70 protein-coding genes and 2 riboswitches (1 of these 72 only partly in view) are annotated in these 82,422 nt (G+C 34.0%); of the genes, 41 read left to right on the plus strand and 29 right to left on the minus strand.

The features are described from left to right. From IWX84_RS01280 to surE, 5 genes are all read right to left on the minus strand, one after another. Window positions 1–1,791 carry the 5' portion of a ComEC/Rec2 family competence protein gene (locus IWX84_RS01280; RefSeq protein WP_196848940.1) on the minus strand. 246 nt of this gene lie to the left of the window's left edge, so the window shows 1,791 of its 2,037 coding nt (coding positions 1–1,791); the start codon lies at window positions 1,789–1,791; its stop codon lies off the left edge, out of view. Between the two features lie 93 nt (window positions 1,792–1,884). Further along, complete coding sequence (locus IWX84_RS01285; protein ID WP_196848941.1) at window positions 1,885–2,391, minus strand: C40 family peptidase; 507 nt, start codon at window positions 2,389–2,391, stop codon at window positions 1,885–1,887. 45 nt (window positions 2,392–2,436) lie between these two features. Beyond that, window positions 2,437–3,549 (minus strand): lipid-A-disaccharide synthase, encoded by a 1,113-nt coding sequence (lpxB, locus tag IWX84_RS01290; RefSeq protein ID WP_196848942.1) that lies wholly within the window; start codon window positions 3,547–3,549, stop codon window positions 2,437–2,439. Window positions 3,550–3,660: 111 nt separating this feature from the next. Then, window positions 3,661–3,933, minus strand: coding sequence for a hypothetical protein (locus tag IWX84_RS01295; protein WP_196848943.1), 273 nt, complete (start codon window positions 3,931–3,933; stop codon window positions 3,661–3,663). Then, complete coding sequence (surE, locus tag IWX84_RS01300; protein ID WP_196848944.1) at window positions 3,926–4,708, minus strand: 5'/3'-nucleotidase SurE; 783 nt, start codon at window positions 4,706–4,708, stop codon at window positions 3,926–3,928. Before surE ends, IWX84_RS01295 begins: the two co-directional genes overlap by 8 nt. A gap of 204 nt (window positions 4,709–4,912) precedes the next feature. On the opposite strand from surE, the gene IWX84_RS01305 reads away from it, so the two are divergent. Both IWX84_RS01305 and IWX84_RS01310 read left to right on the plus strand, forming a co-directional pair. Beyond that, a complete protein-coding gene (locus tag IWX84_RS01305) occupies window positions 4,913–7,192 on the plus strand; it encodes a carboxy terminal-processing peptidase (RefSeq protein WP_196848945.1) in 2,280 nt (759 codons plus the stop codon). A 220-nt stretch (window positions 7,193–7,412) separates the two neighbouring features. Then, a complete protein-coding gene (locus tag IWX84_RS01310; protein ID WP_196848946.1) occupies window positions 7,413–8,240 on the plus strand; it encodes a DNA/RNA non-specific endonuclease in 828 nt (275 codons plus the stop codon). A gap of 39 nt (window positions 8,241–8,279) precedes the next feature. Here the strand turns inward: IWX84_RS01310 and rodA are convergent, their stop codons facing one another. The 6 genes from rodA to purH all read right to left on the minus strand — a co-directional run bounded on the left by rodA (window position 8,280) and on the right by purH (window position 15,506). Next, complete coding sequence (rodA, locus tag IWX84_RS01315) at window positions 8,280–9,515, minus strand: rod shape-determining protein RodA (protein ID WP_196848947.1); 1,236 nt, start codon at window positions 9,513–9,515, stop codon at window positions 8,280–8,282. Between the two features lie 18 nt (window positions 9,516–9,533). Next, a complete protein-coding gene (gene mrdA / locus IWX84_RS01320; protein ID WP_196848948.1) occupies window positions 9,534–11,489 on the minus strand; it encodes a penicillin-binding protein 2 in 1,956 nt (651 codons plus the stop codon). Beyond that, window positions 11,486–11,992, minus strand: a complete 507-nt coding sequence (locus IWX84_RS01325; protein ID WP_196848949.1) for a rod shape-determining protein MreD — start codon at window positions 11,990–11,992, stop codon at window positions 11,486–11,488. The genes mrdA and IWX84_RS01325 overlap by 4 nt, the downstream gene beginning before the upstream one ends. Beyond that, window positions 11,985–12,809, minus strand: a complete 825-nt coding sequence (mreC, locus tag IWX84_RS01330; RefSeq protein WP_196848950.1) for a rod shape-determining protein MreC — start codon at window positions 12,807–12,809, stop codon at window positions 11,985–11,987. Before mreC ends, IWX84_RS01325 begins: the two co-directional genes overlap by 8 nt. 87 nt (window positions 12,810–12,896) lie before the next feature. Continuing rightward, window positions 12,897–13,925 carry a rod shape-determining protein gene (locus IWX84_RS01335; protein WP_196848951.1) on the minus strand — a complete coding sequence of 343 codons (1,029 nt, stop codon included), beginning with the start codon at window positions 13,923–13,925 and terminating at the stop codon, window positions 12,897–12,899. Window positions 13,926–13,979: 54 nt separating this feature from the next. Further along, a complete protein-coding gene (purH, locus tag IWX84_RS01340) occupies window positions 13,980–15,506 on the minus strand; it encodes a bifunctional phosphoribosylaminoimidazolecarboxamide formyltransferase/IMP cyclohydrolase (protein WP_196848952.1) in 1,527 nt (508 codons plus the stop codon). Window positions 15,507–15,670: 164 nt separating this feature from the next. On the opposite strand from purH, the gene IWX84_RS01345 reads away from it, so the two are divergent. Further along, the gene (locus tag IWX84_RS01345; RefSeq protein WP_196848953.1) at window positions 15,671–16,921 is read left to right on the plus strand and encodes an ABC transporter permease; all 1,251 of its coding nucleotides are present in this window, start codon (window positions 15,671–15,673) and stop codon (window positions 16,919–16,921) included. A 120-nt stretch (window positions 16,922–17,041) separates the two neighbouring features. Here IWX84_RS01345 and accD read toward each other — a convergent pair whose 3' ends face one another. The 3 genes from accD to IWX84_RS01360 form a co-directional block, all read right to left on the minus strand. Further along, window positions 17,042–17,896, minus strand: a complete 855-nt coding sequence (gene accD, locus IWX84_RS01350) for an acetyl-CoA carboxylase, carboxyltransferase subunit beta (RefSeq protein ID WP_196848954.1) — start codon at window positions 17,894–17,896, stop codon at window positions 17,042–17,044. Window positions 17,897–17,976: 80 nt separating this feature from the next. Continuing rightward, window positions 17,977–19,044 (minus strand): class II fructose-bisphosphate aldolase, encoded by a 1,068-nt coding sequence (gene fbaA / locus IWX84_RS01355; RefSeq protein WP_196848955.1) that lies wholly within the window; start codon window positions 19,042–19,044, stop codon window positions 17,977–17,979. A gap of 62 nt (window positions 19,045–19,106) precedes the next feature. Next, on the minus strand, window positions 19,107–21,665 hold the full coding sequence (locus tag IWX84_RS01360) for a BamA/TamA family outer membrane protein (protein WP_196848956.1): 2,559 nt from the start codon (window positions 21,663–21,665) through the stop codon (window positions 19,107–19,109). Between the two features lie 37 nt (window positions 21,666–21,702). Between IWX84_RS01360 and IWX84_RS01365 the strand changes: the two genes are divergently transcribed. Continuing rightward, on the plus strand, window positions 21,703–22,425 hold the full coding sequence (locus IWX84_RS01365; protein WP_196848957.1) for a TrmH family RNA methyltransferase: 723 nt from the start codon (window positions 21,703–21,705) through the stop codon (window positions 22,423–22,425). A gap of 23 nt (window positions 22,426–22,448) precedes the next feature. Here IWX84_RS01365 and IWX84_RS01370 read toward each other — a convergent pair whose 3' ends face one another. From IWX84_RS01370 to IWX84_RS01385, 4 genes are all read right to left on the minus strand, one after another. Beyond that, window positions 22,449–23,153, minus strand: coding sequence for a porin family protein (locus tag IWX84_RS01370; protein WP_196848958.1), 705 nt, complete (start codon window positions 23,151–23,153; stop codon window positions 22,449–22,451). Window positions 23,154–23,177: 24 nt separating this feature from the next. After that, window positions 23,178–23,909 (minus strand): bifunctional demethylmenaquinone methyltransferase/2-methoxy-6-polyprenyl-1,4-benzoquinol methylase UbiE, encoded by a 732-nt coding sequence (gene ubiE, locus IWX84_RS01375; protein WP_196848959.1) that lies wholly within the window; start codon window positions 23,907–23,909, stop codon window positions 23,178–23,180. 567 nt (window positions 23,910–24,476) lie between these two features. Next, window positions 24,477–24,959 carry a dihydrofolate reductase gene (locus IWX84_RS01380; protein WP_196848960.1) on the minus strand — a complete coding sequence of 161 codons (483 nt, stop codon included), beginning with the start codon at window positions 24,957–24,959 and terminating at the stop codon, window positions 24,477–24,479. Between the two features lie 12 nt (window positions 24,960–24,971). Continuing rightward, window positions 24,972–25,304 (minus strand): 2TM domain-containing protein, encoded by a 333-nt coding sequence (locus IWX84_RS01385; RefSeq protein WP_196848961.1) that lies wholly within the window; start codon window positions 25,302–25,304, stop codon window positions 24,972–24,974. A gap of 236 nt (window positions 25,305–25,540) precedes the next feature. Between IWX84_RS01385 and IWX84_RS01390 the strand changes: the two genes are divergently transcribed. Continuing rightward, window positions 25,541–25,837: an isoamylase early set domain-containing protein gene (locus IWX84_RS01390; protein WP_196848962.1), complete on the plus strand. Its 297-nt coding sequence runs from the start codon at window positions 25,541–25,543 to the stop codon at window positions 25,835–25,837. A 55-nt stretch (window positions 25,838–25,892) separates the two neighbouring features. Here IWX84_RS01390 and IWX84_RS01395 read toward each other — a convergent pair whose 3' ends face one another. From IWX84_RS01395 to IWX84_RS01410, 4 genes are all read right to left on the minus strand, one after another. Beyond that, window positions 25,893–26,717, minus strand: a complete 825-nt coding sequence (locus tag IWX84_RS01395; RefSeq protein ID WP_196848963.1) for a thymidylate synthase — start codon at window positions 26,715–26,717, stop codon at window positions 25,893–25,895. Window positions 26,718–26,810: 93 nt separating this feature from the next. After that, a complete protein-coding gene (locus IWX84_RS01400; RefSeq protein ID WP_196848964.1) occupies window positions 26,811–27,434 on the minus strand; it encodes a bifunctional nuclease family protein in 624 nt (207 codons plus the stop codon). A 175-nt stretch (window positions 27,435–27,609) separates the two neighbouring features. Beyond that, a complete protein-coding gene (locus tag IWX84_RS01405; RefSeq protein WP_196848965.1) occupies window positions 27,610–28,578 on the minus strand; it encodes an electron transfer flavoprotein subunit alpha/FixB family protein in 969 nt (322 codons plus the stop codon). 75 nt (window positions 28,579–28,653) lie between these two features. After that, complete coding sequence (locus IWX84_RS01410; RefSeq protein ID WP_196848966.1) at window positions 28,654–29,400, minus strand: electron transfer flavoprotein subunit beta/FixA family protein; 747 nt, start codon at window positions 29,398–29,400, stop codon at window positions 28,654–28,656. 447 nt (window positions 29,401–29,847) lie between these two features. Between IWX84_RS01410 and IWX84_RS01415 the strand changes: the two genes are divergently transcribed. The 3 genes from IWX84_RS01415 to IWX84_RS01425 all read left to right on the plus strand — a co-directional run bounded on the left by IWX84_RS01415 (window position 29,848) and on the right by IWX84_RS01425 (window position 34,140). Then, entirely contained in the window at window positions 29,848–30,849 is a 1,002-nt protein-coding gene (locus IWX84_RS01415) for a pyruvate dehydrogenase complex E1 component subunit beta (protein ID WP_317192088.1), read from the plus strand. A 61-nt stretch (window positions 30,850–30,910) separates the two neighbouring features. After that, entirely contained in the window at window positions 30,911–33,397 is a 2,487-nt protein-coding gene (locus IWX84_RS01420; protein WP_196848968.1) for a DUF5686 family protein, read from the plus strand. A 134-nt stretch (window positions 33,398–33,531) separates the two neighbouring features. After that, window positions 33,532–34,140 (plus strand): DNA-3-methyladenine glycosylase family protein, encoded by a 609-nt coding sequence (locus tag IWX84_RS01425; RefSeq protein ID WP_196848969.1) that lies wholly within the window; start codon window positions 33,532–33,534, stop codon window positions 34,138–34,140. A gap of 172 nt (window positions 34,141–34,312) precedes the next feature. Here the strand turns inward: IWX84_RS01425 and IWX84_RS01430 are convergent, their stop codons facing one another. Next, window positions 34,313–35,074 (minus strand): outer membrane beta-barrel protein, encoded by a 762-nt coding sequence (locus IWX84_RS01430; RefSeq protein WP_196848970.1) that lies wholly within the window; start codon window positions 35,072–35,074, stop codon window positions 34,313–34,315. A gap of 390 nt (window positions 35,075–35,464) precedes the next feature. On the opposite strand from IWX84_RS01430, the gene IWX84_RS01435 reads away from it, so the two are divergent. Together IWX84_RS01435 and IWX84_RS01440 are read left to right on the plus strand one after the other, a co-directional pair. Further along, window positions 35,465–35,995, plus strand: coding sequence for an inorganic diphosphatase (locus tag IWX84_RS01435; protein WP_113637499.1), 531 nt, complete (start codon window positions 35,465–35,467; stop codon window positions 35,993–35,995). 111 nt (window positions 35,996–36,106) lie between these two features. Continuing rightward, window positions 36,107–38,566 (plus strand): sodium-translocating pyrophosphatase, encoded by a 2,460-nt coding sequence (locus tag IWX84_RS01440; RefSeq protein WP_196848971.1) that lies wholly within the window; start codon window positions 36,107–36,109, stop codon window positions 38,564–38,566. A gap of 115 nt (window positions 38,567–38,681) precedes the next feature. Here the strand turns inward: IWX84_RS01440 and IWX84_RS01445 are convergent, their stop codons facing one another. The 3 genes from IWX84_RS01445 to IWX84_RS01455 form a co-directional block, all read right to left on the minus strand. After that, window positions 38,682–39,059 carry a hypothetical protein gene (locus IWX84_RS01445; protein ID WP_196848972.1) on the minus strand — a complete coding sequence of 126 codons (378 nt, stop codon included), beginning with the start codon at window positions 39,057–39,059 and terminating at the stop codon, window positions 38,682–38,684. A gap of 201 nt (window positions 39,060–39,260) precedes the next feature. Continuing rightward, the gene (locus IWX84_RS01450; RefSeq protein ID WP_103998264.1) at window positions 39,261–39,875 is read right to left on the minus strand and encodes a deoxynucleoside kinase; all 615 of its coding nucleotides are present in this window, start codon (window positions 39,873–39,875) and stop codon (window positions 39,261–39,263) included. Next, window positions 39,875–40,669, minus strand: coding sequence for a hypothetical protein (locus tag IWX84_RS01455; RefSeq protein ID WP_196848973.1), 795 nt, complete (start codon window positions 40,667–40,669; stop codon window positions 39,875–39,877). The genes IWX84_RS01450 and IWX84_RS01455 overlap by 1 nt, the downstream gene beginning before the upstream one ends. A 115-nt stretch (window positions 40,670–40,784) precedes the next feature. Between IWX84_RS01455 and IWX84_RS01460 the strand changes: the two genes are divergently transcribed. Together IWX84_RS01460 and IWX84_RS01465 are read left to right on the plus strand one after the other, a co-directional pair. Then, the gene (locus IWX84_RS01460) at window positions 40,785–41,678 is read left to right on the plus strand and encodes a GLPGLI family protein (protein WP_196848974.1); all 894 of its coding nucleotides are present in this window, start codon (window positions 40,785–40,787) and stop codon (window positions 41,676–41,678) included. A 56-nt stretch (window positions 41,679–41,734) separates the two neighbouring features. Continuing rightward, window positions 41,735–44,437 (plus strand): carboxypeptidase regulatory-like domain-containing protein, encoded by a 2,703-nt coding sequence (locus IWX84_RS01465; protein ID WP_196848975.1) that lies wholly within the window; start codon window positions 41,735–41,737, stop codon window positions 44,435–44,437. A 217-nt stretch (window positions 44,438–44,654) separates the two neighbouring features. Here IWX84_RS01465 and metK read toward each other — a convergent pair whose 3' ends face one another. Continuing rightward, a complete protein-coding gene (gene metK / locus IWX84_RS01470) occupies window positions 44,655–45,905 on the minus strand; it encodes a methionine adenosyltransferase (protein WP_196848976.1) in 1,251 nt (416 codons plus the stop codon). Window positions 45,906–46,648: 743 nt separating this feature from the next. Here metK and IWX84_RS01475 point away from each other — a divergent pair. The 9 genes from IWX84_RS01475 to IWX84_RS01515 all read left to right on the plus strand — a co-directional run bounded on the left by IWX84_RS01475 (window position 46,649) and on the right by IWX84_RS01515 (window position 55,919). Continuing rightward, on the plus strand, window positions 46,649–46,948 hold the full coding sequence (locus IWX84_RS01475; RefSeq protein ID WP_196848977.1) for a hypothetical protein: 300 nt from the start codon (window positions 46,649–46,651) through the stop codon (window positions 46,946–46,948). A gap of 134 nt (window positions 46,949–47,082) precedes the next feature. Further along, a complete protein-coding gene (locus IWX84_RS01480; protein ID WP_196848978.1) occupies window positions 47,083–47,283 on the plus strand; it encodes a hypothetical protein in 201 nt (66 codons plus the stop codon). Between the two features lie 639 nt (window positions 47,284–47,922). After that, a complete protein-coding gene (locus tag IWX84_RS01485) occupies window positions 47,923–49,227 on the plus strand; it encodes an O-acetylhomoserine aminocarboxypropyltransferase/cysteine synthase family protein (RefSeq protein ID WP_196848979.1) in 1,305 nt (434 codons plus the stop codon). A gap of 345 nt (window positions 49,228–49,572) precedes the next feature. Continuing rightward, window positions 49,573–49,767, plus strand: coding sequence for a hypothetical protein (locus IWX84_RS01490; RefSeq protein WP_196848980.1), 195 nt, complete (start codon window positions 49,573–49,575; stop codon window positions 49,765–49,767). 177 nt (window positions 49,768–49,944) lie between these two features. Then, window positions 49,945–50,052: riboswitch (SAM riboswitch) on the plus strand. A gap of 79 nt (window positions 50,053–50,131) precedes the next feature. After that, entirely contained in the window at window positions 50,132–51,094 is a 963-nt protein-coding gene (locus IWX84_RS01495) for an alpha/beta fold hydrolase (RefSeq protein ID WP_231385379.1), read from the plus strand. 20 nt (window positions 51,095–51,114) lie between these two features. Then, window positions 51,115–53,529 (plus strand): bifunctional aspartate kinase/homoserine dehydrogenase I, encoded by a 2,415-nt coding sequence (gene thrA / locus IWX84_RS01500; RefSeq protein ID WP_196848982.1) that lies wholly within the window; start codon window positions 51,115–51,117, stop codon window positions 53,527–53,529. A 119-nt stretch (window positions 53,530–53,648) separates the two neighbouring features. Continuing rightward, a complete protein-coding gene (locus tag IWX84_RS01505) occupies window positions 53,649–54,074 on the plus strand; it encodes an OsmC family protein (protein WP_196848983.1) in 426 nt (141 codons plus the stop codon). A 71-nt stretch (window positions 54,075–54,145) separates the two neighbouring features. Continuing rightward, a complete protein-coding gene (locus tag IWX84_RS01510; RefSeq protein WP_196848984.1) occupies window positions 54,146–55,318 on the plus strand; it encodes a trans-sulfuration enzyme family protein in 1,173 nt (390 codons plus the stop codon). A 190-nt stretch (window positions 55,319–55,508) separates the two neighbouring features. Further along, the gene (locus tag IWX84_RS01515; protein WP_196848985.1) at window positions 55,509–55,919 is read left to right on the plus strand and encodes an RrF2 family transcriptional regulator; all 411 of its coding nucleotides are present in this window, start codon (window positions 55,509–55,511) and stop codon (window positions 55,917–55,919) included. An 83-nt stretch (window positions 55,920–56,002) separates the two neighbouring features. Here the strand turns inward: IWX84_RS01515 and IWX84_RS01520 are convergent, their stop codons facing one another. Next, window positions 56,003–56,785: a sulfite exporter TauE/SafE family protein gene (locus tag IWX84_RS01520; RefSeq protein WP_196848986.1), complete on the minus strand. Its 783-nt coding sequence runs from the start codon at window positions 56,783–56,785 to the stop codon at window positions 56,003–56,005. Window positions 56,786–57,108: 323 nt separating this feature from the next. Between IWX84_RS01520 and IWX84_RS01525 the strand changes: the two genes are divergently transcribed. The 12 genes from IWX84_RS01525 to IWX84_RS01580 all read left to right on the plus strand — a co-directional run bounded on the left by IWX84_RS01525 (window position 57,109) and on the right by IWX84_RS01580 (window position 73,023). Then, window positions 57,109–57,810, plus strand: coding sequence for a phosphoadenylyl-sulfate reductase (locus IWX84_RS01525; protein WP_196848987.1), 702 nt, complete (start codon window positions 57,109–57,111; stop codon window positions 57,808–57,810). A gap of 74 nt (window positions 57,811–57,884) precedes the next feature. Beyond that, window positions 57,885–58,784 (plus strand): sulfate adenylyltransferase subunit CysD, encoded by a 900-nt coding sequence (cysD, locus tag IWX84_RS01530; protein WP_196849014.1) that lies wholly within the window; start codon window positions 57,885–57,887, stop codon window positions 58,782–58,784. Between the two features lies 1 nt (window position 58,785). Then, window positions 58,786–59,517 (plus strand): DUF2490 domain-containing protein, encoded by a 732-nt coding sequence (locus tag IWX84_RS01535; RefSeq protein ID WP_196848988.1) that lies wholly within the window; start codon window positions 58,786–58,788, stop codon window positions 59,515–59,517. A gap of 120 nt (window positions 59,518–59,637) precedes the next feature. Then, window positions 59,638–60,882 (plus strand): sulfate adenylyltransferase subunit 1, encoded by a 1,245-nt coding sequence (locus IWX84_RS01540; RefSeq protein ID WP_196848989.1) that lies wholly within the window; start codon window positions 59,638–59,640, stop codon window positions 60,880–60,882. A 30-nt stretch (window positions 60,883–60,912) separates the two neighbouring features. Then, a complete protein-coding gene (locus IWX84_RS01545; protein ID WP_196848990.1) occupies window positions 60,913–63,006 on the plus strand; it encodes a HEPN domain-containing protein in 2,094 nt (697 codons plus the stop codon). Beyond that, window positions 62,996–63,790 (plus strand): uroporphyrinogen-III C-methyltransferase, encoded by a 795-nt coding sequence (cobA, locus tag IWX84_RS01550; RefSeq protein WP_196848991.1) that lies wholly within the window; start codon window positions 62,996–62,998, stop codon window positions 63,788–63,790. The genes IWX84_RS01545 and cobA overlap by 11 nt, the downstream gene beginning before the upstream one ends. Continuing rightward, a complete protein-coding gene (locus IWX84_RS01555) occupies window positions 63,777–64,400 on the plus strand; it encodes a bifunctional precorrin-2 dehydrogenase/sirohydrochlorin ferrochelatase (protein ID WP_196848992.1) in 624 nt (207 codons plus the stop codon). The genes cobA and IWX84_RS01555 overlap by 14 nt, the downstream gene beginning before the upstream one ends. Before the next feature lie 199 nt (window positions 64,401–64,599). Continuing rightward, window positions 64,600–65,652 carry an NAD(P)/FAD-dependent oxidoreductase gene (locus IWX84_RS01560; protein ID WP_196848993.1) on the plus strand — a complete coding sequence of 351 codons (1,053 nt, stop codon included), beginning with the start codon at window positions 64,600–64,602 and terminating at the stop codon, window positions 65,650–65,652. Window positions 65,653–65,822: 170 nt separating this feature from the next. After that, window positions 65,823–65,942, plus strand: a riboswitch (SAM riboswitch). A 263-nt stretch (window positions 65,943–66,205) separates the two neighbouring features. Then, window positions 66,206–67,243: a homocysteine S-methyltransferase family protein gene (locus IWX84_RS01565; RefSeq protein WP_196848994.1), complete on the plus strand. Its 1,038-nt coding sequence runs from the start codon at window positions 66,206–66,208 to the stop codon at window positions 67,241–67,243. 386 nt (window positions 67,244–67,629) lie between these two features. Continuing rightward, window positions 67,630–70,308, plus strand: coding sequence for a methionine synthase (metH, locus tag IWX84_RS01570; RefSeq protein ID WP_196848995.1), 2,679 nt, complete (start codon window positions 67,630–67,632; stop codon window positions 70,306–70,308). Between the two features lie 80 nt (window positions 70,309–70,388). Then, window positions 70,389–71,345, plus strand: a complete 957-nt coding sequence (gene metF / locus IWX84_RS01575) for a methylenetetrahydrofolate reductase [NAD(P)H] (RefSeq protein WP_196848996.1) — start codon at window positions 70,389–70,391, stop codon at window positions 71,343–71,345. A 370-nt stretch (window positions 71,346–71,715) separates the two neighbouring features. Further along, window positions 71,716–73,023: a TIGR00341 family protein gene (locus IWX84_RS01580; RefSeq protein ID WP_196848997.1), complete on the plus strand. Its 1,308-nt coding sequence runs from the start codon at window positions 71,716–71,718 to the stop codon at window positions 73,021–73,023. A 4-nt stretch (window positions 73,024–73,027) separates the two neighbouring features. On the opposite strand, the gene gldA is transcribed toward IWX84_RS01580, so the two are convergent. Further along, window positions 73,028–73,927, minus strand: coding sequence for a gliding motility-associated ABC transporter ATP-binding subunit GldA (gene gldA, locus IWX84_RS01585; protein ID WP_196848998.1), 900 nt, complete (start codon window positions 73,925–73,927; stop codon window positions 73,028–73,030). Window positions 73,928–74,083: 156 nt separating this feature from the next. Here gldA and IWX84_RS01590 point away from each other — a divergent pair, with 156 nt between their 5' ends. The 8 genes from IWX84_RS01590 to dtd all read left to right on the plus strand — a co-directional run bounded on the left by IWX84_RS01590 (window position 74,084) and on the right by dtd (window position 82,291). Further along, on the plus strand, window positions 74,084–74,698 hold the full coding sequence (locus tag IWX84_RS01590; RefSeq protein WP_196848999.1) for an outer membrane beta-barrel protein: 615 nt from the start codon (window positions 74,084–74,086) through the stop codon (window positions 74,696–74,698). 108 nt (window positions 74,699–74,806) lie between these two features. Beyond that, window positions 74,807–76,060 (plus strand): dicarboxylate/amino acid:cation symporter, encoded by a 1,254-nt coding sequence (locus IWX84_RS01595; RefSeq protein ID WP_196849000.1) that lies wholly within the window; start codon window positions 74,807–74,809, stop codon window positions 76,058–76,060. A 364-nt stretch (window positions 76,061–76,424) separates the two neighbouring features. Then, a complete protein-coding gene (locus IWX84_RS01600) occupies window positions 76,425–77,252 on the plus strand; it encodes a prephenate dehydratase (RefSeq protein WP_196849001.1) in 828 nt (275 codons plus the stop codon). Between the two features lie 83 nt (window positions 77,253–77,335). Further along, window positions 77,336–78,487 carry an aminotransferase class I/II-fold pyridoxal phosphate-dependent enzyme gene (locus IWX84_RS01605; RefSeq protein ID WP_196849002.1) on the plus strand — a complete coding sequence of 384 codons (1,152 nt, stop codon included), beginning with the start codon at window positions 77,336–77,338 and terminating at the stop codon, window positions 78,485–78,487. Between the two features lie 61 nt (window positions 78,488–78,548). Continuing rightward, the gene (locus tag IWX84_RS01610; RefSeq protein ID WP_196849003.1) at window positions 78,549–79,409 is read left to right on the plus strand and encodes a prephenate dehydrogenase; all 861 of its coding nucleotides are present in this window, start codon (window positions 78,549–78,551) and stop codon (window positions 79,407–79,409) included. A 56-nt stretch (window positions 79,410–79,465) separates the two neighbouring features. Beyond that, complete coding sequence (locus tag IWX84_RS01615; protein WP_196849004.1) at window positions 79,466–80,548, plus strand: bifunctional 3-deoxy-7-phosphoheptulonate synthase/chorismate mutase type II; 1,083 nt, start codon at window positions 79,466–79,468, stop codon at window positions 80,546–80,548. Window positions 80,549–80,761: 213 nt separating this feature from the next. Next, window positions 80,762–81,739, plus strand: a complete 978-nt coding sequence (gene rsgA, locus IWX84_RS01620; protein ID WP_196849005.1) for a ribosome small subunit-dependent GTPase A — start codon at window positions 80,762–80,764, stop codon at window positions 81,737–81,739. 99 nt (window positions 81,740–81,838) lie between these two features. Further along, window positions 81,839–82,291: a D-aminoacyl-tRNA deacylase gene (gene dtd / locus IWX84_RS01625; RefSeq protein ID WP_196849006.1), complete on the plus strand. Its 453-nt coding sequence runs from the start codon at window positions 81,839–81,841 to the stop codon at window positions 82,289–82,291. The last annotated feature ends 131 nt before the right edge of the window (window positions 82,292–82,422 follow it).

An 82,422-nucleotide genomic window follows, 5' to 3' on the forward strand; every position in this document is an offset into this window, starting at 1 on the left:
ATTGAAAAAGACTGTGTTTTGAATTCTTTTTTTTGTTTCCAAAACACTAAAATTGCCCACTAAATAGGAATTGAGAACTGTGTTTTTTCGAGCTATTTTTAAAATACTATCATTGGCATATAAAGTAACATGATTACCATTTCGCTCTGTAATAAGTGTATTCTTTTTTATGTTAAACACCACCAATTCTTTTTGGTTTTGAATATTATAATGATTTTTTATATGAGCTATTTGTAAAATGATAATCGAAAATATAACGATAATTAATTTATTGAAATTTGGTTTTTTCAACCAAATGATAACGGTAACAATCAAAAGGTAACTACAAATTAAAAGGTAGTAATTAAATGAAATATTTTGAATTATAAATTGCTCTAGCGAGGCAATCGAATTAATTATCTTATCCATATAATAGATACTCCATTCTAAAAGTTTGGCAAGAAAAAATGGTACATAACCAAAAGCAGCCAAAACCATAACCAGCACTCCCAACACCATTATAAAACTAAGTAGCGGTATGATGACTAGATTAGTAATAAAGAATAGACCCGGGAATTGATGAAAGTAATAAATACTTAAAGGCAAGGTGCCTATTTGAGCCGCGAAGGAAACTGTGAGAATATCCCAAATGTATTTTAAAACTTTGTTTTTTGGCAGCCAAAGCGAAGATAAAAGAGGCTGTAGCCAAATTATGAAAAACAAAGCGATGTAGCTTAACTGAAAACCAACATCAAATAGAAAAGAAGGTTCGAAAAGTAAAATAATAAAAATGGAAACGAGTAACGTATGATAAATGTTGACACTTTTTCGCAGATGATTTCCAATGGCAACAAACGAAAACATGGTAACAGACCGCAGAACGGATGGCGCTAAACCTGCGATTATTCCAAATAATGATAAGGAGGCGAGAATGATTAACAACTTGATAAACGAACCTCGTTTTGTATTCGGTAAAGGTTTTAGAATAAATGTTACAAAAAGTAATATAAATCCAATATGCAATCCGGAAACCGACAATATATGAACGGCACCGGCATATTGATAATCCCTGATAATTTCTGGAGAAATATCTTGTTGTTGTCCCAGAATTAAAGCGATAGCAACATTTAATTCTGTTTTATGAAAGTTGCTTTTTTCTAGGTTTTGGATTATTGTAGATCTTAATTTGGAAGTATAATACCAAATGTTTTTTTCAATAGTAGCACTTATGTTGATTTCATCAATGTCCGCATAGATTTGAGCATAGATTTGCTTGTTTTCGAGGTATTTGCTGTAATCAAATTGATTCGGGTTATTTGGCGGACTGTTTTCATTTAATACAGTTTTTATTTGTAAAATGTTCCCTATTTCAAAGACATGACTTAAACTGTCTTTTCGGATGTTTACAATTATTCTGCCGGAACTTTCGGATTGGTCGATGTGGTTTACAATAGCGATGTAACGATCATTAAAAGTGGAGCTTTTCAATTTTTCTCTTAGCGTGACATCGATTAAATGAGGCTTTTCAAAAATGGTTTTAAAATGGGAATAATTATCCTTTCGGAAATAATCGGTGTGAATAATTTGCGTTGTTACTCCGATAAAAAACGAAAGAAAATAGGTAATTATGCCGAAAAATAGGCGGGAGCTGAAATTTTTCTTTGCCAAGAAGTAACTTATTCCTAAACCCAAAAGAGAAATCAGCAGTAAAAAAAATACTATTTGTGGATTTGGTTTTAAATAAAAAGCAGCAATTATGCCTAAAATAAAACCGAATGTTATTCTCGCTAAAGGAAATTGTAGCACTTTCATTTTTCTAAAGTACAATAATTTTTAGTAAGAAATAACTTTGTATTTAAAAAAGCGTATCGGAATTTAATTTAAGATGCCAGTAGCCATGAATATTTATAAAATTTTATTCAACTGAACAAATGTTCTTTGATAATATGGCTCTTTTGTGGAGGAAATTATAACTCCTTTTGAGGTCGAAGAATGGATGAATTTTATTTCATCATCCGTAACTTCAATAACCATTCCTACGTGATTGATTTGTGATTTGCCGTTAGTTTTAAAAAATATTAAATCCCCTTTTTTAGCATGTTCAGGATCTCGATTTACAATTACTCCCACTTTTGATTGCTCATAGGAGGAGTGCGGAAGCGGTATATTGTAGGAATTAAAGATAGTGTAAGTGAGTCCCGAGCAATCAAAGCCGGATTTCGTGGTGCCGCCGTATTTGTATTTTACTCCAATATTTTCAGTTGCTGTATCGACTATTTGTTCAATCAAACGGATGTTTTTTCTCTTCTCGTATTTAGTAAGATTTTCTTTCTTCGCGGTAATTACAGTGGAGGTTGATTTACAAGCCGTAAAAAGTACAATTAGTAAAAAAGTATATAGTATGTGTCTCAAAAGATTCAAATTTTTTAAATATAAATAACGATGAAACAACCGAAATCACTGTAAATCAGCAACAATCAATTTTGCTGTTTTTTCACTCGCACCAATTCCACCTAGTTTCTGCTCTAATAACTCATATTCTTGTAAAATAGTACTTCGATGTTTGGATTCCAGTATTTTTTTTAATTCTTCTCGAATGCGTTTCGTGGAACAGTCTTCTTGGATTAATTCAGTAACCACTTCTTTATCCATGATCAAATTGACTAACGAAATATATTTAAGAGTGACGATACGTTTTGCAATTTGGTACGAAGCCCAGCTGCCTTTATAACACACAACTTCCGGAACTTTGAAAAGTGCCGTTTCCAGCGTTGCAGTTCCTGAAGTGACTAATGCGGCAGTTGCATTTTGCAATAAATCATAGGTTTTATTTGATATAAATTTTATATTTTCATTAGAAATAAATGTTTTATAAAACGAATGTTCCTGGCTTGGTGCACCAGCAATTACAAACTGATAGTCTGGAAAATCATTGACAACGCTCAACATTACCGATAACATTTTAGTGATTTCCTGTTTTCGGCTGCCAGGTAAAATAGCAATTATTGGTTTTTCGTTTAATTGATTTTCTGTTCTAAAAACGGCAGCGTCAATTGGTTTCTGGTTATGGATTGCGTCAATTAAAGGATGGCCTACAAATTCAACCGGGAAATGATGCTTGTCTTCATAAAAGCTTTTTTCGAAAGGTAAAATCACGTACATTTTATCAATGTCTCGTTTGATTTCGGTAATTCTGTTTTCTTTCCATGCCCAAATTTGCGGCGAAATATAATAATGGTTTTTGAAACCACATTCTTTGGTCCATTTTGCAATACGCAAATTAAAACCGGGATAATCTATAAAAATTACTAGATCGGGTTGAAAGCTGGTGATGTCTTTTTTACATATTTTGATATTATTCAAAATGGTTTTTAAATTGAAAATCACTTCAACAAAGCCCATAAAAGCCAATTCTCGGTAATGTTTTACCAAAGTCCCTCCAACATTTTGCATTAAATCACCACCCCAAAACCGAATATCAGCAATAGGATCTTCTTTATAAAGTGCTTTCATCAAATTCGAACCATGTAAATCGCCCGAAGCTTCTCCTGCTATGATGTAATATTTCATGTTTTTATGTTTTGGAGTTTTTAAATTAATTGTAATTGTAATTGCAATAAATGTAAAACTCTTTTATCGATGGGTTTTTTTAGGGAACAAATGTATAAATAATTGCATTTCTTAAATTAACAGAGAGAGAAGCGTCAGGATAATGACTGCTAAAATGACTCCGCGTGCCATCAGCTCTTTATTTAATTTTAGTAAAACGGCAAAAGCGACCAAATCCAGAACAGATCCGAGCGTGATTAGTTTACCCAGTTTTCCCTCAAATTTCATAATCTCAATACCCGCTAGAAAGGTATAATCAGTAAAAAAAGTGATGAAAATAAAACTGCCCAGCAATGAAGCTAGAATTCCAATGATGAATCCGGTTAATAAATCTATTTTATTCATTCCATTTCCAGGTGTTAAGTTGTTGCATGCTATGGTGGGCAGTCAAATCAAACTGAACAGGAACAACTGAAACATATCCGTTTTTCAAAGCCCATTCATCTGTATCTTCGCCATGGTCCTGATTCACAAATTCACCTGCGAGCCAGTAATAATCTCTACCTTGAGGTGTTTTTCGTTTATCGAATTTTTCTACCCAAATTGCTTTTGCCTGACGGCATATTTTAATTCCTTTAATGTCTTTTGTTTCTAATTTTGGAAAATTCACATTCAATATGACACCTTCTGACAGGCTATTTTCAAGAACTTGCGTCGCTATTTTTCGAATAAATGGCTTTATATTTTCGAAATTTGCATTCCAGTCATAATCCAAAAGTGAAAAGCCTATAGCCGGAATTCCTTCAATCCCAGCTTCTACAGCTGCACTCATCGTTCCGGAATAAATTACGTTAATAGAAGAATTAGAACCGTGATTCACACCGGAAACGCACAAATCAGGTTTTCTATGCAGAATTTCACTTACGGCTAATTTCACGCAATCTACAGGAGTTCCGGAACAACTGTATTCGGTTATGACATCACCATCTTTTGAAATTTTATTTAAATATAAAGTGTCATTTATCGTGATGGAATGTCCTGTAGCACTTTGTGGTTTGTCTGGAGCGACAATAACTATTGTGCCAAGTTCTGACATAACGTCAATTAATGCTCGGAGTCCCGGAGCCGAAACGCCGTCGTCATTTGTAATTAAGATTAAAGGTTTGGCAGTTTTTGTCATTTTTATGTAAAAAAAATTATAGTATATCGTTTTGAAAGCAAATGTAGTTACACAAAACCAAAATATGTAAACAAAGAATATAAAATTTAACAACTTGATTTAGTAAACTTAAAATAAAAAAAACAATTTTATATCTTTAACAAAAAATTATGCAGCCCTTGTTAACGTTGGCATAGTTTTTACCGTAATTTAGACTAAAAATTGATGAATACTATTATTGACTATATGAAAAGAAATTATAAAATACTTCTTGTTGTTGCGTGTCTTTCGATATCGCTATTTGCGTTCAAAATTAATGCAACAAAAGATACAGACCCCGATAAAGATAAATTGCTTTTGGAGTTATTAACTTTTGTAATTCAAAAAGGACATTATAATCCTGCTGCCATAGATGATACTTTTTCTAAAGGTATTTATAAAGATTACATTCAAGCTTTAGACCCGTCTAAACGATTTTTCTTGCAGTCTGATATTGATGAGTTTTCCAAATATCAAACGGAATTAGACGATGAATTGCTAAATAAAGATTTGACTTTTTTCAATCTTACCTATGATCGTTTGATGAAAAGAATGGAGGAGAGCAAAAAAATCTATAAAAGTGTTTTAAGCCAGCCGTTTGACTTTAATGTTGACGAGAATTTTAATACGGATTATGAAAAAGCTCCGTATGCAAAGGATAGCAAAGAACTTGCAGATAAATGGCGTAAGCAAATTAAACTATCTGCTCTTTCTTCACTGACTGAACGTTTAAAAATACAAGAGAATAAAAAGAATGGGATTGCAGAAACTAAAGATTCTTTGAATGTTGATAAGCAGGGAGAGAAATTTAAAGTTGACATAATTAATTCTGAAAAAGATAAAAGCGCAACAACATCAGATAATGGTAAGCCAAAAACTTTCGAACAATTAGAGAAAGAAACTAGGGAAAATGCAATAAAATCATTGGACGAATATTTTGGTTTTATTAAAGATTTAGATAGAAATGATTGGTTTTCTGTTTATATTAACTCGATTACAGCCCGTTTTGATCCCCATACAAATTACTTCGCTCCTGAAGAAAAAGAACGATTTGATGTAAGCATCAGTGGGAAATTAGAAGGAATTGGAGCACGTCTTCAAAAGAAAAATGATTTTACTGAAATTTCAGAACTTATTTCAGGGGGACCGGCTTGGAGAGGAAAAAAACTTGAGGCTGGTGACTTAGTGATGAAAGTCGCTCAAGGAAATGAAGAACCTGTAGATGTGGTTGGGATGCGTCTTGATGATGTTGTTAAGAAAATTAAAGGACCTAAAGGAACTGAAGTACGTCTTACAGTAAAAAAAGTGGACGGAACGATTAAAGTTATTTCTATAATAAGAGATATTGTAGAAATTGAAGAAACCTATGCTAAATCTAGTATTGTTAACAAAAATGGATTGAAATATGGCGTTATATACTTACCGAAATTCTACATTGATTTTGAAAATAAAGATGGTAGAGATGCCGGAAAAGATATTGCTAAAGAAGTAGAACGTTTGAAAGCGGCAGGTGTAAACGGAATTGTATTAGATGTTCGTGATGATGGTGGTGGTTCTTTATCAACTGTAGTAGATATTGCAGGATTATTTATTGAGCAAGGTCCAATTGTTCAAATCAAATCTGCTGGAAAAAAGAAAGAAGTGTTGTTTGACAGAGATAGTAAAATTGAATGGGACGGTCCTTTGGTAATCATGGTTAACAGTTTTTCTGCTTCAGCTTCTGAGATTTTGGCAGCTGCAATACAGGATTATAAAAGAGGAATTATAATTGGAAGTAAACAAACCTACGGGAAAGGAACGGTACAAAATGTATTTGATTTAAACACATTTGTTCGTAGTAGTTCCGTTGGAGATTTAGGTGCCATCAAAACAACAACTCAAAAATTCTATAGAATAAATGGGGGGTCAACTCAACTTGAAGGTGTTAGTAGCGATATTGTTATGCCGGATAGATATGCTTATTTAAAAATGGGTGAACGCGATGTAGATAATGCGATGCCTTGGGATAAAATTGACCCAGCAGCTTATACCGTTTGGAACAAAACGGCTAATTTTAATCAGGCTATTGCTAATAGTAAGAACAGAATTGCAAAAAGTTCCCAATTTCAATTGATTGAAGAAAATGCAAAATGGATAGACAGTAGAAGTGAGGACAATACTTATAGTTTAAATATTGAAAAATTTAAAACGGCTCAAAATGCAATTGAAGAAAAAGCTAAAAAGTATAAACCACTTTACGACTATAAAAACACGCTTAAGTTCACTTCATTGCCTTATGAAGTAGCGGAGTTTGATAAAGACGTAGTTTTAAAAGAGAAACGCGACAGATGGCATGAAGCGTTGTCTAAAGATATTTATGTGGAAGAAGCACTAAATGTTTTAGATGATTTGCAATCAAAAACTATTGTAAAAAAAGCTATTCCTACTGCTAATAAATTAAAAAAAGGCAAACTAGCTAAATCATAATTTGCTATAGTATGCTTATTTTTTTAATATTAATTAAATTGCGCTCCAAGAAACTAGTTTTCTGGAGCGTTTTTAGTAATAGACCATTTGTATTTATTCGAGTTGTCGATTTTTCATTATTAGGCACCAAATTATTTCTGGAAGTCTATTGAAGAATTGATTTCACAATCTAGTGCATTAGTTTTTAGTTGCGTTTAATTATAATTTTTTATAAATAGAAATGAAAAATAAATATCTACACATATATTCAATTGCATTACTTCTAGTCGGTATTTTTTTCTCTTGCAACCGAAATCAAGTAGTGGAAAGTTCCGTGTTTGATGGCACTTCCTTGACTAATGAATTAGACAATAGTCCATCGAATCTGAATAAAATTATTGATTTTTTGCCTTCTTCGACTACCAATCAAATCATCAAACATACTTATTATACGCTCTCTTATAATGAGAAATTTGAACAAGCAGAGTGGGTTGCTTATGAATTAAAGAAATCATATATAAGAAATAATCATTTTCAAAGACCCTTTTTTGTGGAAGATCCCAAAGTTACAACGGGCTCAGCTGATTGGAGGAATTATAAAAATTCAGGGTACGACAAAGGCCATTTATGTCCGGCTGGGGATATGGATTTTGATTTAGAGGCATATAACGATACTTTTTTCATTTCAAATATATCTCCACAGATCCATGATTTTAATGATGGAGTTTGGAATAGATTGGAACAGAAAGTTCGGTATTGGTCTGTAAAATATGATGGAATTTATGTAGTTACTGGTGGGGTTTTACAAAATTCATTAGAAACTATCGGAAAGGAAAACGTTTCAGTTCCTAAATATTTTTACAAGGTTTTATTCAGTAATTCGGGAAATAAAATGAAAATGATTGCCTTCCTAGTGCCGAATGAGCCAAGCGACAAGCCATTATATGATTTTGTCATTTCTGTTGACAGTATCGAAAAGATGACAGGGATAGACTTTTTTCCTAAACTAGATGATAAAATCGAAGCTAAATTAGAAAGCAGTCATGATTATAAATCCTGGAGTTTTTAATTAAAGTTTAATCAGGTTTTATTTATTGCAAATTTTTCTTTACCATTCATTCACTTTATTGGCATCCATTTTAATAAAGATAAACAATAAAATAGTGAATCCCCAAAGCCCAGAACCACCATAAGAAAAGAACGGAAGTGGAACACCAATCGTGGGGAATATGCCTACTACCATAGCAATATTCACAAAGAAATGGATGAATAAAATTCCCGCTACACAATAACCGTAAACTCTGCTGAATTTAGTTTTTTGTCTTTCGGCGAGATAAATTATTCTTAAAAATAACCCGACAAACAGTCCAATAACGACTAGCGAGCCCACAAATCCCCATTCTTCTCCTACTGTCGTGAATATATAATCGGTATGTTGTTCCGGTACAAATCCTCCTTTAGTTTGTGTGCCCTCAAGAAATCCTTTTCCAAACCAGCCACCTGAACCAATTGCTATTTCAGATTGGTTTGTGTTGTATCCTATTCCTTTTAAGTCGACAGTCTTACCTAATAAAATATTAAAACGATCGCGATGATGTTGTTTAAAAACATTGGTAAAAACATAATTTACTGACAGAACAAAGCCTGAAATTAATGCAAATAGTATGCTGCTTAATACAATGTTTCTATTGCCTAATCGAGATTTGAAATGAATTAATAGTATGACTAATAAAGCAATCAAGATTACATATTGCGGTTGTAATATCAATGTCATTACAAATAAAAGAATGGTTACAAATCCAGTCCAAACATACCAGGAAGGAAGTCCTTCGCGATATAGAACAATAATAAAGATGCTATAGATTAAAGCACTCCCGGGATCCGGTTGAGGTAAGATTAACATAACCGGTAGCAAAACAATAGCCAAGGCTTGAACTTGTCTATTGACTTCTTTTAAATTAATTTGTGGATCACTTAAATATTTGGCTAATGCCAATGCGGTGGCTGCTTTAGCAAATTCAGAGGGCTGTAAAGTAAATCCACCAATAGCATACCAGCAACGTTGTCCTGCTATTGTTTTTCCAAAAACAAATAGACCTGCTAATAAAAGCAGTGCGAATCCAAAAATTATACTCGCGTATTTTTCATAGAATTTACCATCTACATTCAGTAAGATAAAAATTAATGGAATCGTAAGTATTATAAAAATAAGCTGCTTATCAGATGTTCCTTCCATCGATGATAACGAAGAAGAGTAAATATTTAGCCATCCCATAATTACAAGTGAGACATATATAATAATACATATCCAGTCGAGATTATTTTTTATGCTTTGGTTTTTCATTTGAAAAAATATGGCTTATTAATTTTGATTTGTAGTATCTATTTTAACTATTGGTGTAGTAGCTTTAACAGTTGGAACTACGGTGGTTTTTTTATTTAATACAGAATCTTTAGGCGTAGTTTCAATCGCGCTAGATTCTTTAATTCCGCCTAATATGGCATATTGGTCTTGTAAACTTGTTGCTAATATGCGCGTCTCCAAATCAGTTCTCGTGATTTTTGTTCTTAAATATTTTTCAATCATCAAACTGGCTATCGGACCTGCAATTGTTGCGCCAAATCCACCATTTTCAACTAAGATTGCTATTGCAATTTTAGGGTTGTCTTTTGGTGCAAAAGCAACAAAAATAGAGTGATCTTTTAGTTGTATTCTTTTACCGCCTATTCTAGCAAAATTCTCTGCCGTACCGGTTTTACCGCAAATATCGATTCCTTCCACACGCAATGAACTAGCTGTTCCCAGATTATAAACATCAAATAGACCACTTATCATAGGTTTGAAATATCTTCGATCTATAGTAGTTACATGTTTTGTGGTGAATTTTTTATCTATACTTTTTCCTTGAATTTTCTTGATGATATGAGGTGTGTAATAATAACCTTCATTAGCAACTGTTGCCATCATGTTCGCAAGCTGAATGGGTGTCATTAAAACTTCTCCTTGACCAATGGCGTTAGATACAATTGTTGTGCTTCTCCAACCTCCATTAGGATAGATTTTTTTATATGTTTTTGAATCAGGAATGTTTCCTTTTTTTCCTGTTGGCAAATCATATCCCATAAATTGGCCTAATCCAAAGCTTTTGACGTGATTACTCCATACATCGACAGCATAAGCTGGTTTGGCATATTTATTTATCGTTAGCATATAAGCGCTAGCGAAATAGGTATTACAGGAATTGTAAATTCCATTATGCAATTGATGTGGACCAAAACCATGGCATTTCATGAATCGTCCTCTTGCATAACTAAAACCATGGCGGCACATAAAAGTAGTCTGTTCATTTACTGCTCCTTCTTGCAGCGCAACCAGACCTGTAAGGATTTTAAATGGAGATCCTGGAGGATATTCCGCTAAAAGACCTCTGTCGTATAGTGGTTTAGCGATAGAGTCATGATATAAAAGCGTGTAGTTTTTAGATCTTTTTCTACCCACTAAAATGGAAGGGTCATAAGATGGCGCAGTGACCAATGCCAGGATTTCCCCAGTTTTAGGTTCGATAGCAACGATACCTCCCCTTTTATTGATCATTAATTGTTCACCATACTTTTGAAGTTCAGCATCAATAGTAAGATTTATATCTTCGCCCTGAACAGCAATTGTATCGTATTTTCCGTTTTTGTAAGAGCCAATTTCTTTATTGTATTTGTCTTTTTGAAAATATTTTACCCCTTTTATCCCTCGTAAAATATCTTCGTAACTTTCTTCAACTCCTTGTCTTCCAATTAAATCGCCACTGTTATAATAGGGATTTTTCGCAACTAATTTTTCGTTTACTTGAGTAATAAATCCAAAAACATTGGCGCCGTAATCTACCTCGTAGTCTCTTAATGAACGTTTTTGAAAGTAAAAGCCTTCGAATTTTCGGATTTTTTCTTGAAAAGCCGCAAATTCACTTTTGTTTAATTGAGGTAAAAAAACAGAAGGTAATCGTGGACTGTATATTTTGGCTTTAGCCATTCTTTTTAGGAAATCCTCCTTGGTGATATCCAATAATTGACAAAACTCGGTAGTGTCAATGTCTTTTACATCTCTTGGAATTACCATGATGTCATAAGAAGCTTGATTGGCAACTAATAATTTCCCATTTCTATCATAAATATAACCTCGCTCCGGATAATCATATTTTATTTTAATGGCATTATTATCAGATTTTAGTTTGAAGGAATCATCAACAAATTGCAAAAAGAATATCCGTATCACTAGCAATGACGCTGCAACAATGATTAAAGAAGGCAGCAATACTTTTCTCATCTTCTGTTTGGCTTAATAAGATATATTATTATTATGCAAATTAGTATAGTAAACACGGAGCTTAATAGTGCTCGAAGTAATATGTCTAAAAGGAAGCTAAACTGAAAAGCTTCGAAGATAAACAATGTGAAATGGTGAATAACAACGGAAAGCAGTATAAAGGAAAATCGCTCTGGAGTTAATACATCATTTAATTTGATAGTTTGATATTCATAACTCAAACCGAATGAAAATTTGAAAATAAAAGGTCTAAAATACGCTAGGACTAAGCAAGCCGTCGTGTGAATACCTCCTGAATTAGAAAACATATCCATGATAAGTCCAAGAAGGAAACTGGCAATCAATAATCCTGATTTATTGCCATTTACAGGATATAATATTATAAAAAGTATATATGGAAAAGGACTTATGTAGCCCAAAAAATTCATGTTATTGAAAATAACAATTTGAACTGCTAATAACAGAACAAATCGAAAAATATTGACTAACAAAGTGCTATTCATTTTTTTCTTTTTTTTCTAAATTATTAAGTTCTTCGCGGTCTTTGCTTTTAATGATATAAACGTGCCCTAAATTGGTCATATCATTGAAAAGTTTCACATTCAATGTATAATAATTAGTTTGATTATCTGTGTAGATTTTATCAATAGTTCCAATGTTTATGTTTTCAGGAAATATTACCGATTGTCCACCGGTTACAATCGTATCTCCTTTTCTAACAGCAGCTAGTCTTGGAACATCAATCAATTGCACGAAGCCTGTATTTTTCCCATCCCAAATTAAAGAACCGAAATGATTGGATTTTTTAATCTTTGCGTTTATTTGAGATTTTATATTTAAAATACTCACCACAGTAGAATAGTTTGGTGATGTGTTGTCAATGATACCTACAATTCCCAAGTCATTGATTACTCCCATGTCTGGTTTTAAACCTTGGATTTCGCCTGAATTTAAAGTTAAATAGTTTTCATGTACATTGAAAGAATTATGAATCACTTTTGAAACTATGATATCGGATGGTTTTACTCCTTTTAAGCTGTCTAATTTTTTTATTGCAGTGGTGTCTTTTTTATTAAATAGAAGACTTTTTAATTTTGCATTTTCAATAGCAAGTGCATCATTTTGAGTTTTTAAATTTAAGTATTCGTGGAGATTATTCACTTTTTCATAAACACCTCCGCTTAAAAAATTAGCGGAACTGATTATTTTACTTCTGTGGAAAGAATGGGATTGAATAGTAAGAGTTAACGAAATACCCAAAAGCAGCAAAAACAGTATACGATTACTGTTTTTAAAAATAAAATTAAATATTTGCTGCATTTTTTTTAATTAAAAATTTTTAAAAAAATCAAATTCCAAACTCCAAAAGTATCTGATTACCATTGGAATTTGAAAAATTGGAATTTGTTATTTTATAAGAATACTTTTGAATTTTGTGATGTTTTTAAGCGCCATACCAGTTCCTCTAACTACAGCTCTCAATGGATCTTCGGCAATGTAAACAGGTAAATCTGTTTTTTGCGAAATTCTTTTGTCAAGACCTCTCAACATCGATCCTCCTCCAGCAAGATAAATCCCTGTATTGTAGATATCCGCTGCTAATTCTGGAGGTGTTTGAGATAAAGTTTCCATTACAGCATCTTCAATTCGTTGAATTGATTTGTCTAATGCTTTTGCAATTTCACGATACGAAACTTCTACTTGTTTTGGTTTACCAGTCAATAAATCTCTACCTTGAACTGACATGTCTTCAGGAGGAGTTTCTAAATCTTCTGTTGCGGCACCGATTTGAATTTTTATTCTTTCAGCAGTAGTTTCTCCAACATAAAGGTTGTGTTGGGTACGCATATAATAAACGATATCATTGGTGAATACATCACCTGCAATTTTCACTGATTTGTCGCATACAATTCCACCTAATGCGATTACAGCAATTTCAGTAGTTCCACCACCTATGTCTACAATCATGTTTCCTTTTGGCTGCATGATGTCAATTCCAATACCTATTGCTGCTGCCATAGGTTCATGTATCAAATAAACTTCTTTACCGTTAACTCTTTCACATGATTCTTTAACCGCTCGCATTTCAACTTCGGTTATACCGGAAGGAATACAAACAATCATTCTTAATGCGGGAGTAAACATCCTTTTCTTTAATGCTGGGATGCTTTTTATAAACAAGCTTATCATTTTTTCAGAAGCATCGAAATCTGCAATTACACCATCTTTCAAAGGTCTAATTGTCTTAATATTTTCATGCGTTTTACCCTGCATCATGCTTGCTTCTTTACCCACAGCAATGATTTTGCCTGATATTCTATCACGAGCAACTATTGAAGGGCTGTCAATTACAACTTTATCATTATGTATGATTAAAGTATTTGCGGTACCAAGATCTATTGCGATATCCTCGGTCATGAAATCAAAAAATCCCATAAGTTTTTTAGGGGTTAAAAAGTTATAAATTTGAGACGGGCAAAGTTAAACAAATTAATGTTTAAAATGACGCGTTCCAGTAAATACCATTGCAACTTTATTTTCATTGCAATAATTGATGCTCAATTCGTCTTTTATTGATCCACCGGGCTGAATTACTGCAGTAATACCTGCCTCTTTTGCAATTTCCACACAATCGGGGAAAGGAAAGAAAGCATCACTTGCCATCACGGCTCCGTGTAAGTCAAAATGAAAATTATTTGCTTTTTCTATGGCTTGTAATAAGGCATCAACTCTTGATGTTTGTCCTGTGCCAGAGGCTATAAGTGTACCGTTTTTTGCAAAAACAATCGTGTTTGATTTTGTGTTTTTACAAATTTTAGAAGCAAAAATTAAATCTTCAACTTCTTGTTCTGAAGGCGCTGTATTAGTAACGGTCCTTAAGTCGTCTTTATTGTCTGTAATACTGTTTCTTTCTTGAATTAAAACTCCATTCAAGCAAGAACGAACTTGCTTTTGTGGTAATACTACTTCATTTTGAACTAATATAATTCTGTTTTTCTTTTCTTGTAAAATGGCAATAGCCTCAGCATCAAACTCAGGAGCGATAACAACTTCGCAAAATAATTTATTTATTTCTGTAGCAGTTTCAACATCGATTTTTGTGTTTGAAATCAATACTCCTCCAAATGCTGAAGTGGGGTCACAAGCCAAAGCAACGTTGTATGCCTCGCTTATTGTTGCTCTTGTAGCTAATCCGCAAGCATTGTTGTGTTTTAATATGGCAAATGTAGGTCCGTCATTTTTGAATTCATTAATCAAATTAACGGCAGCATCTACATCTAATAAATTGTTATACGACAATTCTTTTCCGTGAAGTTTTTTGAACATAGCGTCAAAATCGCCAAAGAAAAACCCTTTTTGATGTGGGTTTTCTCCGTATCTCAGTACTTGTCCATTAGCAATACTTTGTTTGTATATTGTTTCGTCAGTATTGAAGTAATTGAAAATAGCAGTGTCATAATGAGAGGAAACATGAAAAGCTTTTGTTGCCAACAACTTTCTGTCTTCAAGAGTTGTTGCTCCATTTTGATTCGTAATCAAATCTAAAAGCAAACCATATTGGTCCACTGAAGCCACAATTACGGTATCCTTGAAATTTTTTGCGGCAGCGCGAATTAATGAAATTCCGCCAATATCAATTTTTTCAATAATATCAGCTTCACTGGCTCCTGAAGCGACTGTTTTTTCAAAAGGATATAAATCAACAATAACCAAATCAATTTGCGGAATATTAAATTCTTCCATCTGTTGTACATCACTCTCGTTGTCTTGACGATTTAAAATACCTCCAAAAACTTTTGGGTGTAATGTTTTTACTCTGCCACCAAGAATGGAAGGGTATGAAGTTACATCCTCAACTGGTATTACAGGAATTCCAAGGTTTTTTATAAAATCTTCAGTCCCACCTGTAGAATAAAGTATGACATTTTGAGAGTGTAATTTTCTTACAATAGGTTCAAGCCCTTCTTTAGAAAATACCGAAATTAATGCAGATTGAATAGTTTTAGTTGTGCTCATTGTGTAGTTATAATTATAAAATGCAAAAATAGTTTTTTTTTGATTATAAATTTCTATCATCGTTCGTAACATTATCTTAAATAATCATACTAACTGGAAGATAGGTTTTGATTAGGATTTAGAATAAAATTTATTGAATTTTACCTTAACACAAAAATGATTGTATGTTAGTCTATTTTCGATTATTAAAAGAGAGTTTCAGTTTTGCGATGAATGCTTTAACAAACAATAAATTAAGGACTTTGCTTTCTTTATTGGGTGTTACCATAGGTATTTTTTCTATAATAGCTGTACTTGCAGCCGTAGATTCTTTAGATAGAAAAATTACAAAGGATTTAAGCAGCTTAGATAAAAACACTATTTATTTAATGAAATTTTCTTTTGGACCCTCGGATATTCCACAATGGAAGAGGGAGCAGTTTCCTAATGTGGAGTATGATGAATATACCTATATGAAAGGTACTATGACTAATACGGCCCAAATGGGATATCAAATATTTACCAAAAGAGAATCTATTAAATATGATTCTAAAACGGTAAGTGACGTCAATGTTGTACCGGTTTCACACGAATTTATAGATATTCAAGGGCTGGAGTTTGAGAAGGGGAGATTCTATAACGAATCGGAAGCTAATTCTGGTGCGACTGTAATTGTCTTGGGAGATGAAATTGCTAAATCATTGTTTGAAAATTTAGAACCCATAGGAAAAAATGTACGTTTGTACGGGAAACGCTTTACGGTAATAGGTATTTTGAAAAAAGAAGGTGCAGGATTATTTGGAGACAGTAATGATACCACTGTTTTTATTCCCGTTAATTTTGTTCGTCAATTATACGGGGACAGTAATAAGTCATCAACTAATGTGATTATTTTAAAACCTGAAAAAGGGGTTGATATGGAAGCTTACAAGGGTGAAATATCGCAAAAATTAAGAAGCTACAGAGGATTGAAAGCGGGGGAAATTGACAATTTTTTTATTAATGTGTTTTCCGGTTTCACCGATTTTATTGATGGTATTTTAGGACAAATGAACGTTGTGGGATGGATTATCAGTGGTTTTTCTCTACTTGTTGGAGGTTTTGGTATTGCCAATATTATGTTTGTATCTGTAAAAGAACGCACTAATTTAATTGGAATCCAGAAATCATTGGGTGCGAAAAACAGGTTCATCTTGTTTCAGTTTTTATTTGAAGCAATTATACTTTCTGTAATTGGTGGAATAATTGGGCTTTTGTTAGTTTGGATAATTTCCGTTGTTTTAACAAAATTGGTGGATTTTGAATTCGTTTTAGGCATGGGAAATATTCTCTTGGGAACTGGCCTTGCTGCATTAATTGGCTTGATATCTGGAATCCTCCCTGCTATTGCCGCTTCAAAATTAGATCCTGTTGAAGCGATCAGAACGGGAATGTAGGTTTTAATAATTTTGATTATAGATCTAATATAGAAGCGGCTTTCAAAATATTTGAAAGCCGCTTTGTTTTTGTTTGTTATTTTTAAACAAAAAAAATCCCGATTATCTCGGGATTTGAATTTATCTTATTTCGTTGTTTTGAATTAAATCAATGTACAAGTTAATCTTGTCTTTCAATTCTTTTCTAGGCGTTATAAAATCTAAGAAACCATGTTCCAATAGGAACTCAGCAGTCTGAAAACCTTCAGGTAAATCTTTACCGGTCGTGTCACGCACAACTCTTGGTCCTGCAAATCCGATTAATGCGCCTGGTTCAGAAATGTTAATATCTCCTAGCATGGCGTAAGAAGCAGTTGTTCCACCAGTGGTTGGGTCAGTACAAAGTGAAATGTAAGGTAATTTTGCTTCGGCAAGTTGCGCCAGCTTTACTGATGTTTTTACTAATTGCATTAACGAGTATGCCGCTTCCATCATCCTTGCTCCACCTGATTTTGAAATCATAACAAATGGCAGTTTGTTTTGGATAGCGTGATCAATTCCTCTTGCGATTTTTTCACCTACTACTGCTCCCATCGAACCACCAATGAAGGCAAAATCCATACAGCAAATCACCAATTCCTTACCTTTTGATTTTCCAACTCCTGTACGTACTGCGTCCTTAAGTTTGGTTTTTTCCATGACATCTTTTAACCGGTCTGCATATTTTTTTGTATCCACAAAATGCAAAGGGTCTTTAGAAGTCATGTTTTTATCTAATTCAACAAATTCATTATTGTCAAATAAAATTTGAAAATAGGCTTCACTTCCAATTCTGACATGAAAACCATCTTCAGGGCTTACATATAAGTTACGTGCCAATTCATCGGCATCAATAATTTTTCCAGTAGGAGATTTGTACCAAAGACCTTTTGGGATGTCCATTTTGTCTTCAGTAGGAGTTGTAATCCCTTTTTCTTTTCTTTTAAACCAAGCCATATTTTTGTAATTATAAATTATAAGTTATGAGTTATGAGTTATAAGCTATAATCCATAACTCATAACTCAAAATTTATAACTTAAAGTGTATTCACGTTGTTCAAGTCAGCAAATGCTTGTTCAAGTCTTGTATTGAAAGTGATTTCGCTTTCACGCAACCATTTTCTTGGATCGTAATGTTTTTTGTTTGGAGCATCAGAACCTTCTGGGTTTCCAATTTGAGTTTTTAAATAGTCAATATTTTTGATCATGTAATCACGAATACCTTCAGTAAATGCAAATTGCAAGTCAGTATCGATATTCATTTTTATTACACCGTAGCTAATACCTTCTCTGATTTCCTCCAATGTAGAACCGGAACCACCATGGAAAACAAAATCTACGGGATTAGGTCCTGTATTGAATTTGTTTTGAACGAAATCTTGAGAATTTTTTAAGATTTTTGGTGTCAATTTCACATTTCCTGGTTTGTAAACACCGTGAACATTTCCAAAAGCGGCTGCTATTGTAAATCTTGGGCTTACTTTCGAAAGTTCTTCGTATGCGTAAGCAACTTCTTCCGGTTGTGTATATAATTTTGAACTGTCAACATCAGAGTTGTCAACACCATCTTCTTCACCACCTGTAATTCCAAGTTCGATTTCCAATGTCATTCCCATTTTGCTCATTCTTGCTAAGTATCCTTTGCAAATTTCAATATTCTCTTCGATTGGCTCTTCAGATAAATCGATCATATGAGAACTGAATAATGGTTTTCCTGTTTCAGCAAAATGTTTTTCTGAAGCATCCAATAAACCATCAATCCAAGGCAATAATTTTTTTGCACAATGGTCGGTATGAAGGATAACGGTTGCTCCGTAAGCTTCCGCCAAAGTATGAATGTGTAAAGCACCAGCTATTCCACCTGCGATTGCAGCTTTTTCATTAACGTTAGAAAGTCCTTTTCCAGCATTGAACTGAGCTCCCCCATTAGAAAATTGAATAATGACCGGAGCATTAAGTTTTGCAGCAGTTTCAAGAACGCCATTTATTGTGTTAGATCCCGTAACATTCACAGCTGGAAGAGCAAATCCTTTCTCTTTTGCGTAATTAAAAATTTCTTGTACTTGATCTCCCGTAGCTACGCCCGGTTTTATATTATGTGCCATTGTGTGTTTTTTTAGTTATTAATTTTTAGTTTTTAGATTGCAAAAATAAGAATTAATTAGCATTAGAACGGGTAATTTATTCCAAAATTTAAAACCGAGTGGGCAAGATTGTATTCGTTAAACCATTTTTTACCACTTTCATTCGCTGGATTATAAGTCTTGAATCCTAAATCGAAACGAATTACAAAAAAACTAAAATCATATCTTATTCCAAAGCCGGTGCCTAGTGCAGCATCTTTTAAATCACTAAAACTGGTAAAAGTTGACTTTTCATCCTTCACATTATCCAATACATTCCATATGTTTCCGGCATCAGCGAAAAGAGCTCCTTTTAAACCGCCTAAAATTTTGAATCTAAATTCTCCACTAACGGCTATTTTCATATTTGCTTCGTTGAAATCATCAATAGCACCGCTGCTTCCCGGTCCTAAAGCATAAGGTTGCCAAGCTCTGTTATCATTAGATCCGCCGGAAAAATAACTTCGTGAAAAAGGAACGTTGTTTGAATTTCCAAAAGGTATGGCAATACCAAAAAAAGTTCTGACTGCAAAGACTTTTTCTTTCGTTAAATCCCAGTGTTTAATATATTCGAATTCTGTTTTTACATATTCTGAATATTCTAAATTGAATAATTCATGGTTGCCATTTGAGTTTACAGGTTGATTTAAAGTTTTTTCTACTACTGATAAAAGTGTACCTGCAGATTCAATTTTAGTCCTAAAAAGATGAAAATTATTATCTAACAGATCTTTTTTAGTTGTTTTTGTAAAAGAAAAACTGGTCGCCAAAATAAGATCATTTTCGCTAAGTCTAATTCTTCGCTCTTCAATACTTCTCACTCTTTCAAAATCTGTTTTTTCTATTGGTTTTGTAAAAGTTCCGGTTCCTGTTAAAACGTCATTGGTAAAACCAGCGGTTCCTTCCTCAATAATTAAATCACGATTTTTGTCAAAATAAGAATTGGTAGTATTATAGGCTTGTCCTATTTCATTTAATGCTTTATAAGAAGATTGGTAAACGTTAAAATAATTTTGTGGATTTAAATTTCGCACAAATTGTATGTTGAATAAATCAAAACGGGCTGTGTTGTTTTTTTTAGGTGTCCAATTGTAAGTTAAAGCCCCGGTAAAATTTTCCTTGTCTAAACCAATATTTCTCTGCTTTGTAAATCCTGCAATGACGAGCGTTGACGGAATCATACTTTTAGGAATAATTTTCTCTGTACTAAAAGGCATGAAAATCCTTGGGATATTCAGTTTTAAATCAAGTCCGTATTCTAAAACATTGAAGAAATTATTTTTAGGGTTTGCCAAATCTTTTGATGAACCAATGTTCCCTCGAGCGCCCACTTCTAAAGTTTCGGCACCATTAAAAACATTTCGAATCGTTTCAGAAACACTCAATCCAATACCAACATCTTGAATGTTAGAATGGGTTAAATCTAAGGTCGTCCCAAAACTATATTTTTTCCTCGGTGTCAGGTATATTTTGGCAATTAATGAGTGCGCCGTAGTGTCTCTAGTGTCAACTTCGTACTGAATGGAGGGGTAATTAAAAATTTTAAGATTGTTCAAATACCGCGTTGTTAAAACTGTTTTGTTGTCGGCAAATAAATTTCCCTTATTGATAAAGATGGCATTAGTAATGGCGCGCGGTTTGTATTTTAGCTTTTCCTGACTGTATAAATTAAAATTATTATAAGTGGTGCTGTCCGTTATATTTAACTTCTTAGTGGGTGAATAATCCGTGTAAATTTTTACATCACTTATTTTATACATTTTAAAAGGCTCTGTTTTACTCGAGTCTTGCTCTTGATACGTATAATTATTGATAATTAAATTTACATTTGCCTTATTTACTTTTTTTATGGTGTCAATATCAAAAGTTACATAATTAGGTTGAAAATAATACACACCATTATTTCTAAAGTGCGTAGTGATTCGATTTTTTTCATTTTCAAAATCTATTGTTTTATATTGATTGCCAGATTTTATTAAAGTGTTAGATTTTATAGATTCATATAAAGAGTCTAAAACAGGAGTTTTAATAGTTGTCTTTATGGTGTCCAATGAATACGGTTCACGAGTAATAATCGCGTATTTTATTTTGGCTTTTTTACCGCTCAAAGTATCTATCGTATAATTCGCTTTTACATTAAAAAAACCAGTATTAAAATAGTAATATTTCAAACGCAAAATCGATTTATCAATTTTCGTCTTGTCAATAATTACGGGAGGTTCTCCAGTCTTTTTTAAAAAATCATGGATTCCGTGGTACCAAAAAGACTTCCCAAGACGGTCCACTTGTTTTGAAGATAACCATTTTGATTTCCGTTCGTATTTTCCTGGATTATTAGTAAATTTGGCTTGATAGGTGGAGTCTGGATTTAGGTTTGCCAAATTATATAAATTCAAACGCAATCGATACCCTAAAAAAGTGCTATTCGGTTTTTGGTAAAGCTGGTTGAAAAGGATTTCTTCTTTTGAAGTCTTGTCATTTACCTTAATTTCATTTTTGGTAAGAAGTAATTTCCCTTGGGGAACTCTTTTTACAGCGTTACAGGCGCAAATAAATATTGCTATTAGAATAAATGCTGCTATTTTTGTGGAAATCTTCTTCAAGTGTAATAAATATTTTAATTCAAAAGTACATTATTTTATGGTTAGTAAAAACCAAATAAAACTTATAACGAGTTTACAGCAAAAAAAATATAGATATAGCAATAAATTATTTTTTGCCGAAGGGGTAAAGGTAATACAAGAATTTCTTCATTCAAATTTTGAATTAGAGCATTTGTACTCAACTCAAAATGATTTTGACGAAGTTTCAAATTTAAAAAAGACGATTATTGATGACAATGATCTGAAAAAAATTAGCGCATTAGCTACTCCAAACTCCTGTCTGGCCGTTTTTAAAATGCCAGTGGAGAAAAAAATTATTGAATCAGGATTAATTCTTGGGCTTGATTCCATTCGTGATCCGGGAAATTTAGGCACAATATTGCGGTTATGCGATTGGTTTGGAATCAATCAGTTAGTGTGTACTAAGGAAACAGTTGATATTTATAATCCAAAAGTAGTTCAGGCAACAATGGGTTCAATTACCAGAGTAAATGTAAATTATATTGATTTGAATGCTTTTCTGGCTCAAACAAAATTGCCGATTTTCGGGACTTTTATGGATGGAGAAAACATTTATAAATCCGCTTTGCCTCAGGAAGGAATTATCATCATGGGAAATGAAGCCAATGGAATTTCGTCCCAATTGGAACAATTAATTCAAAAAAGAATAACGATTCCTCGTTTTGGAGACATCCAAAAAACAGAAAGTTTAAATGTAGCTACAGCTACAGCTATTATTTTGAGTGAATTTCGTCGATGATAGTAAAAAAATGATAATGGTTTTTAATGGAAAGTAAAATTGATAAAAACGGCTCTGGTTTTTATGGATTCAATATTGCTTGTCCACGGACTATTAGGATCATTATCCCTAATTAACTCGTCTTTAAGCCCAAAAACACCGCGAATTGAAGGAGAAAATATAAAATATGGTGAAAAAAGATCAATTCCAAAACCCAGTTCGTAATTTGTAGTCCAAGGCTTAACTCTAAAACGCTGCGCTGAATTATCATCTACCGATTTTGAATTACTGGATAAATTTAAAGTGGTTGAAAGACCGCCTTCAAGGTACGGGCGAATATTTCCAGTTCGTAGGGAAGAGAATTTCAATAATAAAGGAAAATGAATATAAGTACTGTTAACTTCTCTTATAGCATCTGCTGTTTTAGTAAAACCCGGATAATATAAATCTCTTTTGGTATAATACAATCCGGGTTCAAACCGTAAGTTTATATATTCATGAAGTTTTAAATCGCCAACAATTCCCACATTAAAACCAGTTGTTTTTTTTACCTGAATATCCGGACCAACAGTTTTATAATCTATTTTGAAATCATAAGAATTGAACCCTAAAAAATAGCCAAAATAAAGTCTTTTATTCTGAAAATTTTCGAGATTAATAATTGGATCCTTACTGAACATGTTTTTGGTAAACTGCGCATATCCGTTCAGAGTAAAGGCAAAGAAAATTAAGAAAACTATTTTTTTCATGTTAAAGCTAAATGATCTTCAGTACTATTTTTTTGAAGCAGAATAAATGGTGGCCACGCCAAATGTTTGAGGCATAGCTATAACATCTATAAACCCCGTTTTTCTCAAAATATTGTTTAATGCTTCTCCATAAGGAAAGGCAGCTGAAGATTCTGATAAATAGCCGTACGCCACGTTATCTTTAGAAAATAATTTTCCTATTATAGGAAGTATATTTTTACTGTAAAAATGATACCCTTGTTTATAAGGAGTTTTTTCAGGAACGGAGGTTTCCAAAATTACAAATACCCCATTTGGTTTTAAGACTCTTAGAATTTCAGATAATCCTTTTTCTAAGGTTTCAAAATTTCGAACACCAAAAGCAACAGTTATCGCATCAAAATAATTGTCTTCAAAAGGCATGTTTTCAGAATCCGCTAAAATCATTTCAATAGTTTTAGATAGATTTTTAGCGGCAATCTTTTTTTTGCCCACATCAAGCATTCCCGCAGAAATATCTAGTCCGATGATTTTTTCGGCATTAGTTTGGGCCATTAAAATAGCCAAATCTCCTGTTCCTGTTGCAATGTCTAAAATTATTTTAGGATTGGATTTAGCTACTATTTGCAATACTTTTTTGCGCCATTTTATATCGATTCCAAAAGAGATGACACGGTTTAGATTGTCATAATTCCCGGAAATGGTATCAAACATTTGAGCAACTTGTTCCTTTTTTCCTAAGGTCGAATTTTTATATGGAGTAATATTTTTTGACATTTTATTTTTATTTCCACAAATATAATACAAACGATACGAACTAAAAATGGGTTTCAAAATTTGAGTACACTTTATTTGATGAAAAGTGCTACTGATTTAGATATTGATTAAAAAAAAACTGAAATATCACTAAAAGTGGGTATTGTAAGAATGATTTTTAAAGGTCAATTTTACCATTTAGTATTAAATAATTACAGCAATGATTAAGAGGGGTTTAATGACTCAAACAAAGTGGTTTTTTCTTGCGTTAACAATCTCATTTGTTCTTGTAAGCTGTGTTGAAAGTACCTTTTTACAAACTGGTACTTTGTTAAAAGCGCAACATACGTTCTTAGGATTAAATTTGTTTTTGGAAATTTTGGTTTTCTTTGTCTTTAGTACCTTCGTGGTATTTGGTATTAAAGGCTTTTTTGAGATGTATTCTCAAAAGACATCAAATATTATTATCTTCATTTCTGGAGTATTTTTAATATTTGTAATTTTTATTTTATGTTTTCAAATACTGTTTCAAGAGTAGGTCATTTCTCTTTTCATTGCAAAAAAAAACATCCCGTAATGGGATGTTTTTTATTTTCTTAAATAGGTGTCGTAACTATAATCGTAAAGATGTTTTTCATCTTTTTCATTAAATTCCGAATTTGTTTTTTCCCACTCTTCAAGATTTATTTCAGGGAAAAACGCATCAGCGTCAAAAGAGTGATGCACTCTTGTTAATTCAATTTTATCTGTAAAGGGAAGTCCCAAAGTATAAATTTCACCACCGCCAATAATAAAAGAAGTTTCATTTAAAGGGCAGATTTCAAGTGCTTTTTCCATGCTGTCCACAACGATGCATCCTTCAGGTTTGTAATCTTCCTGTCTGGAAATTACAATATGAATGCGATTAGGCAATGGTTTTGGAAAGCTTTCAAATGTTTTTCTCCCCATTATGATATGATGGCCTGAAGTTAGTGTTTTGAATCTTTTGAAATCATTTGGAAGATGCCAAACCAATTCATTGTTTTTTCCAAGCGCATTGTTTTCGGCAGCTGCCGCAATCATTACTATCATTTTTTTTAAATTTTATGTAGCGGATTCTTCATTTATTTGTGATTCTAATTGAGTAAGCTTCTTTTGCTGTAAGGCAACGAGGCGGTCTATTTGTTCTCTTTCCCAATCTTTACTCATAAAACGGTCGGTTATATAAACTTTTATAAAATGCAATATAAAAAGGAAAAACCAGATTGTAATGAACCAAAGATGCCAATTTGAATCCATGCCAATATTAAAAAAAGTATGGCCAATAAATAAAAATAGACTTCCTAAAAGAAATAAAACTGCATGAAAATACAAGCCTTTTTTTTGTTTTATTCTTCGTCGAGCATATTCATATTGTTCATGTATTTCTTTTTCCATGGTTAGTTTTTAGTTTATAAAGATAAAATTTATTTCGGAAAGGTAATATTTTGGTTGGGTATTATTTAGTAAGAAATCGTTTTCTTATTTTGGATATCAAAATTAAATCTTAGAAATTTAGGAAATCATTTAAAAATTAACACACTTTATCTGATTCCATCAAAACTTCATTTGGTTTTTTGAAAGTTCAAGTGAATTCATTTTCTTTGTTACATAAATCTAAAAATGAAATAGTTATGTCGATAAAGAAACAATTTGTGAAAACAAAACCAGTGTGTAAAGTTACGTTTTCGGTAGAAGCAAAACAAGCTGCATCAGCATCAGTAGTTGGTGATTTTAATGGTTGGAATTTAGAAGAAGGTGCGTTAAGTAAATTAAAAAATGGAACTTTTAAAGCTACTTTCGACTTGAACAAGGATTCAACTTATGAATTTAAATATGTTATTGACGGTGAATTCGTTAATGAGCCGGAAGCAGATTCATTCCTGTGGAATGATTTTGCCGGAGCAGAAAATAGCGTTTTAACGGTCTAAATAAATACATAAAAATCCGCTGTGAAGCGGATTTTATTTTAAAAATGGTCGCGTTTTAAACAGCAACGCTCCCTTTTATTAGGGCGTGTGGTTCGTAGCCTTCGAGCGTGAAATCTTCGAAATTAAAATCAAAAATATTTTTTATGGCTGGATTTAAAATCATTTTTGGTAGTGATTTTGGCTCTCGTGACAATTGTAATTCGAGTTGTTCAAAATGATTGTTGTAAATATGTGCATCGCCGAAAGTGTGGATGAATTCTCCAACTTCCAGATTACAAACTTGTGCAATCATCATTGTTAGCAATGCGTATGAAGCGATATTGAATGGAACTCCCAAGAATATATCGGCGCTACGTTGGTATAACTGGCACGATAGTTTTCCATCAGATACATAAAATTGAAAGAAAGCATGACATGGAGGCAAAGCTGCTTTGTTGTTCGCAACATTTTCGTCAAATGATTTAGTTGTGTCAGGCAAAACAGATGGATTCCAAGCCGAAACAAGCATTCTGCGGCTGTTTGGATTCGTTTTAAGTTCAGTAATGAGATCTGAAATTTGATCAATTTCTTCGCTGTTCCAGTTGCGCCATTGATGACCGTAAACCGGACCCAAGTCGCCATTGGCATCAGCCCAAGCATCCCATATTTTTACTCCATTTTCTTGAAGATAAGCAATATTTGTGTCGCCTTTCAAGAACCAAAGTAATTCATAGATTATGGATTTTAGATGCAATTTTTTAGTGGTTACCATAGGAAAACCTTCGCTTAAGTCAAATCGCATTTGGTACCCAAAAACACTTTTTGTGCCTGTTCCTGTTCGATCTCCTTTTTGACAACCGTTTTCCATTACGTGTTGTACTAAATCTAAATATTGCTTCATTTGTTTTATGCTTTATGCTTTATGCCATAAGCTGTAAATCAAAGTTTGTATTTTGCTTTGAGCATACAGCCTAAAACTTAATGCTTTTTACGATTATCTTTTTGAAATTTCATCTCTTATTTTTGCTGCCTTTTCATAATCTTCGTGCGTTACCGCTTGGTCGAGTAACTCATTTAATTCCTGTAAACTATGTTTGGAATAAGTGCTGCCGGATTGATTGCTTTCTTCTTCTCTTCCAAAAGTATCTGGATTAGAAAGCACGTCATCTATTTCTTGAGAATCTTTATTGGCATCCGAAGGATTTGCTTTCAAATAAATACCAGCTTTGTCGAGAATGTTCTTGTAGGTGAAAATAGGAGCATTGAAACGCAAAGCCAACGCAATAGCATCAGAAGTGCGAGCATCTATAATTTCCTCAATTTTATCTCTTTCGCAAATGATACTGGAATAAAAAACACCATCTACTAACTTATGGATTATGACTTGTTTTATAGTGATATCAAAACGCTCAGCAAAATTTTTGAATAAATCATGCGTCAAAGGACGTGGTGGTTTTATCTCTTTTTCTAAAGCGATAGCAATAGATTGTGCTTCAAAAGCTCCTATGACAATAGGTAACTTTCTTTCGCCATCAACTTCATTCAAAATCAAAGCGTAGGCTCCATTTTGAGTTTGACTATATGAAATTCCTTTTATAGATAATTTTACTAAGCTCATGGTTGTAAAAGTGAAAAGTACATGGTACCTAATTAGTGTTGTTTTTTGATAAAAATTAAAAATGCAATTTTAATCAAAAAAAGGCTAACAAAAAAGCTACCTAAAAACAAAGATACGAATATCTTAATTTTAGGCAGCTATATGCTACTATTTATTATGTGAAGGAATCTTAAAATTAAGAATGGTGCTCCTTGAATGCTTTAAGCTTCTCAATCAATTTGGGAACGATTTCAAATGCATCACCAACAATTCCATAATCGGCAACCTTGAAGAAAGGCGCTTCTGGGTCACTATTGATAACTACTTTTACTTTGGAAGAATTGATTCCGGCAATATGTTGTATTGCTCCAGAAACTCCAATGGCGATATACAAATTAGCGGCAACAGGTTTTCCGGTTTGCCCTACGTGTTCTCCGTGAGGTCTCCAGCCTAGATCTGAAACTGGTTTAGAACAAGCAGTTGCAGCTCCAAGAACAGACGCTAATTCCTCTATCATTGCCCAATTCTCAGGACCTTTTAATCCGCGACCAGCTGAAACAACTATGTCGGCATCGGCAATGGTAACTTTTCCACTAACTTTTTCAACTGATTCTACTTTTACGCCAAAATCATTTTCTCCTATTGTTGGATTGAAATCTTCTTCCGTTAATGCAGATGCACTTTCGAAAATACCGTAAGAATTTTTGGCAAGTCCTAGCACTTTTACATCAGTGTCAATTTCAGTGATATTAAAAGCTTTGTTTGAAAAAGCGTTTCTTTTTACTTGAAAAGGAGAAGTACTTACAGGTAAACCAACCACATTTGAAGCAAATCCAGCTTCTAAAGCTACTGCAACAAGTGAGGAAAGGTAAACGCTATCAGTAGTTGATGATAACAAAATTAATTTAATGTTTTCTTTTTGAGCCGCTTGTTTAATTACATCAGCGTACGCTTTTGCAGTAAATCCTGATAATTTATCGTTGTTTACTTTTAAAACTTTGTCTACTCCGTATTTTGATAGTTCTGAAACATCTCCTGCATTTACAGTCACTGCTGTAACCGTTGTTCCTAATGATTCCGCTACTTTTTTTGCATATGAAGCCAATTCGAAAGCTACTTTCTTGAATTTTCCTTCTGCGTACTCTGCGTATATTAATATTGACATGATTTTTTTGTTTAAAAGTTTAAAAGTGTAAGGTTTAAAGTTTTGCAACTGAAAACTGCGACTGAAAACTGATTACTAGATTACTTTCGCTTCGTTGTGTAATAAATTGATTAACTCATCTATATTGTCAGACGAAATTAATTTCACTGCAGATCTAGGAGCCGGTTTTTCAAATTTTATAGCTTTAGTAGATGTTGATGCATCTACAGGCTCAAGTATAGTTAAGACTTTAGTTCGAGCAGTCATAATTCCTCTCATATTTGGAATACGCAAATCTTTCTCTTCAACCAATCCTTTTTGTCCACCAATAATTAATGGTAAAGTGGTAGCAACTGTTTCTTTTCCACCGTCAATTTCACGAACCGCTTTTACATTGGTACCATCAACCGTTAGGGAAGTACAAGAATTCAAGAAGTTATAACCTAAAATACCGGCAATCATTCCAGGAACCATTCCGCCATTGTAATCCAAAGATTCTTTTCCTGCGATGATAACATCGTACCCGCCATTTTTTATTACTTCAGCTAGTTGCTTGGCAACAAAAAAGCCGTCTTTTGGATTTGCGTTTACACGAATCGCTTCGTTTGCGCCTATTGCTAATGCTTTTCTCAAAGTTGGTTCTGTTTCTGGTCCCCCAACGTTGACAACAGTAACTGTTGCGCCTTGTTGTTCTTGGAACCAAATAGCACGTGTTAAACCAAATTCATCATTTGGATTAATTACAAATTGTACTCCATTTGTATCAAATTCAGAGTCTCCGTTGATGAAGTTGATTTTTGAAGTAGTATCAGGAACGTGACTGATGCAAACTAATATTTTCATAATTATAGATTTAATTTTCTTAATCGCTGTTACAAAATTAGAATAATAATTCGAATATATACTATGCATGCATAATATTTTTTACCTAAACTATTACGATTTCGGGAATTAGGTAGCGAGATTTAGCTATTGGGTTAACGAAGACAGCTTTTGGTAGATAATCGTTTAGTTATTTTAGTGAAGATAAGGATTGTTAAAAAAAATAAATGAACTGGAATTTAATCGTTCGATTTGCCCCTTCAACAAATGTAATTATTACTGACAAAAGGATTTCTTCTGTATTACATCGATTTCGTAGCCCGAATAAAAGCGGCATCCTTCTTGCAGTCTAGTTTTTTAGGACTAGACTGCAAGAAGATATAGCGGTTAGCCGGAAATAGCTCGTGATTATTTTAAAGTGATTTATGCATTTAAGTGATTTTAAATATTTATTTTTGCTTTTCGAAAATTACACACGTACAATATACAACTATGAGAACTATACAATTTAGAGAGGCCATTTGCGAAGCGATGAGTGAAGAAATGCGTCTGGATGAGTCCATATACTTAATGGGTGAAGAAGTTGCTGAATATAATGGTGCGTACAAAGCATCCAAAGGAATGCTTGCTGAATTTGGCGAAAAAAGAGTTATTGATACTCCAATCGCTGAGCTTGGTTTTACTGGTATTGCAGTAGGATCAGCGATGAACGGGTGTCGTCCAATTGTAGAATATATGACATTCAATTTCTGTTTAGTGGGAATTGATCAAATTATAAATAATGCGGCGAAAATGCGTCAGATGACTGGTGGACAATTTAATGTGCCTATCGTTTTTCGTGGGCCAACCGCTTCAGCAGGACAATTAGGAGCGACTCACTCACAAGCTTTAGAAAACTGGTTTGCAAATACTCCAGGTCTTAAAGTTGTGGTTCCTTCTAATGTTTATGATGCCAAAGGACTTTTGAAAGCTGCAATTCGCGATAATGACCCTGTCATTTTCATGGAATCAGAGCAAATGTATGGGGATAAAGGAGAAGTTCCAGATGGTGAATATTTAATACCGCTTGGTGTTGCAGATATTAAACGTGCCGGAACTGATGTTACGATTGTATCCTTCGGAAAAATAATCAAAGAAGCTTATATTGCTGCCGATGAATTAGCGAAAGAAGGAATTTCTTGTGAGATTATCGATTTAAGAACCGTTCGTCCTATGGATCATGAAACGATTTTAACTTCGGTTAAGAAAACAAATCGATTGGTAATTCTTGAAGAGGCTTGGCCTTTTGCAAGTGTTTCATCGGAGATTGCATATATCGTTCAAGAGCGTGCTTTTGATTTTCTTGATGCGCCAATTCAAAGGATCACCACTGCTGATACACCAGCGCCATATTCTCCAGTATTACTGAAAGAATGGTTGCCAAATTCAACCGATGTGATTAAGGCGGTAAAAAAAGTAATGTACAAATAATCAATAACAATACTAAAGAAACTTCATCATAAGAAATTTGATGGAGTTTTTTTTTACAATTATGAAAAAAATCCTAATATTAAGTCTGCTTTTTTTATTCGCCTTTGCGAATGACATTTTTGCGCAAACAAAAGTGAGCGGCATTGTTCTCGATAAAACAAATCTTCCTATTCCTTTTGCAAATGTAGTTTTCAAGGATTCGTACGAAGGTATTGTTACCAATGAAGACGGTCGTTTTTATATCGAATCAGCAAAAACATATACCACAATAGTTGTATCTGCGGCGGGATTTTCTGAGAGGGAAGTTAGTTTGGATAAACCGGTGAATTATAATTTCAAAATTGTGTTGAGCGAAGCCGAAAGCTTAAAAGAAGTAGTAATTTTTACGGGTAAAACTTCAAAGAAAAGCAATCCTGCATTAGATATTCTTAGGGAAATTTGGGCGCACAAGCGCAAAAATGGTTTGAATTTATTTGCTCAATACCAAATGGAAAAGTATGAAAAGGTAGAGTTTGATATGAATACAATTGATAGTGCTTTTATGAAAGGTAAGCTTTTTAAAGGCATGGAATTTATTTTCGATCAAGTGGATACTTCTAAAATCACCGGAAAAACCTATTTGCCTGTTTTTATCAATGAAGCGTTATATGATGTGTATGGCGATACTAAATTGAAGAAGGTAAAAGAGAAGATGAAGGCTAACAAAACATCAGGTTTTGAAGAGAATCAACAAATTTTGTCCTTTGTAAAAGATTTGTATTCGGATTATAATATCTATGACAATCATCTTACTTTTTTTGACAAAAGTTTTACAAGTCCTTTATCTACTACTGGAATTGATGTTTATAATTACGTGTTAAGAGACAGTGCGTTTGTGAATAAAAAATGGTGCTACAATATAGTGTTCTATCCTCGTCGTAAAAACGAGCTGACTTTCAAAGGAGATTTTTGGGTAAATGACACCACGTTTGCTATCAAAAAGATTAACCTAGCGGTTACCAAAAGTGCCAATATCAACTGGGTAAAAGACATCTATTTAGAGCAGGAATTTGACGTGGTAAATGATTCCGTCTTTTTATTGACTCGCGATTATATTATGTCTGATTTTGCTTTGAACAAAAAAGAAAAATCAAAAGGACTTTATGGAAAGCGAACTTCATTGTATAGAAACCATGAATTTAATAAGGAGAAGCCAGCCTCTTTTTATAAAGATGAAGTCAATTATGTTGATAAATCAGTTTACGAAAAAACAGATGATTTTTGGCATGAAAACCGATTTGAAAATTTAAGTAAAGATGAATTGGGTGTTTATAAAATGCTGGACACGTTGAAGACCGTCAAGAAGTTCAAACAAATAACGAGTTCAGTAAAAGTGCTTGCCAGTGGTTATGTGCAGTTTGGCAATCTGGATTATGGCCCTATTTTTTCGACTTTTGGATATAACGAAGTAGAAGGTGTTCGATTGCGCACTGGAGCAAGAACTTATTTTGGTACTGGTGATACTTGGCGATTACAAGGGTATATGGCCTATGGTTTCAAAGACGATAAATTCAAGTACGGATTTTCCGGAAAATGGATGGTCGATAAGAAAAACCGACTTATTTTATCTGGAGGAAACAGGCGTGATGTGGAACAAATAGGCGCGAGTTTAACAACATCAACGGATGTCTTGGGTAGAAGTAATGCTTCGTCGACGATTTTTGCTTCTGGGAATAATGGTAAACTGACAAACATTAATTTAAGTACTGTTGGTCTGGAAATTGAACCAGTCAAGAACTTGACCTTTCAAACTGGATTTTCCTATCGAACCTTAGAATCTGCTTCACCTACATTTAGTTTGGATTATTATACGGATGCAGCCCAAACGATTACGAAAAGCGATGTCAAACAATCAGAGGTTAATTTTCGGGTAAATTTTACGCCCAAAAGAAAAGCGATTGGATTTGCTGTAGAACGAGATATTGTGGACAGTCCATTTAGTGATGTTTTTGTCAATTTCAGTCACGGCTTTAAAGGTCTTTTCAATAGTGATTTTAAATACGAAAAAATCCAATTTTATTATAAACAACCCATCATAATAGGACCTTTAGGTCGTTCAAACATCATTGTTGAGGTGGGGAAAACCTTTGGTACAATTCCTTTGGGATTGATGAGCGTTATTCCAGGAAATCAAACTTTTTTCTCTAACGAAAGTAGCTTTAGTAACCTGAATTATTATGAGTTTATTACGGATCAATATGCTACATTTCAATGGAATCATAATTTTCAAGGAAGATTGTTTTCTAGAATCCCTTTTATGAGAAAACTCAATTGGAGGGAAATTATTGGGGTAAGAGGAGTATATGGAACGATATCAGATGCGAACAGAGCCATTAATGCTTCGGGGTTAGCCTATAATGCACCTGAGAACGTATATTGGGAATACCAAGCGGGAATTGGGAATATTTTCAAATTTTTGCGTATTGATTTGGCTTGGAGAGGCAGTTATTTAAACACGCCGGATACCAATCGTTTTTCCGTAAAAGGATCATTTGGTTTTTATTTCTAATACTTGACCAATCTGTCATTAGGATAATAAGCGGAATTTGGAGCTATTTCCAGCTGTTCACTATATCTTTTTATCTCGTTTTCAAAACGAGATAAAAAGGATGCCGTTTCCATCTGGGCTAAAAAAATTAGATTATGCAACAAGCGATAGAATATCTTTCAGGAAAAGATACTATTTTCAAAATCATAATAGAAAAATACGGACTTCCCACGATTCCACAAAGACCGCAAGGTTTTGAGACTTTAGTGTTGTTGATTTTAGAACAACAAGTCTCGATAGATTCAGCCAAAGCCACTTTTTTAAAATTAAGAGAAAAGATAAAAATCTTTGAACCGAGCATTCTACTGGATTTATCGGATGAAGAATTTAGAACCGTTGGCGTAAGCCGTCAAAAAACGTCTTATATCAAGGCATTGTCAATTGCAATACTAAACAAGGATTTAGATTTAGAAAGCTTGCCTGCCAAAACAGCGGATCAAGTACGACAGGAACTCATAAAAATCAAAGGAATAGGAAACTGGACTATCGATATTTACTTGATGTTTTGTCTGCAAGCCCCGGATTTATTGCCGTTAGGAGACATTGCGTTAATAAATACCATCAAGGAACTGCTGGATATTCATGATAAAGGTGCCATGGAAGCGCACGCAATGAAATGGAGTCCGTATCGTTCTTTTGCCACGTATTTTTTGTGGCACCATTATTTAAAAAAACGAAATAGAACGATAGTGTATCAATATTAATTTTTGAAAATTTAATGCAGATAAAACACGGTTTTTTCATTGTAATCAAACACAGATTTTAATAACAAGCTAAGCAAGGTTTAAACGCAAAATAGTGCGATAAACCCTGCTCAGATGTTTTTTAATAAATAATTAAAATTAAAGTTTTTCTAAGATTGCGTTTGAGTATTTTTTAGTGTTTTTGCAAAGCACAAAAACCACACCCTTTTAAAGAAAAATGATATTGAAGACCAAGTTCTAATCCTAGCCTAAAATTGTTAGCTTTATTCTTATTTAAAATGTAATATTCATCTAAATCTGAATAAGTTAAATCATACTCATATCTCAAATTTGTACTATATGATATTTTTTTAGTTAAAAAACCTTTTATACCAACCGAACCGATTATTCCAAATGTGTTTTTTTTATATATCCACCCAGGATTTGTGTTATTGGAGTCATTTGCATTAATTTTTGAGATGAAAACCCTCTGATTAGGTGTGAAAATTGTACTTTGCAGCGCGTCATCGATTGTTGTTTTGTAATCATTTAAAAAAGAGAATTGGATACCTTGATTGAATGTTAGGTATCTATTTTTGTTTATTGGGTGTGAATACTGAATAGTTAATGGGATTTTGTAATATTTAAAATCCATATTAATATCGGCCAGATAAACATTTCCACTGTACTGGGCATCATCATATTTTTTGTTCTGTTTAGAATATTCTACACCTGTTTTTATACCCCAATGTGTATTCCAATTTTTTTCTACGGTTAGACCAAAACCTAACCCATTTGGGATGTTTTGATGGACATCAGTGAGTCCTTGATCGTTACTGTTCCAATCAAAATAAAAAGGGTTTAGATTAATCCCCACTTGCCAATCTTCTATAGATTGAGCATTCCCCCAAAGGGGGATATTCAATAAAAGTAGTGCTATTATTTTTTTTATCATGAGATTAACGATTTAGAATAATTTGTTTTTTTATCACATCAGTTTCCGTTTTTATTTGAATAAAATAGGTTCCGGAGATTAATTTGTTATTTAGAGTTACCTGTAAACTTTTTGTATTTCTTATTTTGGCAGGATAAAGTAATCTATATATAGATGTAAATTCTGTCATATAATTTAATTTCAAGCGAAAATATAACAAAATTTCTTATGAATGTTGTTTTGTTTTAATTTTTTTGGGTATTGAAATGGGTTAAAAAGTATTTGAATAGATGTTTTTATTAATTACGTGTAAGAAGTTAAATTTAATGCAGAGATAACATGGTTTTTTCATTGTAAAAACCTATATTTTGCTTACTTTTGCAAGATATTTATAGAAAAGAAAAAATTAAAATGACTGCAGACAAATTAACAACTTTCGATGTCTTAATCGAAATACCAAGAGGAAGTAGAAATAAATACGAATATGATTTCGAAATAAAAAGAATGCGTTTTGACAGAATGCTTTTTTCATCCATGATGTATCCTGCTGATTACGGATTTATCCCGGAAACATTAGCTTTAGACGGAGATCCATTAGATGTTTTGGTTTTAGTAAATGAACCAACTTTTCCTGGATGCGTAATGGAAGTAAAACCAATTGGTGTTTTTCATATGGCAGATGATAAAGGACCAGATGAAAAAGTCATTTGTGTACCGGTTTCAGATCCAATCTGGAATTCATTAAATGACTTATCTGATATGAATCCACATTTATTAAAAGAAATCGAGCATTTTTTCCAAGTATATAAAGATCTGGAAAATAAAACAGTAGATGTTGGCGGTTGGGGAGATGTAAATGAAGCGTATGCGATCATTAAAGAATGTACAAAACGTTTTAATGATATTGAAAACAAACCAGAAGGATTATTTAGTATTAAATAAATAATTTTCATAATTTTTATAAATAAAGCAATATTCTGTAAAGAGTATTGCTTTTTTGTTTATTTTCGTTTCGTTACATTAACGAAAATAACCAAAAACCACACCAAAATTATGAATACAATAATGATTTACTTGCCAATAGTCATGGCATTTATTGGACTGGCATTTATGTTTGCCAAAAGAACTTGGGTTTTAAAACAAGATGCTGGAGACGGTAAAATGAAAGAGATTTCAGATTATATCTATGAAGGCGCTTTGGCTTTCCTCAAAGCAGAATATAGATTGTTAGCTTTCTTCGTAGTTGGAGCAAGTATTGTTCTTGCAGGAATGTCTTTTTTATTCCATACCACCAACATATTAATAGTTGTCGCTTTTATTTTTGGAGCATTTTTCTCTGCTTTTGCTGGAAATATGGGAATGAAAATCGCAACAAAAACTAATGTTAGAACCACGCAAGCAGCACGTACCAGTTTACCTCAAGCACTGAAAGTTTCTTTTGGTGGCGGAACGGTTATGGGATTGGGAGTTGCCGGTTTAGCAGTTTTAGGTTTGACAAGTTTCTTTATTTTCTTCTATAATTATTTTATGGGTGGTGTTTGGACTTCATCAGAAGATATGACCAAAGTACTGGAAACATTAGCTGGGTTTTCTCTTGGAGCCGAATCGATTGCTTTGTTTGCTCGTGTTGGTGGTGGTATTTATACTAAAGCGGCCGATGTTGGTGCTGATTTAGTGGGTAAAGTAGAAGCAGGAATTCCGGAAGATGATCCTCGTAATCCAGCTACCATTGCGGATAACGTAGGAGATAATGTAGGAGATGTGGCTGGAATGGGTGCCGATTTATTTGGTTCTTATGTAGCTACAGTTTTGGCCGCCATGGTTCTTGGGAATTATGTGATTAAAGACATGGGCGGAAACATTCAAGATGTTTTTGGCGGAATTGGTCCTATTTTATTACCAATGGCAATTGCAGGTTTTGGAATTTTATTTTCTATCATCGGAACGATGTTAGTGAAAATTACTGATGAAAATGCAAAAGAAAAACAAGTTCAAAAAGCGTTGAATATCGGGAACTGGGTTTCTATCATATTAACTGCTGTAGCGTGTTACTTTTTAGTACAATATATGTTACCGGAGACAATGAAAATGAATTTCTTCGGAGAAGGGATTCAAGATATTTCATCGATGAGAGTTTTTTATGCTACCCTTGTTGGATTAACTGTTGGAGCTGTCATTTCATCAGTTACGGAATATTATACAGGATTAGGAACAAAACCAGTAATGGCAATTGTACAAAAATCTGCAACCGGGGCAGGAACTAACGTAATTGCAGGTTTAGCAACTGGAATGATTTCTACATTCCCAACAATATTATTATTTGCTGCGGCAATTTGGACTTCTTATGCTTTAGCAGGATTTTATGGTGTGGCATTAGCGGCTTCGGCAATGATGGCAACAACTGCGATGCAATTAGCAATCGATGCTTTTGGACCAATTTCTGACAATGCTGGTGGAATTGCCGAAATGAGTGAATTACCAAAAGAAGTGCGTACCAGAACTGATATTTTGGATTCAGTAGGAAACACTACTGCTGCAACAGGAAAAGGTTTTGCTATTGCTTCGGCAGCATTAACTTCATTAGCTTTATTTGCAGCTTATGTAACTTTTACTGGAATTGACGGAATCAATATTTTCAAAGCACCAGTTTTAGCGATGTTATTTGTGGGTGGAATGATTCCTGTAGTTTTCTCGGCTTTAGCGATGAATTCTGTTGGAAAAGCAGCAATGGATATGGTTTATGAGGTGCGTCGTCAGTTCAAAGAAATTCCGGGAATTATGGAAGGAACCGGAAAACCGGAATATGCAAAATGTGTTGATATTTCTACCAAAGCAGCTTTACGTGAAATGATGTTGCCTGGGGTTTTGACTATTGGTTTTCCAATTGCAATTGTTTTACTTGGAAAATTAGTTTATGGAGACAATAATCAATTAATCGCCGAAATGTTAGGAGGTTATATGGCAGGAGTAACTGTTTCAGGAGTGCTTTGGGCGGTGTTCCAGAACAATGCGGGCGGTGCTTGGGATAATGCTAAGAAATCATTTGAAGCAGGAGTTTTAATCAATGGTGAGATGACATATAAAGGTTCTGATGCGCACAAAGCGGCGGTAACTGGAGATACTGTTGGAGATCCATTCAAAGATACTTCTGGACCGTCAATGAACATTTTAATTAAATTGACTTGTTTGATCGGATTGGTAATTGCGCCAATTTTAGGTGAAGGAAGCCATACTATTTCTGCGACCGCATCTTGTTGTGCTACTTCTGAAATGTGTACTTCAATGTCTGCAGCCGAATGTATCGCTAAAGGATGTACAAATGCAAATTGCAAATTCATGAATGCAAAAGCAATGGGGAACAATATGGTTTCTAAAGAAATTGCAATTGAAAAAACAAATGGGGATGGAAAAGTAACAGCAACAATCAAAACAACCATAAATGGGAAAGTTACTACTCAGAATTTTGAAGGAACAGATACCGAAGTTCAGGCCAAAATCGATGCCTTGAAATAAAACATTTAGTTGTTAAATAATAAATGCCTCGCAATTGCGGGGCATTTTTGCTTAAACGAGAATATAAACGTCAAAGCAATTAATGAAGGTCCAAAAAATGCAAGTGATCGAGAACCTAATATACTTGCACTACTGCAATCGCTGCGGCGACAAGAAATGTAATTACTAAAGAACCTAAAACAATTCCAAAAGTTCCTATTGTTGTGGCACTTTTGTTAAGAATTCGAATTGTTCTTATGTCATTTTCTACTAAAATAATTTTTTCAGTTTTGCCATCAACTTTTACTATCCCGTAATACTTTCCATCTGTCAGTTCCACTCTTTTAAGTTTAAGTTTCGCTCCATCAGTCTTAGTAATTAATACTTTCCTGTTTGAAGCCACAGCATCATCTAGAGAAACCGATGTCTTCTGATAAATCGCACAACTCTGCATCAGAAGAACAAAAATTAATAAAACACAAACAATTTTACTTTTAAAATACTTTTGACTCATAATTTTTTAATTTTAAATTAATATGAAGAAAACAAGAATTTATAAATTGAGTTAAGATGAATTTTATAAAAGATAAATGAATCACTATTTTTTGTAATCTATTGATTAGTAAAGATATTAAATTATAAATGCCTCGCAACAGCAAGGCATTTATTATATTCAGTTTTTCGCTCTCTAGTTTGGAGAGCGCTAAAATAGATGCTAAAACAATCCGTGTAACTCGGCGTCAATCCTATTGATGATGTTACCTAAATCTTCTGGATTATCGACAAAATTGATGTTGTCTACATCGATAATTAATAGTTTTCCTTTGCTGTAAGTGTGAATCCAGGCTTCATAACGCTCGTTTAGACGGCTTAAATAATCAATTGAAATAGAGTTTTCATATTCGCGTCCGCGTTTGTGAATTTGCCCGACTAAATTAGGAATAGAACTTCTTAAATAAATCAGCAAATCAGGTGCTTTAACCGTGGATTCCATTAATTCAAAAAGAGAAGTGTAGTTCTGAAAATCACGATTTGTCATCAAACCCATCGAATATAAGTTGGGTGCAAAAATATGAGCATCTTCATAAATCGTTCTGTCCTGAATGATTTTTTTACCGCTTTCGCGAATTTGCATCACTTGACGAAAACGACTATTCAAAAAATATATCTGTAAATTAAAGGACCAACGTTCCATTTGATGGTAAAAATCATCCAAGTATGGGTTGTCAACTACGTCTTCAAAATGGGGTTCCCACTTGAAGTGTTTCGACAATAAACGCGTTAAAGTTGTTTTTCCTGAGCCAATGTTTCCTGCTACTGCTATGTGCATTACGGTATTGTGATTTTATAATTTGTAATTCCCTCTGATGTAAAAATAGATAAAATTTGGTCTTTGTAGTAGAATTTTTTAAACGTTTTTTCTGAAATCTCAATTTCAATTTTTAGACTCTTTGCAACATCTTCATAAATGAGATTTTTGTCCTTGCTAAAGAGATAGGTGCTTTGATCTATTATTTCGATAGAATCAAAAGAAGGTATTGTTCCTTTATTGGCTATTTTCCCGAATGGATCACAAGTGCACCAATTATTTTTTTCGTCAATCCAATAAAAAGTATTGAAATCAGTATGGTATATTTTTATGCTTTCGGCAAACGGAATAGAAACCGTCTTATATTCTTTTTTTAAAAAATCAAAAAGACCTATTTGTTGATTCATGCTATTGTAAATCCAAAGTTGGTTTTGAGAGGCTAATCCTATTGCAGCAACTGTTATTGGAATAGGAATTTCAGAAAAATTTATCTTTTGGGTTTCATTCAATTGATTGTCGAGCAAAATGACGGTATTGAAATTCTCATAAAACAACACAATCGTAAGCGGATTTAGCAAATCTACTTTTGTGATTCTACCTAAAGAAACATTCTTATACTCGAATGACTGTTTTTCTTTAACCTTAAACAGAACATTATTTTTAATAAAGTAATAAAAACCAAATTGGTCGTAGCCTAAAAATTGGTCACAATCCAAATGAATAGAGTCAATTTTAGTGGCATTTAGTTTTTGGCTTTGGCCAAAAGCACCACAGAATGAAATGACAGTAAATAACAGAATTAGAATATTCTTCATAGAATGCTAAATTACAATTAAACCTTATACAATTGTGCATGTCTAATTGTTATTTTAACAGTATAATTGTAACATAAACAAGAGATTATCGTCTTATCATTTAAAATTAATAATCATGTATAAAATAATTTTCGTTTTAGTATTTGCTATAGCCTCCTCTTTGGGGATTCATGCACAAGAATTTCAAGGTATGGCGGTTTATGAATCAAAAACCAGCACTTCTGATTTCAAAACTCGAATGCAAGGAAATAAGGATATGAATCCAGACATGCAAAAGATGATAGAAGAAAGAATGAAAAAAATGTTTGAAAAAACGTTTATTCTTAATTTTGACAAGTCAGCATCAATATACAAAGAGGAAGAAAAATTAGAGACACCGGGTTCTGGTCAAGGTAACGGGATGAGAATGATGTCCTCAATGATGGGAGGCGGAGGAACTTTCTATAAAAATGTTAAAGACAAATCTTATACGGTTGATAAAGATTTTATGGGAAAAGAATTTTTAGTAAAAGATTCATTGCCTAATTTAAAATGGAAAATGGAGGCCGAAACTCGAGTTATTGGAGGTTATAATTGTTTTAAAGCTACGGCAATCCGACCTGCCAGTAAAACCGATTTTAGAAATTTCAGACCAAAAAAAGAAGATGCTAAGGTTGCGAAACCTGCTGATAAAGAAAAGAAAACGAGCTTCATGGATGATTTGGACATGCCAAAAGAAATTACAATCACTGCATGGTACACTCCTGAAATTCCCGTAAATCAAGGTCCGGAAAACTATTGGGGACTGCCTGGTTTGATATTGGAAGTAAATGATGGAAAAACAGTTATTTTATGTTCGAAAGTAGTTTTAAATCCTAAAGAAAAAGCAGCAATAAAACCACCAACAAACGGAAAGGTTATTTCTCAAAAAGAATTTGATGAAACGGTAATCAAAAAAATGGAAGAATTCAGAGAAATGAACCATGGACGCGGAGGAAATGGAGGAATGCGTATGAGAATTGGAGGATAATAAAATTAAATTCACAGTTTAAAATTAATAATCAAAATTTCTCCAAAGTTTCATAAATGAAAAAATCAATACTGCTGACCTTATTTTTTATTACTTCAATATCTTTTTCTCAATCAGTTAAACTGGAAGGAACTATTACTGATTCAAAGACCGTAGGCTTAGAAATGGCAAATGTCATGGCGGTAAATAAAGTAACAAAAGCGATGGATTCCTACGCCATTACTAATGACAAAGGAAAGTATGTGCTGACTTTGAAACCCAATACAACTTATAATCTTAAGATAAGTTATTTGGGAATGCAAAATAAAGAGATTGAAATTGTTACTTCTACTGAAAATAGCACTAAAATTATTGCTTTGCAAGAAGGCGGAATCGAATTAGACGGTGTAGAAATAGTTCGAGAAATGCCGGTTTCGATAAAAGGAGACACCATTGTTTATAACGGGGATTCTTTCAAGACCGGAACGGAGCGAAAACTGGAAGACTTGTTAAAAAAACTTCCGGGTGTTGAGGTAAATGCTGATGGTGAAGTAGAAGTAGAAGGGAAAAAAGTCACCAAGTTAATGGTGGAAGGAAAAGATTTTTTTGATGGAGATACTAAACTTGGCGTAAAAAATATTCCGGCTGATGCTATCGATAAAATTCAAGTTTTACGCAATTACAATGAGAATTCAATATTAAAAGGAGTTGAAAACAATCAGGACAATGTGGCAATGAATATCAAACTAAAATCAGGAAAGAAAAATTTCTGGTTTGGAGATATGACCGCGGGAATAGGTGTAGCACATACAGAAAGCCGTTATTTGATCAACCCGAAATTGTTTTATTACAGTCCAAAATACAGCATAAATTTAATTTCAAATTTTAATAATATAGGGGAACTTCCCTTGACAGTTCAAGATTATTTTAAATTTACGGGTGGTTTTAGAGGCATGATGCAAAAAGGAGGATCGAGTTTTAATGTTTCTTCAAATGATTTAGGAATTTCACTTTTAAGAAACAATCGTGCCAAAGAGATTGAGACCCAATTTGGGGCGACCAACTTTTCTTATAATGTAAATAAAGCGTGGAGTTTGAGTGGTTTTGGAATTATTTCTTCTTCCATAACCGACTTGGAAACCAAATCACAAACCAATATTTTACAGCCTAACTCGTCAGAAATTCTTTCAACAGAAAACCGTCAGGAAATGGCGCATCAAAAAAGTAATTTGGGATTATTCAAATTGAGTTCGAGTTATAAACCCAATGCAAAGTTTCAATTTGATTATGATGTTTTGACTAAATTGTCTAAACAGGACGAAAATAATTCTTTGCTTAGAGAATCGATTGTGAGTAATAATTCGCAAACAGAGAACATCAATACATTGAAAAAACAAAACCCGATTTCGGTAAATCAAAACTTGAGTTTGTATTACACTCAGAGCGATAAAAATATTTTTGCTTTCGAAATGCAACATTTGTATCAGGAAGAAGATCCTTTTTATAATGCTAATTTGAAATCACAGCCCTTTAGTTTATCGGGTTATGCTTCCGGTCAAAATAGAAACGATATTAATCAAAATCGTTTTGTGAAAACCAATAAAATAGATGCCAAATTAGATTATTATTATATGCTTACCCAAAAAAGTAATGTCAATGTTACACTGGGAAACACGTATTCAAATCAAGATTTTAATTCGAATATTTTTCAGATTTTAGACAATAAAACGGTAAATAATTTGGGCGATGTCGTAAATACTAATAATGTAAACTATAATTTTAATGATACATTTTTAGGACTTCATTATAAAATTCTGACAGGTAAGTTTACTTTAACCCCAGGAGTGAGTTTGCATGCTTATACTATGAAAAATGAGCAATTAGGAACTAGCAATAAGCGAAATTTCTATAGAGTATTACCGGATTTTTTAGCTATTTATCAAATTAAAAAAGCGGAAAGTTTAACCTATAATTTTTCGTTCAACAATAATTTCACTGATATAAATCAATTGGCCGAAGGCTATGTTTTCTCCAATTATAACAGTTTGACAAAAGGAAATCGACTTTTGGAAAATGCGACTGCACTTGTACATTCTTTACGTTATTTTAAGTACAACATGTTTAATTTCGAAAACATTAGCGCTTTTGCAACTTATTCTAAAAGGGTTGATGCTATAAAAACGCGTGCCATATTCAACGGAGTAAATCAGACTTCATCCCCTTTTAATTCTGATTTTGCCGATGAAACATTGTCGGGTAACGGGTCTTATGGTCGTTCATTCTTGAAGAATTATAAAGCCTCTTTGGGAGCCAATTTAAATTGGTCGAAATTCAATAACATTCAAAACAATATTTTGTCTACAAACGAAAGTTTTACACAGAGCTACACTTTGAAAGCTTCTACCAATTATAAAAAAATGCCCAATCTGGAGCTTGGATATAATATTGTTAAAAATGATTACAACAACTCTACTTTTTACAAGGAGAAACCTTTTGCTAAACTGGATTATTTCTTTCTGGAAAGCTTTTCATTCGTAACTGAATATGAGTTTTACCACTATTACAACAGTAGTAAAACGGTCAATAATGAGTATGATTTCTTGAGCGCTAGCTTGATTTATCAAAAGAAAGGGAGCAAACTGGAATACAAAGTCAGTGGAACCAATTTATTGAACACGACCTCGCTAAATGACGATAGTTTCTCTCAATTTTCCACCAGAACCTCGCAATATACCGTTCAGCCACGCTACGTAATCTTTTCTTTAAAATATAATTTGTAGGAAGCTAATCCAGCTGTTCCTTTCAATCTTTCCATAAAAAGATTTTTTTTCTAAATAAATAAAGGAGCTTCCGTTGGTCGCTCTTTTTTTATAAGAAAAAATGAATCTTTTTTTTGGAAAGGATTTTCTTTACCTCCCGAGACTTCGGGATGGGCTAAAAAAAAACCGTCTCGTTTATAAAACAAGACAGTTTTCTGTATATAAATGCTTAGAATTGTTACAATCCAAAAGCAGTTTTAACTTGGTCAACAAAATCTAATTTTTCCCAAGTAAATAATTCAACAGTAACTGTTTTTTCGTTTCCGCCTGGAGCAGAGAAAGTTTTAGTAACTGTTTCTGGCGTACGTCCCATATGCCCGTAAGCAGCAGTTTCGCTGTAAATTGGATTTCTTAGTTTCAAGCGTTGTTCAATAAAGTAAGGACGCATATCAAAAATTGCTTCTACTTTTTTGGCAATTTCACCATTGGTCATATTCACTTTAGAAGTACCATAGGTATCAATAAAAATACCCATTGGTTTAGCTACACCAATTGCATAAGAAACCTGTACTAAGATTTCTTCGGCAACACCTGCAGCAACTAAATTTTTAGCGATATGACGTGTCGCATACGCCGCACTTCTATCTACTTTACTTGGATCTTTTCCAGAAAATGCACCACCACCGTGAGCTCCTTTTCCACCGTAAGTATCCACAATAATTTTTCTTCCTGTAAGTCCAGTATCTCCGTGTGGTCCTCCAATTACGAATTTCCCGGTAGGATTGATATGGTAGTGAATTGCATCGTTGAATAAATGAGCGTGTGTTGGATTTTTAGCAATGATTCTTGGAATCAAAATTTCAACAAGATCTTTTTTGATTTTTGCAAGCATAGTAGCTTCTTCGTCAAAATCATCATGTTGTGTCGAAATTACAATCGCTTCAATACGTGTTGGTTTATTGTCATCACTGTATTCTAAAGTTACTTGAGACTTAGCATCCGGACGTAAATACGTAATTTCGTTATTTTCACGTCTTAAAATAGCTAATTCCTGCAATAATTTATGTGATAAATCAAGTGCCAAAGGCATGTAATTTTCGGTTTCATTAGTTGCATAACCAAACATCATTCCCTGGTCACCAGCACCTTGCTCTTCAGGGTTAGCTCTGTCAACCCCTTGATTGATATCAGCAGATTGTTCGTGAATAGCCGAAAGAATACCACAAGAATTGGCTTCAAACATATATTCGCTTTTTGTGTAGCCAATTTTTCTAATTACCTCACGGGCAATATGTTGAACGTCTAAGTAGGTATTGGATTTTACTTCTCCTGCTAGGATTACTTGTCCGGTAGTAACTAAAGTTTCACAAGCTACTTTTGACTCTGAATCAAAGGCTAAAAAATTATCAATTAATGCGTCTGAAATTTGATCTGCAATTTTGTCTGGATGTCCTTCACTCACAGATTCTGACGTAAATAAATATGCCATAATAAATATAAATTTAAAATTAAGGGAGGAAAAATAATTGCGGGAAATACTAAAGGAGAGTTTCTGCTTTAGCATTTTTTCTACTGAAAATTTTTCAGCATCCATAATGAATTCGTTTCATTATGAAGAGGTTGCAATCAGTTCAAATTTTTCCTCTTGTATTCGGATGCAAATGTATGAAACCATTTTGAATTGCAAATTAATCTTGACTTATTTTTTTATAAGTAGATAGCTTCGATTTTTTTAAAATCAACAGATTATCTTTTGTAAGGCTGGGATATTTGTTAATTTTCAAATATTTAATTTTCAATTTAAAGATAGTTTTGGATATTAATCAGTATAAAGGTTAAAAATGTAATATTTCTATTTATTTGAGTTTTTCAGGAAATTTTGATTGAAAGCAATTTCTAATGTTGTAGTCGAATTTTTTTGGTTTTGAATTCTCATCAAACTATTGTCAAAATTGTTATTTATAACGTTTTTCCTATTGTAAGTTGTGAATAAATGCTTCTCATCTGATATTGAGTTAATTGAACGAGTAAATTTTATAGTAATAAGGTTAATTTAGTAAGTTTGTTAAACTCTAAAATTAATTAATTATTGCTTTTAAAAGCGATTATTTTTAACAAAAACAGGAGACCAGCTAAGAATTTCAGTTATTAATTTTATTTACGTATTCCGGAAGTATCTATTAAAAGTAATAAGGCCAAATATGAACTATTAATTTATTAAATAATTTAGTTATGAAAGCAAGTGAAAAGTTTTTTGTATTGGAAAATGCACCGAAAAGAGAGTACACAATTGGAAATCACAAGTGGGATAAATGCCTTGATGATTATTATAATTACGTGAAAGAATACAAAATGCATTATAAAAAATCAAAAGAAGGTAACGAAATGTCATTGTCATTATATCCTTATATGAAAGAAAAATGGCAATCGTTAAAAAAACGAATTCATAGAGCTTATCAGAATAAACGATTAAATGAAAAGCAAATCGAAAGGGTTGTTAATATGAAAATAGTTAAAGCTTGCTCTAAATGATTTACTACTAGTTTTTAGGACAATTTTATTAATAACAAAATTATTTATTTATAAAAAACATCAACTATTGCGACGGAAAGGTTAAGGAATTTATTACTGCAGGAAAAATAAACAAACAACTAAAACTAAATTTTATGAAAGCGCCTAAAACCATTTCGTCTTTGCCAAGTTTTAAATTAGAGGCAAAAAGAACAAAAGAGATTCCGCCTGTCCCTGCAAATGAAATAATTCATCCTAGGGTTAAAATAATAACAACGGCCACTTTGGGACAAAAAAGTGCTGATTCATTATTAGCATTAATGTATTCTCAAGAAAATGAAGTTTTATTTATTTGATTCAAAATATTTTTTAAAAGCCATGATTTGATATGACAAAAAACGACTTTCATAAATTTAGAATTTAATCATTCCTTTTTTTGATATTAAATTAATCTCATCATGTCAATAAAAAGAGAATAGTTTAGTTGAGTATTTTTTTCGATGTTATTTTTTTTTAAAAATTTGGATATCTAAATAATAGTTTGCAAATTTGTTTCAACAAAAAAAGAAAAATGAAATTTAATATGTGTAATATGTGTAAAGCCGTTCAGGATAAATCCTGTGGGTCGACTATTGCATAATTTTAAATTAAAAAATTATATAGCAAAAGCCTCCCACATATCGGGAGGCTTTTTTTTGAACTATACCAATCGGAATCCTTTCTGCATTAAAAATAAATATTTAAAAAATGAACAACTTAAATCTTCAACAAATGAATAAATGTACTGTCAAGACCATGATTTGCGCGAAAGCTATTATGTGTATTTGCGTCTGTTGATTCCGAAAGTATAAGTTTATAACACAACTTAAAGCCCTTTTGGATATCTATCTAAAAGGGTTTTTTTATTCTCAATTTATTGCAACATCTTAAATTAGTAAAAAAAATATAATTGAAATTAATTTAGTTTAAGAATCGAACATTAAAAACAAAAAATTATGAGTACTCAAAAATTTGCAACCAACGCATTACACGCAGGACACGACGTTACCAAAACAGCAGGAACCAGAGCTGTGCCTATCTATCAAACCAGTTCTTATGTTTTCAACAATTCAGAACATGCAGCCAATTTATTTGGACTTGCCGAAGCAGGTTTTATTTACACACGATTAAATAATCCAACCAATGATATTTTGGAGCAACGCCTTGCTGCGCTTGAAGGAGGAATAGGCGCAGTAGTTACCGCATCTGGAACCGCTGCAATTGCCACGGCATTATTGGTTTTGCTAAAAACGGGAGATCATATTGTAGCATCAAACAGTTTGTATGGGGGAACTTATAATTTACTGAGCGTCACTTTGCCAAGATTAGGCATCACAACCACGTTTGTAGACCCATCAGATCCTGACAATTTCACTAAAGCTGCACAAGAAAACACAAAAGTGTTTTTTGCCGAATCTCTTGGAAATCCGAAATTAGATGTATTGGATCTGAAAGCTATTTCGGCGCAAGCCAAAGCATTCAAAGTTCCCTTTATTGTAGATAATACAGTTGCTTCCCCTTATTTACTGAATCCTATTCAATACGGAGCCAATATTGTAATTCACTCTTTGACTAAATATATTGCCGGCAACGGAACGTCTCTTGGAGGCGTGGTTATTGATGCAGGAAATTTCGATTGGTCTAATGGAAAATTTCCTGAATTCACGGAACCTTCTGCAGGGTATCACGGATTGGTTTATCATGAAGCGCTTGGAAATGCTGCTTTTATTGCCAAAGTTCGAATAGAAGGATTACGTGATTATGGAGCGGCATTGAGTCCATTTAATGCGTTTCAGATTATTCAAGGATTAGAAACCTTACCTATCCGCGTACAGAAACACAGTGAAAACGGATTGGCTTTAGCCCAATGGTTAGAAGGTCAAGAAGAGGTGGCTTGGGTGAATTACCCAGGATTGAAGTCGAGTAAATATTATGATTTGGCTCAGGAATATTTGCCAAAAGGACAAAACGGAGTAGTCACTTTTGGTTTAAAAGGGGGTTTTGAAGCCGCCAAAAAAGTCGCCGATGAAACAAAACTATTTTCGCTTTTGGCTAATATAGGAGACACGAAATCTTTGATTATTCATCCCGCAAGTACTACGCATCAGCAATTGTCAGATGAACAACAAGTCGCAACAGGAGTAACCAAAGATTTAATACGATTGTCGGTTGGATTAGAAGACATCGAAGATTTGAAAAATGATTTACAAGTTGTTTTCGAAAGCATCAAAAATTCGCAATTAGTAAAAAATGAACACTAAAAAATAAGTCAATTTAGATATGCGGCCAGCGATGCTCAGTTCATCGTAAAAGCATAAGTAGTCAAAATAAGAATCAGTAAAAATGCGACAATAGTAGTTTCTGAAAAACTTAATCCATCGGGATAATTATTAGCTGGATACTGGTTCTTTAAATGGCATTGGACAAATAGTTGCTAAGAAAAGAATTTTAAATTGAAATCGCTGCAAATGGGAAAATGCATCATTTTTATCTAAAGGGATAAATCAAGGCATTCTTTTTGAGATAAGGGATTTGACTTTCTAACATGAAAGGATTTTATATTACAACGTACGGGTAAAATAACAAACAACTAAAAAGTAATAATTATGAAAACATTAAAATATATTTTAAGAGTATTTCAGTTTTTAAGAGAGAAACTGTTCAGTAATAATCAGCCTATAAATGAATTGATTCATCCAAGATTTGAAATAACAAAGAGGGATCCTTCGGCTCAGAAAAAGGCAGTAAATTCATTGCTTTTTCTAATGTACTCGCAAGAAAATGAAGCAATGTTTATCTAAATGGAAACGACTGTAAAAAATCATTGTGGACTTGAAACAACATAGGGAAAGAGTCCGTTTATAGACTCTTTCCAATGTTGTTATTTAAGATTGTAGTCAAAATCAATTAATGGAAAAATTTGTTTGTTTAAAAAATTAGTAGTTAATTTGTGCCTTTAAGTTCACATACGTATTGAAATGTTATAAAGAAAGGACGAGGGATTAGACCCAATGAAGCCTTAGCAACCCTTCGATTTATCGAAGAAGGTGCTGCATTCTACCACGCCAAACGTGGAAAGATAACAACGAGAATTTTACTGGTTTACCCTAGTTTTTTCTTTCTAATATTTCCAGACACAAATCAAACATCATAAAAGATTTGAAATTGGAAAATAAACCAACCCATATTACATTACAAAATTTCACCACCGAAAGTGGCGTGTTTTATCCTGTTCTAAGCTTAAGTTTTGAAGTTTTTGGACCGGCATTACATACGGCGCCAATAGTTTTGGTAAATCATGCATTGACAGGAAACTCGACAGTTGTAGGTTCGACTGGCTGGTGGAATGATTTAATTGGTGAAAACAAAACAATCGACACTAATAAATATACTGTGTTAGCTTTTAATGTTCCGGGCAATGGCTATGATGAAACTAGTATTGAGAACTATTTGGATTTCAATGCCAGAGATATCGCTAAACTCTTTATAGAAGGAATTAAATTTCTTCAAATTAAACAACTGTATGCTATTATTGGAGGTTCAGTAGGCGGAGGAATTGCTTGGGAAATAGCGGCTTTAGAGCCTAAAATAACGAAACATTTAATTCCCATTGCCACCGACTGGAAATCGACGGATTGGTTGATAGCTAATTGTTTCTTACAAGAGCAAATCCTGAATAATTCTCGAAATCCAATTGAAGATGCCAGGATTCATGCGATGTTGTGCTACCGTACTCCAGAATCTTTTAAAGAAAAATTCCAACGTACTACCAATGAAGAATTGGCCATTTTTAATGTGGAAAGCTGGTTGAGTCATCATGGTACGAAATTGCAAAAACGATTTCAACTTTCTTCTTATAAAATGATGAATCAATTGCTGAAAACGATAGACATCACCAGAAATACAGCTACGTTTGAAGAAATAGCATCAAAAATTCAAGCCGATATTCATATCATCGCCATCAATTCTGATTTGTTTTTTACTGCAGATGAAAATAAGGCAACTTATAAAGAATTAAAAAAATATAAAAGTAATGTCACCTATCAGGAAATTGTTTCCATTCACGGACACGACGCTTTTTTGATAGAATACAAACAATTAGACAATTTGCTTCAGGATATATTCTAAGCCAAAAACAACACAACACAATGAAAATATTAAAATTTGGAGGTAAATCTTTATCGAATGGTGAGGGATTAAATAAAGTGGTTGCTATTATTACAGATAAAGTAACTCAAGGAGAGGAAATTGCTATCGTAGTTTCAGCGCGTGGAAATGCTACCAATGAGCTAGAAGATATTTTAGGGATTGCATCTCAAAATGGAAATTACAAACCGCTTTTTGAAGATTTTAAAACCTACCAACAAGCCGAATATGAACATGTCGATTTATCTGAAGAATTTGAAATATTGGAAAAACTTTTTGAAGGTGTAAGCTTGATTGGTGATTACAGCAACAAAATTAAAGATTTAGTCTTGTCTAAAGGAGAATTGCTTTCGGCTAAGTTGCTTACCGCAATTTTAATCAAAAATGGAATCAACGCTCGTTTTACCGATTCGAGAGAGTTGATAAAAACGGATTCAAAATTTGGAGATGCACAACCTTTGGAACAAATTTCGAAGAAAAATGTAGTGCAATATTTTAAACAAAATAATGGCAATACGGTCAATATTGTGACCGGTTTCATAGGTTCAAACAATAAAAATGACACAACGACTTTAGGAAGAAACGGCAGCAATTATACCGCTTCTTTGATTGCTAATTATTTAAATGCTGAAGAGCTTCAGAATTACACGCATGTCGATGGGATTTATACAGCAAACCCGGATTTGGTTTTGGATGCCAAAAAAATTGACCATTTGACCTTTAACGAAGCGAATGAGTTGGCTAATTTTGGGGCGACAATTCTTCATGCTAAAACGATAATTCCTTTATTAGAAAAGAATATTCCTCTTCGAATTTTAAACACATTCAATCATGAAAACAAAGGAACTTTAATTACTTCCAATTCGAATAATGAAGGAATAAAAACACTTTCCGTACTCGAAAATGTATCGTTAGTAAACTTAGAAGGAAGAGGATTACTTGGTAAAACTGGCGTCGATGCTCGTATTTTTAGAGTGATGGGTGATAACGATATTAGTGTCAGTATCATTTCACAAGGTTCATCAGAAAGAGGAATTGGTCTTGTGGTTGCTGCTGATCAGGCGACAAAAGCAATGATTGAATTAGAAAAAGAATTCGAAAATGATTTCTATTCTAAAGACGTCAATAAAATTTCGGTGACGGATGATGTTTCGGTGATTTCTATCATTGGTCAGGATTTGAGTACTTTCCATAAGCCCTACACCGCTCTTATAAAAAACAAGATTGTCCCTATTCTTTTCAATAATACAGTTACGGGGAAAAATGTGAGTTTGGTGGTCAAAAAATCACAACTTAACAAAGCGCTAAACGTTATTCACGGAGAGATTTTTGGAGTTTCAAAGAAAATTAACATTGCCATTTTTGGGCATGGTTTAGTTGGTGGAACGCTGATTAATCAAATATTAGAATCGGCTGCGACTATCGAAAAAAGAAAAGATATCAAACTAAATGTTTTTGCTATCGCGAATTCAAAAAATGTCCTGCTAAATAAAAACGGGGTAACTCCAAATTGGATAAATGAAATTCAAAATAACGGGTTCGCTTATACTATTGAGGATGTTATTGCTTACGCAAATGAGCATCACTTGGAGAATTTGATTGCAATCGACAACACGGCAAGTGCTGAATTTGTTGAAAATTATGTGAAATTGGCCGAAAATAGTTTTGATTTAATCTCTTCGAATAAAGTAGCCAATACATTAAGTTATAAATTTTACAAAGATTTAAGAAAAGTATTAGCAGACAATCAAAAGAGTTATCTTTATGAAACCAATGTTGGAGCTGGATTGCCACTGATTGACACGATTAAATTACTACATCTTTCGGGTGAAAATATCACTAAAATCAAAGGCGTTTTTTCTGGGACATTGAGTTATTTATTTAATAATTTCTCTTCCAAAGAGGTTCCTTTTAGCGAAATATTGAAAGAAGCAATCGATAACGGATACACGGAACCGGATCCAAGAGAGGATTTATGTGGAAACGATGTAGGGAGAAAATTATTGATTTTGGCAAGAGAATTGGATTTGCAAAATGAATTTGAAGAAATCGAAATTCAGAATTTAATTCCAGAATATTTACGTGAAGGAAGTGCGACTGATTTCTTGACGAAGCTGAAAGAATTTGACCCGATTTATGAAAAAATAAAAAAGGATCAAAAACCGAATCACGTTTTGAGATACATAGGTGAATTGTCCGGAGATTTACAAAATGACAAAGGGAATCTTGAGGTAAAACTAGTTTCGGTTCCGTCCGATACGGCTTTAGGAGGATTGAAAGGTTCTGATTCTTTTTTCGAAATTTATACAGAATCCTACGGAGACCGACCAATAGTAATCCAAGGCGCAGGCGCAGGATCAGCAGTTACAGCGAGAGGGGTTTTTGGAGATATCTTGAGATTATCGGATAAAGGGTAATGATTTAAGATTGCAGATTAACGATTTTTGATTTTTGATTCAAAAAAATAAACAGTAATAATTCTCCAGTTTCGGCTCCCACTCTTTTGAAGAGGGTCGAGGAGAGAAAAAAGATAACAATGAAAATAACACTAAACAGAGTAAACGACAATTTCCACTTCGAATTAAAAAACGAAAGAGGACATATAGTAAATGTAGATAGCCGACCAGAATTTGGCGGGAATGACATGGGAGCAAGTCCAATGGAATTAGTATTGATGGGAGTAGCGGGTTGTAGCGCTATTGATATGATTTCGATTCTGAAAAAACAAAGACAAGAAATAACTTCTTTCAAAGCAGAGGTTGAAGGCGAGCGCGTGCAAGTTGGCGAGGCAAAACCGTTTAAAAATATACATGTTGTATTTTATTTGGAAGGGCCAATAAACGAAGAAAAAGCAGCCAGAGCTGCTCAACTTTCTTTCGAAAAATACTGTTCGGTTTCTAAAACATTAGAGCCCACAGCGACCATACATTACAAAGTAGTTTTGAATAATAAAACATTGTAGTTTAAATACAAAAGGTTGGAGTTTCATGATTCCAACAACTTTAAACCTTAAACTTTAAATTAAAAAATAAAATGAACGAAGAAGAATTTGGTTTTGAAACCGAAGCAATCCGTACCCAATTAGAACGCACGCAATATTTAGAGCATTCCGTTCCATTATACTTAACTTCTAGTTTTGTATTTGAAGACGCCGAAGACATGCGTGCCTCCTTTGCAGAAGAGAAAGACAGAAATATTTACAGCCGTTACAGCAACCCAAATACTAACGAGTTTGTAGAAAAAGTGTGCAAGATGGAAGGGGCAACTGCTGGTTTTGCCTTTGCCTCAGGAATGGCTGCGGTATATTCAACTATGGCTGCATTGTTGAAATCTGGCGATCATATTGTCTCTTCCAGTAGTGTTTTTGGAGCGACACATTCGTTATTTGTTAATTATTTTCCAAAGTGGAATATACAGACCACGTATTTTGATATTAATGAGCCAGAAACGATTGAAAGTTTCATCACACCTGATACAAAGATTCTTTTTGCTGAATCGCCAACTAATCCTGCGGTCGATATTATTGATTTGGAATTGTTAGGAAAAATTGCCAAAAAGCACAATTTGATTTTAGTAATCGACAACTGTTTTGCAACTCCTTATTTACAGCAACCTATGAAATGGGGAGCGCATTTGGTGGTGCATTCTGCCACAAAGTTAATGGATGGTCAAGGACGAGTTTTAGGCGGAATAACTGTTGGTGATCCCGAATTGATTCAAAAAATATATTTATTTTCCCGACTTACGGGGCCTTCTTTATCTCCGTTTAATGCTTGGGTTTTGTCCAAAAGTTTAGAGACCCTAGCGATTCGTTTGGATAGACATTGCGAAAATGCTATGAAAGTTGCTGAGTTTTTAGAACAGCATCCAAATGTTAATCGCGTTAAATATCCGTTTTTGAAATCGCATCCGCAATACGAAATTGCCAAAAAACAAATGAAATTGGGTGGGAACATTGTAGCTTTCGAAATAAAAGGCGGAATTGAAGCAGGACGTAACTTCCTAGATAAAATAAAATTATGTTCGCTTTCGCCAAATTTAGGCGATACCCGAACAATTGTTACTCATCCAGCATCAACAACACACAGTAAATTATCTGTTGAAGAACGTTTAGCAGTAAGTATTACGGATGGTTTAGTGCGTGTTTCAGTAGGATTGGAAACAGTGAAAGATGTAATTGCCGATTTAGAAAAAGCGCTTTCGTAAGATTGTCGAATGATGATTAACGATTTTTGATTTCAGATTTCGAGTTTGACAATAATCGTTAATCATCATTCACTATTCTTCATTCAAAAAGTATATTTTTGTTGTTACAATATAAAAGACCTTTTGACTTCAAATTGTTTTTAAATCTGAAATCAAAAATCGTTAATCTTCAATCTTATATCTTTTTAACATGCTTTCAAAGAAAACAAAATATGGAATAAAGGCATTGACTTTTTTGGCCCGCCAAGAAGATCAAACACCTGTTGCGATTGCTGATATTGCAAAAAGTGAAAATATTTCGATAAAATTTTTGGAAAGTATTTTATTGCTTTTGCGTCATTCTAGTTTTTTGGGTGCCAAAAAAGGAAAAGGCGGAGGGTATTATTTAATTAAAGATCCCAAAGAAATCAATATGGCGCATGTCTATCGAATTCTTGAAGGACCTATTGCACTTTTACCTTGTGCCAGCCATAATTTTTATGAAAGATGTGAAGATTGTACCGATGAAGCTACGTGTGCAGTTCGAAAACTAATGATTGACGTACGCGATAATACTTTGAAGATTTTAGAGAGTAACACGTTGGCTGACATTGCATTTTAATCAATCTTGGATTAAATAAAAAAAAGAAAAAGAAAAAGAAGATTTCATGAGAGAAGCCTAATGAAATGTTCTTTTTTTTATTTCTAAAAAACCAATTTGTAACCCACGAAAAATAGCATTATCGCGATGGCATTTCTAAGAAACAAATCAGGAACTTTTCCACTCAACATACTCCCAATATAAATTCCAGGAAGAGACCCCATTAATAACTGCCCTAATAATCCTAGATCTAAGTTCCCCATTGAGGCATGTCCTAATCCGGCAACAAGGGTTAACGGGACAGCGTGAGCAATTTCGGTTCCAACTAATCGCGGAGTTGCTAAAATCGGATATAGGAAGAATAATGTAACAGTACCTAATGCACCCGCTCCGATAGAAGTAAGGGTTACTGTTGCTCCTAACAATACCCCAATAGCTACTGTTAAGACATTCTGAGTTTTACTCTCACTATGAAACTTGTCACCAGCATGTTTTTGAGAAAAAAGCAATAGTTTCTTTTTGAACAAAACGGCCACTGAAGTAAAAAGCAAGGCCCAACCCAAACTGTATTTTATGATGGAATTTAAGGTCGTAAGATCTGTTTTTATGCTATGAAGAATCCACAACGTTAATAAAGCAGCAGGAATGCTACCTAAAGAAAGCCAGCCTGTAATAGACCAATTAATATTCTTTTTTTTATGATGTACATAGACACCCCCCATTTTAGTAAATGCCGCATATAATAAGTCAGTCCCAACAGCAGTAGTAGGTGGAATACCAAACCATAATAAAATGGGAGTCATTAATGAGCCACCGCCTACGCCGGTTATCCCTACGATAAAACCTACTGTTAAACCAGCAATGACCAATCCTATTTGAAAATCCATAAAATAAAATTTTGACAAAAATAACAACTATTTTACAATTATCCTATCGGAATAGTAGGCTATGTGAAATATATATGGAGAATTCAATATAAATTAGAATACTACTATTTTATTTAATAATAATAGTAAAGGATTTACGATTGTTGATTGATTCAATAATTATTAACCCATATGGGCTTAAAATGCTTTTGCTGAGTCTATAAGGTATTATTTGTGTTGGAATAAAAAACCCATAATTTATTTTGTTTTGTAGAAATATTTATTACTTTTGCTTTTTAATCTACTAAACCGATAGGGTAATAGATTTTTTAATAAATAAAAAAATGAGTTCAACGATAGCGCAAATATTAATTGAAAAAACAAAAAACTTCTCAATAGAAGAGACGTTGGCATTTTTAGCCAATGAGTACAAGGATAAAGTAGTTTTTTCGACTTCTTTTGGACAAGAAGACCAAGTAATTACCGCTTTGATTGCCAAAGATGATTTGCCAATAAACATTTTTACTTTAGATACAGGTCGTTTGTTTCAAGAAACGTATGATGTTTTTCATAAAACATTAAAAAAGTATAAAAAGGAGATCAAAGTTTATTTTCCAGAAGCCACAGCAGTGGAAGAATTGTTAAATAAAAAAGGACCAAACAGTTTCTATGAATCGGTTGATAACAGAAAAGAATGTTGTTTTATTCGAAAAGTCGCACCGCTTACCAAAGCCTTGAAAGGAAATGCAATTTGGATTACCGGTTTGAGAGCCGAGCAATCCGAAAATAGAAATGATTTACAGGAATTTGAATACGATGAAAAATTCGGCATTATAAAATTCAATCCATTGTTAAAATGGACTTTGAAGGAAGTTGAAGATTATATAGAAAAGAATAATGTGCCACAAAATGCCCTGCACAAAAAAGGATTTGTAAGTATAGGTTGCGCGCCTTGCACCAGAGCAATTACTCCTGATGAAGATATACGAGCCGGAAGATGGTGGTGGGAATCCAGTCATAAAGAATGTGGTTTACACCAAAAATAATAGCTTGACTGTTTATTTGTTTAATCGTATTAACGAATAACCAAATAAACGAATAACCAAATAAACAAAGAATGATGAGTTCAGTATTAAAAACAAACGCTTTAGAAAGCGAAGCGATATACATATTTAGAGAAGTAATTTCTCAATTTGACAAACCAGTTTTGCTTTTCTCTGGTGGAAAAGATTCAATCACATTGGTAAGATTAGCCCAAAAAGCATTCTTTCCAGCAAAAATTCCTTTTCCATTATTGCACGTTGACACTGGACATAATTTTCCGGAGACAATTGAATTTAGAGATAAATTAGTTGCTGAATTAGGATTAGAATTAATTGTAAGAAATGTTCAAGACGCTATTGATCAGGGAAAAGTCGTGGAAGAATCGGGTAAATATTCGAGTAGAAACAGCTTACAAACCACAACGCTTTTGGATGCAATCGAAGAATTCAAATTTGATGCTTGTATTGGCGGAGCGCGTCGTGATGAAGAAAAAGCAAGAGCTAAAGAACGTATTTTTTCAGTTCGTGATGATTTTGGTCAATGGGATGAGAAAAACCAGCGTCCGGAATTGTTTGATATTTTGAATGGTAAAATTGAGAATGGTCAAAACGTTCGTGTTTTTCCAATTTCGAACTGGACAGAATTAGATGTTTGGAGTTATATCGAACAAGAGCAAATTGAAATTCCGTCTATTTATTTTTCTCACAAACGTAAAGTATTCATGAGAGATGGTTTGATTTGGTCGCATTCTCCTTTTGTTTACCAAGAAGAAGATGAAGAAATCGAAGAAAGAATTGTTCGTTTTAGAACGGTTGGGGATATGAGTTGTACCGCTGCCGTTGATTCTTATGCTGCGACGATTCAAGAAGTAGTGGGCGAAATTAGAACTTCAACTATTTCTGAAAGAGGGGCGAGAATTGATGACAAGCGTTCTGAGGCGGCGATGGAGAAAAGAAAACAACAAGGGTATTTTTAGAATGAAATTCTCGAAAATATTTTTGTGTCTATTTCTTTTTAGTATTGGAGTAAAAGCACAAACAGAGAAAAACGTTGATAAACAAAGTTTGTTTTGGGCACGATATTATAATCAGTTGGAATTAAACACTAAATGGTCTGTTCATACTGAGATTGATAATAGAATTTTCATTAATCCAGTAACACAAAATACATTTGTAAGCCGCATTCAGCTTAGAGATAAAGTGACGGATAGGGTAGAGTTAGGAGCAGGTTTTGCTTATTTCTCGGTGGCAACACAAGATCCCGAGGTTGAAAATGGGTTTCATATTCCAGAGTATAGGTTTCAGCAAGATGTGACTGTAAAACAGGCTTTGGGTAAGGTGAATTTAACGCACCGGTATCTATTAGAACAGCGATTTGTTCACAATGCCAGTAAATTAATGTTAGAAGATGGAACAACATTTTACTTAAGGTTTAGATATCGCATCCAGGGCGATTATACTTTTTGTAAAAATGAGAAACAGTACCTAAAAGGGATCCTTTCAGACGAAATAATGATTAACGCAGGCAGTAAAATTATTAAAAACACTTTTGACCAAAACAGATTATATGTCGCGTTACAAGTAGGAGTTAGTCCAGCGATTGCATTAGAGTTGGGTTATTTGAACAGTTTTCAAGAAAGAGCAAATGGAGTAGATTATTTCAATAGAGATATTATCAGATTCAGTTTCATTCACAAGGTTAAGATATAGTACAGAGTAGATATTCTGTAGACAAAATAAAAATAGAAACATTTAGATTTAAAAGTTTGTATATAGGCGGTCAACAAAAACTTGAAACCTTAAACTTTTAAACTTTAAACAAAATAAAAAATGGAAGTTTTAAAAATAGCAACAGCAGGAAGTGTAGATGACGGAAAAAGTACATTAATCGGGAGATTATTGTATGATACAAAATCGTTGACTACAGATAAAATCGAAGCAATAGAAAAAAGCAGCAAACAAAAAGGATATGATTATCTTGATTTTTCGTTAGCAACGGATGGTTTAGTTGCCGAGAGAGAACAAGGAATCACGATAGATGTAGCCCATATTTATTTTTCGACTGCAAAGAAAAGTTACATCATTGCCGATACTCCAGGTCACGTAGAATATACCAGAAACATGGTTACAGGAGCTTCAACTTCTCAGGTTTCAATTATATTGATTGATGCCAGAAAAGAAGTAATTGAGCAAACGTACAGACACTTTTTCATCAATAATTTATTGCGTGTAAAAGAAGTGATTGTAGCGGTAAACAAAATGGATTTGGTGGAGTATTCGGAAGAAGTGTACAATAAGATCAAAGCCGATTTTCAAGCATTAAACAGTAAAAGTACTTTCAAAGAGCAAACGGTAAGTTATATTCCATTAAGCGCTATTAATGGAGGGAATGTGGTTGATAAATCAGAAAATATGCCTTGGTACACTGGACAAACGGTTTTGGAACATTTAGAAGCTTTAGAACCAAAAGATGTGTATGAAAAAGGTCAAGCTCGTTTTCCGGTTCAAACGGTTATCAGACCAAAAACGGAGGAATACCATGACTTTAGAGGATATGCAGGAAAATTATATGGAGACAATATCAAAGTGGGTGATGCGGTGACTGTACTTCCATCTTTAACTGAATCTAAAGTGACTAACATTCATTTTTTCGATAAAAAATATGACGAAGCTTCAGCAGGTTCTTCAATCACAATCGAATTAGAGAATGACATCAATGTGACGAGAGGCGATATGATTGTAAAATCGAACGAGCTTCCTAGAATCGAAAAAGATATTAACACAACAATTTGTTGGATGGACAGCAAAAAGTTAGTTGCCGGAACAAAATATTTAATACAGCACAATACCAATAGAGTTTTGGCAAAAATTGAAAGCGTAAAAAATGTTATTGCAACAGATTATTCCGGTTCAACTCCGGCGACTCAATTAGCAATTAATGAAATAGGGGAAGTAAATATTAAGTTGAGTAAAGCTTTGTATTTTGATGCCTATAATGACAATAAATCAAACGGAGCTTTTATTTTAATAGATACAGCAACCAATACAACTGCAGGAGTTGGTTTTATAAACTAAACCTAGCTTTTGCTAAAAACATAACTACAGATGCAAAGTTTTAGAACCGAAATAGAAGATCCGATTGTTCAAAAAGACATTATCGATTTAGAAAGAAAAATTGCTTTATTCCGTGATGGGAAAATTGATGACGAGCGCTTCCGAAGCCTGCGTTTAGCGAGGGGTGTTTACGGACAACGTCAGGAAGGCGTACAAATGATTCGTATTAAATTGCCTTTTGGAAAAGTAAGCAGCGAGCAATTGTTGCGTATTGCAAAAGTTTCCGATGAATATTCAACTGGACGTTTGCACATTACAACGCGTCAGGATATCCAAATTCACTATGTAAGTTTAGATAGAACGCCGCAACTTTGGGCTGAATTAGAGAAAGATGATGTTACGTTGAGAGAAGCTTGTGGTAACACCGTGAGAAATATTACGGCAAGTGAAACTGCGGGAATCGATGTGGACGAACCTTTTGATGTTTCGCCTTATGCCTATGCTATGTTTCAATTTTTATTGAGAAATCCGGTTTGTCAGGAAATGGGAAGAAAATTCAAAATATCATTTTCTTCATCGGATAAAGATACGGCGCTAAGCTATATGCATGATTTAGGATTTATTCCAAAGATTGTAAACGGAGAAAGAGGTTTTAAAGTAATGCTTGGCGGTGGATTAGGTTCTCAACCAGCGCATGCTGAATTATTGTCGGAATTTATTCCGGTGAACCAAATTATTCCAACAACAGAAGGTGTTTTAAGAATATTTGACCGTTTTGGTGAAAGAGCCAAAAGGTTGAAAGCACGTATGAAATTCTTAATCAAGGATATTGGTAGAGAGGAGTTTCTACAGTTGGTTGATGAAGAGAAACTTGCCTTGTCACATCAAGTGGTTGAAATCGACACGACAGATTTTGATGCTCCAATCCCTGAACCGATTTTGGCAGCCCCAAAAGTGATAATTGAAGATAGAGTTGCTTTCGAAAAATGGAAAAAAACAAATGTGATTTGGCAGAAACAGGCAGGATATGTAGCCATTGGAATCAAAGTACTTTTAGGAGATTTTTATACTGATAAAGCACGATTATTAGCTGATTTAATTAAGAATCATGGAGCTAACGAATTGCGTTTTACTTTGCGCCAGGATATTTTAATCCGCAATGTGAAAGAAGAGAATTTGGAATTTTTCTACCAAGAATTAGCCAAACTTGATTATGTAGCCATAGGATATGATAGCACTTCAGATATTACTGCCTGTCCGGGAACCGATACTTGTAATTTGGGTATTGCAAGCAGCACCGGAATTGCAGTAGAACTGGAAAGAGTATTAGAAACTGAATATCCACAATACAGCAATAATAAAGAAATCACTATAAAAATTAGTGGTTGTATGAATGCGTGTGGACAACACAATATGGCAGAAATTGGTTTCCAAGGAATGTCTATCAATTCAGGGAAGTTAGTGGCACCAGCACTTCAAGTGTTATTGGGCGGTGGAAATTTAGGAAATGGAAACGGAAGATTTTCGGATAAAGTAATCAAAATCCCTAGCAGAAGAGGACCTGATGCGTTGCGTTTTATCCTAAATAATTTTGAGGCTAATGCAAATGGATTATCATTCCTGAATTATTATGACGCCAAAGGAGAGAAATATTTCTATGAATTATTAAAACCTTTAGCTGATTTGACCAACCTTACCGCAGCTGATTTTATTGACTGGGGAAACGCTGATAACTACATAAAAGCAGTTGGAGTTGGAGAATGTGCGGGTGTAGTAATTGATTTGGTTGCTACTTTATTATTGGAAGCCAAAGATAAACTGACCTTCGCGGAAGAAGCTTTCGCAGAAGAAAAATGGTCGGATGCGATTTATCATGCATACGCAGGTTTTGTAAATGGTGGTAAAGCTTTGTTGCTTTCGGAAAACCAAAAAACAAATCATCAAGCTGGAATAATAGACTTATTTGATGCGGTTTTTGTTGAAACAAATAAAATTCCGTTGCAATCCACATTGAAGGATTTAGTGTTTCAAATCAAGCAAAATGAGCCATCTGAAGAATTCGCTAAAAAATACATTCAAGAAGCAATTGCATTTTTTGAAACAATAGAAGCATACAGAGCCAAAGACCTTAAAGATGAAAAATAAAATAGAACCTCAAGTTACTTTAGTAGGCGCAGGCCCAGGTGATCCGGATTTACTGACCATCAAAGGTGCAAAAGCATTGGCTGAAGCGAATGTAGTTTTGTATGATGCTTTGGCTAATGAAGAACTATTGTCTTATGCTCCTAAAAAAGCTTTAAAAATATTTGTTGGAAAAAGAAAAGGCTGTCATGAATATACACAAGATCAAATCAATCAATTGATTGTCGATAATGCCCTTACTTATGGGAATGTAGTGCGATTAAAAGGAGGCGATTCATTTATTTTTGGAAGAGGAAGCGAAGAAATAGAATTCGTACAAAGCTTTGGAATTCCTACATTTGTAGTTCCCGGGATTTCATCTTCTATTGCAGTTCCAGCTTCTCAGGGGATTTCGTTGACAAAAAGAGGTGTTTCGGAGAGTTTTTGGGTAATTACCGGTACGACTTCTGCACGAAAATTATCTACTGATGTAGCATTAGCAGCGCAATCAACTGCAACAGTTGTTATTTTGATGGGGATGAGCAAACTGGATCAAATTGTGGCTTTATTCCAAAAAGAATCGAAAGGGGAAATGCCCGTTGCAATTATTCAAAACGGAACGACTCCAGAGGAAAAAGTAGGAATTGGAACTATTGATACAATCCAAAGGGTTGTGTCAGAGAATAATTTAAGTTCTCCAGCGATAATCGTCATTGGAGAAGTGGTAGGCGATAGTAAGAAAAGGGTAGGTTTTTATAAAGAATTGAAATCAAACCACAATAAGGTGCTAGTGTATGGAAAGGAATGAGTTATATCCAATATTTTTAAAATTACATCAACTCAATGTACTTATTGTAGGTGGGGGAAATGTGGGTTTAGAAAAGTTATCATTCTTATTGAAATCGAGTCCAAATGCGAATGTTGAGGTGGTTGCACCAAAGTTTTTGCCGGAACTGGAAGAATTGGTCGAAAGACATCCGTCAGTAAAATTGACCTGTAGGAAGTTCAATCGATGGATGCTTCGCAAACGCCACATGGTTATTGCTTGTACGGATGATTTAGCGGTAAACAAAAGGATCTATGATTTGTCCAGAAAAAGATACCTGATTTGCAACATTGCAGACACACCGACCTTATGCGATTATTATTTGGGGGGAATCGTGACCAAAGGAAATGTGAAGATTGCGATTTCTACTAATGGAAAATCTCCAACAACTGCCAAAAGATTACGTGAGTTTTTTGAAGAAATAATCCCGGAGGATATCAATCAAATGGTATTGAATCTGAACGAATACCGCAAAACGCTTAAAGGAAATTTTGAGGAAAAAGTCAATAAAATGAATGAGATTACAGCAGCGTTAAAAATTCCCGTAGCGCCCGTAGTGGGAACAGAAAGGAATATACAAGACGGAAGATAAATAGTAATAAATCTTAATAACAAATTTCTGTTTTTTTTAAAACGAATAATTATGATATTTGTCAGTAAAAAATAATAAAAAGCACAGTTACTTTGTATGATAAAAAAGTAATTCAGTAAATAGAATAACAACAACAAATTTCCTCAAAGTCACCCACTCCTACTAAGGGGGGCAGATGGGGGGATAAATTAATAAAAAAATGATTAAAACAGATATACTTATAATAGGAGCAGGTCCAACTGGATTATTTGCCGTTTTTGAGGCAGGATTATTGAAGCTAAAATGCCATATTTTGGATGCGTTACCGCAAGCTGGTGGACAATTATCTGAATTATATCCTAAAAAACCGATCTATGATATTCCGGGGTTTCCTGAAGTTTTGGCTGGGGATTTAGTAGATAATTTAATGGAGCAAATCAAGCAATTTGAACCCGGGTTTACACTTGGTGAACGCGCTGAAACCATAGAGAAACAAGAAGACGGAAGTTTTATTGTAACCTCAAATAAAGGGAAGAAATTTCACGCTTCGGTTGTAGCAATTGCAGGTGGATTAGGAAGTTTTGAACCAAGAAAACCACTTATCGAAGATATTGAATTTTACGAAGATAAAGGGATAAAATACTTTATTAAAAATCCAGAAAAATTCAGGGACAAAAAAGTTGTAATTTCTGGAGGAGGAGATTCTGCTTTAGACTGGAGTATTTTCCTGTCTAATGTAGCTTCTGAGGTGACTTTGATCCACCGTAGAAATGAGTTTAGAGGCGCATTAGATTCTGTAGAAAAAGTACAGGAACTTAAAAATTCAGGTAAAATCAAAATGATTACTCCAGGGGAAGTAATTGGGTTGAACGGTGCTGAGCATTTAGAATCTGTTGTTGTTGATGAAGATGGCGCACACCGCACAATTCCTACAGATTATTTCATTCCACTTTTTGGTCTAACACCAAAATTAGGTCCTATTGGCAACTGGGGATTAGAGATCGAAAAAAATGCCATCAAAGTAAACAATGCCTTGGATTATCAAACTAATATCCCAGGGATTTTTGCCATTGGAGATGTAAATACTTATCCAGGAAAATTAAAATTGATCCTTTGCGGATTCCACGAAGCCACTATTATGTGTCAAGCGGCCTACCAAATTATCAATCCGGGGAAGAAATATGTACTAAAATACACCACGGTTTCTGGAGTTGACGGATTCGATGGAACTCGTAAAGAGGCTCCAAAAGCGGTGGTAAAAGCCATAGTGTAATAAAGTTGCTGAGGTACAAAGGTTCTGAGTTGCTAAGGTTGGTTTAAATCCTTGCAATTCAGAACCTTTTTATTTAAAAGTTTTGCAACAAACTCCCTTAGAAACTTTTAAAAAAAACTTGCAATTGTTAGCGCTATGTCTTTACTTTGCACTGTTCATATATTTATTGAAAGTTATCACGAAAGGCGGAGGGAAAGACCCAATGAAACCTTAGCAACCCTTTATCTTTAAAGAAGGTGCTACATTCTACTTTATGCTGAATTTGTTTCAGCATCTAAGATAGATAACACACGAATACGCACTAGTATTTCTCAAACCTTTTCTTGACAACATATCGATATTTAGCCTACTGAATTAATTTCAGTATCAGGAGCGAATTATCAGGCTTTTTTGCTGATAATCTTCCCGCTGTACACTTTATCTTTTATGCCGAACCCCGGCACAAAAGGATGCCGTTTCCATCGGGGCTAAAGAGCTAAAATAGTGAACTTTTGTAGATAGTAATCAAAAGTGCAGATTTAGAAAATTTTCTAAATTAAAATTATCATAAGTTATGTTAGATACAATACAAGCATCACCAGCAACTCCTCCTTCGGGGGTTAGGGGGGCTCTTTTAGAAAGAATTCTTGTTTTAGATGGAGCAATGGGAACCATGTTGCAACGCTACAATTTTTCCGAAGAAGATTTCCGAGGCGAACGTTTCAAAGATTTTCCACATTCCTTAAAAGGGAACAACGATTTATTGTCACTCACGCAGCCACAAGCGATTCGTGCAGTTCATGCTGCTTATTTTGAAGCAGGAGCTGATATCGTTGAAACCAATACGTTCTCAGGAACCACTATCGGAATGGCAGATTATCATTTGGAAGATTTGGTTTATGAACTAAACTACGAATCGGCACGAATTGCCCGTGAAGTAGCCGACGAATTCACCGCGAAAAATCCAGATAAGCCTCGTTTTGTTGCGGGTTCGATAGGACCAACAAACAGAACAGCGAGCATGTCGCCAGATGTAAATGATCCAGGTTACAGAGCCGTAACTTTTGATGATTTACGTATAGCATACAAACAACAAGTTGAAGCCTTAATTGATGGTGGAAGTGATTTATTATTGGTGGAAACCATTTTTGACACGTTAAATGCAAAGGCCGCACTTTTTGCCATTGAAGAAGTCAAAGACGAACGTAATATCGATATTCCAATCATGGTTTCAGGAACCATTACGGATGCATCAGGAAGAACACTTTCTGGGCAAACGGTAGAAGCTTTTTTAGTTTCTGTTTCTCATATTCCTTTGTTGAGTGTTGGTTTCAATTGTGCTCTTGGTGCCGATTTGTTAAAACCATATTTACAGACTTTGTCACAAAATACGTCGTTCAATGTATCCGCACATCCTAATGCAGGATTGCCAAACGCTTTTGGAGAATACGATGAAACACCGGAACAAATGCAAGCATTCATCAAAGAATATTTAGACGATAATTTAGTAAACATCATAGGCGGTTGTTGTGGAACAACGCCGGAACACATCAAGTTGATTGCTGATATCGCAAAGGAGTATAAACCAAGAGTTTCAACGGCCACGATGTAGTGATATTTCCTGCGAGGTTTTTTTTGAGCCTTGTAGGTATAAAATGAGATTATGGTTAATGAAAAAAATACCTACAAGGTTTTGGAAACCTTGCAGGATCGTAGAACGAGAAAAAATCGCATCAGTTGATTCAGATAGTGAGTTTGCTTCGTTCATCGGAATGACAAAAAGAAGCAAATAATATTGTTGTTATCACAAAACTGCGTGAGGGATAGCAGTGAAAAGCCCACAGTCTCGTCTTTTGGGAAGAGACGAGGACTTGTAGCGAATAGCCCGACCCTTGTGGTCACGCCCAAAAAATTGAAAAAGAGCTTTGTAAAGAGCAAATGATATAATAAAATAACTTAGGACCTAAGCAACTTAGGAACTTAGTAACTCAAATTAAAATGGCACACAAAGAACATAGAAAAAACCTTGTATTATCGGGATTAGAGCCTTTAATCATTACGCCGGAAAGCGTATTTGTGAATATTGGTGAGCGCACGAATGTGACTGGTTCTAGAAAATTCCTTCGGTTAATCAAAGAAGAAAAATACGAAGAAGCACTCAGTATTGCTAAAGAACAAGTGGAAGGTGGCGCACAAATCATCGATATTAATATGGATGAAGGAATGCTGGATGGCGAATATGCTATGACAAAATTCCTGAATTTAATCGCAGCTGAACCGGATATTTCTAGAGTTCCAATCATGATTGATAGCTCAAAATGGGATATTATCGAAGCGGGTCTAAAAGTAGTACAAGGAAAGAGTGTCGTGAATTCTATTTCGTTGAAAGAAGGAGAAGAGCAATTCATTCATCACGCCAAATTGATCAAGCGTTACGGTGCTGCAGTAATTGTAATGGCTTTTGATGAGGTAGGTCAAGCGGACAATTATGAACGTAGAATAGAAATTTGCCAACGTTCGTATGATATTTTGGTAAACAAAGTTGGTTTCCCAGCCCAAGATATTATTTTCGATTTGAATATATTTCCAGTGGCTACAGGAATGGAAGAACACCGCCTGAACGCATTGGATTTTTTCAGAGGGACGAAATGGGTTAGAGAAAATCTTCCTCATGCGCATATTAGCGGAGGCGTAAGTAACGTTTCGTTTTCGTTTAGAGGAAATGACACGGTTCGCGAAGCTATGCACTCGGTCTTTTTATATCATGCCATACAACACGGAATGACTATGGGAATCGTGAATCCGGAAATGCTTTCTATTTATGACGAAATTCCAAAGGATCTTTTAGAGCGCGTTGAAGATGTAATTCTAAACAGAAGAGAGGATGCAACCGAAAGATTGTTGGACTTTGCCGAAAATGTAAAAGGGGATACCAAAAGCAATGAAAAAGCAGTTCAGGAGTGGCGCTCGGGAACTATTCAGGAAAGGCTTACCCATTCGCTAGTAAAAGGAGTTGATGAATTTATAGAAATTGATGTTGAAGAAGCCAGACAGGCAGCTGCAAAACCAATCGAAGTAATCGAAATCAACTTAATGGCGGGGATGAATGTCGTTGGGGATTTATTTGGTTCGGGGAAAATGTTTTTGCCGCAAGTGGTAAAATCTGCCCGCGTAATGAAAAAAGCGGTAGCTTATTTATTGCCGTTTATCGAAGCGGAAAAGGATGGTGTTTCGAGTTTTGCTGGTCGTATCTTAATGGCGACTGTAAAAGGAGATGTGCACGATATTGGAAAAAATATTGTTTCGGTTGTTTTGGCTTGCAATAATTACGAAATCATCGATTTGGGTGTAATGGTTGCTCCAGAGAAAATTATCGCTGCGGCCATAGAACACAACGTTGATATTATTGGATTAAGCGGATTGATAACCCCTTCGCTTGATGAAATGGTTTATTTGGCTAAGGAATTAGACAAAAGAAACATAAAAATTCCTGTTATGATTGGTGGGGCTACTACTTCACGAGCGCATACTGCCGTGAAAATTGCACCGCAATATAGAGAAACAGTTATTCACGTCAACGATGCTTCGAGAGCCGTTACGGTTGCTGGAAATTTACTAAATAAAGATAAAAAAATATACGCAAGCGATATACGAGCGGAATATGATGCTTTTAGAGAGACATTTTTGAATCGTTCGCGAGATAAAAATTTCTTGACGATTGAGCAAGCTCGGAAAAATAAATTGCAATTGAATTGGGATAATTATAGCCCAATGAAGCCTAATTTTATTGGAACAAAAACCATTGAAGTTGATTTGGATGTTTTGGTTCCGTATATTGACTGGACGCCGTTTTTTAGAACTTGGGAATTGTTCGGAAAATACCCGGCAATTTTAACAGATAATGTTGTTGGTGAACAGGCTACTTCCGTTTTTGCAGATGCACAGGAAATGTTAGCTATTATTTTAAAAGAAAAGAAACTGACAGCCAAAGGAATTTATGGAATTTTCCCAGCCAACCAAGTTAATGATGATGATATTGAATTGAGAGACGAAAGTGGAAAAGTGTTGGATAAATTCTTGACTTTGCGTCAGCAATCCCAAAAAACAAAAGGCGCTCCAAACATCGCTTTGTCTGATTTTATTGCTCCAAAAGATTCTGGTAAAACCGATTACATGGGGGCGTTTTGTGTAACGACCGGTTTTGGTGTTGATGAATGGGCAGCAGAATTTGAGAGAGATTTAGACGATTATAATTCAATAATGGTCAAAGCGTTGGCAGACCGTTTTGCGGAAGCTTTCGCCGAATATCTCCACGAAAAAATCCGTAAAGAAATTTGGGGTTACTCGGCTGATGAAGCCTTGAGCACCGAAGACATGATTGCTGAAACCTACAAAGGTATTCGTCCGGCGCCAGGTTATCCGGCTTGTCCCGACCATTTAGAAAAACCTACAATCTGGAAATTACTAAATGTGGAAGAAGAAATAGGAGTGACTTTAACCGAAAGTATGGCCATGTGGCCCGCTTCATCGGTTTCTGGATATTATTTTGGAAATCCGGAAAGTAAGTACTTCGGACTTGGAAAAATAAAAGAAGACCAAGTTATCGATTACGCCAAACGCAGAAGCGTTTCCACCGAAGTGGCGATGAAATGGCTGAATCCAAATATTGCAGATTAAAAAAATGTTTAAGGTTTAAAGTTTAAAGTTGTTCGAAAGAAACCTTAAACCTTAAACTTTAAACTTTAAACAAAAAAAGAATGAAAGTAACACAACATATCGAAGGCGCAAACGGGGAAACATTATTCTCCTTTGAAATTATTCCACCTCAAAAAGGGAAAAGCATTCAGGAATTATACGATAATATTGATCCGTTGATGGAGTTTAAACCACCTTTTATAGACGTAACGACTTCTCGCGAAGAGTATATTTATGTAGATAAAGGCAACGGATTGTTAGACAAAAAACTAACAAGAATGCGTCCTGGGACTCTAGGGATTTGTGCTTCCATAAAACACAAATATAATGTAGATACCATTCCTCACGTGCTTTGCGGTGGATTTACGAAAGAAGAAACCGAGTATTTATTGGTTGATTGTCATTATTTGGGTATTGATAATGTAATGGCATTGCGCGGTGACGCGATGAAAGATGAACAGTATTTTATGCCAAAACATGGCGGGAATGATTTCGCCGTTGACTTGGTTAAACAAATCAATTTATTGAATCAGGGGAAATATTTGCACGAAGTAATGGATGTTGATAACAAAGCCAATTTCTGTATAGGAGTTGCAGGTTATCCAGAAAAACATTTAGAATCGCCCTCCTTAATTTCAGATTTGAAACGATTGAAAGAAAAGGTAGATGCAGGTGCTGATTATGTGGTAACCCAAATGTTTTTTGATAATGCAAAATACTTTGAGTTTGTTGCCAAAGCCAGAGAAATGGGTATTACCGTTCCTATTATTCCGGGGATTAAACCAATTGCTGTGCAAAGGCACTTACAAGTATTGCCACAAATTTTCCGAATCGATTTGCCTGAAGACTTGATTCATGCCGTTAGTCAATGCAAAAATAATAATGACATCAGACAAGTTGGTATCGAATGGGCGATTCAACAATCGTTAGAATTGAAAGCAGCAGGCGTTCCTGTTTTGCATTATTATTCAATGGGAAAATCAGAAAATATTCGACAAATTGCTAGTAAGGTTTTCTAAATTTCGAAGATTTTAAACTACTAAAAAAGCTCGTTTAATTTATTTTTTAAACGAGTTTTTTATCTAAAAAAAGAATAGTCCTTCTTGATTTTCCTAAAAACAGCTTCGGCAATTTTTTTTTGATTGATTTGTCGTTTTTTTAAACCTTGGTGTATTAACAAAATTAAAATTAATGTGGCAGGTATTTTTAAATTAAGAATGGGGTATTAAATCATATAATGTCTATTTTTGTAGGAAGTAAGATTTAGTAAATTAATTGTATTCTCTTAAGTATAAAGAAAAATAACAATTAATTTGTCTAGATTTACTGCCGTAAATCACAGAACTTTATTTGCCTTTGGTTTTAAACTAAATAATACAGCCTACATCTATGAAAGGTATTCTATACAAAATTTTAGATTTTATAAATCTTTATTCTGGAGAAGAGGACAGGCAAAAAGTATTAGAAAATGTAAAAGGTAATATTTCTTTTCGAGGTGCTAATTTTTGGATTTTGGCATGTGCAATTGTAATCGCATCGGTTGGGTTGAATTTGAATTCAACGGCTGTAGTAATTGGAGCGATGCTCATTTCTCCTTTAATGGGGCCTATTGTTGGTGCAGGTTTTGGCCTGGGAATATATGACTTTGAGCTCTTGAAAAAAGCATTAAAAAATCTTTTAATTGCAACGATTGTCGGATTATTTGTTTCAACTATTTACTTTTATTTAAGTCCATTCAAGGATACGCAATCTGAATTGTTGTCTCGGACTTCTCCTAATATTTATGATATTTTTATTGCCTTTTTCGGTGGACTCGTTGGAGTTATCGCCATAACAAGAGTTGAAAAGGGAAATCCAATTCCAGGTGTCGCCATTGCCACAGCTTTAATGCCACCTTTATGTACGGCTGGATATGGTTTAGCCATAGGAAATTTTAGTTTCTTTTTTGGAGCCATTTATTTATATACTATCAACTGTGTGTTTATCTGTATTGCTACTTTTTTTATTGTGAAATATTTGAAATATCCACAAGCGAAACAAGTAGATGAGAAGCGTGAAAAACGTGTTAGATTTGCAATGACCGCAATAATTGTGGTATTAATTATTCCTAGTATTTACTTTGCATATGTGTTAATTGAACAACGGAAATTTAATCAAAAAGTTGAAGCTTTTATAAACGATGAATTTACAAGTAAAGGATATACAATCCTATATAAAAAAATTAAAACGAACATTATTCCAAAAAGAATAGAACTAGTTTTTTTAACCAAAAAAACCAGTAAGGATGAATTGAAAATACTGAACCAAAGATTAAAAACGTACGGAATTGAAAGTACGGAATTGAAAATAAGACAGGATACAACTGACATCAAAAAATATATTTCAAACCAAATAAATTTTGAGAAATCTATTTTGAATGAAAAAGACGTGAAAATTGCTAACTTGGAGAAGCTAATAAAGAAAAATAGTTACGATAATAAAGCAATATTGGCAGAAACCAAAATTATTTTTCCGGAGATTGAAAATCTTTCGATATCAAATCACGTATATGATGAAAATAGCACCACGGCGAAAGTAGTTCCCGTGATGGTTTATATAAGTAAAAAAGAACTTTCTAAGAGTTCGAAGAAAAAATTGGTTTTGTGGCTGCAACAAAGGCTTTCAAAAGGAAAAGTAGAAATTTATAGACAGGGATAAATATCTATTTTTTTGTTATTTCTCTAAAAACAGCTTCCAGATTTTTATTTTTCTGATTCAGTTGTAGTGTTTTCAAACCATTATCATGAGCAAAATCAAAAACGGCAGGCCGCATATCTTTATCAGATAAAAAGGTTAATTCCCAAGAGAAATCGTGGGTGTTTTTGAAAGATTTTAAATGTGGGATCTTAGCAATAGCTTGTTCTTCGATTTTATAATCAAATTCTACTTCGATAATTTGTTCTTTGTCGGCGGAAATTAAGTTATCCAGTTTTTTATCGGCTACAATTTTTCCGTTGTTGATGATTATAACTCGATCACAAATGGCTTCCACTTCCTGCATAATGTGTGTGGAAAGGAAAACGGTTTTGTCTTTACCTGCGTTTTTGATGACATTACGTATTTCAATCAATTGGTTCGGATCTAAACCTGTTGTTGGTTCGTCTAGAATCAAAACATCTGGATTGTGTAATAATGCGTTGGCAAGACCTACACGCTGACGGTATCCTTTAGACAATTGTCCTATTTTTTTATGGCTTTCGGTGGTTAAACCCGTTAGTTGAATCACTTCGTCTATTCGGGATTTGGCTACTTTATACACATCAGCATTAAAAGCTAAATATTCCCTCACATATAAATCCAAATACAACGGATTGTGTTCCGGAAGATAACCAATCGAAAGTTGTACTGCCTTTTGGTTGGTGTTTACATCATGTCCATTTACCATTGCGGAACCTTCATCAGCATTGATATAAGTGGTCAATATTTTCATCAAAGTAGATTTTCCGGCTCCATTTGGACCCAAGAAACCAACGATTTCCCCTTTTTTTATAGAAAACGAAATGTTATCCAATGCCTTTTGAGCACCGTAACTTTTTGATATATTATTTACTTCTATTGACATGACGTATTATTTGTTACAAAAGTAAACAGAATAATCTTTGAATGCTAAATTTTTGTTTTTTGAAATAATCTCATTTTGATAAAAGCATTAAAAATCCGCAAGATAAATTGTGGCATTATTATTGTTAAATAAACATTAAATTTAAATAAAAAATTTATGAAAAAAATGATGATTGTTTTAGCGTTAGCTTCAATTAGTTTTGCAAGTGCCCAAAAAGGCACAGTTTTGGTAGCTGGAAATGTTGGGTTTAGCTCGCAAAAAATAAATACTTCAGAAAGTGAAGCTAAACAAAATATTTTTGGCATTTCACCAAAGGTTGGGTACCAATATAATGATAATTGGACAGTTGGGATTCAATCGAGTGCTACATTCTTAAATGGAGAATCGAGTTCAACTAATAATGGATCGAGTTCAGCTGATAATTTATCAAATTATTATAGTGTAGGTCCTTTTGTTCGATATGCCAAACCATTAAATGATACTTTTGCAGTTTATGCGGATTTAGTAACAAGTTATAATTTTGGTAGTACAAGATATAATAGCAGTATCTCAACTAGTACTGTAAAATCAAGCGGATTTGGTATTGGTATTACTCCAGCATTGCAAATTAACATTAAGAAAGGTTTTGGATTGAACTTTGGTTTTGGAGGATTGGGATATAATTCTAATAAAACTACTGCTCAAAATACATCTGATAATCCTCAAAAAACAAAAATATTTGAATTTAATTTTGGGCAATCATTTAACGCAGGAATTTCAAAAAATTTTTAATATATATATGGAATGAATTTTTAAAAAAGCACTTGGTATTCGAGTGTTTTTTTATTTTAAAAGTTATTTATCTCATTAGATTTATATATTTATAAAAAATTAGAAAACATGAATCAACAAAACGGTAAATCAAGTAGTTTGTTTAAAACATATAGCAGCATCATTTGGTTACTATGCGGAATTATAGCCGGAAGTATATTAGGATTAGTTTTTGGAAAAGATGTAGAAATCATCAAACCATTAGGTGATATATTTTTGAATTTACTATTTACAGCAATAATACCGTTGATTTTTTTCACTATTGCCTCTTCGATTGCCAGCTTAGAAAAATCTGAGAAATTAGGAAAACTATTTGTGATTGTTATCGGCGTCTTTTTAAGTACCGTACTTGTTTCGGCAATATTAATGATTATCGGAGTATTGCTTTTTCCGATTCATCAAGATATTATCATTTCAAAGATACCATTGGAAAGTATTCAAAGTGGTAATGCAGGATCGCAAATTACCCAATTGCTTACTGCAGGTGATTTTTATGAATTGCTTTCTCGAAAAAGTATGTTAGCTTTAATTATATTTTCCTTCTTAATAGGATTTGCGAGTTTACGTTCGGGTGAAAAAGGAGCCAGTTTTAGAGATTTTTTAAATTCTGGAAACGAAGTAATGAAACACTTGCTGCATCTGATAATGAAAACCGCTCCAATAGGATTAGGAGCTTACTTTGCATATCAGGTGGGCATATTTGGGCCACAATTATTTGGAGCTTATGCTAAACCTTTGGGACTTTATTATGCGGTTTGTGCTTTCTATTTTGTCGTGTTTTTTAGTTTTTATGCTTTTATAGCGGGAGGAACAAAGGCACTAAAAGTCTTTTGGGGAAATAATATCACACCTGCCTTAACGGCTTTGGGAACGTGCAGCAGTATCGCGACTATTCCTGCCAATTTAGAAGCTGCAGAGAAAATGAATATACCGGCACATATTCGCAATATTGCTATACCATTAGGAGCACCTCTGCATAAAGACGGATCTAGTATGTCATCCGTTATAAAGATTGCGGTTATTTTTGCCATGTTTGGCAAAGATTTTACGGATCCACACACTTTGTTGTTAGCATTAGGGATTACAGTAATCGTTTCGGTGGTTGAAGGTGGAATTCCAAATGGTGGTTATATAGGGGAGATTTTGGCAATTACTATTTATGGTTTTCCGATGGAGCAAGCATTACCGGCTGCTATGATTGTGGGGACTTTAGTGGATCCTATGGCCACTTTATTAAATGCCAATGGCGATGTTGTTTCCTCGATGCTGATTACCCGAATTGCGGAAGGGAAAAAATGGCTTTCGGTTAAAATAGCCGCTTAAATATTTTTTTGAATCGAAATTAACTCAAAAGTCATTTTGAAATCTGTAATAAACCCTAAATTAAAATCATTTATTTAAGTATTTGATAATAAAAAGGTTGTTTAACAAAGAATTCTTTTTTTGTTGCATAAAACAATATTTTTTTTTGGGTCGGTTTGAAATAAGGGCTACATTTGTATCATAATTATTAAAAATAACACACTACCTACAATGTCTAATAACCGTTTTTATTTTAGCAACACTTATTATTTCTTCTTTAGGAAGTAAGGGATTGTGCTATGGTTATTTGAAAAAAACAAACAAATAAAACTAATATACAATCCTGATGAAAATCAGGATTTTTTTTTGCTTAAAAGTTTAGAATATGAGTACAAAAATTGCAATACAAGGTATAAAAGGCTCTTTTCATCATCAGGTGGCACAGGATTATTACTATCAAAATGTTGAGGTAGAGGAGTGTTTGTCTTTTGAAGAATTAGTAGATAGCTTGCTTTCAGGGAAATCAGATCAGGCGGTTATGGCGATAGAAAATTCTATTGCGGGGCCAATTATTCCGAATTATGCCTTGATTGATAAAAACAATTTACACATTATAGGAGAGCATTATTTAGATATTCATCAAAATTTAATGGCTTTAAAAGGGCAGAAAATAGAAGATATTCTGGAAGTACATTCCCATCCGATGGCGTTATTGCAATGTATGGAGTTTCTGAAAAAGTATCCGGACATAAAATTAGTCGAAGATAAAGATACTGCTGAAACGGCTCGAAGAATACATCAAAATCAGTTGAAAGGAATTGCTGCAATTGCAAGTAAAACGGCTTCTGAAATGTATGAATTAGAAATTTTGGCGCCAGAAATTCAGACGATTAATAATAATATGACACGATTTGTGATCATTAATAAAGCGGATAATTTTGTTTCTAAAAATGAAATAAACAGAGCTTCCATCAAATTTGAATTGGATCACAAACGTGGTAGCTTAGCAGCGGTTTTGAATGTAATGAGTGATTGTAAATTGAATCTAACCAAAATACAATCGCTACCAAAAATAGAAACACCTTGGAAATATTCCTTTTTTGTGGATGTTACTTTCGAAAAATACGAAGATTATGCCAAGGCAAAAGCATTATTGACCATTATGGCAGAATACTTCAAAGTACTAGGCGAATATAAAAATACAAAGCCTTAATTAGTCTAAAAGTCGAAAGTTAAAGGTCGAAAGTCAAAATAATAAAATAATAAAAAGCTCTGAAAAGAGAAATATTTAATAGCATGATTACTACAGCGAAACGTCTAGATATAATTGAAGAATACTATTTCTCCTCAAAATTGAGAGAAGTAAGACAATTGGCCTCTGAAGGAAAGCCAATTATCAATATGGGAATTGGAAGTCCGGATTTAAAGCCGTCACAAGCTGTTATTGATGCAGTAGTTTTAGCAATGCAAGATGAAAATGCACATCAATATCAGAGTTATCAAGGATTGCCGGAATTACGACAAGGTATGGCTGATTTTTATCAGAACAACTTTCAAGTAGCGTTGAATCCAGCGAGCGAAATTTTGCCTTTGATGGGTTCCAAAGAAGGAATTATGCATATTTCATTGGCTTTTTTGAATGAAGAAGATCAGGTGCTGATTCCAAATCCAGGATATCCAACGTATACTTCGGTTACTAATTTAGTAGGAGCAGTTCCAGTTTTTTATGACTTAAAAGAAAATAATAACTGGGAACCGGATTTTGAAGCTTTGGAAAAACTGGATTTATCGAAAGTTAAAATCATGTGGATTGGTTATCCGCACATGCCAACAGGAGCGAGCGGAAGTTTGGAATTGTTTTCAAGATTAGTGGCTTTCGCCAAAAAGCATAACATTTTGTTAGTAAATGACAATCCGTATAGTTTTGTTTTGAATGACAATCCAATGAGTTTGTTGCAAGTGGAAGGAGCTAAAGACGTAGCTTTGGAATTGAATTCTTTGAGCAAGACTTTTAACATGGCAGGCTGGAGAGTGGGAATGGTTTTAGGAAATGCAGCCTGTATAGATGCGGTACTAAAAGTAAAAAGCAACATGGACAGCGGAATGTTTTACGGGATTCAAAAAGGGGCAATTGAAGCTTTGAAAAGCGAGAAGTCATGGTTTGAATCGATGAATGCAATTTATAGAAAACGCAGAATTCTTACCGAACAATTGGCAGAGAAATTGGGTTGTAAAGTGTACAAGGAAGGTGTTGGATTATTTGTTTGGGCAAAATTACCGGACGGAATCACATCGGCAGAGAATTTTATTAATGATATTTTATATGACAAATCGATTTTCATTACGCCGGGAACCATTTTTGGTTCTAATGGAGAAGGATATATTCGATTTGCATTGTGTGTAAATGAGGAAAAAGTGCAGGAAGCGATTTTGAGAATTACAAATTAATAATTATGAATTACGAATTTGGAGGTCATGGTGACTTTCGACTTTATAACTTTAAGACTTTATGACTAATGTTTATGTAATAGGAATAGGATTGATAGGCGGTTCGATGGTGTTGGACATCAAGACCCTGCATCCGGAAGCCAAAATTTATGGGATTGATAACAATGAAATTCATTTGGAGGAAGCAATTGCACTCGGAGTTGTTGATGCTGGCGCAACTTTTGATGATTTAATCGATGCCGATTTTGTAATCGTTTCGGTTCCTGTTGATGTTGCATTGACGGTTTTGCCAAAAGTATTGGATGTTATTGGTGATCATACGATTGTTTTTGAAGTGGGTTCTACTAAAATGCCCATTTGCGAAGCAGTGGCCAATCATCCTAAAAGGCGCAATTTTATTGCCACGCATCCTATTGCTGGAACCGAGTTTTCAGGACCTTCGGCAGCGATAAAAGGATTGTTTAAAGGGAAAACGAATATTATTTGTGAAGTAGAAAAAACGACATTCAAATTACAGGAAAGAGCTTTGGATTTGTTTAAGGCAATGGGAATGAGAATCCGTTATATGGACCCAAAATCGCATGACAAACACATTGCTTATGTATCGCATTTATCACATATCAGTGCCTTTATGCTAGGAAAAACGGTGATTGATAAAGAGAAACACGAACAAGATATTTTTGATATGGCGGGTTCCGGTTTTGAAAGCACCGTTCGTCTAGCCAAAAGTTCTCCAGCGATGTGGACGCCTATTTTTAAACAAAACAGGAAGCAAGTGGTAAAAACATTGGATGAATACATTTCTAATTTATCAAAGTTTAAAGAACTGTTAGAAAAGGAAGATTACGATGCGATTTACGATGAAATGCAGAGTGTGAATAAAATAAAGGAAATATTAAACGGAATGAACGTGAAAAAATAGCCAATCCCGTTGTTTAAAAATAACTAAAAACTAAAAAAAAATAAAATTTAGAAAAGATGGAAAACAAGAAAGAAATGAGAAATTGGTTGAATGAATTCAATTTGACTCATCCATTAGTGATAGCAGGACCTTGTAGTGCTGAAACTGAAGAACAAGTATTGAAAATTGCACATGAATTGAAAGATTCTGATGTAAGTATTTTTAGAGCAGGAATTTGGAAACCAAGAACGCGTCCGGGAGGATTTGAAGGTGTTGGGGAGATAGGCTTGAAATGGCTTAAAAAAGCAAAAGAAGAAACTGGATTGCTAATGGGAACGGAAGTGGCGAATGCTGCTCACGTAAAATTAGCGTTAGAATATGATCTGGATGTGTTATGGATTGGAGCCAGAACGACTGTAAATCCATTTGCTATGCAAGAAATTGCAGATGCTTTGGCAGGAACAAAAAAAATTGTCTTGGTAAAAAACCCAGTAAACCCAGATTTATCTCTGTGGTTAGGCGGAGTGGAGCGTTTATACAATGCAGGAATTGAAAAACTGGGAGTAATTCACAGAGGTTTTTCTACTTATGAGAAAACAAAATACAGAAACATTCCAGAATGGCAGATTCCTATCGAATTGCAAAATAAATTCCCTGATTTACCTCTTATAATTGATCCGTCTCATATTACGGGAGATCGCAAAATGATTCTCGAAGTGACGCAAGAAGCGTTGGATTTGAATTATGACGGTATGATTATAGAAACTCATTATGACCCAGACAATGCATGGAGTGATGCAGCGCAACAAGTGACGCCAACGGCTTTGAAACAAATTTTTATTGATTTGAAAGTAAGAAAGCAAAATGATGCATCGGAAGAATTTACTCAAAAAATGACGAAATTGAGAACGAATATTGACATCTTGGATGAGAATTTATTAGACTTGCTAGGAAAACGTATGAAAGTAGCAGATGAAATAGGTCAAGTAAAAAAAGACGCTAACGTTGCAATTCTTCAAAATACGCGTTGGAATGAAATTCTTGGAAAAATGATTCTTGAAGGCGAGAAAAAAGGCTTGACAGAAGAGTTTGTGCTTAAAATGTTTAAGGCGATTCACCAGGAAAGTATTGGCCACCAAGAAAAAGTATTAAATGCGTAAAATGATTTAAGATTGTAGAGTAACGATTGCTGAATTTAGATTTAAGTGATTGAGCATTTAAATTTATGAAATCCCAAGGCTTAATGTTTTGGGATTTTTTGTTTTTTTTAGACACTTCGAAAATCGAAAAACCTCCATAAATCATTTATCTTTGCAAAATATTTTATTTATGCTAAAACATATATCATAGATCTAATATCTTAAATATAAAAAATGACAGGACTCGTTTACAAATCTACAGGAAGTTGGTACACCGTAAAATCTGAACAAGGGGATTTTATAGAATGCCGTATGAAAGGGAAATTCCGAATCAAAGGAATTAAAAGTACCAACCCAATTGCTGTGGGAGATATTGTAGATTATGAACTAGAGGAAACATCAGATATAGTAACGGGAACCATTCATAAAATTCACGATAGAAAGAATTATATTGTTCGAAAATCAGTGAATTTATCACATCAGATGCATATTATTGCGTCTAATATTGACCGCGTTTTTTTATTGGTTACGATAAATAATCCACCAACGACTTTTAATTTTATTGACCGTTTTCTGGTAACTGCCGAAGCCTATGGAATTGAAACAATTTTGGTTTTTAACAAAATTGATACTTTTGATGACGCTACACTTGATGAGCAATTATACATGCAGCACGTGTATCAGGAGATTGGATATAAATGCCTGCGCGTCTCTTCGACTGAAATGAAAGGAATTGAAGAGTTGAAAGCGATGATGATTGGTAAAGTGAGTATGTTTTCAGGACATTCCGGTGTGGGGAAATCCACATTAGTCAATGCCATGGAACCGACTTTACATCTAAAAACAAAAACAATTTCTGAAGCGAGCAAGCAAGGACAACATACCACAACTTTTGCCGAAATGTATGATTTGTCTTTTGATGCCAAAATTATAGATACGCCGGGAATCAAAGGTTTTGGAATTGTCGATATGGAAAAAGAAGAAATTAGTGGTTATTTCCCTGAATTTTTCAAGTTGAAAGAGCAATGTAAATTTAATAATTGTTTGCATAAAGACGAACCACATTGCGCCATTAAAGCCGCATTGGAAAAAGACGAAATAGCCTGGTCCCGTTATAGAAGTTACCTGAAAATTCTGGAAGGTGATGATGAAAATTATCGTACCGATATTCATAATGAGGACCGAATAATAAGTGATAAGACCAGAGAATAAAGGTGTCGAAAGTTGCAATGTCGAAAGTCGAAAGTCAGCATTAACTAAATATTTAGAATAGTTTTTTGACTTTCGACTTTAAAATTTTAAGACTTATAAATGAAAATCGTCCTTCAAAGAGTTTCCTCCGCCTCGGTAACCATAGAAAATAAAATTGTAGCCGATATCCAAAAAGGATTATTGGTTTTAGTTGGTATTGAAGATGATGACGCTCAACAAGATATTGATTGGCTGGTAGGTAAAATTGCCAATATTCGTATTTTTGATGATGCAGATCATGTGATGAATTTATCTGTAAAAGACATTGATGGAGATATAATCGTAGTAAGCCAATTTACACTTCATGCTTCTACTAAAAAAGGAAATCGTCCATCGTATATTAAAGCTTCAAAACCAGATGTTGCCATTCCCTTGTATGAGAATTTTGTGAAACACCTAGAAATTGAGCTGGGTAAGAAAGTTCAAACGGGTATTTTTGGTGCAGACATGAAAGTACTTTTGTTAAATGATGGCCCGGTGACTATAACTATTGACAGTAAAAATAAAAATTAAGTTTTTTTTTAATCGAATAATTCTTATATTTTTGAGCATTGTTGTCCGATAAAAAAGAAGCCAAATTAATGGCTTCTTAAAATAATCGTAATTTAGAGTTGCAAAATTCAAATAACGATGGGTAAAAATAA

It is taken from the genome of Flavobacterium sp. CG_9.10, assembly GCF_015752245.1.
GTDB lineage: Bacteria > Bacteroidota > Bacteroidia > Flavobacteriales > Flavobacteriaceae > Flavobacterium.

Excerpts from the sequence above, each read along its gene's own strand:
- surE (WP_196848944.1), bottom strand. The coding sequence starts at position 4,708 with ATGACAAAAACTGCCAAACCTTTAATCTTAATTACAAATGACGACGGC.
- IWX84_RS01600 (WP_196849001.1), top strand. The coding sequence starts at position 76,425 with ATGAGTACAAAAATTGCAATACAAGGTATAAAAGGCTCTTTTCATCAT.
- IWX84_RS01580 (WP_196848997.1), top strand. The coding sequence starts at position 71,716 with ATGAAAGGTATTCTATACAAAATTTTAGATTTTATAAATCTTTATTCT.
- IWX84_RS01335 (WP_196848951.1), bottom strand. The coding sequence starts at position 13,925 with ATGGGATTTTTTGATTTCATGACCGAGGATATCGCAATAGATCTTGGT.
- IWX84_RS01490 (WP_196848980.1), top strand. The coding sequence starts at position 49,573 with ATGAAAACATTAAAATATATTTTAAGAGTATTTCAGTTTTTAAGAGAG.
- IWX84_RS01305 (WP_196848945.1), top strand. The coding sequence starts at position 4,913 with ATGAATACTATTATTGACTATATGAAAAGAAATTATAAAATACTTCTT.
- IWX84_RS01525 (WP_196848987.1), top strand. The coding sequence starts at position 57,109 with ATGAGTTCAACGATAGCGCAAATATTAATTGAAAAAACAAAAAACTTC.
- fbaA (WP_196848955.1), bottom strand. The coding sequence starts at position 19,044 with ATGGCACATAATATAAAACCGGGCGTAGCTACGGGAGATCAAGTACAA.
- IWX84_RS01440 (WP_196848971.1), top strand. The coding sequence starts at position 36,107 with ATGAATACAATAATGATTTACTTGCCAATAGTCATGGCATTTATTGGA.
- IWX84_RS01535 (WP_196848988.1), top strand. The coding sequence starts at position 58,786 with ATGAAATTCTCGAAAATATTTTTGTGTCTATTTCTTTTTAGTATTGGA.
- IWX84_RS01540 (WP_196848989.1), top strand. The coding sequence starts at position 59,638 with ATGGAAGTTTTAAAAATAGCAACAGCAGGAAGTGTAGATGACGGAAAA.
- IWX84_RS01395 (WP_196848963.1), bottom strand. The coding sequence starts at position 26,717 with ATGAAGCAATATTTAGATTTAGTACAACACGTAATGGAAAACGGTTGT.
- IWX84_RS01310 (WP_196848946.1), top strand. The coding sequence starts at position 7,413 with ATGAAAAATAAATATCTACACATATATTCAATTGCATTACTTCTAGTC.
- IWX84_RS01325 (WP_196848949.1), bottom strand. The coding sequence starts at position 11,992 with ATGAATAGCACTTTGTTAGTCAATATTTTTCGATTTGTTCTGTTATTA.
- IWX84_RS01515 (WP_196848985.1), top strand. The coding sequence starts at position 55,509 with ATGCTTTCAAAGAAAACAAAATATGGAATAAAGGCATTGACTTTTTTG.
- dtd (WP_196849006.1), top strand. The coding sequence starts at position 81,839 with ATGAAAATCGTCCTTCAAAGAGTTTCCTCCGCCTCGGTAACCATAGAA.
- IWX84_RS01505 (WP_196848983.1), top strand. The coding sequence starts at position 53,649 with ATGAAAATAACACTAAACAGAGTAAACGACAATTTCCACTTCGAATTA.
- IWX84_RS01480 (WP_196848978.1), top strand. The coding sequence starts at position 47,083 with ATGAAAGCGCCTAAAACCATTTCGTCTTTGCCAAGTTTTAAATTAGAG.
- IWX84_RS01425 (WP_196848969.1), top strand. The coding sequence starts at position 33,532 with ATGCAACAAGCGATAGAATATCTTTCAGGAAAAGATACTATTTTCAAA.
- IWX84_RS01435 (WP_113637499.1), top strand. The coding sequence starts at position 35,465 with ATGACTGCAGACAAATTAACAACTTTCGATGTCTTAATCGAAATACCA.
- metH (WP_196848995.1), top strand. The coding sequence starts at position 67,630 with ATGGCACACAAAGAACATAGAAAAAACCTTGTATTATCGGGATTAGAG.
- ubiE (WP_196848959.1), bottom strand. The coding sequence starts at position 23,909 with ATGTCAAAAAATATTACTCCATATAAAAATTCGACCTTAGGAAAAAAG.
- IWX84_RS01365 (WP_196848957.1), top strand. The coding sequence starts at position 21,703 with ATGGTTAGTAAAAACCAAATAAAACTTATAACGAGTTTACAGCAAAAA.
- mrdA (WP_196848948.1), bottom strand. The coding sequence starts at position 11,489 with ATGAGAAAAGTATTGCTGCCTTCTTTAATCATTGTTGCAGCGTCATTG.
- IWX84_RS01400 (WP_196848964.1), bottom strand. The coding sequence starts at position 27,434 with ATGAGCTTAGTAAAATTATCTATAAAAGGAATTTCATATAGTCAAACT.
- thrA (WP_196848982.1), top strand. The coding sequence starts at position 51,115 with ATGAAAATATTAAAATTTGGAGGTAAATCTTTATCGAATGGTGAGGGA.
- IWX84_RS01410 (WP_196848966.1), bottom strand. The coding sequence starts at position 29,400 with ATGAAAATATTAGTTTGCATCAGTCACGTTCCTGATACTACTTCAAAA.
- IWX84_RS01590 (WP_196848999.1), top strand. The coding sequence starts at position 74,084 with ATGAAAAAAATGATGATTGTTTTAGCGTTAGCTTCAATTAGTTTTGCA.
- IWX84_RS01370 (WP_196848958.1), bottom strand. The coding sequence starts at position 23,153 with ATGAAAAAAATAGTTTTCTTAATTTTCTTTGCCTTTACTCTGAACGGA.
- cobA (WP_196848991.1), top strand. The coding sequence starts at position 62,996 with ATGAAAAATAAAATAGAACCTCAAGTTACTTTAGTAGGCGCAGGCCCA.
- IWX84_RS01460 (WP_196848974.1), top strand. The coding sequence starts at position 40,785 with ATGTATAAAATAATTTTCGTTTTAGTATTTGCTATAGCCTCCTCTTTG.
- IWX84_RS01295 (WP_196848943.1), bottom strand. The coding sequence starts at position 3,933 with ATGAATAAAATAGATTTATTAACCGGATTCATCATTGGAATTCTAGCT.
- IWX84_RS01615 (WP_196849004.1), top strand. The coding sequence starts at position 79,466 with ATGGAAAACAAGAAAGAAATGAGAAATTGGTTGAATGAATTCAATTTG.
- IWX84_RS01595 (WP_196849000.1), top strand. The coding sequence starts at position 74,807 with ATGAATCAACAAAACGGTAAATCAAGTAGTTTGTTTAAAACATATAGC.
- IWX84_RS01485 (WP_196848979.1), top strand. The coding sequence starts at position 47,923 with ATGAGTACTCAAAAATTTGCAACCAACGCATTACACGCAGGACACGAC.
- IWX84_RS01610 (WP_196849003.1), top strand. The coding sequence starts at position 78,549 with ATGACTAATGTTTATGTAATAGGAATAGGATTGATAGGCGGTTCGATG.
- IWX84_RS01430 (WP_196848970.1), bottom strand. The coding sequence starts at position 35,074 with ATGATAAAAAAAATAATAGCACTACTTTTATTGAATATCCCCCTTTGG.
- cysD (WP_196849014.1), top strand. The coding sequence starts at position 57,885 with ATGAGTTCAGTATTAAAAACAAACGCTTTAGAAAGCGAAGCGATATAC.
- rodA (WP_196848947.1), bottom strand. The coding sequence starts at position 9,515 with ATGAAAAACCAAAGCATAAAAAATAATCTCGACTGGATATGTATTATT.
- IWX84_RS01380 (WP_196848960.1), bottom strand. The coding sequence starts at position 24,959 with ATGATAGTAATGATTGCGGCAGCTGCCGAAAACAATGCGCTTGGAAAA.
- IWX84_RS01475 (WP_196848977.1), top strand. The coding sequence starts at position 46,649 with ATGAAAGCAAGTGAAAAGTTTTTTGTATTGGAAAATGCACCGAAAAGA.
- metF (WP_196848996.1), top strand. The coding sequence starts at position 70,389 with ATGAAAGTAACACAACATATCGAAGGCGCAAACGGGGAAACATTATTC.
- metK (WP_196848976.1), bottom strand. The coding sequence starts at position 45,905 with ATGGCATATTTATTTACGTCAGAATCTGTGAGTGAAGGACATCCAGAC.
- IWX84_RS01555 (WP_196848992.1), top strand. The coding sequence starts at position 63,777 with ATGGAAAGGAATGAGTTATATCCAATATTTTTAAAATTACATCAACTC.
- accD (WP_196848954.1), bottom strand. The coding sequence starts at position 17,896 with ATGGCTTGGTTTAAAAGAAAAGAAAAAGGGATTACAACTCCTACTGAA.
- IWX84_RS01605 (WP_196849002.1), top strand. The coding sequence starts at position 77,336 with ATGATTACTACAGCGAAACGTCTAGATATAATTGAAGAATACTATTTC.
- mreC (WP_196848950.1), bottom strand. The coding sequence starts at position 12,809 with ATGCAGCAAATATTTAATTTTATTTTTAAAAACAGTAATCGTATACTG.
- IWX84_RS01560 (WP_196848993.1), top strand. The coding sequence starts at position 64,600 with ATGATTAAAACAGATATACTTATAATAGGAGCAGGTCCAACTGGATTA.
- purH (WP_196848952.1), bottom strand. The coding sequence starts at position 15,506 with ATGAGCACAACTAAAACTATTCAATCTGCATTAATTTCGGTATTTTCT.
- IWX84_RS01545 (WP_196848990.1), top strand. The coding sequence starts at position 60,913 with ATGCAAAGTTTTAGAACCGAAATAGAAGATCCGATTGTTCAAAAAGAC.
- IWX84_RS01390 (WP_196848962.1), top strand. The coding sequence starts at position 25,541 with ATGTCGATAAAGAAACAATTTGTGAAAACAAAACCAGTGTGTAAAGTT.
- IWX84_RS01510 (WP_196848984.1), top strand. The coding sequence starts at position 54,146 with ATGAACGAAGAAGAATTTGGTTTTGAAACCGAAGCAATCCGTACCCAA.
- IWX84_RS01420 (WP_196848968.1), top strand. The coding sequence starts at position 30,911 with ATGAAAAAAATCCTAATATTAAGTCTGCTTTTTTTATTCGCCTTTGCG.
- lpxB (WP_196848942.1), bottom strand. The coding sequence starts at position 3,549 with ATGAAATATTACATCATAGCAGGAGAAGCTTCGGGCGATTTACATGGT.
- IWX84_RS01450 (WP_103998264.1), bottom strand. The coding sequence starts at position 39,875 with ATGCACATAGCAGTAGCAGGAAACATTGGCTCAGGAAAAACAACTTTA.
- IWX84_RS01385 (WP_196848961.1), bottom strand. The coding sequence starts at position 25,304 with ATGGAAAAAGAAATACATGAACAATATGAATATGCTCGACGAAGAATA.
- IWX84_RS01455 (WP_196848973.1), bottom strand. The coding sequence starts at position 40,669 with ATGAAGAATATTCTAATTCTGTTATTTACTGTCATTTCATTCTGTGGT.
- IWX84_RS01345 (WP_196848953.1), top strand. The coding sequence starts at position 15,671 with ATGTTAGTCTATTTTCGATTATTAAAAGAGAGTTTCAGTTTTGCGATG.
- IWX84_RS01405 (WP_196848965.1), bottom strand. The coding sequence starts at position 28,578 with ATGTCAATATTAATATACGCAGAGTACGCAGAAGGAAAATTCAAGAAA.
- IWX84_RS01445 (WP_196848972.1), bottom strand. The coding sequence starts at position 39,059 with ATGAGTCAAAAGTATTTTAAAAGTAAAATTGTTTGTGTTTTATTAATT.
- gldA (WP_196848998.1), bottom strand. The coding sequence starts at position 73,927 with ATGTCAATAGAAGTAAATAATATATCAAAAAGTTACGGTGCTCAAAAG.
- rsgA (WP_196849005.1), top strand. The coding sequence starts at position 80,762 with ATGACAGGACTCGTTTACAAATCTACAGGAAGTTGGTACACCGTAAAA.
- IWX84_RS01565 (WP_196848994.1), top strand. The coding sequence starts at position 66,206 with ATGTTAGATACAATACAAGCATCACCAGCAACTCCTCCTTCGGGGGTT.
- IWX84_RS01520 (WP_196848986.1), bottom strand. The coding sequence starts at position 56,785 with ATGGATTTTCAAATAGGATTGGTCATTGCTGGTTTAACAGTAGGTTTT.
- IWX84_RS01465 (WP_196848975.1), top strand. The coding sequence starts at position 41,735 with ATGAAAAAATCAATACTGCTGACCTTATTTTTTATTACTTCAATATCT.